The sequence below is a fragment of the Pseudomonas sp. KCJK9016 genome, assembly GCF_046231795.1.
Taxonomy (GTDB): domain Bacteria; phylum Pseudomonadota; class Gammaproteobacteria; order Pseudomonadales; family Pseudomonadaceae; genus Aquipseudomonas; species Aquipseudomonas bananamidigenes.
Map to the genome: position 1 here is coordinate 114,573 of NZ_JBJJMM010000008.1, position 114,514 is coordinate 229,086.

Genomic DNA, 114,514 nt, shown 5'->3' on the forward strand with positions numbered 1-114,514 from the left:
GATAGCTGCTGCCTGGCTCGTTACGCAGGGCGGTTTCGAACAGGTCGTTGAAACGGTCGAAACCAACCGAGGAACGGAACAGTGGAGCGAGGGAAAATGCAGTACTCATGGTTCAAATCTCCTGAAAACAATCAGCAAGTTTTTTTGTCTCCGCGACCCGAATTCGGCATCGCGTAACCCTTAGATAGGGACCTGCATTTTGTTTTCAAGAGAAGATTTGAAGATTTTTTTCAGGCCGCTTCGGCGACCGGCAAGCCCAGCAAACGCGAGACCTGGTCCGGCTCGGTTTCGCGGCGAAGCACGGTAAACAGCTCGGTGGCTTCGGGGTAGTTGCGGGTCAGCATCGCCAGCCATTGCTTCAGGCGACCCGGCGATTGTCGTGCAGTCATCTGCGCTTTGGCTTGCAGCCAGAAGTCCTGGATCAGCGGCAGCAGCTCGGCCCAGGTCATCTCGACGACTTCCTCGCCGGCACGGGCGGCAGCGATCTGCCGGGCCAGATCCGGACGGGACACCAGGCCGCGACCGAGCATGATGTCTTCGACACCGCTGATTTCCCGACAGCGCCGCCAGTCTTCGACACTCCAGATGTCGCCATTGGCGAACACTGGAACTTTGACCACGTCCTGCACACGCGGAATCCACTCCCAGTGGGCCGGCGGCTTGTAGCCGTCCATCTTGGTCCGGGCATGAACCACGATATGCTCGGCGCCGCCCTCGGCCAGCGCCGTGGCGCAGACCAGCGAGCCGTCCGGGCTGTCGAAACCCAGGCGCATCTTGGCAGTGACGGGAATGTGCGCCGGCACTGCACGCCGCACGTGTTCGACGATCTGGTTGAGCAGTTCCGGCTCCTTGAGCAGAACGGCTCCGCCACGGGACTTGTTCACGGTTTTGGCCGGGCAACCGAAGTTCAGATCGATCACTTCCGAGCCCAGTTCACAGGCCAGTGCAGCGTTCTCCGCCAGGCATACGGGGTCGGAACCCAACAGTTGCACGCGCAGCGGCACACCAGCGGCGGTGCGGGCGCCATTGAGCAGTTCAGGGCCGAACTTGTGGAAATAGGCCGGGGTCAGCAACTGATCGTTGACGCGAATGAACTCGGTCACACACCAGTCAATACCGCCGACTCGGGTCAGGACATCGCGCAGGATGTCGTCGACCAACCCTTCCATCGGCGCCAGAGCAATTTGCATGGAAAACACACACTCAAGGAAAAACGAGCGGCAGTTTACTGGGTTTCGCGGGGTAAACCCATGCCCGCTGTCTGGATGGCCGGGCCATAGCCTTCGATGAACTCGGCAGGCATACGCTTGGGCTTGCCGGTGGACAGCTCGATGCAGACGAAGGTGGTCTGGGCGCGCAACAGCGTGGCGTTATCACTGGGGCGAACCAGTTGGAAGTGACGGGTCATTTTCAGGCGCTGATCCCAATCGACGATCCAGGTCGCCAGTTGCAGCTCGTCGCCTTCGTAGGCGGCCGCCAGGTAATCGATTTCGTGTCGTACAACGGCCATTGCCCGATCCAGACGCCGGTACTCGACCAGATCCAGACCGAGGCGCTGCGAGTGGCGCCAGGCGCAGCGTTCGAGCCAGGTCACGTACACCGCGTTGTTGGCGTGACCCAGCCCGTCGATGTCCTCGGCGCCCACTTGCAGATCAATGGTAAACGGCGTCGCCCGATCCCAGCCCATGCCCTACTCCCGGTCAGATGATTCAACCGAGGCAGTGTAACGGATGACTACGCCGATTGCCGCGCCTGAAGGCTGCGCCCGGCCAGCAGTGATAGCACACCATCAATCACCCTGGGGTCGGCCAGTACACGCTGATGGCCGCCGGACTCCAGACGCAACAATCGGCTGTCGAACCAGGATTCGTGGATCAGCCGGGATTCTTTCACCGAGACGAACGTATCGTCTTCGGCGTGCACGATCAGACCTGGCATATCCAGTTGATAGTGGGCGACGTCAAGAGTGGCGGCGCGCATGCCGACGTCCTGCTCGACCTGACGAATGAAGGCAGAACGAGCCCTGGGCGGCATCCCGACATAACGCGCAAATCCGCGCAAAACGCCCAGAATACGTGCCGGAGCGGCAATACTGACCAGGGTTTCGGTACGCAGCCCCAACTGCACCGCGAGCATGGCGCTGGCACCACCCATGGAATGGCCGATGACCGCTTGCAGCGGAGGCAGCTCGGCAGCCGCCTCGAGCATGGCGCGGGCGAACAATACGACGTTGGCTTCGCGTCCCGGCGAACGACCGTGAGCCGGACCGTCGAGTGCAACCACGGTATAACCGGCTTCGACCAGCGCGGTGATCAATGCAGCGAACTGGGTCGGCCGCCCTTCCCAGCCGTGCATCAGCAGAACTGTCGGACCTTGCCCCCAACGCAGAGCGGAGAGGCCGAAACGTAAAGTGATCCGCTCGGACTTCGCCAGCAGCGGCAATTCCCAATCCCGTGGCGCATTGGCACGCGGCGTCATGAATGCCATGCGCATTTTGCTTGCCACCAGTTTCGGCGCAAACCAGCCCAAGGTGCCATTAACACCACGAACCCACTTCAACGTGCTCATCGCTCTCTCCTCAGGCTTGCTGCCTTCAGGTCAACGCACCGCCGACTTGGCAGCGCGCAGCAATCGATCGGATAAATCACCTGGCCCCAACGCCCTTGCGAGCGCGAGGCCACCCACCATCAGAGCCACGTCGGCCAGCGCTTTGTCGGTGTCTTCGGGGCTTGACGCCAGTTGCGCAATCATCAGTTCCAGGTGTTCGTTCAGCGCTATGCGAAACGCTTCCGGCAGCCTTCCCAGTTCACCGATAGAAGCCGGAATCGGACAGGCCGAATCGCTGGAATCGCGATGCTTGCGCGACAGGTAAAACGCAGCCACCAAGGCGCGGCGCTCTTCACCGGTCAACTCGCTATCCATGTCGGCAATCAGATCCCGACGACGACTCAACAACTGTTTGAACGCCTCAAGCATCATCGCGTCCTTGCTCTCGAAGTGCGCGTAGAAGCCACCGACAGTCAGGCCGGCGGCACCCATGACTTCACCCACGCTCGGTTCGGCCGGACCGCGCTGAATCAGAGCGGCGCTGGCAGCCTTGAGGATGCGTTCGCGGGTTTGAGCTTTTTTGTCGTTCATCGTTGTCTCCGAATATTACGATTAGAATATTATTCTCATAATAATATTCTGCAAGTCGAAAGTATGACCGCTGGTCTGAAGCACAGTGTAAGGAAAAAGGAGATTTGGCCAAACGCCAGACAAACAAAAGGGCCATTCAATAATTGAATGACCCTTATAAATCCCGCAAGGCGGGTAATCGTGGCGTCCCCTAGGGGACTCGAACCCCTGTTACCGCCGTGAAAGGGCGGTGTCCTAGGCCACTAGACGAAGGGGACACAAACCTTCTATACAACTGATCAGTGCTGAGATCTGATCGATTCAAGGCCTGCGTGGCCAGACCTTGAACTGTAAATTGGTGGAGCTAGACGGGATCGAACCGTCGACCTCTTGCATGCCATGCAAGCGCTCTCCCAGCTGAGCTATAGCCCCGGATTTTTCGCCTCGCGGCGGAGCGACATTTTGCAACATCACTTCTGTAAAACTGGCGTCCCCTAGGGGACTCGAACCCCTGTTACCGCCGTGAAAGGGCGGTGTCCTAGGCCACTAGACGAAGGGGACACAAACCTTCTATACAACTGATCAACGCTGAGTGTTGATCGCTTCGAAGCCGGTGTGGCCAGACTTCGAAGTGTAAATTGGTGGAGCTAGACGGGATCGAACCGTCGACCTCTTGCATGCCATGCAAGCGCTCTCCCAGCTGAGCTATAGCCCCTCATCGTTGATGTCATCGCTGAGGACGGGGCGAATCTTAAGGGCGTATCGAAAGCCTGTCAAACTTATTTTTGAAAAATTTCAAAATTTTTTGTCGGCATAACAATCACTTACCGCCCTCCCCCCATAAATTCGGGGGAAAACGCCGAAGGACGGGATCAAAAGATCCTGACCTGCGGCGCGTCCTGCAACGTCAAACGCGATCAGGCGATAGCGCCCAACAGCTTTTCCCACTCTTTGTTTTCTTTCTTCGACACGCCGCCCAGCAGGTCAATGGCCTGGCGCAGACGGAAACGGGTCAGGTCCGGACCGAGGATTTCCATCGCATCCAGCACCGACACCGAACTTGCCTGACCGGTGATCGCCGCAAACATCAGCGGCATCGCATCACGCAGTTTCAGCTCGAGGGACTCCACCACCGCCTGAATCGTCGCCGTGATGCTGTCCTTCTCCCACTGACGCAGGCTTTCGAGTTTCCACAGGATCAACTGCATCAACTGCCGAACCTGATCACCCGAGAGCTTTTTCGATTCGAACAGTTTGGCGTCCGGGTTCACGCCACCGGCGAAGAAGAACCCGGCCAGCGGAGCAACCTGACTGAAGGTTTCGACACGCCCCTGAACGTGCGGCGCGATCTTCATCATGTATTCGGAGTTGAAGGCCCACTTCTGAATACGAGCGGCGAACTCTTCCACCGGCAGGTCACGCAACCACTGGCCGTTGAGCCACGACAGTTTCTCGATGTCGAAAATCGGCCCACCCAGCGACACACGCTTGAGGTCGAAATTGTCGACCATTTCCTGCAGCGAGAACTTCTCGCGCTCGTCCGGCATCGACCAACCCATGCGACCGAGATAGTTGAGCATCGCTTCCGGCATGAAGCCCATGCGCTCGTAAAACGTCACCGAAGTCGGGTTCTTGCGCTTGGACAATTTGCTCTTGTCCGGGTTACGCAGCAGCGGCATGTAGCAAAGCTCCGGCTGTTCCCAGCCGAAGTATTCGTAGAGCAGGATCAGTTTCGGTGCCGATGGCAGCCATTCTTCACCGCGCAGCACATGGGTGATGCCCATCAGATGGTCGTCGACCACGTTGGCCAGGAAGTACGTCGGCAGACCGTCGGTCTTCATCAGTACTTGCATGTCCATGCGATCCCACGGGATCTCGACGTCGCCACGCAGCATGTCCGGGACCACGCAAACACCTTCGGTCGGCACTTTCATGCGAATCACGTGGGGCTCGCCCGCAGCCAGACGACGGGCGACTTCTTCCTTGGACAGCAACAGTGCACGGCCGTCGTAGCGCGGGGTTTCGCCGCGCGCCATTTGTTCGGCGCGCATCTGATCCAGCTCTTCGGCGGTGCAGAAGCACGGGAAGGCGTGCCCCATGTCGACCAGTTGCTGGCAGTACTTCTGATAGATGTCGCCGCGCTCGCTCTGGCGATACGGACCGTGCGGGCCGCCGACATCCGGGCCTTCGCTCCAGTCGATGCCCAGCCAGCGCAGGGCGTCGAAGATCTGCTGTTCGGACTCGCGGGTCGAACGCAACTGGTCGGTGTCTTCGATCCGCAGGATGAACTCACCGCCATGCTGCTTGGCAAAGCAGTAGTTGAACAATGCGATGTAAGCGGTACCTACATGGGGGTCCCCGGTAGGCGATGGCGCGATGCGAGTGCGGACGGTGGTCATGGCATGTCTCGAAAAGAATGAAAAGCAAAGAACAATCAAGCGGCGAATGGTAACAGGCGACACCCGCCCCGCTCCAGCGGGCAGGGCATTTAAGCCAAGCTTGCGTCTGAAACGCCCGTTGGACGCAGTGAATGGCTGAATATCAGCAGACGGCATTTACCGCTTATCGGCTTCGTGCCAGATTCGCTTGCTGATAACTTTCCTTACAATTCCTCGACTACAGTTTGCCCATGCCTGCCCAACTCAAGCGTCGCCTGATCATTTTCGTCCTGCTTGTCCTGCTGATTGCAGGAAGCTTGTTCGCTCATTGGTTTTTCAAGGGACGATTTTATGAAAGCACTGACAACGCTTATGTCCAGGGCGAAATCACCCGCGTGTCGAGCCAGTTGAGCGCGCGCATCGACGAAGTCCTGGTGCATGACAACCAGCACGTGGAAAAAGGCCAGTTGCTGGTCCGTCTTGAAAGCGATGATTTTCGCCTCGCCGTCGATCGTGCCAATGCCGCCCTCGCCACCCGCGAAGCCGAGCGCCTGCAGGCCCAGAGCAAATTGACGCAGCAGGCCAGCCTGATCGCCGCCAGCGAAGCGCAAGTGGCCACCACGCAAGCGACACTGGGCCGCTCGCAGATCGATCTGTCCCGCGCCGAAGCCCTGCGCAAACCCGGTTTCGTTTCCGAGGAACGAGTGACCACCCTTTCCGCCGACAACCATATAGCCCGCTCGCAAGTGGCCAAGGCTCAGGCCGATGCCCAGAGTCAGCGCCAGCAGGTCAGTGCATTGAATGCGGAAATCAAACGCCTCGACGCGCAAATCGCCAACGCCCGCGCCGACCTCGCCCAGGCCGAACTGAACCTGACCCGCAGCGAAATCCATGCGCCGATCAGCGGCCTGGTCGGCCAGCGCGCCGCACGCAATGGCCAGATTGTTCAGGCCGGCGCGTATCTGCTGTCGATCGTTCCGGACGAAGACATCTGGGTGCAGGCCAACTTCAAGGAAACCCAGATTGGCCACATGCTGCCGGGCCAGAAAGCCGAACTGATCTTCGACGCCTATGGTGATACGCCGATCGAAGCGCGGGTCGACAGCCTGTTCGCCGCCTCCGGCGCGCAGTTCAGCCTGTTGCCGCCGGACAACGCCACCGGCAACTTCACAAAGGTCGTGCAACGGATTCCGGTCAAGCTGACGTTCAAAGCGGACAACCCGCTGCACGGCAAAATCCGCCCGGGCATGTCAGTCACCGCCACCGTGAATATCAAAGACGCCCCAGACAATGGCCGGTGATCAACTCATCCGCCCGGTCGGCGAGCCGACCCGACGAGACTGGATCGCGGTGATGAGCGTGATGCTCGGCGCGTTCATGGCGGTGCTCGACATTCAGATCACCAACTCATCGCTCAAGGACATTCAGGGCGCCCTGTCGGCAACGCTGGAAGAAGGCTCGTGGATTTCCACGTCTTATCTGGTGGCGGAAATCATCATGATCCCGCTGACCGCGTGGCTGGTGCAGCTGCTTTCGGCAAGGCGCCTGGCGGTGTGGGTGTCGATGGGATTTCTGATTTCATCCCTGCTGTGTTCGATGGCCTGGAGCCTCGACAGCATGATCGTATTCCGTGCCATGCAGGGTTTCACCGGTGGCGCACTGATCCCGCTGGCCTTCACCCTGACCCTGATCAAACTCCCCGAACACCACCGCGCCAAAGGCATGGCGATGTTCGCCATGACCGCCACTTTTGCCCCGTCCATCGGACCGACTCTCGGCGGCTGGCTCACGGAAAACTGGGGTTGGGAATACATTTTCTACATCAACGTGCCGCCGGGGCTGATCATGATCGCCGGGCTTATGTACGGCCTGGAAAAGAAAGAAGCTCATTGGGAACTGCTGAAAAGCACCGACTACACCGGCATTCTGACGCTGGGCGTGGGGCTCGGTTGCCTGCAGGTGTTTCTTGAAGAAGGACATCGCAAGGACTGGCTGGAATCGAGCCTGATCGTGACGCTGGGCAGCATCGCGTTGTTGAGCCTCATTACCTTCGTGATCGTGCAGATTTCCAAACCCAACCCGCTGATCAACCTGGGCATCCTGCGCAATCGCAACTTCGGTCTGTCGAGCATTTCCAGCCTGGGCATGGGCGTCGGGCTGTACGGCTCGATCTACCTGCTGCCGCTGTATCTGGCGCAGATCCAGAATTACAACGCCCTGCAGATCGGCGAAGTGATCATGTGGATGGGCGTACCACAGCTGTTTCTGATTCCGTTGGTGCCGAAACTGATGAAGTTTGTGTCACCCAAATGGCTATGTACTTTGGGGTTCGGACTGTTTGGTCTGGCGAGTTTCTCCTCCGGCGTGCTCAACCCTGACTTTGCCGGGCCGCAGTTCAACCAGATCCAGATCATCCGCGCCCTCGGCCAGCCGCTGATCATGGTCACCATTTCGCTGATCGCCACGGCATACATCCAGCCCCAGGACGCGGGCTCGGCGTCGAGTCTGTTCAACATCCTGCGCAACCTGGGCGGCGCTATCGGCATCGCCCTGCTCGCCACCCTGCTGGATGCGCGCACCAAGACTTACTTCGATTATTTGCGCGAAGCGGTGGTGCCGACCAATCCGCAGGTGGCCGAACGTCTGGCGTCGATGACCGACCGTTTTGGCAGTGACACGGCGGCGCTGGGGAAACTGAGCGAGATTGTCCATCAGCAGGCGCTGATCATGGCCTACAACGACGCGTTTCATTTTGTCGGGATTGCGCTGGGGATCAGCATGCTGGCTATTTTGTTGACCAGGAAACTGCCCGCCGGCCTGAAGGCCGGCGAAGCTCACTGAGACCGGACTGCTCGCGATGGGGCACTGTCAGGCGCTGAAGTTCAAACAGCCAAAAGATGCTCGCGCAACTTGGCAATCTCGTCGCGCATCTGCGCCGCCGCTTCGAATTCCAGATCGCGGGCCAACTGGTACATCTTCTCCTCCAGCTGTCGGATGCGCTTGGTAATCTCGCTCGGCGAGCGCAGTTCGGCCTCGTATTTGGCGTTTTCCTCGGCAGCCTTGGCCATGCCCTTGCGCTTCTTGCTCCGCGAGCCTGGCACGGTGGCGCCTTCCATGATGTCCGCCACGTCCTTGAAAACGCCCTTCGGCGTAATGCCGTTGGCCAGGTTGAAAGCGATCTGTTTTTCGCGGCGACGCTCGGTCTCGCCAATGGCGCGCTCCATCGAACCGGTGATGTGATCCGCATAGAGAATCGCCCGCCCATTGAGGTTACGGGCCGCTCGGCCAATGGTCTGGATCAATGAGCGTTCGGAACGCAGAAAGCCTTCTTTGTCGGCATCGAGAATCGCCACCAGTGACACTTCCGGCATGTCCAGGCCTTCTCGCAACAGGTTGATCCCCACCAGCACATCGAACGTACCAAGACGCAGGTCGCGGATGATTTCGACCCGTTCGACGGTGTCGATGTCCGAGTGCAGATAACGCACACGAATGCCGTGGTCAGCCAGGTAGTCCGTCAGATCTTCGGCCATGCGTTTGGTCAGCGTGGTGACCAGCACCCTCTCCTCCAAGGCTACACGCTTGGTGATTTCCGAAAGCAGATCATCAACCTGGGTCAGCGCCGGACGCACTTCGACCTGCGGGTCGACCAGACCGGTCGGCCGTACGACTTGCTCGATCACCCGTCCGGCGTGCTCGGCTTCGTAATTGCCGGGCGTGGCGGAGACGAAGATCGTCTGCGGGCTCACCCCTTCCCACTCGTCGAAACGCATCGGCCGGTTGTCCAGCGCCGAGGGCAGACGAAAGCCGTATTCCACCAGGGTTTCCTTGCGCGAACGGTCGCCCTTATACATCGCGCCGACCTGCGGCACGCTGACGTGGGATTCGTCGATCACCAGCAAGGCATCGGCGGGCAGATAGTCGTAGAGCGTTGGCGGTGCCGCGCCGGCCGGACGCCCCGACAAATAGCGCGAGTAGTTTTCGATGCCGTTGCAGTAGCCGAGTTCGAGGATCATCTCCAGGTCGAACCGGGTGCGCTGTTCCAGGCGCTGGGCCTCGACCAGTTTGTTGTTGTTGCGCAGGTATTCCAGGCGCTCTTGCAATTCGACCTTGATCCCTTCGATGGCATCGAGCAGGGTTTCCCGGGGCGTCACGTAGTGGCTCTTCGGGTAGAAGGTGAAACGCGGCAGTTTGCGGATGACCTCGCCGGTCAGCGGGTCGAACGCGGAAATGCTCTCCACTTCGTCATCGAACAACTCGATACGGATGGCTTCGAGATCGGATTCGGCTGGAAAGATATCGATCACATCGCCGCGTACACGGAATGTGGCCCGGGCGAAATCCATGTCATTGCGGGTGTATTGCAGGTCGGCCAGGCGTCGCACCAGTGCGCGTTGATCGAGTTTGTCGCCGCGATCGACGTGCAACACCATTTTCAGATAGGTTTCCGGGCTGCCCAGACCGTAGATGCACGACACCGTGGTGACGATGATCGCGTCCTTGCGTTCCAGCAATGCCTTGGTCGCCGACAGACGCATCTGCTCGATGTGATCGTTGATCGACGCATCCTTCTCAATAAAGGTGTCGGACGACGGCACATAGGCTTCGGGCTGGTAGTAGTCGTAGTAGGAAACGAAATATTCGACGGCGTTGTTCGGGAAGAACGACTTGAACTCGCCATACAACTGCGCGGCCAGGGTCTTGTTCGGCGCCAGCACCAGGGTCGGACGCTGCACCTGGGCAATCACGTTGGCGATGCTGAAGGTCTTGCCCGAACCGGTCACACCGAGCAGCGTCTGGTGCGCCAGCCCGGCTTCGATGCCCTCGACCATCTGGCGAATGGCTTCAGGCTGATCGCCGGCAGGGTCGAATCGGGTGACGAGCTGGAATTCAGACATAAACACCTCTGCAATCGCGGCGCTGACGAAAAACCGCAGCACCACGAGAAAGACCGCAAACGACCAATGTCGCGCAAGGAAAAACGAAGATTGTGCTGAATGTGGAGTCGATTGCCTTGCCTTTCAAGGTAAAAGTCCTACATCCGGTAAAGTCTCCGACAAGCCCATTCGACTAACGGTCGAGAAATAATCGGAAAAACTTACCTGAAAACCTGAATCGCCTGTCGCCATTGGTCGATGATGGCCTCTATACTAGCTCCCCGTTTGTGCACCGCTCTAGTGCATTCGGCTGGAGCGTCACACGTCCCTCCACTCTCCATTTAGAGCTGCCGTAAAAATGAGCCTGTTCTCCGCTGTCGAAATGGCACCCCGCGATCCAATCCTGGGCCTCAACGAAGCATTCAACGCCGATACCCGGACCAACAAGGTCAATCTCGGGGTGGGTGTGTACTGCAACGAAGAGGGGCGAATTCCACTCCTGCGCGCCGTTATCGAAGCCGAAACCATTCGCGCTGCTCAGCACGCCTCCCGTGGCTACCTGCCGATCGACGGCATCGCAGCTTACGATCAGGCTGTGCAAAAGCTGCTGTTCGGCAATGAATCGCCGTTGCTGGCCGCTGGCCGCGTGGTTACCACTCAGGCCGTCGGCGGAACCGGCGCACTGAAAATCGGTGCCGACTTCCTCAAGCAACTGCTGCCGAATGCCGTCGTGGCCATCAGCGACCCGAGCTGGGAAAACCATCGCGCGCTGTTCGAAACCGCCGGCTTCCCGGTGCAGAACTACCGTTATTACGACGCCGCCACCCACGACGTGAACCGTGCAGGTCTGCTGGAAGACCTCAACGCACTGCCGAACGGCTCGATCATCGTGCTGCACGCCTGCTGCCACAACCCGACCGGTGTCGACCTGAGCCCGGCGGACTGGAACAACGTGCTGGAAGTGGTCAAGGCCAAAGGTCACGTGCCGTTCCTCGACATGGCTTACCAGGGTTTCGGTGACGGCATCGCCGAAGACGCCGCAGCCGTGCGCCTGTTCGCCGAATCCGACTTGACCTTCTTTGTGTCGAGCTCGTTCTCCAAGTCGTTCTCGTTGTACGGCGAGCGCGTCGGCGCCCTGTCGATCGTCAGCGAATCGAAAGAAGAAAGCGCCCGCGTGCTGTCGCAGGTCAAGCGCGTGATCCGCACCAACTACTCCAACCCGCCGACCCACGGTGCAAGCGTTGTCGCTGCAGTGCTGAACAGCCCGGAAATGCGCGCCCAATGGGAAGCCGAACTGGCCGAAATGCGCCTGCGCATTCGTGGCATGCGCGAGCAGATGGTCGCTCTGCTGGCGAAGAAAGCCCCGCAGCATGACTTCAGCTTCGTCGGTCGTCAGCGTGGCATGTTCTCCTACTCCGGCCTGACCACCGAGCAGGTTCACCGTCTGCGCAACGAGTTCGGCATCTACGCCCTGGACACCGGTCGCATCTGCGTCGCCGCGCTGAACCAGAGCAATATCGAAGTCGTGACAGACGCCATCGTTCAGGTCATCTGATCCGGCAGTACTGAAAAACGGGAAGCTCTCAGGCTTCCCGTTTTTTATTGTCAGAAGAAAAGCCTCTATACCCTCTAGACTGCATGCAAACAGGAATTCAGAGAACCGACATGAAAAACGACGATCTGCGCGCCGACCGTGACGAGCTGGACTACTATCCACCCCGCACTTCGGGCAAACGCGAGAAAAGCCTGGTGCTGCAAGTGGCGGCCGGTGTATTTCTCGGCGGTCTGGGCCTGTGGCTGGTGCAACTGGCCGCCACGGCGCTGTACGCAAAACTGCTGATGGGTACCTTTACTTTCGGTGGCTGAAAACCGTTCAGCAAAAAAATATCCGGCAAAGCTTGACTAGTCTTTTTAAATCAGTAACATACGCACCAATTCCGCAATAGCTCAGTTGGTAGAGCAAGTGACTGTTAATCACTGGGTCCCTGGTTCGAGTCCAGGTTGTGGAGCCAAATACAGAGCCCCTGAATCGAAAGATTCAGGGGCTTTTTTGTGGGCATTGAAAAAATCAGCGCCATAAAAAGGGCCGATCAGTTTTCCGACTGATCGGCCCTTTTCTGTTTCAGACACAACGGTCAGACGTGTTCGCTGCTCCTGGCATGTACCTTCGGTGCGCCATGACCGTGATCCGGCTCCAGATCGATCACCGGCACTTCGTTGCCATCGCAGTCATGGAGCTTGCCGTCGCTGAAGTAATCACCTTCGCGCAGGGCGGCCAGGTCCCGGTAACGCAGAGTCCGCTCTTCTGCCGCCGCGAACACCGACTGCTGATCCGAGTTGCCGGCGGTGAAGTGGTTGAACGCCAGGTTCAGCAGGATCGCCATGATTGCCGACGAACTGATGCCGGAATGGAAAATGGTCGCGAACCAGCTCGGAAAGTGATCGTAGAAGTTCGGCGCGGCAATCGGGATCATGCCGAAGCCGATCGAAGTGGCGACGATAATCAGGTTGACGTTGTTGCGGTAGTCAACCTTGGACAGCGTGCGGATACCGCTCGCCGCCACGGTGCCGAACAGCACGATGCCGGCACCGCCCAGAACCGAAGTCGGCACCGCCGCGATGACCCGGCCCATGAATGGCAACAGGCCGAGGATCACCAGGAAGATACCGCCGGTCGCCACCACATAACGGCTCTTGATTCCGGTTACCGCCACCAGTCCGACGTTCTGGGCGAAGGCGCTTTGGGTGAACGAGCCGAAGATCGGTGCAAACATGCTCGACAGCATGTCCGCCCGCAGCCCGTTGCCCAGTCGCCTGGAATACACTTTGGTGCCGATGATTTCACCGACTGCCAGGATGTCAGCCGAGGTTTCCACCAGGGTCACCATGACCACGATGCACATCGACAGGATCGCAGCGAAGTGGAAGGTCGGCATACCGAAGTGGAACGGTGCAGGGAAACCAAACATCGGGCCCTGGGTGACACCGGAGAAATCCGCCATGCCGAGGAACACCGCCAGCACCGTGCCGATCACCATCGCCAACAGGATCGACAGACGCGAAATGGTGGAACTGCCGATCTTGCTCAGCAACAGCACGAGCACCAGCGTAACCGCCGCCAGACCGATGTTCTGCATGCTGCCGAAGTCCGGCGAATGGCTGTTGCCACCCATGGCCCAGCGGGCGGCCACTGGCATCAGCGTCAGGCCGATGGTGGTGATCACGATGCCCGTAACCAGAGGCGGGAAGAACTTGGTAATGCGCGAGAATACCGGCGTGATCAGCAAGCCGATCAAGGACGCGGCAATGACCGCGCCAAGCACTGACTGGAAGCCGCCCTCCCCGCCACTGCTGACAATCGCCACCATCGTGGCGACACCGGAGAACGACACGCCCTGCACCAGCGGCAACTGACATCCGAAAAACGGCAGACCCAGGGTTTGCAGCAACGTGGCCAGCCCCCCCGCAAACAATGAAGCAGCAATCAACAGACCGATATCCGCCGGCGACAACCCGGCGGCCTGGCCAATGATCAGCGGCACCGCGACGATACCGCCATACATGGTCAGAACATGTTGCAGGCCGTAAGCCATATTCGCGCCGACCCCGAGATTTTCGTCCTCGGGCCGTTGGTGTGAAACATGGGGCGTTTTCATGGTGGGGGGGGTTCCCTGGTTTTTGTTATGCGCACACTGTATTCAAGAGTCGGGACAAATGTCCATAGAGTTGTATACAACTTATCAGTCACATTATGGATAGGTAGCCACCCAACCTTCTATCCCGCCGCCTACATGCCGCCACAAATCCGGCAACACATCGTTGACTGGCCCCGCGTTTTATCCACCTAGGCTGAAGTGCTCATGGCGACCGACGGTGCGCCCGCGCTCTTTTTTATACATATAAAGTATGCATAATGAAGTCATTCAAGATTCAGTTCGACAAAAGCAAGAATGCTGCCAACAAACTCAAGCACAGAGGGATCAGCCTCGCCGAGGCCGAACCGGTCTTCTACGACGAACGAGCACTGACGATTGAAGACAACGATCATGACGAGCAACGCTGGATCACTCTCGACAACGACGGCAAGGGACGTTTGCTGGTCGTTGTGTACAGCTATCGAGAGCCGAATTTGGTTCGAATCATTTCCGCGCGCAGGGCAACGCCCAGCGAGCGACGCGATTATTTTCCGGAGACTTGATCAATGAAGGATGAATACGACTTCACCCAGGGAAAACGGGGCGCCGTCGCCTCCAACAAGGGCAAGACCCGCATCACCATCATGCTCGATGATGCGGTCATCGAAGCCGCACGTACGGTCGCCGAAGACGAAGGGTTTGGCTATCAGACGGTAATCAACAACACTCTGCGCCACGCTCTGCTTAACAGCCGTGGCGATGCCGATGAACTCGAGCATTCCATTGGGCAATTCAAGAAAGGCATCACCGCCAACGACCTCAGGAGCCTTGAGAAAAAACTGTCGGCGGCCGTGAGCGAAATCCGGCGGGTACTGGAGCCGGATGCAAAACCTTAGGCTTCACGCCGGCTGGATCAAGCGCGCCAGCGCCAGACGTGCACCGGGCTGGTGCGGCAAGCGCAGGCCGAACTCCCGTTCCAGCAGTTCGATGAGCTCATCGACATCCGTCACTTCGCGCCGCTCGCTCTCGGCACCGATGCGGTGGATCGCGAAACTGCCGTTGTTCAACGTACGTCGCCAGCCATCGCCGGTGCGTGCAACCATCAGGCGCTGAACGAACGGTGAGTCCGGGTGGGTCGAGACATACCAGTTGCCGAGGGTGTAATCGATGTCTTCCTGGCGTTGCAGGTCGAACAGATACATCGGTCGCCATTCACCTGCGACACTCGCCCGCAGCATGTAGCCATCGGCCTGCACTTCGATGCGATACGGTTCGTGAGGTGTGGATTGCTCGGCTTCGGTATCGAGTACCAGCGGCGCAGTCGGCACCATGCCGCCGAAGCCGACGTCGGTGATGTAACGCACGCCTTCGATGGTCACCAGACTCAAGCGATGGGTACGCGCCGTCCAGCTGCCTTCGGGCTGATTCATGACCACTCGCCCGCTGATGCCCCGGGCATCGAAGCCCAGCTCCAGCAACAGTGCCAGGAACAGGTTGTTGAGCTCGTAGCAGTAACCACCACGGGCGTCGTTCAGAACCTTGCGTTCAATCGACGGCAGATCGATCAATACAGGTTCGCCAGTGAGCGTCGACAGATTTTCGAAAGGGAAAACACCGGTGTGGCGCAACTGCAGCAACCGCAGCGTGTCCAGGGTCGGTGCCGGATGCGTGTCGAACCCGAGTCGTTGCAGATACCGTTTCAGATTCGCCAGGCGTGGCTCGCTCATTGCTCAGTCCTTTTGCAGGGAGACGCGGATCGTTCCGCCGATGGTCCTCATGTATACGGGATCCGGGTATCGGATCGACAATTGATTTCACCAATCGCGCCTGCTGCCGGGCACGAACGCCGCTGATCCGGCTCAGGCACGACGGCGCAGCCACTGCAGGAAGCCTCTTTTCGGGACCGCTACCGGCGCTTCCTGCGTCAGCGCCTGCGCCTTGAGCAGGCGGAAGTCGAGCAGCGCCTTCATCGCATCATTGATGTCATGACGGGCATCCAGGCAAGGCTTGAGATAGGACTTCTCGATGCGATACAGGGCGCAGAACGTCTTGGCGGAAAAGTCGGCGGGCAGCGACGTGTCGGACAGAATGCCGGCCTCGCCGATCACTTCGCCCGGCCCCATGCGCCCTGATTCGAACGGTACGCCGTGGCGGCTCAAGGTCACCGAAACCACACCGGACTCGATGATGAACAAGTGATCGCTGACCTCCCCGCCCGCCAGAATGATCTCGCCGGCGCGGAAGGTTTGCAGGGCCATGTTCTGGCTGAAGGTTTCTTTCTCTTCCTGCCGCAGGGTGGAGAAAATCGGTGAGCTGTCGAGCAGCGCCCGTGGCCGCGAGAGATGGGCCGTGGCGGCAGGTTCATCGCTCGAAAGCAGGTTGACCCCGGACGCCTGCAAATGTCGGTAAGCCAGGTCGAACAGTTGATTGCGCACCGCACGCTTCTCGCCCATCGAGGCGACGAAGCCGCTGATTTCATATTCCGCGCCAGCGCTGCTCGAACTTTTCAATGCGACGCTCGGCGCCGGCGTGTCCAGCAACGGACGACAGCCTTGCATCGCCCGCTCCAGGGCGTCGATCACCGAATTCGGTCGGGCATGGGGGCTCACCTGCACGCTGACGGCAACACCGAACATGTTGCTCGGGCGGCTGAAGTTGATGATCTTGGCCTTGGCCGCCAGTGAATTGGGAATCACCGCCATGCTGCCCTGGGAAGTCTGCAGGCGCGTGGCGCGCCAGTCGATGTCGGTAACCCGGCCCTCGGTGCCGTCGATGGAAATCCAGTCATCGAGTTGATAGGGTTTGGTGGTGTTCAGGACGATCCCGGAGAACACGTCGCTCAGCGTACTCTGCAACGCCAGACCGACGATGATCGCCAGCGCCCCGGATGTCGCCAGCACGCCTTTGACCGGCAGGTCCAGCACATAGGCCAGTGCCGCAATAATGGCGATCAGAAAGATCACCGCACCCAGCAGGTCCTGCAACAGCCGCCCGGTGTGGCCGACCCGCTGCATCATCACCGCCCCGATCAACACCGTCAGGGTCCGTGCGCCGAACAGCCACCAGCCGATCTGCAGCCCGGTCGCCGCCAGATGCAGCGGCACATTGTCGGCCCACGGCGCCGGCTCCATCGGATTGAGGCCTTCGTTGAACAGCAGCACGCTGAACAGGCTGAAAATCAGCACTCGCACCAACAACTTCCATCCACTGCCCCGGGAACCGATCAGACGCCACAGGGCAAGGTCGAGCAGGATCAGGATCAACGCGCAGAACAACGGATGTTCAGTCAGCAGAGACAGCATCAAACAACTCCGACAGAGGTCAATCGCGAGAACATCGCACAGATTGGGCTTAGTGTAGGAGCAATTGATTTGGCGGGATAAGGGCTATTGAATGCCCCTCTGAAAAAAACTGTGGGAGTCAGCTCGCTGACCCCCACAATGTGGACCTACGCTGGCATCCGTCCGAACCGGCCAGACTGGAAATCAACGAACGCCTGATGAATTTCCTGCTCGGTATTCATCACGAACGGACCATGACCGACAATCGGCTCATCGATCGGTTCGCCACTGAGCAGCAACACCATCGCGTCCTCACTGGCTTCAAGTGTCAGGCGATCGCCATCTCGCTCGAACAACGCCAGTTGCCCTACGCCCGCCGACTCCTGGCCGTTGATCCGGACCGCACCACGAAGCACCACCAGCGCGGTGTTCCGGCCTTCATGCAGATCCAGCGTCAGCGACTTGCCGGCATTCAGACGCAGATCCCATACATCGATAGGCGTGAAGGTCCGGGACGGCCCCGTATGACCGTCGAACTCACCGGCGATCAGACGCAGGCAGCCGGTGTCGTCCTTGAGCGCGATGTTGGGAATGTCACTGTCCAGAATCGTCTGGTAGCCCGGCGCCGCCATTTTGTCCCTGGCGGGCAGATTGACCCACAGCTGCACCATTTCCAGCGTGCCGCCCTTGCGCGCGAAATCCGCAGAGTGAAACTCCTCGTGCAGGATTCCGGAGGCGGCGGTCATCCACTGCACATCGCCCGGGCCGATCTTGCCACCGCTGCCCGTGGAATCGCGGTGCTCCACTTCGCCGTCATAAACGATGGTCACGGTTTCGAAACCGCGGTGCGGATGCTGCCCGACACCACGTCGTTCGGTAGTCGGGGTGAACTGTGCAGGTCCTGCGTGATCGAGCAGCAGGAACGGGCTGATGTGCTTGCCCAGGTTGTCGTAGGAAAACAGCGTACGAACCGGAAACCCATCGCCGACCCAGTGGCCGCGAGGGCTGGTAAAGATACCGATGAGGTTTTTCATGGTGGGCTCCGAAATCAGGTTGATCATGGATCGATCATAAATTCGCCACGCTTTTGGCACTAGTCAGGCAAAACCGGCTTCATCGTTCTACTGATGGAACGAATATCCAACACAATGATTCGTGACTTTCAGTCAACAGTACTTTGCCCGGACAACGGTTTTTCTCACGGAAGCGGCAGCGGATACTCCTGCCCATTCCCACTGCAACCCTGGAGTCCTGCATGTCTGTTCCCGCTTTCGGCCTTGGTACGTTTCGCCTGCAAGGTCAGGTGGTCATCAATTCGGTAAGCACTGCCCTTGAGCTCGGTTACCGGGCCATCGACACCGCACAGATCTACGAAAACGAAGCCGAGGTCGGCCAGGCCATCGCCGCCAGCGGTATTGCCCGCAACGAACTGTTCATCACCAGCAAGATCTGGATCGCCAACCTGACCAAAGACCGTCTGATCGACAGTCTCAAGGAAAGCCTGCAAAAGCTGCAGACCGACTACCTCGACCTGACGCTGATCCACTGGCCATCGCCGCAAGACCAGGTACCGGTGGAGGAATTCATGGGCGCCCTGCTTGAAGCGAAGCGCCTGGGGCTGACCCGGCAGATCGGTGTATCCAACTTCACCATCGACTTGATGAAACAGGCGATTGCCGCCGTCGGTGCGGAAAACATCGCCACCAATCAGATCGAATTGCATCCGTACCTGCAAAACCGCAAGGTCGTCGAGTTCGCGCAGAGCCAGGGCATCCAGATCACCTCGTACATGACCCTGGCCTATGGCGAAGTGCTGAAGGATCCGCTGGTCGTGCAGATTGCCAAGCGTCTGCAAGCCACCCCGGCGCAAGTCACACTGGCGTGGGCGATGCAATCGGGTCATGCGGTGATTCCATCGTCGACCAAGCGCGCCAACCTGCAAGGCAACCTCGGCGCCACCGCGCTGACACTGAGCGAGGCCGACATGGCGCTGATCGCCTCTCTGGATCGCGATCATCGCCTGACCAGCCCCAAAGGCATTGCGCCGCAGTGGGACTGATCGCTCAGGCCTGAAGTTGCTGCGCGAGGTCGAGCATGGCTTCGCGCAGCGCATCGACGGCCGCCTCAAGCGCAGCTTCGGGCTCATCGGCACGGCAAGCCTGTTCGAGCACCCGGCACGCGTGTACCACGCGCTCGGCACCGATCATGTGCGCTCCGCCCGCGACGTGATGCGCCAGATCCTTCAGGGCTGCGCGATCACCTTTCCGCCCCGACTGGTCCAGCCGTTCCAGATCGGTGTGCAGACTGCTCAGTATCTCCTCACGCAATTGCCCGATGAGCGGGTTGTCAGCACCCGCCAGTAGCAACAGCGAACTCAGATCAAAACCGGGCAATTTCTGCTCGTCCATGACTCCGGGTTGTATGTCATTCGGTGTGGCGGCCAGCAGCGCCAGGCTCAGTTCCCGCAGCAAAACCGGCTTGAACAGGCAATCATCCATTCCAGCAGCCAGACATCGCTGTTTTTCTTCCATTTGCGCATTGGCGGTAAACCCCAGAATCAGACAGGGCTTGCTGCCTGTCGCCGCCTCCTCTTCGCGAATCGCTCGCGCCAGGTCATAACCGTTGAGCCCGGGCATGTTGAGGTCGGTGATCAGTACATCGAAAGATTGGCCGCGCCACAGATCCAGCGCTTGCTCAGCCTGTTCGATGTCGACAAATCGATGCCCGAGTTCGCTCAATTGCCGACACAGCAACAGGCGATTGACCGGATGATCGTCCACCACCAGAACGTACAGCGGTTTCGCCGCTGTCATCACTGGTATCCCGGTGTCCTTCTGATCGAGGGGTTCAAGCACCGGCAGTTCCAGACGCAACATGACTTGCGTACCACGCCCGGGAATGCTGGTCAGCCACAAATCACCGCCCATCATCCGGCACAGGCTGCGGCTGATTACCAGGCCCAGACCGGAACCATGGCGAGCCGACACCGGCTGGCTGCCGACCTGCATGAACGGGTTGAACAAGCGTTGCTGATCTTCGGCGCTGATTCCCCGGCCACTGTCTTCGATGATCACACCCACTTCGACCCGCCCCTCGGGCGCATCGAAAATGCGCACCCGCAGAACGATTGCACCTTCATCGGTGAATTTGATCGCATTGCTCAGCAGGTTCGACAACACCTGCTTGAAACGCAGCGCGTCGAGCATCACCTCGACATCGCTGCGCTCATCCAGCTCTACGCACCATGACAGCTGTTTCTGGCGAGCCAGTCCTTCGAAAACCCGACACACGGATAACACGGTCTCACGCAGATGGGTCCGTTCGGGAGCCAGCGACAGATGCCCTGACTCGATGCGTGCGATGTCGAGAATATCGCCAATCAATGCCAGCAGTTGTTGCCCCGCAGTGGACGCCACCTGCATCGCCGGGCGATCGATCACGCCTTCATCGGCATGCCTGAGCGCCAGTTCGAGCATGCCCAGCAAGGCATTCATGGGCGTACGGATTTCGTGACTCATGACGGCCAGAAAAGTGCTCTTGGCCCGGTTGGCATCATCCGCCGCATCCTTGGCTTCCTGCAGTTGCAGCAGCCATTGCTGGCGCTGGCGAATCTGTCGGCGCTGAAAGGCAATCCAGCCCGATGCCAGCATCAGCAATCCTGACGCAACGGCGAATCCAAGCAGGATTTTCTGTTGATGGCGCTGCCAGTAACTGTCATCGGCAACTGCGTCGCGCCCCCAGCGCTCGACCAGAGCGTCGATTTCCTTCGGCGCAATGCTCAACAGCGCCTTGTTCAGAATCGAGTGCAATTCCACTGCATCCGGCGCGGTAGCCAACGCGATCCGGGCAGGCCGGTCCCCCACCGTACCGACAATCCGGATGCGCCCCCGGTACTGACGGGAAATCAGATAGCGTGCCACGATCAACGAACTCAGTGTGGCATCGGCCTGCCCGCTGACAATGGCTTCCATCCCGGCTGCCGGACTTTGTACTTCAACCAATCCAAGCTGCGGTACTCGCTCCAGCAAATAATCGCGCAAAGGGTGACCGCGATAGATCGCCAGCCTCTTGCCTGCCAGGTCATCCAGCGTTTTCACACCCGACGCCGATACTCCGCTGACCAGGACGAACGGATTGTTCAGATAGGCCCGGGAGAAACGCATTTCGAGTTCACGCTCGCTGCTCGGCGTCACCACAGGCAGCAGGTCGAGCTCCCCGCTCTTCAATTGTTCGATCTGTCGATCCAGTGACGCTCCTCGTTCGATCTCGAACTTCAGGCCGCTGCGCTGGCTGATCAGACTCAACAACTGCGCGGTAAGCCCCTGCAGTTTTCCCTCGGCATCAAAGAACGTCAGCGGGGCGAAATCCTCGATCGCACCGACTCGCACAATAGGGTGCCGATCAAGCCACGCCTGTTCGTTGCTGCTGAGACTTACCCGCGCTTGTCCGGTCATGTCCGCATGCCCTGCACTCCAGCGCAGTTCCATGGCCAGGCGCTGCTCCATGGGAATGGCCAGCAAGGCCTTGTCGATCAGACGCTTCAAGCGGGTATTGCTGCGATTCAGGGCAAAGGCGAAAGGGTTGGCATCGAGGCCCGAGGGGCCTGCCAGTTGCAGGTCGTTGTGAAAGTTGGTGTTGATCAGATAGCCGGCACTGATGAAGTCACCGAGGTACAGATCATCCCGACCGAACGCTACGGCACCGAGGGCATCGAGGATCGAGCGATAACGCTGCAAGACGGCTTGTGGGTAAGCCTTCACGATGGTCGAAGCCGGCAGGTAGTCATCCACCATTGCAATACGCTTGCCTGACAGATCATCGGGCATCGGCTCATCGAGCCGGGTCACCCACATCGGCTGATCTTCGGCATAGGCTCGGGACAGCACCAGCTGGGGATCGGCGATCTCATAGTTGTTCGAGGTGCCCAGCAAGTCCAGCGCCCCGGCCTTGAGCGCGGCCATGGCGGATTCGCGATCGGGGTAGCACCAGACTTCGATCCCGACGTTCAGCACCTGTGCGATCGCGTCGGCGTATTCGGCCGTGAGGCCTTCCAGTTCGTGGCGGTTACGGGTCAATTCGAAAGGAGGATAGTCCGGCCCGGAAGAGCCAATGCGCAACACCGGGTGTGCCCGGAGCCACTGCCGATCCTGCTCGTCGAGGTGCAGTTGAACGCCTTCCAGACGGGTGCGGGAGACGATTTCCAGTTTTTGCGCAGTCCCGGATGCCTGTACCGCACTCGCAAACAGGAAGAACAACAGAGAAATGAGACGCAGCGACCTCATCACGGGGCAGCCTTTCAGAGCAGATGGTTGCGTCTGGCAAACTCTCGCAACACCACGAGTGAACTGACCCCGAGCTTCATCATCAGGCGAGTCTTGTAAGTACTGATGGTTTTGTGACTCAGGTTCATCTCCATGGCGATGTCCTTGTTGGGCTTGCCGAGTGCCAGTTGCAGCAGAATGTGCAATTCACGATCCGAGAGACGATCGATCAACTCGCGCTCATTGCCGTTAGCACTCGATGGCCCTGCAAACCCCAAGGGCGCTTCAGGAAAATAGCTGTAACCCGATCGGACAGCCTTGATTGCATTGCGCAATTGCTGCAGTTCCGCGGACTTGGTGACGAAGGCCATCGCGCCGGCACGTCGGCAACGGGCCATGTAATGCTGCGGGTCGGCCGAGGTAAAAATCACGATCTTGCAGATCAGGCCGATGGCTCTGATGCGCTCCAGTACTTCCAGCCCCCCTATGCCGGTGAGTTTCAGGTCAAGCACGATGAGTTCCGGCGCATGCTCGCGAATCATCGGCACCACATCGACACCGCTCGAAGCGACATGAACCGGTTTATAATTCACCGATTCCAGAACCATACGGACGGCACCGGCAACCACCGGGTGATCATCGACGACCATTGCTGAACCCATAACCACTCCCGTGGCGAATGCCTGACACTGGCGCCACTGAACCTGCATGAACGGGACTACTGGTAGCTGCGCTACAACTGTTGCACGTGAGACGCGGCGAAGCACCTGTCAAACCTGACAGTTGCGCCCTGAACCAAATTGTGATCAGACGCGTAGTTGCGCAAAAGAAGTTGCCGGGGCCATACGCGAAGCATGTTCACGGCAAGCCTCGACCGACGCCATCAGTTGTGCGATGGCGCCCATCGAGGGCAACGGGACGTGGCTGATGGTAATCCTGTCCCGGTACTGTGCGGAATCGGCCGGTGCATTCTTCGCCTCACCATAGACCAGCACATGCCGGACTTGCGGATGATCGAACAGATACCCGCAAAGATCCGACATTCCGGCCGCCAGCTCGGCGTTCAACACCAACACATCGAACGGCTGGCAACCGTAATCGACCAGTGTCAGCAGCTCGGTGAGGTTCTGTACCGGTGCGATGCGGTAGTAATCGAGACCGTTGAAAAGACGCTCGATCTTCATCCGGTGAAAATGCCGGGTATCGGCGATCAGAATACGCAAGGTTTTGTCGGTCATCGTGAATGTCCCGCCAGTCGCTTCAAGTGGCGGCAAGACTACCCAAGCATCGGGATATGCTCTGTAGGACTTTTCTGAAAAAAACCGTCACTCATCCGGATCATGCGTTTCACTCCGTCGTGCTCGGACTCCAGAACGCCTGCACCACCAGGTTCGAGGTGGAGATTCGCGCCACCAGCGCGTCCAGTTCATCGCCATCCACAGAAGTGGTCGCAAGCGTGGCTTCGATCTCGATCTCATCGGCGCCGAAGGCATGCACATCGACATCGCTGGCCGGGTAATTGCTGCGTTCCAGTTCGGCTTCGAGCAAGGCGAACACAGCCGTCTGCTGCGAGCGCCGGGCGATCACGTAGACAATGTTGGTCACCTCCGCCGAAACCACATCCAGTGGCTGACGGTTGATGTTGTTGACGATCGGCCGCAGCAAGGTATTCGCGGCAAGCACGAACAAGGTGCCCAGTACCGCTTCGGCCAGCAGATCGGCACCGGCGCAGGCACCGACCGCTGCCGACGTCCAGAGTGTCGCTGCGGTGTTGAGACCACGTACGTTACCCTCTTCACGCATGATCACGCCGGCGCCGAGAAATCCGATCCCGGACACCACGTAGGCGACCACCCGCACCGCACCTTCGGCACCGCCGAGACGATTGGCCATATCGACGAAAATCGCTGCGCCCACCGCCACCAGCACGTTGGTACGCAAGCCTGCCGTGCGTTGCCGATACTGCCGTTCGAAGCCGATCAGCCCGCCGAGTATGAAAGCTGCGCTGAGACTGACCAGCGTGTCGAGCAGCGAAGCGAGATTGATGTTGTTGATGGCTTGCATGTTGAACTCCTTGAAACCGCCCCCCCCTTGCTCCCACAAGGGGGGATTCTTTCCAGTTACTGCCAGCCGAACCGGCGGATGTAAAAGCCTTTCACGGCCTGGGTCAGTGCCATGTACGCCAACAGAATCACCGGCAGGAACACGAAGTACATCGACGGCAGCGCCTGCAGTTTGAAGTAGTGCGCCAGCGGTCCCATCGGCAGGAAGATACCCACGGTCATGATGATTGCGGTCATCACCAGCAGCGGCATGGCGGCACGGCTTTGCAGGAACGGAATCTTCGGCGTGCGGATCATGTGCACGATCAGCGTCTGGGTCAGCAACCCCACCACGAACCAGCCGGACTGGAACAGGGTCTGGTGATCCGGGGTGTTGGCATCGAACACGTACCACATCAAGGCGAACGTTGTGATGTCGAAGATCGAACTGATCGGCCCGAAGAACAGCATGAAGCGTCCGACATCCCCCGGCTGCCAGCGTTGTGGCTGTTTCAGCATTTCGTCGTCGACGTTGTCGAACGGGATCGCGATCTGCGAAATGTCATACAGCAGGTTCTGCACCAGCAGGTGCATCGGCAGCATTGGCAGGAACGGAATGAACGCACTGGCGACCAGTACCGAGAACACGTTGCCGAAGTTCGAGCTGGCGGTCATCTTGATGTACTTGAGCATGTTGGCGAAGGTCCGACGCCCTTCCAGCACGCCCTCCTCCAGCACCATCAAGCTCTTTTCCAGCAGGATGATGTCGGCCGCTTCCTTGGCGATGTCCACCGCACTGTCCACGGAAATCCCGATGTCTGCGGTGCGCAGGGCCGGCGCGTCGTTGATGCCGTCGCCCATGAACCCGACCACGTGGCCGTTGCCCTTGAGGATGCGCACGATGCGTTCCTTGTGGGTTGGCGTCAGTTTGGCGAACACGTTGGTGGTTTCAACGGCCACCGCCAGTTGCGCGTCGCTCATGCGTTCAATGTCGTTGCCCATCAACAGACCTTGCTGCGCCAGGCCTACCTCGCGACAGATCTTGGCGGTCACCAGCTCGTTGTCGCCGGTCAGCACTTTCACGGCCACGCCGTGCTCGGCCAGAGCCTTGAGTGCCGGCGCGGTACTTTCCTTCGGTGGATCGAGGAATGCCACATAACCGATCAGCGTCAGCTCCTGCTCATCGCCCAGGCTGTAAGTGTCGCGACCTTCCGGCATCGGCCGCGCCGCCACCGCTACCACGCGCAAGCCTTCAGCGTTGAATGCTGAGGTGACCTGACGAATTTTCGCCAGCAATTCATCGCTCAAGGCTTCGTCGACTTCACCGTGACGAACCCGGGTGCACACCGACAACACTTCTTCCACCGCACCCTTGCAGATCAGCAAATGCGGTTGCCCGCTCCCTTCGACCACCACCGACATGCGCCGGCGGTTGAAGTCGAACGGGATTTCATCGACCTTGCGAAACGCCGTGCCGACCTTCAGCTCACGATGGATTTCCACATGCTCCAGCACCGCCACGTCGAGCAGGTTTTTCAGGCCGGTCTGGTAGTAACTGTTCAGATAAGCCATTTCCAGCACGTCATCGGAGTCTTCGCCCCAGACGTCGACATTGCGCGCCAGGAAGATCTTGTCCTGGGTCAGGGTGCCGGTCTTGTCGGTGCACAGCACGTCCATGGCGCCGAAGTTCTGGATCGCATCCAGGCGTTTGACGATGACTTTCTTGCGCGACAGGAACACCGCGCCCTTGGCCAGGGTCGAGGTGACGATCATCGGCAGCATTTCCGGGGTCAGACCCACGGCGATCGACAGAGCGAAGAGCAATGCTTCGGTCCAGTCGCCCTTGGTGAAACCGTTGATGAACAGCACCAGCGGTGCCATGACAAACATAAAGCGGATCAGCAGCCAGCTGACCTTGTTCACGCCTTGCTGAAACGAAGTCACAGCGCGATCAGTCGCCCCGACCCGCAGCGCCAGCGCGCCGAAATAGGTGTTGTTGCCCGTGGTGAGAATCACCGCCACCGCCGTCCCGGACACCACGTTGGTGCCCATGAACAGGATGTTGTCCAGCTCCAGCGGATTGCGGGTATCACGGTCCGTCTGACGGGGAAACTTCTCCACCGGCATCGATTCGCCAGTCATTGCAGCCTGGCTGACAAACAGGTCCTTGGCACTCAGCACCCGGCAATCGGCAGGAATCATGTCACCGGCCGAAAGCACAATCAGGTCGCCCGGCACCAATTGCTTGATCGGCAGTTCGGCACGCGGCTCGTCCCGGCGCATCACCGTGGCGGTGTTGCTCACCATGGCCTTGAGCGCGTCAGCGGCCTGGTTGGATTTGCTTTCCTGCCAGAAGCGCAGCAGGGTCGAGAGCACCACCATCGAAAAGATCACGATGGCGGCTTTCAGGTCATCGGTCAGCCACGAGATGACCGCCAACAAAGTCAGCAGCAGATTGAACGGGTTTTTGTAGCAGTGCCACAGGTGGGTCCACCACGGCAGCGGTTGCTCGTGCTCGACTTCGTTGAGGCCGAACTGCGCGCGCAGCGCATCGACTTCAAAATCGGTGAGACCGTCGGTGTGCGTACCCAGATTCGACAGCAGCACGCCGCTGTCGCAATGGGCGGCGTCCACCAGCGTGTTGGCCAGGGTGGGCGGCACTTCACGGCTGACCGTGGTGTCTTTGAGGTTCTCCAGCAACGCCAGGCGACGGAAATGCCGGGCGATGTGGCGGGTGCGCAGGAAGCCTGCGAAAAATTCCTTGAGCGTAAGTTTCATGGCTGTTGCCCCTGTGGTCAGCCGGGAAACCGTCAGGCAGGTACGTCCAGCCCCCTTGCACCGGAACAACCGGCACGGCAAGGCCTGGTGCGCCGGTCAAAAAAGACAGGCGCGTCGATAGGGCTGCGGATGCGACGATAAAGTCGAAACCACGCTCTTTTCAGTGTCGATGAGAAGGACGTCGGGACATGGTCTCAACTGACCATGATCGGGATGCCGCTGCTCGCTGTTCGGCGAGACAACGGCACAAAGGAATGCGCGTTATCTTGCCGAGAATCTGCCGGTTACAAGGACCGGCCGACAACTGTCACTCGAACAAGTACCCACTGTGGGTCTCCGCTATTGATGAAAACGCGCGAAGCTTACGCCCCGATACCTGGAGAGTAAACCCGCAAAAGGAGGTGCGGCGGGCAAATGCAGGGCCATTCAGGAAGGGTTCAGGATTGCCCTGAAGATCGTTCCCACGCGAGCCTGGGAACGATCAGTGTGAAGGCTGAAAGGATGGTTAGCTGGCAGTGGCCAACAACAGATCCATCACCGAACGGCTGTGCCCGCGGTTCTTGCCGTGCTCGTACAGCGAACCGGCAATCTCGTCCGCGCGGATCGGCAGGACCGACAGCAGCGTGTCGCTCAGGCCGTGGCTGGCCTGGCAGAAGCCCTGCATGTACAGACCGGCCTTGCAGCGCTCATCGGTGATCAGCCTGTAGTTGCGATCGACCTCGAAATCGCCCAGGTACTCTTCCAGCGGCGCCAGCAGTTTGCGGTGCATCTGACGCTCGTAACCGGTGGCCAGTACAACTGCATCGTAGATGCTCACGGTGACTTCGCCCGTGGCGTTGTCGCGCACCGTCAGTTCGATACCGCGATCGGTAGCGGTGGCGCTCTCGACGGTGGTCAGAGTACGGAACGCATGGCGGGCAATTCCGGAGACTTTCTGGCGATAGAAGATGCCGTAGATGCGCTCGATCAGGTCGATGTCGACCACCGAGTAGTTGGTGTTGTGGTACTCGTTGACCAGACGCTCACGCTCGCTGCTCTTCTGCTGGAAGATCAGGTCGGTGAATTCCGGCGAGAACACTTCGTTGACGAACGGACTGTCGTCCGCCGGTTTCAACGCCGAACCGCGCAGGATCATGTCGACCCGCACCGACGGGAACGAATCGTTCAGATCGATGAAGGCTTCCGCGGCGCTCTGGCCGCCGCCGATGATCGCGATGTTCATCGGCTGGTTGTTCACGCACGGTTGCCTGGCCATCTCGGCCAGGTATTGCGAGTGATGGAACACCCGAGGGTCGCCCTTGAGCGCCTTGAACGATTCAGGAATGCGCGGCGTGCCACCGGCGCTCACTACCACCGAGCGCGCGGTGCGCACGAATTGCTGGCCGTCGGTACCACGGGAAATCACCCGCAACGCTTCGACCTGATGGTTGTGCAGCACCGGCTCGATGGTCAGCACTTCCTCACCGTAACGGCTCTGTTCGGTGAACTGTGCGGCCACCCAGCGCAGGTAGTCGTTGTACTCCATGCGGCACGGGTAGAAAGTGCCGAGGTTGATGAAGTCCACCAGACGACCATGGTGCTTGAGGTAATTGACGAACGAGTACGGGCTGGTCGGATTGCGCAGGGTCACCAGATCCTTGAGGAAAGAAATCTGCAGCTCGCTCTGGGTCGACAGCGTGTTGCCGTGCCAGCTGTAGGTCGGTTGCTTGTCGAGAAACAGCACATCCAGCTCGCCCAGGGTCGGGGCTCGCTCCTGCAGAGCGATGGCCAGCGCCAGGTTCGAAGGGCCGAAACCGACGCCGATCAGGTCGTGAACGATGGGCGATGCAATTGCCTGTGTCATTTCCAGTGTCCTCTGGATGAACCCCCGAACAGCGCGGAGGAAGAGCTTGGGTGACCGGCCGGCCCTGGGCAGGACAGCAGGTCGTCTGTTGAGTAGGAACGAGGACAGTGAAATAAAATTTAACGCCGACGGTTCAATGGGCATCCCATTGCTTGATCCGCAGGCGGCAGTGCTTCATGGCATTGACGATGTGCTTTTCCACCAGGGCCTTGGAAATGCCCAGGCGCTCGGCGATTTCGGGATGGGACAGACCCTCGATCTTGCGCAGCAGAAAGCTGTCGCGACACAGTGGCGCAAGCTCCGCCAATGCCCGCTGCAACATGTCCAGGCGTTGACCATGATCCAGCGTATTGTGGGGCGACGGAGTGAAGTAGCGTTCTTCACTGTCGAGCACTTCCAGGGATTCGGCCTGCCGCAGGGCATTGCGCCGGTGGTCGTCGATCACCAGATTCAGCGCTGTGCGATAAAGGAAGGCGCGGGGTTGTTCGATCGGTGTATCGCTGGAACGCTCCAGCACCCGCACATAAGCGTCATGCACCACATCTTCGGCCACCTGTCGGTTGCCGAGCCTGGCGTTCAGGAAACACACCAGCTCGCGATAGTAGTTTTCCAACATGACTCCCGGCCGCTCGAGTGCGGGTTCTGTCCTTGAGCACACCGTTCAGCCCCGCCGTTTGCGGCAGTAGCAATGTGGTGGCAACTTGAGGTGCGTAATTTATAGTAATTCTCATATAGATTTAAAGTGGTGTTTGTCGTTGCCCGAAAAATAGAGGTTCGGCTATACCTTCGGATTGCTGTAACAACCTGTGTCACCGCTTAAATTCCCCTCCGCTTTCATCGTTAACAGGACAGTTCCCCGTTTCTGCCGCGCCCTGCGGCAGCGTTCCACGGTGCCCGATCCTGTGCACGCGTGCTGAACGACGGGCCGATTTCCACTGGCCGGAACCCTGCATGAAACGTCCCCGCCCCGCCCGACGCACACTGCTCGCAGCCCTTTGTCTGATCCCCGTCGCCGCTTACGCTGCCTGGCAGATCCTGCCTCCCGGCCGAGACAAGTACGCCACGGTGCAAGTGACCCGTGGCGATATCGAAAGCAGCGTCACCGCACTCGGCACCCTGCAACCGCGACGCTATGTGGACGTCGGCGCCCAGGCATCGGGGCAGATCCGCAAAATTCATGTGGAAGTCGGCGACGTGGTCAAGGAAGGCCAACTGCTGGTGGAAATCGACCCGTCGACCCAGAAAGCCAAACTCGACGCCGGACGTTTTTCCATCGAAAACCTCAAGGCCCAGTTACAGGAACAGAAAGCCCAGCACGAACTGGCGCAGCAGAAATACCAGCGCCAGCAAAACCTGGCCGCCGGCGGCGCCACCCGCGAAGAAGACGTGCAGACCGCCCGTGCCGAACTGAAAGCCACCCAGGCGCGCATCGACATGTTCCAGGCACAGATCCGCCAGGCCGAAGCCAGCCTGCGCAGCGATCAGGCCGAACTCGGCTACACCCGCATTTACGCGCCGATGGCCGGCACCGTGGTCGCCCTCGATGCCCGTGAAGGCCAGACCCTCAACGCGCAGCAACAGACACCACTGATCCTGCGCATCGCCAGACTGTCGCCGATGACCGTGTGGGCCGAGGTCTCCGAAGCTGACATCGGTCACGTCAAACCCGGCATGACCGCCTACTTCACCACCCTCAGCGGCGGTCACCGGCGCTGGAGCAGCACCGTGCGACAAATCCTGCCGGTGCCGCCCAAGCCACTGGACCAGACCAGCCAGGGTGGCGGCAGCCCCGCCAATAACAGCAAAAGCGGCAGCGCCCGGGTGGTGCTTTACACGGTGCTGCTGGATGTCGACAACGCCGACAACGCGCTGATGGCGGAAATGACCACCCAGGTATTCTTCGTCGCCAGCCGGGCGAAAGACGTCCTCACCGCGCCGGTTGCCGCCCTGCAAGGCACTGCCACCGCCCACCGGCAGACCGCGCAGGTGATCGCCGCCAATGGCGAGATTCAGTCTCGCGAAGTGCATACCGGTATCAGCGATCGCTTGAGAGTCCAGGTGCTGGAAGGCCTGAGCGAAGGCGATCACTTGCTGGTCGGCCCGGCCGACGGCAACGGAGGCTGAATGCAAACGCCCCTGATCGACCTGCAGGACATCCGTAAATCCTACGGTGGCGGCGATGCGCCTGAAGTGCATGTGTTGCGCGGGATCGACCTGTCGATCCACGCCGGGGAATTCGTGGCGATCGTCGGCGCGTCCGGCTCCGGCAAATCGACACTGATGAACATCCTCGGCTGCCTCGACCGACCGACGTCCGGCGAATACCGCTTCGCCGGGGAGAACGTCGCCGGCCTCGACACCGACGAACTGGCCTGGCTGCGCCGCGAGGCCTTCGGTTTCGTGTTCCAGGGGTACCACCTGATTCCGTCCGGCTCGGCCCAGGAAAACGTCGAGATGCCGGCGATCTACGCCGGTACACCCGCCGCCGAACGCCACGCCCGCGCCGCCGCCCTGCTCGACCGCCTCGGGCTCGCATCGCGTACCGGCAACCGTCCGCACCAGTTGTCCGGCGGTCAGCAGCAACGGGTGTCGATTGCCCGGGCGTTGATGAACGGCGGGCACATCATTCTTGCCGACGAACCCACCGGCGCCCTCGACAGCCACAGCGGCAAGGAAGTCATGGCGTTGCTCGACGAACTGGCGAGCCAGGGCCACGTCGTCATCCTGATCACCCACGACCGCGAAGTGGCTGCCCGGGCCAAGCGCATCATCGAGATCCGCGACGGCCTGATCATCAGCGACAGCGCCCGAGACACCCCCGAAGCCCGGACGTCGGCCAACCCCGGATCCCTGCAGGCCGTCGATCTGCGCCAGCGCCTGAGCGAAGGCGCGCAAGCGTCCGGCGCGTGGAAAGGCGAACTGGTGGACGCCCTGCACGCCGCCTGGCGGGTGATGTGGATCAACCGTTTCCGCACGGCGCTGACCCTGCTGGGGATCATCATCGGCGTGGCCTCGGTGGTGGTCATGCTCGCGGTCGGCGAAGGCAGCAAGCGTCAGGTCATGGCGCAAATGGGCGCGTTCGGTTCGAACATCATTTACCTCAGCGGCTCGGCGCCCAATCCGCGCACGCCGCCGGGCATCGTCACCCTCGATGACGTGGCGGCGCTGGCCAGCCTGCCGCAGGTCAAACGGATCATGCCGGTCAACGGCGCGGAGGCCGGTGTGCGGTTCGGCAACGCCGACCACATGAGCTACGTCGGCGGCAACGACACCCACTTCCCGGCGATCTTCAACTGGCCGGTGGTCGAGGGCAGCTACTTCACCGATGCCGACGAGCGCAACGCCAGCGCGGTGGCGGTGATCGGCAAGAAGGTTCGCGACAAACTGCTCAAGGATGTGCCCGACCCCATCGGCCAATACATCCTGATCGAGAACGTGCCGTTCCAGGTGGTCGGCGTGCTCCAGGAAAAAGGCGCGAGCTCCGGCGATCAGGACAGCGACGACCGCATCGCCATCCCCTACTCCGCCGCCAGCGTGCGGCTGTTCGGCACACGCAATCCGGAATACGTGGCCATCGCTGCGGCGGATGCACGCAAGGTCAAGGAAGCCGAACACGCCATCGAACAACTGATGCTGCGCCTGCACAACGGCAAGAAGGATTTCGAACTGACCAACAACGCCGCGATGATCCAGGCCGAGGCGCGCACGCAAAACACCCTGTCGCTGATGCTCGGCTCGATTGCCGCGATTTCGCTGCTGGTGGGCGGGATCGGTGTGATGAACATCATGCTCATGACCGTGCGCGAACGCACTCGCGAGATCGGCATTCGCATGGCCACCGGCGCCCGGCAGCGGGACATCCTGCGCCAGTTCCTCACCGAAGCCGTGATGCTTTCGGTGGTCGGTGGTCTCGCCGGAATCGCCCTGGCGCTGATCGTCGGCGGCGTGCTGATTCTCGGCGAAGTCGCCGTGGCGTTTTCCTTGATGGCGGTGTTCGGCGCCTTTGGCTGCGCCCTCGTGACCGGTGTCGTCTTCGGCTTCATGCCGGCCCGCAAAGCCGCCCGGCTCGACCCGGTCACGGCCCTTACCAGTGAATGATCGTTCTATGAAACCGCGCCTCAGCCTGTTGACCGTGTGCCTGTTGCTCAGCGCCTGCGGCAGTTCCGTCCAGCGTCCCGACAGCGGCTTGCAACCGCCCGTTGCGTGGCAGTCGCCCCACACTGCCAGCGTTGCCCGCATCGATCCGCACTGGTGGAAACAGTTCGCCAGCCCCGAGCTCGACCGCCTGATCGAACAGGCCCGCCTCGGCAGTTTCGACCTCGCTGCCGCTATGGCCCGGGTACGCCAGGCCCAGGCCGGCACGGTGATTGCCGGCGGTTCGCAACTGCCTGAAGTGAAAGCCGGGGCCAATGCCAATCGGCAAAAACTGCTGCGTGGCAACGGTTACAACCAGCTCGATGCCGACAGCAGCAATCGGGCAGTGGATTACTTCGACGCCAATCTGAACGCCTCCTACGAAATCGATTTCTGGGGCGGTAAACGCGCCTCCCGCGACAGCGCGCAATTCGCCCTGCAGGCCAGCGAATTCGATCGGGCGACCGTCGAGCTGACCCTGTTCAGCGGCGTGGCCAGCACCTATGCCCAAGCCCTGTCCCTGCGCGAGCAAAGCCGCATCGCCGAGCTGAACCTGGCCAACGCGCAGAACGTGCTGAAACTGGTGCAGACCCGCTTCGACTCAGGCTCGGCCACCGCACTGGAACTGGCTCAGCAGAAAAGTCTGGTGGCCGCACAGCAACGGCAACTACCGCTGGTGCAACAGCAAGCCCAGGATGCCTTGATCAGCCTCGCCGCCCTGCTCGGCCGCCCCGTGCAGGAGTTGCAGACCGGCACAGAGTCATTCGACCGGTTGCAATGGCCGAGCATCGACGCCGGCCTGCCCAGCGATCTGCTCAATCGGCGTCCGGACATCGCCCGCGCCGAAGCGCAACTGGCAGCGGCGCAGGCTGACGTCAAAGTCGCCCGCGCCGCCATGCTGCCGACCGTGACCCTGACTGCGCAGCTCGGCTCCGGGGCCAATCAGTTCGATGACATTATCCGCAGCCCTTTCTACAACCTCACCGCCGGACTGGTAGCGCCGATCTTCAACAATGGCCGCCTGAGCGCCGAACGCGACAAGGCCACGGCCCGCCAGGAAGAACTGCTGGAAACCTATCGCGGGGCAATCATCAACGGCTTCGCCGATGTCGAAAAAGCCCTCAACGGGATTCGCGGGCTCGATCAACAGCGGCAGTGGCAAAGTGAAGAGCTGAACCAGGCGCAAACCGCCTTCGAGATCGCCCAAAGCCGCTACCAGGCGGGAGCCGAGGATTTGCTGACGGTGCTGGAAACCCAGCGCACGCTGTACGCGGCGCAGGATCTGAATGTGCAACTAAGACTGTCGCGATTGCAGGCGAGTGTGGCGTTGTACAAGGCGCTGGGGGGCGGGTGGCAGACGCTGTAATCGCAGCGAACTCACGACCGCTTTCGCGAGCAGGCTCGCTCCCACAATGATCGCGTCCATTCAGATGAAACGCGCTCATTGTGGGAGCGAGCCTGCCAGGTTCAGCGAATCAACGATAGCGTGGCCCCTCAGACCGCGCCGGTTTTGGCCGTCAGATTGCGCGCATACCACGGTCGTTTCGGCACGCGCCGGAACAGGCTTTCGAGCTTCTTCTCGTCCTCACCGAAGGTGATGCGCAGCGCCAGCTTCATGGTTTCCGGGTCCATTTCCACCGACTTGCCCACCTGCAAGCCCGGCACGGTGCTGCACCCGTGAGTGGTCGGGCCGAGCCAGGGGTCCGCCACCTCGACCCAGCGCCCGGGCGCAAACCATTTCACGCCATTGACCTCGAGACGCGAAACCTGGCCCGGATGGAAGCGCTCGTGAGCGCGGAACCAGTCTTCCACACGGTCGTCGATCCAGCCATGAAACGCCCAGAACACCGGGTTCACATGGGATGAAAACGGGTCGCCCAGAAAGTCGTTTTCCGGGGCGAACCAGCGTGCGGCGAAGTCATCCAGATCCCGGGCCAACGGCACTGGCTGGCCATTGGAAGGATCCCGCGGCACCGAGGCCCAGCGCATGTGCAACCAGTCGTGCAGACCCAGTTCCACCTCGGAGCCGAACTGGCCCAGGGTCAGCTTCGACAGGTACTGCGGATCGCGGTACTGCGATTCCCAGACTTCGAAATTGCTCTGATAGGTCTCGGCGGTCTTCAGGTCGCTGACCCATTGCGCGTACTCGTCATCGCCCTCGGCCAGCCAGGTCGGCGGCAGCGAGGTGCCGTCGTGGTTGTCGAAATAACGGGCGAACCCGACACGGTCGCGCACCAGTTCCGGCTGCGGCAGCGGGAAGAACTGCCAGGACGGCAGATCCTGCATGGAGCGCGCGGTGCCGAGCATGTGCCGGTGCATAAAGAAAAAATCGATGCCCGAACCGTTGCGATCCTTGCGCGGACCGCGAGCATCGCGCTCCTGATCGCGAGGACCGGGTTGCCAGCCGAGGCCGCGCAAGGCGTTGCGCTTGTCTTCGGACAGGGTGTGCCACTTGTCCCGCGTCGCATGCCAGACCTGGTGAAACAGCCGATGCTCGGGGGACACCAGCCACGCCAGCAGCGTCGGATTCAACGGCGTGCGTTGTCGTGCTTCCGGGAACAGGCATTTGACCGCAATGAAGCGGTGATCCTGGGCCGGCAAGGCCAGCGAGCGGTCGAGACGCTGCACCGTGCCGCTGAGGCTGCCGCTGCCGGCGTTGCCGAAATCGGCCCAGACCTCATCGAGGATCATGTTCAGTTCGTAATCGACACTGCCCCCGGCGCCCAGCAGTCGCCAACTGAGCTTCGACGCCTCGGCCCCGGCAAGATCGCCGAGAATCCGGTAGCGCGGTGTTTCGGCAGAACGCAAACGCTCCGGCGTGTCGAGAAACCCGCACACGCCCCGGCCCCTCTGGCCGATATCCAGAAACACCTCCAGGCCCTCGTTCGGCAATCCGTCGAGGCCGGCATCACGGCCGACAAAACGGATCTTCCAGACCCCGCGCAATGCGTTCGCCAGGCGCTGCCCGGCCACGTCGGCGACATCGAACGACGCCTCCCCGGGCGTGATCGTCGGGTCGGGCTTCGTCCATTCGCGATGCCCGAAATAAGCTGCAGGTACGGCAGCGCCGGTCAACGCCAGGCCTGCCATGAACCATCGTCGAGAAATCCTCATTGCCCTACCTGTATTCAGCCTTGAAGCAGGCTTTATCCCAGCTAGAACGTTTGCTGCCCGGACAAATTTAAGCGCCGGCAACCACGACTAATTTTTTCCTGCGCCCGCTCGTTCCTCCCAGATAGCAAAGGCCTCTGCGCCTGTACCTCGACAGCGAACCTGACTGAGATGGCAATGACAAAACCACGTTCGAAAAAGGCTCTATTCATCGGCCTGCCGCTGGCCCTGGCGATCAGCGCCGGTGCCGGTTTCGCGGTCTGGGACATCTGGTTCAAGGACAACCCCGGCTACCCGGTCAAAGTCATGCAGCAGGCCGAAGAACTGCACGAGCACATGCTCTCGTTCGACAGCCACATCACCATCACCCAGAACTTCGGCACCACCGGCAACGAGATCGACAAGGACGGCAGCGAGCAGTTCGATCTGGTCAAGGCCAATCGCGGACGGCTGTCCGGTGCGGCGCTGACGATTTTCGGCTGGCCGGAAATCTGGAACGGCCCCAATGCTCCGCACAAACCCACCGCAGGCTTTGTCGAAGAGGCACGCAACCAGCAGGAAATCCGCTACAAGATCATTTCCGGGATGGTCCGTGACTTTCCCAATCAGGTCGGCATTGCCTACACCGCCAACGACTTCCGGCGCCTGCACGGCGAAGGCAAGTTCGCGATCTTCATCAGCATGCTCAACGCCTACCCGCTGGGTCATGACCTGAATCGGCTGGATCTGTGGGCGGCGCGCGGCATGCGCATGTTCGGCTTCAGCTACATCGGCAACAACGACTGGGCCGACTCGTCGCGCCCGCTGCCGTTTTTCAATGACTCGCCGGACGCTCTCGACGGTCTTTCCGATATCGGTAAGCAAGCGGTCAAGCGCCTGAACGACCTGGGCGTGATCATCGACGTGTCGCAGATGTCGACCAAGGCCCTGGAGCAAGTCGCGCAATTGAGCCGCACGCCGCTGGTGGCCTCGCACTCGGCACCGCGGGCCATGGTCGATATCCCGCGCAACCTCAGCGACAAGGAACTGCAGCTGATCAAGAACAGCGGCGGCGTGGTGCAGATCGTTGGTTTCTCGCAGTACCTGCGTCCGCTGACCCAAGGCACCCAGGACAAACTCAACGAACTGCGCAAGCGCTTCGATCTGCCGCCGCTGCCGAATCAGGCCTTCGCGCTGATGCCAGGCGATCCGATCATCTCGGCGTGGTCGGAGCAGAAGTTCGGCGAATACGCCGGCCAGCTTTACGCCATCCTCGATACAGAACCGAAGGCCAGCCTGAAGGACCTGGGGGACGCCATCGATTACACCGTGCGCAAGATCGGCATCGACCACGTCGGCATCAGTTCGGACTTCAACGAAGGCGGCGGCGTCAAGGGTTGGGAGAACGTCGGCGAGATTCGCAACGTCACCGCTGAACTGCTGTCGCGCGGTTACTCGGAAGCTGACATCGCCAAACTCTGGGGCGGCAATTTCCTGCGGGTCTGGGATCAGGTCGAGAAAGCCGCCAGACCGGCGATTGCTTCGAGCCTGGAAGTCGCCAAGCCATGAGCAACCGTCGTGACTTTCTGAAGCAGGCCGGAATCCTCGCTGCCGCGCTACCGCTGGGCGCAAGTCTGCCGAACATCGCCAGCGCTTCAACCGCCGCCGCGCCGCCATCGCGCAACAAGTGGGCGCAATTGCAGCAGTTGTTCGATCAGGATCCGGCCTGGCTGCACTTCTCCAATTTCCTGGTCACCACCCATCCGCGCCCGGTGCGCGAGGCGATCGAGCTGCACCGCGCCGCCCTCGACAAAAATCCGGGGCTGGCCATGGACTGGGACCACGGTGTCACCGAAAAACGCGAAGAGGAGGTGCGCACCTGGGCGGGTCGTTACGTGCAGGCCGATGCCCGGCAGATCGCCCTGACCGGCAGCACCACCGAAGGCCTGGCGATGATTTATGGCGGTGTGCAGGTGCGGGCCGATCAGGAAATCCTCACCACCGAACACGAGCATTACGCGACCCACACCATCCTCGAACTGCGCACCCGGCGCGACGGCACCCGGGTGCGCAAGATCCGTCTGTTCAAGGATCCGTACCGGATCAGCAAGGACGAACTGCTGGCCAACATCGACCGCAGCATTCGCCCGGAAACCCGCGTGCTGGGCATGTGCTGGGTGCATTCCGGCAGCGGCGTGAAACTGCCGCTCGCCGATATCGGTGCACTCGTGGACAAACACAACCGTGGCCGCAGCGAGGCCGACCGCATTGTGTATGTCGTCGACGGCGTGCACGGTTTTGGTGTGGAAGACGTGAGTTTCCCGGCGATGAACTGCGACTTCTTCGTCGCCGGCACCCACAAATGGATGTTCGGCCCGCGCGGCACCGGGATCGTGGTCAGCCGCACGACGGACGTGAAATACGTCACGCCGATCATCCCGACCTTCTCCGAGGCCGAGCATTTCTCGACCACCATGACGCCGGGCGGTTACCACGCGTTCGAGCATCGCTGGGCCCTGACCGAAGCGTTCAAATTGCATCTGCAGCTGGGCAAGGCCGACGTGCAGGCGCGCATTCACGAACTCAACAGCTACCTGAAAAAACGCCTGCTGCAACGGCCGCAGATCGAACTGGTCACGCCATTGAGCCCCGAATTTTCTGCCGGTTTCACCTTCTTCCGGGTCAAGGGCAAGGACAGCGACAGGATCGCCGCACACCTTATGGCCAACAAGGTAGTGGCCGATGCCGTGGAGCGTGATGTCGGGCCGGTGATCCGCACGGCGCCGGGGCTGCTCAACGACGAAGTCCAGATCGACCGCCTGCTGGCGGTGCTCGACCGGGCGCTGTGAGCGAACGATTTCCTTCCCTTTGACGAGACTCGAAATGAACAGTGAACTGCCTCGTTCTGCTTTGAAAGCACTGCCGGCGCTGATGCTCGCCGCCCTCGCCGCGAGCCTGTTGCCAGGCGCTGCGCAAGCGGCCACTGCGCCGGCGCCGGGCAAAGTGTTCAAGGACTGCAAGGATTGTCCGGAAATGGTCGTGCTGCCCACCGGCACCTTCACCATGGGCACTCCGGAAGATGAAGTCGGCCGCGAGCCCGATGAAGGTCCGATGCACCCGGTGACCTTTGCCAGACCACTGGCCATCAGCCGCTTCCAGGTGCTCAAGGGCGAATGGTTCGCCTACCTCAAGGACACCGGCTACCGCATGCCTGACGGCGATGATCGTCCCGGCCGCGCGTGCAAGGCCGGGGTTCCGGACTACGCCGGCAGTGACCCGCGCAAGCAGTACACAGACCGGCATCCGGCGGTGTGCATGGACTTCGCCGAAGCCAACGCCTACGTGGCGTGGCTGTCGAAAAAAACCGGTCAACATTATCGACTGGTCAGTGAATCCCTGCGCGAGTACGCGGCCCGGGGCGGCACGAGCGGTCCGTTCCCCTTCCCGTTCGATGAGGGCAAGGAATACAGTATCGCCAAGCACGCCAACACCTATGGCGCCGCCGACGGCTATAACTTCACCGCTCCGGCCGGCAGCTTCCCGCCCAACGCTTTCGGCGTGTACGACATGCACGGCAACGTCTACGAATGGACCGCCGACTGCTACAACGAAAACTACGAAGGCGCGCCGAGCGACGGCAGCGCCTGGCTGACCGGCAAGTGCGAATTCAAGCGCATCCGCGGCAACGACTGGGGCGAAGCCCCGGTATTTTCACGCTCCGGCAATCGCAATGCGCTGGTGCCGACCGAACGCGGCGACTGGATCGGCTTTCGCGTCGCCCGGGACCTGTAACCCGCCATCGCCACGCTAAATTAACCCTCCCGCCAGTCGTTCTACAGATGGCGCGATCCATTGCGACGCGCCACTGCCCTCTACGTCACCCAGGCGACGCCCGCAGTCGATGCAGGCCTTTGCCGCTCTTTCACGCAGGGAACCTCCATGAGCAAACCAACACGCGGGGTGATCAATGAATTGTTCGCCCTGCTCAAACCCTTTCGGCTGATCGTTGCCGGCTCGATCCTGCTCGGCATGGTCGGTGGCCTGAGCGTCACGGCGTTGCTGGCGACGATCAATAACGCGCTGCATTCCGAAGCCGGCCTGACCAGCACGGTGGTCGCGGTATTCGCCGGCCTGTGCCTGCTGGCCCTGGCCAGTTCGATCTTCTCCGACATCGGCACCAACTTCGTCGGCCAGCACATCATCGCCAGGCTGCGCAAGGAACTCGGCGAAAAGGTGCTGTCGGCGCCTATCGAGCAGATCGAGCGCTACCGCAGCCATCGACTGATCCCGGTGCTGACCCACGACGTCGACACCATCAGTGATTTTGCTTTCGCCTTTTCACCCCTGGCCATCTCCATGACGGTCACCCTCGGCTGCATGGGCTACCTGGCGATGCTGTCGTGGCCGATGTTCCTGATGATGGCGGCGGCGGTCCTGATCGGCACGATCATTCAGTACATTGCCCAGGGCCGTGGCATGCAGGGGTTCATGGAGGCCCGCGACCACGAAGACGACTTGCAGAAAAACTACAACGCGATTGCCGAAGGCGCCAAGGAACTGCGCATCCACCGCCCACGTCGTCACCGCATGTTCGTTTCGGGCATCCAGAGCACCGCCGACCGGATCTGCGAAACCCAGGTGCGTTCAGTGAACATCTACGTGATCGCCAAGACCCTCGGCTCGATGCTGTTCTTCGTGGTGATCGGCCTGGCGCTGGCCCTGCAATCGCTGTGGCCGAGCGCCGACAAAGCGGTGATGAGCGGCTTCGTGCTGGTGCTGCTGTACATGAAAGGTCCGCTGGAACACGTCATGGCGGCGTTGCCGATTGTCGGTCGCGCACAGATCGCCTTTCGCCGGATTGCCGAACTCTCCGAGCAGTTTTCTTCGCCTGAGCCGCACTTGCTGCTCAACGATCAGGGCAACAGAAAAACCCCGGTGCACAGCCTGGAACTGTCCGAGGTTTCGTACAGTTTCCCGACCGTGGCAGGCGCGGCGCCATTCCGCCTGGGACCGGTGAACCTGAAGATCGAGCAGGGCGACATCATTTTCATCGTGGGCGAAAACGGTTGCGGCAAGACCACCCTGATCAAGTTGCTGCTGGGCCTGTATGCGCCGCAGCAAGGCGAAATCCGCCTCAACGATCAGGTCGTCACCGCCCTCACCCGTGATGATTATCGCCAGTTGTTCACCACGATCTTCGCCGACTATTACCTGTTCGACGACGTGGTGCAGGGCGACACGCATATTCCGCAGGACGCGAACAAATACCTCGAACGCCTGGAGATCGCGCACAAGGTCAGCGTGCGCGACGGCGCGTTCACCACCACCGATCTGTCCACCGGCCAGCGCAAGCGCCTGGCGCTGATCAACGCATGGCTGGAAGAGCGTCCGGTGCTGGTGTTCGACGAGTGGGCCGCCGACCAGGATCCGACGTTCCGGCGGATCTTCTACACCGAACTGCTGCCGGACCTGAAGCGTCTGGGCAAGACCATCATCGTCATTTCCCACGACGATCGTTACTTCGACGTCGCCGACCAGCTGGTGCGCATGAACGCCGGCAAAGTGGTCACCGAGCTGCAACCCGCCTGATTGTGAAACATCTGTAAAAAAAGTGCGTCGAGCCTTTCCGGTTTTCGGGAGGCTCAACGTCTTACATACAGTTAATAGAAATCGTTCTCAGTCAACACTTTCAAGAGTAGAAGAACAATGCCCGCACCGCACGGACTCCACCCGCTCGCCAAGGCTCTGCTGATCCGCCGCTCCTTGCGCACTACCCTTCCCGCTTTTTGCGCCATGGCGTTGACCCTGCCGGTGATCGGTCAGGTGCAGGCCGCCGCGGTGGCGATCAATATTCCTGCACAGTCGCTGGGGAGCGCACTGCAGGAATTCGGTCGCCAGACCAATCTGCAAGTGCTCTACAGCCCGGACGACGTCAGCGGCCTGCGCAGCACCGCCGTCAGTGGCAGCCTGGAGCCGACCGCCGCCATCGCGCAATTGCTGCAGGGCACCGACATCGCCTACAGCGTGCAGGGCAACAATGTAGCGTTGCGCGCCCGCAGCAACGGCGCGGCCCTTGACCTGGCACCGACCAGCATCACCGCCGCCGGAGAATCGGCCTGGGGTCCGGTGGACGGAATCGTCGCCAAACGCAGCGCCACCGGTTCCAAGACCGATACCGCGCTGAAGGAAATTCCGCAGACCATCAACGTCGTCACCCAGGACGAAATCAAGATGCGCGGTTCACAATCGGTCACCGAAGCCCTGCGCTACACCGCCGGCATGACCGGCGGCGGCTTCTCCGACCGGGTGAAGATTTTCGATGAGCCGACGTCTCGCGGCTTCTCGCCAACCCCGCTGTACCTCGACGGCCTGCACCTGCCCTACGGCGGTGGCAGCACCGGTGGTTCGCTGCAGATCGACCCGTACAGCCTGGAGCGCATCGAAGTGCTGAAGGGCCCGGCATCGGTGCTGTATGGCCAGAACCAGCCGGGCGGTATCGTCAACATGGTCAGCAAGCGTCCGACCGCCACACCGCTGCATGAAGTGATCGTCGGTGGCGGCAGCTACGACCGCAAATACGGCGCCTTCGACCTCGGCGGCCCGCTCGACGACCAGGGCGAATTGCTTTATCGCCTGACCGGTGTGGTCAACGACAGCAACTCGCAGATCGACTACGCCGACCAGAAACGCATGATGCTCGCGCCCAGCCTGACCTGGCTGCCGAACGACCGCACCAGCATCACCCTGTACGGCCAGTACCAGAAAGACCACGACACCCCGGAAGCCCAGGGCCTGCCGGCCAACGGCACCGTATACCGCAGCGCCAACGGTCGCATCAGCCGCAGCCTGTTCCTCGGCGAGCCGAACGTGAACAAGTACGACCGCGAACAGTTCGTGCTCGGCTACGAGATCTCCCACGAACTCAACGACGTCTGGACCCTCAAGCAGAACGCCCGCTACGCGCAGCTCAACGACCGTTACATCGCGCCGCTGCACGGCTATTCCTTCGAACCGAATCCGGTCACCGGTGCCGATGATGAAAGCCGTCAGACCCGCTTTGGCGTGGACTGGGCCCAGGACAACAAGGTCTTCGGTGTCGATAACATCGCCCAGGCCAAATTCAAGACCGGCGAGCTGGATCACACCCTGCTGCTGGGCGTGGACTACTACCACTTCAACTCCAAGTTCCTCGGTCGCTATGACCGGACCGGCCCGGCCATCGACCTGTACAACCCGGTCTACGGCAGCGAGTTCAACTTCCGCCAGCCTTACCGTTGGGACAACACGATCAAGCAGACCGGCCTGTACACCCAGGATCAGATGCGCTGGAACCAGTGGTTCCTGACCGTCGGCGGTCGCTATGACTTTGCCGAAACCATCAACAAGGAACCGCTGGGCGGCAACCGTTCGAACATCAAGGACGAGAAGTTCACCGGACGCGCGGGCTTTGGCTACGAGTTCGAAAACGGTCTGACGCCGTACGTCAGCTACGCCGAATCGTTCCTGCCACAGACCGGCGCCGACATGAACGGCCGTCCGTTCGAACCGACCGAGGGCAAGCAGTACGAAGTCGGTATCAAGTACGAGCCAAGCTTCGTCGACGGTTTCATCCAGCTGTCGGCTTACCAGATCGATCAGAACAACATGCTGACCAACGACCTGCAGAACCCGGGCTTCAGCAGCCAGAGCGGTTCGGTGCGCTCGCGCGGCGTGGAACTGGAAGGCAAGGTCAACGTCACCCGGAACCTGCGTGTGCTGGCTTCGGTGTCGCGCAACCAGATCAAATGGCGCAGCGTCAACGACGGTCGCGAAGGTCGCACCCTAGCCATGAGCCCGCCGCTGACCGCCTCGGCGTGGGTCAACTACGACTTCGACGTATCCACCCCGCTGGCCGGTCTGGGCATGGGCCTGGGTACCCGCTACGTGCGCAGCAGCTACGGCTCGGACTACGAGGAGGATTCCTTCCAGATCCCGTCCTATACCGTGTATGACGCCATGGTCTCCTACGACCTGGAGAAATCGCCGCTGCACGTCAAAGGCGTGAAAGTGAAGATGAACCTGGAAAACCTCGCCGACAAGAAGTACGTCGCCAGCTGCAACAGCACCCTGGACTGCTACTACGGCGAAGGCCGCACCATGACCGCCGACGTGACCTACAACTGGTAACACGCGCGGTACCAGACAAAACGCCGGCGTCTGCCGGCGTTTTGCTGTCTGCCCGAACGCAAATCCCGGACAAAAGAAAAGGGCCGCAGACAGCGGCCCTTTTCAGTCCCTCGAAGAACCTGTGCTAACGCGCCGCGAACACCTGCGCCAACCGCTCGGCGATATGCTGCTGCGCCTCTTCGGCCTCATCGATGATCGCGCCCATGCGCATGAAGTCATGGGTCATGCCTTCGTACACCTTCAACTCGACTTCGACACCCGCCGCCTGCAAATGCCGGGCATACGCCACGCCTTCGTCGTGCAGCGGATCGCACTCGGCCAGCACCAGCAGCACCGGTGCCATATTGGCCGGGACTTTACCCAGCAACGGCGAAAAGCGCGGATCGAGACGGTCGGCTGCCTCACGCTGATAGTGGTCGTAGAACCAGTTCAGCGAGGCCTTCTCCAGCAGATAGCCTTCGGCATAACGCTCGATGGTGGGCGTGCTGCGACTGGCGTCGGTGACCGGGTAGATCAGCACCTGCAAACGCGGCTGCACCGGAGCACCGGCCAGTTGTGCAGCCAGCACCGTGGCCAGGCTGCCACCGACGCTGTCGCCGGCAATCGCCAGACGCTCAGTGTCCAGACCCAGGTCCCGAGCACTGGCCACCAGCCAGTCCCAGGCGTCCTGCGCATCGTCTGCCGCGGTGGGAAAACGGAACGCCGGCGCCAGTCGATAGGCCACCGACAGCACCACACAATCGGCCATCGACGCCAGCGCCCGGCACAGCGAATCATGGGAGTCGAGGCTGCCGACCACATAACCGCCGCCATGGAAATACAACAACGCAGGGCGCCCGGCCCCGGTTCTCAACGGCTGATTACTGTAGATCCGCGCGGCCAGCAGCGAACCGTCGCGTACCGGCAATTGCAGCTCATCGACCACAGCAAGGTCTTCGCCTCCGGCGTCCATCAGCAAAGACGACTGATCGAACTGCTCGCGGGCCTGTTCAGGGGTCAGCTCATGCATGCCCACGCGTTTGCCACTGGCCCGGCCGTTGCCGACCAGTTGCAGGAACGCGGCGATATCAGGATTCAACGACATTCAATTTCTCCAGACGACTCGGGCGCCATAGGCGCCCGGGTCGTGTTTGCGATGACAGAGCGGGTTTCAGGACATGACTACTGATTCAACGAACTCGCCGAGCATTTCTTCAGCCTCGGACAGGAAAGTTTCGTCCCGCGGGATCTGGAAGTGCCCGCAGTCCAGCCATTCGCCGCCCATTCCCGGCTGTTCGAGTTGCGCGGCCAGTTCCACTGCCTCCTCTTCGCGGCCGAGAGTCCACCAGCAGATCGGCTGCACCGCCAGCGGCGGGCAGCGGTCGAGTTGCAACGACAACTGCTTGAGCCGGCGCGCCACGCTGAACACATGGGCCAGCTCCTCGGCCCCCAGCGCCACGTAGGTCGACGCTCCGCTCTCGGTGCCCATCGCGGTGCTGAAGATCGCGCGCAGGTTCTGCGGGGTTTCCTCACCCTCGATGGACACGTCCGAAGCGTCCGGCAACGTGACCCGCAGGAAATCACGCAAATCGGCTCGCCAGTCATCCACGGCCCCGGCATTGATCGCCGCCGACGCCACGAAGCTGTCCACCAGACCGACGAACTGCACCTGCTGCCCTTCCCGCTCAAGCTGCGCCGCCATCAGCATCGCCAGCGTACCGCCGAGCGACCAGCCCAGCAGGTGATACGGCCCCTGCGGCTGTTTCTCGCGGATCTGCGCCACGTAATCGCTGGCCATGCTTTCCAGCGACGTATCGCTGAAAGTCGGGTCGAGCAACATCCGCGACTGGATCGCCAGCACCTGGCGCTGACCGCTCAAGCGACGGGCCAGCGGCTCGTAGTCGAACACCGTGCCGAAACCGGCATGGATGCAGAACAACGGTGCCTTGCCCTTGACCTCGGCATTCATCGCCAGCAGCCCGGTAGCCCTCCCGGTCGAGCCCTGAACGCTGGCCACCAGCTCGCCGATGCTCGGTTTCTGCATCAGGTCGCGCAGTTTCAGGCTCAAGCCCTGGGCCTTGAGTACGCGGCTGCGGGCAACCACCTGCAGGCTGAGAATCGAATCGCCGCCCAGCTCGAAGAAGTTGTCGGTGAGGCCGACCCGTTCGATCTTCAGCACCTCCTGCCAGATCTTCGCCAGGGCCTTCTCCAGCTCGGTACGTGGCGCCACGTAATCCTGACGCTGTTCGGCGTCCGGGTCCGGCAAGGCCTTGCGGTCGAGTTTGCCGTTCGGCGTCAGCGGCATGCGTTCGAGCAACATCAGGTGCGCAGGCACCATGTAGTCCGGCAGGCTGGCCTTGAGCTGTTCACGCAGGCGTTCGCACAGACCTTCCGATGCATCGGCACTGGCCAGCACGTAGCCGAGCAGTTGTTTGCCGCTGACGCCCTCGCGGGCGACCACGGCTGCATCGCGCACGCCCGGTTGTTGCTTGAGGCGCGCCTCGACTTCACCCAGCTCGATACGGAAACCACGGATTTTCACCTGATGGTCGATCCGCCCCAGGTAGTCGACCGTACCGTCGGCACGCTGGCGCACCAGGTCGCCGGTGCGGTACAGGCGACTGCCATCGGCGCTGAACGGGTTGGCCACGAAACGCTCGGCGGTGCCGCCGGAACGGCCCAGATAACCTCGCGCCAGCGCCCCGCCGAGATACAGCTCGCCGGCGATGCCCACCGGCAAACGGTTGAGATCGCTGTCGAGCACGTAACCGCTGCGCTCGCCGACCACACTGCCGATCGGCGCGTAGGCGGCGCCGCATTCATCTTCGGCGCCGGCCTTCCAGATCAGCGGCGTGACCACGGTTTCGGTCGGGCCGTAGCCGTTGATGATGTACTGCGGCTTGAGCGCACGCCGGGCCAGTTCGAAGCTCGCCACCGGCACTGCGTCGCCACCGAAGCAGTAGATGCGTACCGGCGGCGGATTGCCGTGTTGCTCGGCGTGTTCGGCCAGCTGTTGCAGGTACACCGGCGGGAACGCCGCCACGCTCACGCCGTGCTGATGCATGGCGTTGTACGTCTGCTCGGCCGTCCACAGGCTGTCGTCACGGATCAGCAGGCGTGCGCCATGGGTCAGCGTGGTCAGCCAGCGCTCGTGGGCGCCGTCGAAAGCGAACGACATGAAGTGCAACTCGCAATCGGCTTCGCTCATTTCATACCGCTGACCGATCGCCTCGCAGTGCATCGCCAGCGGCCCGTGGGCCACGCCGACGCCTTTCGGCAAACCGGTGGAGCCGGAGGTGTAAATCACGTACGCCAGATTGCCCGGTTCTACCGAAACCTGTGGCGCCGTATCCAGATGGGCGCTCAGGTCCAGTCGATCCAGTTCCAGCACATGCAGGTTGTCCTGGGTCGGCATCACCTGACGCAGGCTCGAATCACTGAGCAGCAGCGCGATACCGGAATCGCGCATCAGATAACTCAAGCGCTCGCGAGGATAGGTCGCGTCCAGCGGCACATAGGCACCGCCCGCCTTGAGCACCGCCAGCAGCGCGACGATCATGTTTTCGCTACGCGGCAACGCCACGCCGACCCGCACTTCCGGGCCGACGCCTTCGGCGATCAGCGCATGGGCCAGACGATTGGCCCGGGCCTCGATCCGGGCGTAGCTGAACGCTTGATCATTGAAGACCACCGCGGTTTGCTCGCCGCGTTGCGCAGCCCACTGGCCGATGCGCTGATGCACCGCCAGCGCTGGCGGCTGCACCGCAATCGGCGCCTTGTCCGCCACCTGCGCGGTCGGCAGGCCGATGCGGCCCAGCGGTTGCGCAGCGTCTTCGGTCAGCGCAACCAGCAATCCCTCCATGTTGCTGCGGATGCCTTCGACGGTCGCCCGGTCGAAGTGCTCGCGCAGGAACATGTACTCGATCACCAGTCCTTCTTCGAGGGTGACCATCAGGTCCATCGGGAAGTTGGTCAGGCCCGCGCTGGCGCTCTCGCCAAACTTCAGCGAGTCGTCGCGCCACTCACGCAACGCCTGATCGATCGGATGGTTCTCGAACACGATGATGCTGTCGAACAGCGACTGCCCGGTGCGACCGGCCCAACGCTGGACGTCGGACAGCGGCGTGTATTCACGCTCGCGCATTTCCAGGTTGAAGTCCTGCAGGTCGCGCAGCCAGTCACCGACCGCCTGTTGCGCCGGCACATCCTTGATCACCGGCAAGGTGTTGATGAACAGGCCGAGGATCGATTCCGACGCCGGCAGGCTCGCCGGGCGCCCGGCCACGGTAGCGCCGAAGGTCACGCTGCGCTGGCCGCTGTAACGGCTGAGCAGCATCAGCCACGCGCCCTGCACCAGCGTATTGAGGGTGACCTGTTGGGACTGGGCGAAGGCTTTGAGCTGTTCGGTGCGGGTTTCGCCCAGACGGCTGTACAGCGCTTCATGACCGCGACCGTCACCGGTGCGCGCCACCGCGTCGGCGAGGTAGGTCGGCTCGTCGAGCAGACGCAAATGTTCACGCCAGAAACCTTCGCTGGCGTTGGCATCCTGCTGTTGCAGCCAGTTGATGTAGCGGCGGTACGGCACGGCTTCGGCCAGCGGCTGGCCTGAATACAGGCTCAGCACTTCGCCGATCAACTGCGAACTGCTCCAGCCATCGATCAGGATGTGGTGATAAGTCCAGATCAGTTGATAACTGTCCTCGCCCACTTGCACCAGCGTCAGGCGTTGCAGCGGCGGACGGTCGAGGTCGAACCCCTTGGCCCGTTCACTGGCGGCCAGCGCCTGCAACGCGGCTTGCGAGTGGTCCTGATCACGCCAGTCGAGCAGGCTCACCGGCAGTTGCGGATCAGCGAGCACGAATTGCAACGGCTCGGCCATGTCCTGCCAGAGGAAACCGGTGCGCAGAATGTCGTGGCGACGGCTCACCGCTTCCCACGCGGCCTTCAAGCGCGCCGGCTCCAGGCCCTGCACCGGAATGCTCACCTGGTTGATATAGAGGTCGCCGTCCGGCGAATTCAGACCAAGGAACAGCATGCCCTGCTGCATCGGCGACAAGCGGTACAGCCCGACCAGTTGCCCTTCCGGCAATGGCAGCTCGGCAATCTGCGCCTCGCTCAAGCCGTGCAGCGGCAGGTCGACCAGCGCGGTCTGCGGTGCCTGGGTGCCTTCAGTAGCCCGGGTACGCACGGCCAGTTGCTGGATGGTCGGTTGCTGGAACAGGTCTTTCGGGCTCAATTCGAGGCCCTGCTGACGGGCGCGGCTGACCACCTGAATCGAGATGATCGAGTCGCCGCCCAAGGCGAAGAAACTGTCGGTGGTGCTGATCCGCTCAAGACCCAGCACCTCTTTCCAGATCTCCACCAATGCCTGCTCGGTAGGGTTGACCGGCTCGACATGTTGCTGCGAAGCCGAGAACTCGAGCGCCGGCAGACGCTTGCGGTCGAGCTTGCCGTTGGGGCTCAGCGGCATCCGCGCCAGCCACATCCGGTGCGCCGGCACCATGTAATCCGGCAGGCTCGCGCCCAGCCAGGTCGACAGGCTCTCGTGCAGTTCATTGCGCACGGTGTCCGGAGCATCGAGCGTCGCCGGATCGCTCGGCACCAGGTACGCCACCAGTTGTTGGCTGCCCAGCACATCACGGGCAACCACGACCGCTTCACGCACGGCAGCATGCTCCATCAGCCGCGCTTCGATTTCACCGAGCTCAATGCGCAGACCGCGCAGTTTGACTTGATGATCGATGCGCCCGACGTACTCGATCACGCCGTCGGCGCGGTAACGCGCCAGATCACCGGTGCGGTACATCCGCTCGCCGGCCGCGAACGGGCTGGCGACAAAGCGCTCGGCGCTCAGCCCCGGACGACGGTGATAACCACGGGCCAGACCGATGCCGCCGAGGTACAGCTCACCGGCCACACCCACCGGCAGCGGATTGAGGCCGCTGTCGAGAATGAAGGTCGACAGGTTGGCAATCGGCTGACCGATCGGCACACCATCGCGACCTTCGTCGCGGCAGGTCCAGTGGGTCACGTCGATGGCCGCTTCGGTCGGGCCGTACAGGTTGAACAGACCGGCCCGTGGCAGTTTGGCGAACACCTGCACCTGCGCATCCACCGGCAGCGCTTCACCGCTGCAGACGATGCGCTTGAGACCGGTGCAGCTCGCAACGTTGGTGTCCTGCAGGAAGGCCTGCAGCATCGACGGCACGAAGTGCAGCGTGGTGACACGCTCGGCGTTGATCAGCGCAATCAGCTTCGCCGGATCGCGATGGTCACCCGGTGCCGCGACCACCAGTCGGGCGCCGGTCATCAACGGCCAGAAGAACTCCCACACCGACACGTCGAAGCTGAACGGGGTTTTCTGCAGCACGGTGTCGCTGGCGTCCAGGCCGTAGGCCTGTTGCATCCACATCAGGCGGTTGGTCAGGGCGCGATGGGCGTTGCCCGCGCCTTTGGGCATACCGGTGGAACCGGAGGTGTAGATCACGTAGGCCAGGTTGCCGGCGTCGTATTCGACCTGCGGGTTATGCTTTGGCCACCCGGCGAAGTCCGCGCCGGAGGGTTCCAGGCAGAGGGTCTGTACGCCATCGGGAATCGGCAGGCTGGCCAGCAAGTGCGGCTGGGTCAGCAACTGGCCGATGCCGCTGTCGGCAATCATGTAGCTCAGGCGATCACGCGGGTATTCCGGGTCCAGCGGTACGTAGGCGCCGCCAGCCTTGAGGATCGCCAGCAGGCCGATGACCATTTCCAGGCTGCGCTCGACCGCAATACCGACCAGCACATCCGGGCCGACCCCACGGGCGATCAAGCCATGGGCCAGCTGGTTGGCGCGGGCATTGAGCTGTGCGTAGCTCAGGGTCTGGCCGGCAAACACCAGCGCCGGTGCGTCCGGGGTGCGCAGGGCCTGAGCTTCGATCAGGGTGTGTACGCCCTGCTCCAGCGGATAGTCGACGGCGGTGGCGTTCCACTGCTCGACCATCAAACGGCGGTCGGTGCTGTCGAGCAGGTCCAGCGCACCGAGCATGGCCTCACCCGACTGCACCATCTGCTGCAACAGGTTGTGCAGTTGCGCGCTCAATTGCTCGATCACCGAATCGGTGAAGTGCCCGCGCTGGTAGCTGTAGTGCAGCGACAGCTCATCGCTGACATTCACCGCCAGGGTCAGCGGGTAATTGGTCTGCTCGTGGTTGTCGATGCCCCCGAAACGCAGCTCCTGCGGTGCGCCCTGCTCCAGCGCCTGGGACACGGGATAGTTTTCAAACACCAGAATGTTGTCGAACAGCGCTTCACCGCTCTGCCCGGCCCAGCGCTGAATATCGAACAACGGCGTGTGTTCGTGTTCGCGCAGGCCGATGTTTTGCGCCTGCACACGCTGCAGCCACTGGCCGACGCTGTCGTCCGGACGCGGGCTGGCGATCACCGGCAAGGTGTTGATGAACAGGCCGATCTGCTGCTCGACACCCTTGAGTTCGGTCGGACGCCCGGCCACGGTGGCGCCGAACGCCACGCTGTCCTGCCCGGTCAGGCGCTGCAACAGCAGCAGCCATGCGGCCTGGAGCAAGGTGTTGAGGGTGACCTTCTGCTGCCGGGCGAACTCGCCCAGACGCCGGGTCTGATCGGCATCGATGAACACGTAGCGCTCACCATGACCTTCACGCGACTCGTCGCTGCGCTGGGCCTGAATCGCCTGGGCCAGGCGGGTCGGCTCCTGCAGGTTGGCCAGTTGCGCGGTCCAGTAGTGTTCGCTGACGCTGGCGTCCTGACGTTGCAACCATTCGATGTAGTCGCGATAACGCCCGGCGGGCGCCGGCAGGGTTTCACCGGCATAACGCTGGAGGACTTCACCGAGCAGCTGCGAGTTGCTCCAGCCGTCCATCAGGATGTGGTGGTTGGTGTAAATCAGGTGACAACGCCGCTCGTCCAGACGCACCACGACCATGCGCAGCAACGGGCCGTGACTCAGATCGAAACCTTGCGCCTGTTCGCTCGCGGCCAACTGATCCAGGGCTGCCGGATCGGCACTGCGATCACGCCAGTCGAGCACGCTGAACGGCATCTCCAGTTGTTTGTGCACCACTTGCACCGGACGCGCCACCTGGCCTTGCCAGACGAAACTGGTGCGCAGGATGTCGTGGTTATCCACCGCCGCTTGCCAGGCCTGCCGGAAGCGCTGCGGGTCGAGGCCTTCGACGTCGAGGCGAACCTGGTTGATGTAATCGCCGGTTGCCTGCTCATACAGGCTGTGGAACAGCATGCCCTGCTGCATTGCCGACAGCGGATAGATATCGGCAATCTGCGGAGCCGGCAGCGGCAGACTGTCGAGTTGTGCCTGGGTCAGGCCGGCCAGCGGGAAGTCCGACGGGGTCAGGCCTTCCACGCCCGGCGTCAGGCAATGGGCGATCAGCGCGGCCAGCTCATCGGCGTAGTCGCGGGCCAGGGCTTCAATGGTGGCGCTGTCGAAACGTTCTTCACTGAAGGTCCAGCCAACGCTCAGTTCACCGCCATACACCTGACCGTTGAGGGTCAGCCAGTTACCCAGCGGTGCATCCGGGCTCTGCTCCAGGCCGGCATTGTCCGGCGCCGGCGCGAACAGCGCGCCGTCATCGGCTTCGAAACTGCCGTCGAACTGGCCAAGGTAGTTGAAGGTGATGCGCGGAATCGGCAACGCCTTCAGGCTGTTTTGCGCGTCGGCATCACCGAGGTGACGCAACGCCCCGAAACCGATGCCTTTGTTCGGGATTGAGCGCAATTGCTCCTTGATCTGCTTGATCGACTCTCCCGCGCCTTCAGCCGGGGTCAGGCGCACCGGGAACAGGCTGGTGAACCAGCCCACGGTGCGGGTCAGGTCGACACCGTCGAACAGCTCTTCGCGACCATGGCCTTCCAGTTGAATCAGCGTCGATGGCTGCCCGCTCCAGCGCCCGATCACCCGGGCCAGCGCGGTCAGCAGCAGGTCATTGACCTGAGTGCGATAGGCCGCCGGGGCTTCTTGCAGCAACTGCCGGGTCAGTTCCGCGCCGAGGCGGGTCTGCACGGTGTGCGCCAGACGATTTTGCTGGCCGGCATCGCTGCGCTTGCACGGCAGATCGGTGCTGACGTCGCTCAGGCAGGCCTGCCAGTAAGCCAGTTCTGCCTGCAACGCCGGGCCGTTGGCGTAGCGCTGCAAGTGTTCGCTCCAGTCCTTGAAGGCGCTGGTCTTGGCCGGCAGGCTCGGGGCCTGACCGCTGAGGGCTTGCTGATAAGTGGTTTGCAAGTCTTCCAGCAGAATCCGCCATGACACGCCGTCCACCGCCAGGTGATGGATCACCAGCAACAGGCGCTGCGTACCGTCGGCGAGGTTCGCCAGCACCCCACGCAGTAACGGGCCGTTTTGCAGGTCGAGGCTGCGCTGGGCGTGGTTGCCCAAGGCTTCGAGATCCGCGATGTCGCCAATGGCTTCTTGCCAGAGCAGGTCATGCGGCAAGGCGTCGACCGACAGGTGTTGCGCCTGCCATCCGTTGTCCTGCCGGTTGAAGCTCAGACGCAAGGCATCGTGATGGATGACCAGCGTGCGCAACGCTTGCTCGACCTTTTCGGCGTCCAGCGATTGGCGTGGCTTGAGCAGCACCGACTGGTTCCAGTGGTGACGCTCGGGGATGTCATCTTCAAAGAACTGCTGCTGGATCGGCAGCAGCAACGCCGGGCCGGTGACTGGTTGCTGATCGATGGCCGAGTCACTGTCGCCGGTCTGCGCGACCAGCGCCAGACGCTGTACGGTCTGGTGCTGGAACAGGTCTTTGGGGTTCAGACGAATGCCGGCCTGACGGGCGCGGCTGACCACCTGGATCGAGATGATCGAATCGCCGCCCAGCTCGAAGAAGTTGTCGTTCAGGCCGACTTGCGGCAGCTTCAGCACGTCTTGCCAGATCTCGGCCAGGCGCTGTTCCAGTTCGCTTTGCGGGGCCTGATAGGCCTGTTGCGCCTGACTGGCATCCGGGGATGGCAAGGCACTGCGATTGAGTTTGCCGTTGGCGGTCAGCGGCAATTGTTCGAGCAACAGCAAGTGCGCCGGGATCATGTGATCCGGCAGGTTTTCCTTGAGTGCGGCCCGCACGCTGTCACGCCACTGGCCCTGTTCGGCGGCGCCGGCATCGAGCAATGCCGCGTCGCTCGGCACCAGGTAAGCCACCAGTTGCTGACCGCTGGGACCCGGCTGCGCCAGCACCACCGCTTGACGCACGGCGGCCTGTTCGAGCAACTGCGCTTCGATCTCGCCAAGCTCGATGCGGAAGCCGCGAATCTTCACCTGATGGTCGATCCGGCCGATGTATTCGATCACGCCGTCGGCGCGAAAACGCGCCAGGTCACCGGTGCGGTACAGACGCCCGCCATCGGCGGCAAACGGATCGGGAATGAAGCGCAGCGTGGTCAGGTCCGGGCGGTTCAGATAACCGCGAGCAAGGCCGGCGCGACCGACGTACAGCTCACCGATGCAGCCCTTGGCCACCGGGTTCAGGTCGCCGTCAAGCAAGTACCAGGACAAGTCCGGAATCGGCTCGCCGATCGGGCTGCCGGCATCGTGTTGCAAGTCGGCGAGGGAGATCGGCCGATACGTCACGTGAACCGTGGTTTCGGTGATGCCGTACATGTTGATCAGTTGCGGGGCCTGATCGCCGAAGCGCTCGAACCATGGGCGCAGGCTCTTCACTTCCAGCGCCTCGCCGCCGAACACCACGTAACGCAGGCACGGTTGCGCAGCCGCGTGTTCCGGAGCGCACGCCACTTGCATCAGTTGCTTGAATGCCGATGGCGTCTGGTTGAGGACGGTGACGCCTTCACGGCACAGCAAGCCGTAGAAATCCTCCGGCGAACGGCTGGTCTCATAGGGCACCACCACCAGTTTGCCGCCGTACAGCAGCGCACCGAAGATTTCCCAGACCGAGAAGTCGAACGCGTAGGAATGGAACAGGCTCCAGACATCCTGCGGGCCGAAATCGAACCAGCCATCGGTGGCCTTGAACAGGCGCAGCACATTGTGATGGGCGAGCAAGGTGCCCTTCGGCTGGCCGGTGGAACCGGAGGTGTAGATCACGTAAGCCAGGTTGTCCGGGCTCATCGACACTTGCGGGTTGCTGTCGCTGAAACCTTCGAGGCCGTCGTGCTCCTGATCGAGCATCAGGCTGCGCACCGAGTCCGGCACCGGCAGACGACCCAGCAGATGACTTTGGGTCAGCAGCAGAGCGATGCCGCTGTCGCCGATCATGTAGGCCAGACGATCTTCCGGATACGCCGGGTCGAGCGGCACATAGGCGCCGCCGGCCTTGAGAATCGCCAGCAGGCCGACGAGCATTTCCAGGCTGCGCTCCACCGCCAGACCGACACGCTCGTCCGGCCCGACACCACTGGCAATCAGCTTGTAGGCCAACTGGTTGGCGCGGCTGTTGAGCTCGCCGTAGCTCAGTGTCTGTTCACCATAAGTGACGGCGATTGCTTGCGGCGCACGCGCGGCCTGCGCCTCGATCAGTTGATGCAGACACGCCTCGCTCGGGAAATCGGCCACGGCCGGGTTCCATTGCAGCAGCGTGGCCTGACGTTCGGCGGCGTCATGCAGCGGCAGCTCGGCGATGCGCTGGCCGCAGTCCGCGATGATGCCGTGCAGAAGATTCGTCCAGTGCTGCGCCAGACGCTCCATGGTGGCCGCGTCGAACAGGTCGGTGGCGTAGGTCAGTTCGGCCCAGACGTTGTCCGCCGACTCGAAAGTATCGAGGGTCAGGTCGAACTGCGCGGTGTGCGACACCCAGCTCAGGCCTTCGATCTCGATCTTCGGCAGACGCGTCGCGCCTTGTGCCCGACGGGCCTGGCTCTGGTGGTTGTGCAGCACCTGGAACAGCGGGCTGTGGCTGAGACTGCGTTCCGGTTGCAACGCGTCCACCAGTTGCTCGAACGGCAGGTCCTGATGGGCCTGGGCGCCGAGCACGGTGCGCTTCACTTGCTGCAGCAGACTGCGGAAGGTCTGCTGACTGTCGAACTCGGCCTTCAGCACCTGGGTGTTGACGAAAAAGCCGATCAGGCCTTCGGTCTCGACCCGGTTGCGGTTGGCCACCGGCACGCCGACGCGAATGTCGGCCTGGCCGCTGTAGCGATGCAGCAGGGTCTGGAACGACGCCAGCAGCAGCGCGAACAGGGTGACGTTTTCCCGTTGCGCGACCTGTTTCAGGCCGGCGGCCAGTTCCGCGCTCAGCGGGATGTCCTGACGCGCGCCACGGTAACTTTGCTCCGGCGGACGCGGACGGTCGGTCGGCAGTTCCAGCAACGGCTGGTCGCCGTCGCCCAGTTGCGCGGTCCAGTAGCTCAGCTGGCGCTCGCGCTCACCGGCGTCCATCCACTGACGCTGCCACACGGCGTAGTCGGCGTACTGCACCGGCAGCGCCGGCAGTTGCGCAGTCTTGCCTTCGCTGTACGCGGCATACAGCGCCACCAGTTCGTTGACCATGATGCCCATCGACCAGCCGTCGGAGACGATGTGGTGCAAGGTGATGATCAGTGCGTGGTCATCGGCGGCCAGGCGCAGCAGTTTGACCCGCAGCAGCGGGCCTTTCTGCAGGTCGAACAGATGCAGGGTTTCTTCGGCGACCAACGCTTGCAACGCGGACTCATCCAGCTCGCTGTCGGTGCTTTCGACGACAATCTCCAGCGAAGCCTGCGCCTGGATCACTTGCAGGGTCTGGCCTTGCTCTTGCACAAAGCAGGTGCGCAGCGATTCGTGGCGGGCGATCAGTGCATCGAAGCTGCGCTGCAACGCCGGCAGGTCCAGCTCACCGCGCAGGCGCAGCGCGGCCGGCACGTGGTAGGCGGTGCTGGTCGGTTCCAGTTGCCAGAGGAACCACTGGCGTTCCTGAGCGTAGGACAGCGTCAACGGTTGCAGACGCGGCAGCGCAACGATCGGCGGCTCCTGCTGCGCCTGCTCGACCCCGAGGGCGGCGACGAAGTCTGCCAGGGTGCTGTGTTCGAACAGAGTGCGCAGCGGCACTTGCACATTGAGCGCCTGACGCACCCGCGAGACGACCTGGGTCACCAACAGCGAATGGCCGCCCAGCTCGAAGAAATGGTCACTCAGCCCTACCTGTTCCAGTTTCAGCACCGTTTGCCAGATCTCGGCGACGGTGTGCTGGGTGGCGGTCTGCGGCGCGATGTAGGCCGATTGCATCTGACTGGCGTCCGGCGCCGGCAAGGCCTTGCGGTCGACCTTGCCGTTGGGGGTCAGCGGCAGTTGCGCGAGGAACAGCACGTGCGCCGGCACCATGTACTCCGGCAGTTCAGCCTTGAGGCTGGTCTTGAGCGCGGCGCGCAACGCGGCTTCGCCATCGGCGTCCAGCACTTCGCCGGATGCCGGCACCACATAGCCCACCAGTTGCGGGCCGGTCGGGCCATCCTGAGCGACCACCACCGTTTCGCGCACGCTGTCGAGCGCCAGCAGGCGCGCTTCGATTTCCCCCAGCTCGATGCGGAAACCACGGATTTTCACCTGATGGTCGATCCGTCCGATGTATTCGATCACGCCCTCGGCGCGGTAACGGGTCAGGTCACCGGTGCGATACAGACGCTCGCCGGTGGTCGAGAACGGGTCCGGCACAAAGCGTTCGGCGGTCAATGCCGGACGCTGGAAGTACCCCCGGGCCAGACCGTCACCACCGATCAACAGTTCGCCCGGCGCGCCGGGCGGATTGAGTTCCAGATCGCTGCCGAGGATGTACAACGCCGTGTTGTCGATCGGCTTGCCGAGGAACGGACGGCTGTTGTCCGGGCTCAGCGGATGCAATGCCGACCAGATGGTGGTTTCGGTCGGACCGTAGAGGTTCCAGACCTGCGGCGAACGCGCCAGCATGCGTTGCGCCAGCTCCTGGGGCAGCGCTTCACCGCCGCAGAGGAAGATGCGGCCATCGAGAATCGAGGCGTGTTCGTTGTCCAGCAGCATGCGCCAGGTCGAAGGCGTGGCTTGCAGCATCGTCACGCCGTGGCGGGCGATCAGTTCGAGCACCGCTTGCGGATCCTGATGCACATCCTTGCCGGTCAGCACCACGGCGGCGCCGGCAAGCAGCGGGCCGTAGATTTCCAGGCCGAAAATATCGAAGGAGAACGTGGTCAGCGACAGCATGCGATCCGCCGCAGCAATGCCCGGTTGCTCGACCATGCTCGCGACGAAGTTGCTCAGGGCAGCGTGGCGCACCATCACGCCTTTCGGCTTGCCGGTGGATCCGGAGGTGTAAATCGTGTAGGCCAGATGCTCGCCGGTCACGGCCACCTCAGGCGCTGCGGTCGGGTACGCCGCCAGCCAGTCCTGCGGTTGATCCAGCAACACCGTGGCCAGACCCGCCGGGATCGGCAACTGTGTTTGCAGAGGCGACTGGGTCAGCAGCAGCGCGAGGCCGCTGTCCTCGATCATGTAGGCCAGACGATCTTCCGGGTAGGCCGGGTCCAGCGGTACATAAGCGCCGCCGGCCTTGAGGATCGCCAGCAGGCCGACGATCATTTCGACACTGCGCTCGACCGCGATGCCCACCAGCCGATCCGGGCCGACGCCCAGCTCGATCAATTTGTGCGCGAGCTGGTTGGCGCGGGCGTTCAACTGGCCGTAAGTCAGCACAGCCTCGCCAACGATCAGCGCGGTGGCTTCAGGGGTTCGTTCGGCCTGCAAAGCGATGCGTTGCTGCACGCACGGGGCCGGCGCAGCGTGATCGACCACACGTTTCCAGTCCTGCAACAACACTTGATGTTCGGTGGTTTCCAGCAGCGGCAGTTCGCCGACACGCTGGTGCGGCGCGGCGACAATGCCGTGCAACAGGTTCAGCCAGTGACGCGCCAGGCGTTCGATGGTTTGCGGCTTGAACAGGTCGGTGGCGTAAGTCAGCTCCGCCGCCACGCCGTCGCTGGATTCGTAGGTGCCGAGGGTCAGGTCGAACTGCGCGGTGCGGCCCTCCCAGACGATGTCCTCGACACTCAGTTGCGGCAGTTGCACCTGACTCTGGCGCCGGGTCTGGTCGTTGACCGCCTGGTGGTTGTACATCACCTGGAACACCGGGCTGTGGCTCAGGCTGCGTTCCGGTTGCAGGGCTTCGATCAATTGCTCGAACGGCAAGTCCTGATGGGCCTGGGCGGCCATCGCCGATTGCTTGACCTGGGCCAGCAATTGATTGAACGGCAGTTGTCCGTGGACGTCCGCACTCAAGACCTGAGTGTTGACGAAGAAGCCGATCAGGCCCTCGGTTTCCACCCGGTTGCGGTTGGCAGTCGGCACGCCGACGCGGATTTGCGACTGGCCGCTGTAGCGATGCAGCAAGGCCTGGAACGATGCCAGCAGCACCATGAACAGGCTGGCGCCTTCGCGCTGGGCCATTTGCTTGAGGGCATCACCCAACGCGGTCGGCAAGTTCAGATCGAGGCGTGCGCCCCGGAAACTCTGCACCACCGGGCGCGGATGATCGATCGGCAGCTCCAGCACCGGCTGTTCGCCGCCGAGGGTGTCGATCCAGTATTTCAGCTGCCGTTCACGCTCGCCGGCCTCCAGCCAATGGCGTTGCCAGATCGCGTAGTCGGCGTACTGCACCTCAAGCGGCGGCAGGTTCAGGGACTGGCCGCCGGTGTCGGCGGCGTAATGCTGGATCAGCTCGCCGACCAGCACTTGCATCGACCAGCCATCGGAGATGATGTGGTGCTGGATCAGCGCCAGCACATGATCGTCCTCACCGACCTTGAGCAATGACACTCGCAACAACGGACCCTGTTGCAGATTGAACGGGCGAGCGGTTTCGTGCTCGACGAAAGCCTTGATCGCGGCGTCGGTGTCCTCTCCGGGCGCCAGCGTCTCGACGGTGATGCTCAGCGGCATCTGCTCGTGAACCTGCTGGCAAAAGGTTTCACCCTGCTCGACGAACGTGGTGCGCAGGCTTTCGTGGCGGGCAACCACCGCGTTGAAACTGCGTTCCAGCGCCGCGACATCCAGCGTGCCCTTCAAGCGCAAGGCGCTGGGGATGTGGTACGCGGTGCTGTGCGGGTCCATCTGCCACAGGAACAACTGGCGTTCCTGGGCGTAGGACAGCGGGATCGCCTCGAAGCTTGAGCGAGTTTCCGGAATCGGCAGGTTGGCCGGCGAGACGCCCTCTTCGAGCATCTTTTCCAGGTAGAGCTTACGTTTGTCCAGCGGCAGAGTGATAAAGCGCTTGGCAATCCTCAAAGCAACACTCGTGTCCATCAGAACTCCTCCATATCGTCAAGCAGGGCTTCCAGCTTGTTCAGTTTCTGTTCGTTGATTGCCCCGCCTCCTGTATCGAGTCGAGCGACAAAGTCGCCCAGGACGGGGTGCTGGAATAGCAGTTGCGGTGTCAGCGTCAGGCCCAGTTCAAGGGCGATGCGCGACACGACATTGACCGCCAGCAGCGAGTGCCCGCCGAGTTCGAAGAAATGGTCGTTCAGACCGATGCGTTCCACGGTGAGCACTTGCTGCCAGATTGCCGCGACCTGTTGCTCAAGCTCCGATTGCGGCGCGACATACGCGGCCTGCATCTGGCTGGCATCCACCGCCGGCAGCGCCTTGCGGTCGAGCTTGCCGTTGGGAGTCAGGGGCAACTGCTCGAGGAACAGCAGGTGCGCGGGAATCATGTAGTCAGGTAACGAAGACTTGAGGCCAGTCTTTAGTCCGTCGCGCCGTTGTCGCTGCGCTTCACCGTCGTACACGTCCAGTTGTGCAGCGACCACGTAGGCCACCAATTGCGCGCCGCCGTCGGCCTCGACCGCCAGCACGGCCGCCTCGCTGATGCCCGGTTGCGCCAGCAGGCGCGCTTCGATTTCGCCCAGCTCGATACGGAAACCACGGATTTTCACCTGATGGTCGATCCGGCCCATGTACTCCAGTTCGCCGTCTTCGCGCTGGCGGATCAAGTCGCCGGTGCGGTAGAGGCGCTCGCCGTTGCGGGCGAACGGATGGGGCACGAACTTCTCGGCGGTCATCGCCGCTTTGCCCAGATAACCGCGGGTGACACCGGCACCGGACAGGTACAGCTCGGCCGACACACCCTGCGGCACCGCTTGCAGATCGGCATCGAGCAAATGACTGGCGGAGTGATCCAGGGCTCGACCGATACGCGCCTGACCACCGGCAGTGCGGCGGATCCAGGTCGAGTAAGTAGTGTCTTCCGAAGGGCCGTACAGGTCGTAGACATGCTCGATGTCCGGCTGCTGATAGAGCGTGTCCACCAGCCCTTGCTTGAGCGGCTCGCCCGCCAGGTTGATGATCCGCACGCCCGGCGGAATCTGCCCGGCACGTTGCAGCGCATTGATCGCCGACGGCACGGTGTTGATCAGGCGCACCTGATCCCGCGCCGGCAGTTGCGGCAGTTCCAGCGCGTTGCGGGCGATGATCAGCGAGCCGCCGTTGGCCAGGGTCACAAACAGCTCCCACACCGACAGGTCGAAGCACACCGAGGTCGAGGCCAGCACGCCCTGGATGTCTTCGCGGCGGTAGACCTTGGCCGACCAGTCGATCAGCGCCATGACGTTGCGATGGGCGATCGCCACGCCTTTCGGCTTGCCGGTGGAACCGGAGGTGTAGATCACGTAGGCGAGGTTGTCCGGGGTCACTGCGGTATGCGGTGTCTGAACCGGATAGCCGTGCAGTTCAACTTGATCCAGCAACAACACTTGCGTGTCGGAAGGCACGGCCAACGTGGCAGCCAGTTCCTGCTCCGTCAGCAACACTCGCGCACGGCTGTCTTCGAGCATGTACGCCACGCGGTCGGCCGGGTAGTCCGGGTCCAGCGGCACGTAGGCGCCACCGGCCTTGAGCACTGCCAGCAAGGCAATCAGCAACTGCTCGGAACGTGGCAACGCCACGCCCACCGGCACTTCCGGGCCGACGCCGAGTTCGATCAGCTTGTGCGCGAGACGGTTGGCCTGCACATCCAGTTCGGCGTAGGTCAACTGCGTGTCGGCGAAGGTGACGGCCAGCGCATTCGGGGTTGCGGCCACCTGACGGGCGATGCTCTGGTGGATGCACAGGTCGGTGACGAAATCGCTGTGAACCGCAGCCGTTTCGAGCAGATGCAACTCGCTGAGCGAGCGCTCGCCCGCCTCGGTCATTTGCTCAAGCAAACGCTGCAAGTGCTCGCCCAGTTGCGCCACGCTGACGTCGGCAAAACGGTCGCGCTGATAACTGAAGTGCACCGACAGTTCGGCCCCCAGATGCACCAGCAGGGTCAACGGATAGTTGGTCTGCTCGTGGTTCTCCACCGGACCGAATCGCAGGCCTTGCGGTGCGCCGTGCTCCAGCGCTTCGGCGATCGGATAGTTCTCGAACACCATCAGGCTGTCGAACAACGCGTCACCGCCCTGCCCGGCCCAGCGCTGAATCTGTGCCAGCGGCGTGTGTTCGAACTCGCGCAGCGCCAGGTTCTGCGCCTGCACGGCCTGCAGCCAGCTGGCCAGGCTCTGCTGCGCTTGCGGCGCGGCGATCACCGGCAAGGTGTTGATAAACAGACCGACCTGCTGCTCGGCCCCCGGCAGATCCGCCGGACGCCCGGCGACAGTGGCGCCGAACGCCACGCAATCCTTGCCGGTGTAGCGTTGCAACAGCAGCAGCCACGCGGCTTGCACAAGGGTGTTGACGGTGACTTTCGAGGCCCGGGCGAACTCGCCCAGACACTGGGTCAGACCGGCATCGAGTACCTGGAAATGATCGCCGTAACCGACGCTCGGCAAACCGACACTCGGCCGCGCAATGGCATCGGCCAGACGGGTCGGCTCCTGCAGGTTGCCCAGCGCCGCCAGCCAGAAGGCTTCGGCGGTGGCGGCATCCTGACGCTGCAGCCAGGCAATGTAATCGCGGTAACGCCCGGTCGGACGCGGCACCGCTTCGCCGCTGTAGTGCTGCAACACTTCGCCGAGCAACTGCGCGCTGCTCCAGCCGTCCATCAGGATGTGATGGTTGGTGTAGATCAGGTGGTGCCGGTTTTCGGCGACGCGCACCAGCACCAGCCGCAGCAACGGTGCGCGGGTCAGGTCCAGGCCTTGGGCACGTTCGTCATCGGCGAGTTTTTTCAGCGCGGCATCGAGATCGGCCTGGCCGCTCCAGTCAAGTACGCGGAACGGCACGTCGAGCTGACGCTGCACCACTTGCACCGGTTGCTCCAGATCACCCTGCCAGACGAATCCGGTACGCAGGATGTCATGGGCATCCACCACCGCTTGCCACGCGGCGCGGAAACGCTGCGGGTCGACGCCATCGACGTCCAGGCGCATCTGGTTGATGTAGTCGCCGTTGCCGTGTTCAAGCAGAGTGTGGAACAGCATGCCCTGCTGCATCGGTGACAGCGGGTAGATGTCGTCGATGGCCTGCGGTTGCGGCGCCAGCACGTCGAGCTGAGCCTGGGTCAGGGTCGCCAGCGGGAAGTCCGACGGGGTCACGCCACGGTTGGCGCGGTCACAGCAATGGGCGATCAGGGCGGTCAGTTCTTGCAGATAGTCGTCGGCCAGGCGCTGGATGGTCGCCGGCTCGAACATCTCGCGGCTGAAGGTCCAGCTCAGGTCCAGTTCGCCGTTGAACACCTTGCCGTCGAGGGCCAGCGGGCTGCCCAGCGGCCCCTGCATATTCACTTCTTCGCCACCGGACTCGCTGGTCGGCACGAACAGTGCGGCGTCGCCCGCCTCGAAACTGCCGTCGAACTGGCCCAGATAGTTGAAGGTCAGGCGCGGCGTCGGCAGCGCCTGCACAGTGGCCCGGGCGTGGTCGTCGCCCAGATGTGAAAGAGCGCCGAAGCCGATGCCTTTGTTCGGGATCGCCCGCAGTTGTTCCTTGATCTGCTTCAGCGAGGTGCCGAGGTCAGCGACCGGGGTCAGCTTTGCCGGGAACAGGCTGGTGAACCAGCCCACGGTGCGGGTCAGGTCGACGTGATCAAACAAGTCTTCGCGACCGTGCCCTTCCAGTTGCACCAGCACATGATCGTCGCCGGTCCAGCGCACCATCACCCGGGCCAATGCGGTCAGCAACAGGTCGTTGACCTGAGTACGGTAGGCCGCCGGGGCTTCCTGCAACAGCTGGCGGGTCAGTGTCTTGTCCAGAGGCGTGCGGATTGCCATGGCCTGGCAATGCTGCTGGCCACCCTGCGGGTTGTCGCACGGCAATGCATTCGATGTGCCTTGCAGTTGCTGTTGCCAATAGCCCAGCTCGGCTTGCAACGGCGCACTGCCGGCGTAGTCCTGCAAGGCTTCGGCCCAGGCTTTCACCGCACTGGTCCTGGCCGGCAGGTGTACGGCTGCGCCCGACTGGATCTGCCGGTAAGCGCTTTGCAGATCTTCGAACAGAATCCGCCACGACACGCCATCCACCACCAGGTGATGAACCACCAGCAGCAGACGCTGGCTGCCATCGGTCAGGTTCGCCAGCACCGCGCGGATCAGCGAACCGTCGCTCAGTTGCAGGCTGCGCTGGGCCTTGTCGCCGAGGGCTTCGAGGGCCGCCAGATCGGCGACGTCCACCTGCCACAGCACGGTTTCGCCTGCCTGGGTTTCGACATCGCGATACTGCGCCGTCCAGCCCCGGGCCTGCTCGACAAACGCCAGGCGCAAACTGTCGTGATGCGCCACCACCGCATCCAGCGCCTGCTCAAGAACAACCGCATCCAACGCTTGAGTAGTCTTGAGCATCACCGACTGGTTCCAGTGATGACGGTCAGGAATCGGCTGCGCGAAGAACCACTGATGAATCGGCAGCAATGCGGTTTCGCCGGTCACCGGTTGCTGATCGATCGGCTGCACCGGTTCGCCGGTCTGCACCACATTGGCCAGCGCCTGAATGGTCTGGTGCTGGAACAGGTCTTTCGGGGTGAAGCGCAACCCGGCCTGACGGGCACGGCTGACCACCTGGATCGAAATGATCGAATCGCCGCCCAGCTCGAAGAAGTTGTCGGTCAGACCGACGCGCTCCAGCTTCAGCACGTCCTGCCAGATCGTTGCCAGTTGCTGCTCCAGTGCGCTTTGCGGTGCCACGTAGGTTTGCTGCAACTGACTGACGTCGGGCTTCGGCAGGTTTTTGCGATCGAGTTTGCCGTTCGGCGTCAGCGGCATGCGCTCAAGGGTCAGCACGTAGGCCGGCACCATGTGCGCCGGCAATGTGGCCTTGAGTTGCGCCCGCAATTGCTCGGCGAAATCCGCCTGTTGCGAGTCGCCGACCACGTACGCCACCAGTCGTTTGCTGCCGGCGCTTTCCTGAGCCACCACCACCGCTTCGCGCACGCCATCGAGAGCTTGCAGACGGGCTTCGATCTCGCCCAGTTCGATACGGAAACCCCGGATCTTCACCTGATTGTCGATACGCTCCAGGTAATCGAAGGTGCCATCAGGGCGCTGGCGCACCAGGTCGCCGGTGCGATACAGCACACCACCGGTCGTGCTGAACGGATCCGCGACAAAGCGCTCGGCGGTCATCGCCGGACGGTTCAGATACCCCCGGGCCACGCCGCTGCCACCGAGGTACAGCTCGCCGGCCATGCCTTGGGGCAGCAGGTTCAGATCGGCGTCGAGCACGTAGGCGCTGCGGTCGCCGATGCGGCTGCCGATCGGCGCATACGCGGCACCGCACGGCACTTCGCGACCGGCCTTCCAGATCAGCGGTGTGACCACGGTTTCGGTCGGGCCGTAGCCGTTGATGATGTATTCCGGGTTCAGCGCACGTTTGACCCGTTCGAAACTGGCGCTCGGCACCGCATCGCCGCCGAAGCAGTAGATGCGCACCTGCGGCGGATTGCCCGTGCGCTCGGCGTGTTCGGCCAGCTGTTGCAGGTACACCGGCGGGAACGCGGCCACGGTCACGCCGTGTTGGATCATCGCGTTATAGGTCTGCTCCGGGGTCCACAGGCTGTCGTCGCGGATCAGCAGCGAGCCGCCGTGGGTCAGGCTGGTCAGCCAGCGCTCATGGGCGCCGTCGAAGGCGAACGACATGAAATGGAATTCGCAATCGCTGTCGCGCATTTCGTAGCGCTCGCCGATGGCCTGGCAGTGCATCGCCAGCGGCCTGTGGGTGACGCTGACACCTTTCGGATTGCCGGTGGAACCGGAGGTGTAGATGACGTAGGCCAGATTGTCCGGATCCAGCGTCACCACTGGCGCCTGTGCCGAATGGCCGCTGAGGTCGAGGCGATCGAGTTCCAGCACGCTCATGGCGTCGTCGAGCGGCAGTTGCGCCGACACACGGGAATCGGTCAGCAGCAGTGCCAGACCGCCATCCTGCATCAGGTACGCCAGACGCTCGCGCGGGTAGCTCGTATCCAGCGGCACATAGGCGCCGCCGGCCTTGAGCACCGCGAGCAAGGCAACGATCAGCCCTTCACCACGCGGCATCGCCACGCCGACCCGCACTTCGGCGCGCACGCCACGGGCCACCAGTTCATGGGCCAGGCGGTTGGCCCGGGCATCCAGTTCGCCGTAGCTGTAATGTTTGCCATCGAAAATGACCGCCGTGCGATCCGGTTGCTGCGCCGCCAGCCTGGCGTAGCGCTGGTGTACCGGGATATCGACCGGATACGCCTGTGGATGGTTTTGCGCCTGCTGCTGTGCCTGTTCGTCGGCAGTGGCCAAAGCGATTTCACCCAGACGACGTTCGGCGGACTCGGCAAATTGTTCCAGCAGGTGCAGCAGCTGTGCGCTCAGGCGCTCGACGGTGGCGACGCTGAAATGCGTCTGGTCGAAGCTCATGTGCAGCGCCAGGGTTTCGCCCAGCGTCACGCCGAGGGTCAGCGGATAGTGGGTCTGATCCTGGTTGGCCACTTCGCCGAATACCACGCCCTGGGCGGTGCCGTGTTGCAAGGCTTCGGAAATCGGGAAGTTCTCGAATACCAGCAGCGTGTCGAACAACGACTCGCCGCCCTGCCCGGCCCAGCGCTGGATGTTCGCCAGCGGTGTGTGCTCGAACTCGCGCAGCGACAGGTTCTGCGCCTGTACCGCCGCCAGCCATGCCGCCACGGTCTGATCGGGACGACTGCCGGCGATCACCGGCAAGGTGTTGATGAACAGGCCGACCTGCTGCTCGATGCCCACCAGTTCCGCCGGACGCCCGGCCACGGTGGTGCCGAACGCCACGCAGGCGCTGCCGGTGTAACGCTGCAACAGCAGCAGCCACGCGGCTTGCACCAGGGTGTTGACGGTGACTTTCTGTTCACGGACGAAGGCGTTCAATCGAGCGGTGCGCGGTGCATCGAGCTCGTAATGCTTGAGCCGGTGACCGACTTCGCTGCGCACCTCGCCACCGCCGGCAGCGGCCTGCGCCAGCATCGCAGGCTCGTGGAAATCCGCCAGTTGTTGCAGCCAGAACGCTTCGCTGACGGCGGCGTCCTGGCGTTGCAGCCACTGGATGTAATCCGCATAACGGCTGACCGGATGCGGCGGTTGCTGCCCGGCATAACGTTGCAGGACTTCGCCAAGCATCTGCGCGCTGCTCCAGCCGTCCATCAGAATGTGGTGGTTGGTGAAGATCAGGTGATGACGGTTGTCGTCGATGCGAATCAGGGTCACCCGCAGCAGCCCGGGCCGGGTCAGGTCGAAACCTTCGGCCAGATCGGCAGCGGTGAAATCCTTGAGGGCCTGAGCGATGTCACTGCGCTCGCGCCAGTCGAGCAGCGTGTACGGCAACGTCAGTTGGCGATGGATGATTTGCAGTTGTTCCTGCAATTGGCCCTGCCAGATGAAACCGCTGCGCAGGATGTCGTGGGCGTCCATGGTCGCTTGCCATGCCGCGCGGAAACGCTCGGGATCGAGGCCGTCGACATCGACGCACAACTGATTGATGTAGGTGCCGGTGCCCTGCTCGTACAAGGTGTGGAACAACATGCCCTGTTGCATCGGCGACAACGGATAGAGGTCTTCGATATGGGCGGCCGGCACCGGGATCGCGTCCAGTTGCGCCTGATCGATCTGCGCCAGCGGGAAGTCCGACGGCGTCACGCCCATCGAATCCGCCTCGCAGCAATGGCGGATCAACGCTTGCAGTTCACGCTCATAATCCTCGGCCAGCCCGGCGATGGTCGCCTCGTTGAATTGCTCGCGGCTGAAGGTCCAGCGCAGGTCGAGTTCGCCGTCATAGACCTGACCTTCGACGCCCAGCCAGTTATCCAGCGGCGCATCGAGGCTTTGCTCCAGCCCGGCGTTTTCACCGGCCGGGCTGAACAACGCGCCGTCCTCGGCATCGAAGCTGCCGTCGAACTGGCCCAGATAGTTGAAGGTGATGCGCGGCATCGCCAGCGCCTTGAGGCTGGTCTGGGTGGCGGCGTCACCGAGATGGCGCAGCACGCCGAAACCAATGCCCTTGTTCGGAATGGCGCGCAGTTGTTCCTTGATCTGCTTGATCGCCGCCGCAAAGGAATCTGCCGGTGTCAGGCGCACCGGGAACAGGCTGGTGAACCAGCCGACCGTGCGGGTCAGGTCGACATCGTCGAACAGGTCTTCGCGGCCGTGGCCCTCCAGCTGGATCAAGGTGTCGGCGTGGCCGGTCCAGCGGCTGATGACCCGCGCCAGCGCGGTCAGCAGCAGGTCGTTGACCTGCGTGCGATAAGCGGCCGGGGCCTGTTGCAGCAACTGCCGGGTGAAGGCCTTGTCGAGGCGACTGTGCAGCACGAGGGCATGACGGCTTTGCCGACTGCCTTGCGGGTTGTCGCAGGGCAGCTCGAGTGCGGCGCCGTCGAGTTGTCGTTGCCAGAAGCCCAGTTCAGCCCGCACGGTTTCGCTCCCGGCCCAGGCCTGCAGACGCTCGCCCCAGGCTTTGTAAGCGCTGGTTTTCGGCTGCAGCTTGATGACTGAACCTTGTGCGGCCTGTTGATAAGCCAGTTGCAGATCTTCCAGCAGAATCCGCCACGAAACACCGTCCACCACCAGGTGATGCACCGCCAGCAACAGGCGCTGGCTGCCATCGGCAACGGTCGCCAACACGGCGCGCAGCAACGGGCCGTCTTGCAGGTTCAGGCTTTGCTGGGCCTTGGCGTACAGCGCTTGCACATCGGCATCGGGGAGATTGTCGGCAGTCCACAACAGCTCCGGGTCGTGCGCCACCGCTGCCACCTCGGCACGCCAACCTTCGGCGTTTTCGACGAAACGCGACCGCAGGCCATCGTGATGGGCGACCAGCGCGTTCAGCGCTTGCAGCAGCGCCTCGGCATTCAGGGTCTGGTGGCTGCGCAACAACACCGCCTGGTTCCAGTGCTGGCGCTGGGGAATTTCATCCTCGAAGAACACCTGCTGGATCGGCAGCAACGGCAGCTCGCCGGTCACCGGGCCCTGATCGATGCTCACGTCGCCGCTGCCCTGCCGCGCCACGCTGGCCAGGCCTTGCACGGTCTGGTGCTGGAACAGGTCGCGGGGGCTGAAATGAATCCCGGCCTGACGCGAGCGGCTGACCACCTGAATCGAGATGATCGAGTCACCTCCCAGCTCGAAAAAGTTGTCGGTAAGGCCGACCTGTTCAAGCTTGAGCACGTCCTGCCAGATGTTGGCGATTGTCTGTTCCAGCTCGCTGCGCGGGGCGACGAACGCCTGCTGCATCTGGCTGGCGTCCGGCGCCGGCAAGGCCTTGCGGTCCAGTTTGCCGTTGGGGCTCAGGGGCAATCCGGCAAGGAACAGCAGCTGCGTCGGCACCATGTAGTCCGGCAGGCTGTCCTTGAGCTGCGCCTTGATCGCTTCCCGCGCCGCGCCCTGTTCATCGGCGTCTGCGGCGACCACAGACGCGTCTTTCGGCACCACATAAGCCACCAGTTGCAGGCTGCTGCCACCCTGCACCGCCAGCACCACGGCTTCGCTGACATCGTTCAGTTCCAGCAGGCGCGCTTCGACTTCGCCGAGTTCGATACGGAAGCCCCGGATCTTCACTTGATGGTCGACTCGACCGACGTATTCGATCTGGCCATGAGCGTTGTAACGCGCCAGGTCGCCGGTGCGGTACAGGCGTGCACCCGTGCTGGAAAACGGATCGGGAATGAAGCGTTCAGCGGTGAGGTCGGCACGCTGGAAATAACCACGCGCCAGCAACTCACCGCCGATCAGCAACTCGCCGACCACACCTACCGGGGTTGGCTGACCGTCGGCGTCCAGCAGATACGTATGACGACCCGGCAGCGGCTGACCGATCGGCATTGTCAGCGGCAACGGCTGGCGACCGAACACGTAGTCGCTGCAATCGAGGGTGGTCGCAGTGACGGTGGCTTCGGTCGGGCCGTAGGTGTTGAGCAGTCTGACGTGTTCGAGCCCGGCCTGACGCCAGGCTTGCACGCCTTCCGGCGGCATCGCTTCACCGCCGCTATGCACCTGGCGCAGCTTCGCGTAGTCACGGGGACCGGCGGCGGCGAATTCCTTGGCGATCATGTTCCAGTAAGCGGTGGTCAGGTCCATGACCGTGATGCCGTGCTCGACAATGTTCCGGTACAGGGTTTCGCTGTCCCACACCTCATTGCCGCGCAGCACTACCGAAGCGCCACAGGTCAGCGGGCCGAACAGTTGCTCGCCGAAGGCATCGAAGTTGAACGTCGCGAATTGCAGCGCGCAATCGGCGGCGCTCAGGCCGTAGTAATGCTGCGAGGCAAACGCGTGTCTGCTCAGGGCGCCGTGGCTGATGCCGACGCCTTTCGGGCGGCCGGTGGAGCCGGAGGTGAACATGACGTAGGCCAGGTTGTCGGCCCACACGGTGCGCTGCGGATTGCTTTCGTCAGTGTCGGCCCAGACGTCGGCCTGATCCAGGCACAGGCTCCGGACACCCTGCGGCACCGGCAAACGCTCGAGCAAATGGCTTTGAGTCAGCAGCAAGCGGCTGCCGCTGTCTTCGATCATGCCCAGCAGGCGATCACGCGGGTATTGCGGATCCAGCGGCACATAGGCACCACTGGCCTTGAGCACGGCGAGAATCGCGACGATCAGCTCCAGTCCGCGCTCCACCGCCACGCCCACCAGCACCTCCGGGCCGACGCCTTGTGCCAGCAGCGTGCGCGCCAGACGATTGGCCCTGGCGTTGAGCTGGCGGTAGGTCAGTCGCTGGCCATCGAACATCAGCGCGACGGCATCCGGTGTCTGTTCGGCCTGGGCTTCAAACAGTTGATGCACCGGGCGCTCACTCGGCCATTGTGCGTCGTGGCGACCCCAATCCTTGGTCAGTTGTGTGAGTTCGGTCGATTCCAACAGCGCGAAATCACCGACACGCTGCTGCGGATCGCTGGCGATGCTGCGCAGCAGGTTCGTCCAGTGGCGCGCCATGCGCTCGATGGTTGCAGGCTCGAACAGATCCGTGGCGTAGGTGAACGCCGCGTGCAGCTGCCCTCCCTTCTCGTAGGTGTCCAGGCTCAGGTCGAACTGGGTGCTGCGGCTTTCCCATTGGATAACGCCCAGCTCCAGACCGCTGCCGACCTTGAGCGTGGTGACATCGGCGACTTCCGGCTGGTGGTTGTACATCACCTGGAACAGCGGGTTGTAGCTCAGGCTGCGCTCAAGTTTCAGTGCCTCGACCAATCGTTCGAACGGCAGGTCCTGATGGGCCTGGGCGCCGAGGGCGGTTTCCTTGAGGTCACGCAGCAGATCGGCGAAGGCGGTCTGGCCGTCCAGTTGCACGCGCAGGACCTGAGTGTTGACGAAGAAGCCGATCAGCCCTTCGATTTCCCGGCGGTTGCGGTTGGCGATCGGCACGCCGACGCGCAGGTCGGTCTGCCCGGTGTAACGGTGCAGCAGAATATTGAAGGTGGCGAGCAACAGCATGAACAGCGTCACCCCGTGCTGACGGGCGATGCCGCGCAATTGCTCGACCAGCGCAGCGTCCACCACATTTTCCAGACGCCGGCCCTGATTGCGCGGCAGCACCGGGCGCGGGTGATCCACCGGCAACTCCAACACCGGATGTTCGTCGCCCATCTGCGCCAGCCAATAGTCGAGTTGACGCTGTTGCTCACCCGCTTCCAGCCAGCGGCGCTGCCACAGGGCGTAGTCGCTGTATTGCACCGCCAGCGGCGGCAGGTCGGCAGCGCGGCCCTGATCGTGGGCGTCGTAGAAGCGGCAGAACTCGTCGATCAACACGTTCATCGACCAGCCATCGGACACGATGTGGTGCAGGGTCAGCAGCAACACATGTTCCTGCTCGCCCAGCTGCAACAGGCGCACCCGCAGCAGCGGGCCGTTGGCCAGGTCGAACGGCAGCAGCGATTGTTCCTGCGCGGCGGCGGCCACGCGGGTTTCACGTTCGGCAGCAGGCAAATCGCTGAGGTCGATGCGCTGGATGTCCAGCGGCTGTTGCAGCGGCACTTGCAGCAGGCTGTCGTCGGGCTGCTGCCGGAACACCGTGCGCAGGGTTTCGTGTCGCTCGATCAGACTGGCGAAGGCTTGCTCCAGCGCGGTCTGGTTCAGGCGACCGGTCAGGCGCACCGCCGCCGGCAGGTTGTAGGCACCGCTTTGCGGATCGAGATGCCAGAGAAACCACATGCGCTGCTGCGCATAGGACAGCGCCTGCCGATCCTCGGCCTCGACCCCGGCCGGAATCGGAAACCTTGAAAAATCCACGCCTTCGCGTTGCAGGGCGGCGAGGAACATCTGGCGCTTTTCCAGCGGCAACCCGATAAACCGGCGAGCGAGTTTCAAGGAGTCATCAGCATTCATTTCTTGGGATCCGGATTCAGTAGGCAAGAAGCACAAAGGCACGTCGTCCCTATAAAACGAATGCAGACCGGAAAAATTAGCGATTGAGAAGAAGTGTCAGAGGGGAGGTAAAGCGAGGATTTCAGCGGTACTCAGAACCCTGTGGGAGCGAGCTCCCACAGGTCGCTTCAGCGATCAGGCGGTTGCAGCCATGGCATGGCGTCGGTGATGCACCTCAAGTTGATCCTTGATCACCTTCAGCACCCTGGCCTCATGTTCATGAATGAAGAAATGCCCGCCGGCCAGCATGTCCACCGAGAAGCTGCCCGAGGTTTCCTTGCTCCAGCCGATCAACTGTTCGGTGGTGGCCTTGTCGGCCTTGCCGCCCAGCACGTGCACCGGGCACTTGAGCAGCGGGCGCTGCAATGGCTGGAATCTGCCGCAGAGCAGAAAGTCCGCACGCAGGATCGGCAAGGTCAGGCTCATCAGTTCTTCGTTGGCCAGCACCTCTTCGCTGGTGCCGTTGAGCGTGCGCAACTGGTCGATCAGCTCGGCGTCAGTCTTGGGATCGGCGAAACCCCGGTCGTATTCGGCGCGCATGGTCGGTGCGGCGGTGCCCGAGGCGAACAGCGCCACAGGTTCCGGGCACCCCAGCGCCCGCAACGCGTGGGCGATTTCGCACGCCATCAAGGCGCCCAGACTGTGGCCGAACAAGGCATACGGAGCCTTGAGTGTCGGGCGCAACTCTTTGGCCAGCTGCATGGCCAGCACGCGCATGTCGGTGTGCAGCGGCTCATCGAACCTTGCGCCGCGCCCGGGCAGTTCCACCGGCTGCAGTTGCAGCCATTGCGGCAGTTTGGCCCGCCAGCGGCTGTAGACCATGGCACTGGCGCCGGAGTACGGCAGGCACAGCAGGGTCAGCTTGGTCACCACGTTTCCCTCGAAAAAGTCTCTTCAAAAGGGTACGGATCAACGACCGGGCAAATTAGTCGGCGACGGCTAAATTTGCCCCGCAAACCCTCGTTAACCGTTCAGACCAAAACAACAACGAGGATTCACCGTGGACCTGCAGAGCATTCTGGGCAAGCTGTTCGCCAACGCCGGAGCCGTCGGCATCGAAGGCGTTTTTCAATTCGTCTTTGGTCCGCAGCAGGCGTACTGGTCAGAGGTCAAGGCCAGCTCCCGCACCGAAGCCGGTCGACATCCGAGTCCGGACGTGACCATTGAAGTGGCGCCGAACGATTTTGCCGGGATCATGACCGGCACCGCCAACGTCGAAGAACTGTTCGCCAGCGGTCGGCTGAAAATCGGCGGCAACATGGGCCTGGCGACGATGCTGCCGCAGATCATCGACCACGCCCGTTACGGTGGTGCGCCGACGCAGAAAGTCGACATGAACAAGCGCTACCCGACACCGCCACGCCACAGTGAAGCCATCACCGCCGCACGGCCTGTGCAGACCGTCGTCGAACGCCGGCCGCGCAGTGAACTGTCGCGCCAGGCATTCGAAGAACACTACCTGCCTTACGGCACCCCGGTGGTCATCAGCCATGCCCTGCATGACTGGCCGCTGTTCCGGCTCAGCCGCGAAGAATCACTGGTGCATTTCGCCGAACTGCAAGGCATCACCCGCCATGGCGACTACGTGAAGAAAACCTTTTCCACCGAACGGGATTTTCGTTCCACCTCGATGGCCGATTTCATCGCTTCGCTGGACAGCCCGGCGGTCAAGGGCAAGGACGGCGAGCCGCCGGCGTACATGGGCAACAACATCCTGCCGAGCGCCTTGATGCAGCAGATTCAATACCCGCCCTACTTCGATGCGTCGCTGTTCATTGCGCCACGGATCTGGATCGGCCCCAAGGGCACGCTGACGCCGCTGCACCGCGATGACTCCGACAACCTGTTCGCCCAGGTCTGGGGCCAGAAGAAATTCACCCTCGCCGCGCCCCACCATCGCGAAGCGCTGGGCACCTGGTCCACCGCACCGGAGGGCGGTCTGGATGGCTGCGATTTCAACCCGGATGCGCCGGACTACGAGCGTTTTCCCGGCGCACGCGACGTGACTTTCCTGCGCGTGACCCTGGAGGCCGGGGATCTGCTGTTCCTGCCCGAAGGCTGGTTCCATCAGGTGGAGTCGGTGTCGACTTCACTGTCCGTCAACTTTTGGGTGAATTCCGGTCGGGGCTGGTAAGCGGCCTATTTGAGGTGACGAAAGCTCTGCACCGCAGAACCCAGCACCACCGCGCCGGCAACGATCGCCAGCCAGAATCCGCTGCGCGCACCGAAGGCATCCACCAGGGCCCCGGAGCCCGCAGCACCGATGGCCACGCCGATGCTCAGGCCGGTCACCAGCCAGGTCAGGCCTTCGGTGAGCTTGGCCGGCGGCACGATGCGTTCGATCAACGCCATCGCCACGATCAGCGTCGGCGAGAAGAACAGCCCCGCAATGAACACCGCGACGGCCAACCCGAAGATATTGGTGGCCAGCAACAGCGGCAGCGTGGTCACCGCCGTCGCCAGGCCGCCATAGAGAAACAGGCGCGGCAACGGCAGCTTCGAGCGCATCGCCCCGAACGCGATGCCCGCCAGACAGGAGCCGATGGCATACACCGACAAGACGATGCTCGCCGCGGCCGGTTGCCCCTGTTGCTGGGCGAACGCAACGCTGACCACGTCGACCACGCCGACGATCATGCCCATGGCAACCATCAACAGCAGCAGCCATTGCACGTCGGTGGAACGGATGATCGAACCCTGATGATGGGATTCATGAGGATGCACCGGCGGCTCTGTGCTGCGCTGGGCGACGAATGCCGTCACGCCGATGGCCAGCATCAACAATGCCGCCAGCGGTCCGGCCTCGGGAAACACCGCGACGCTCAACCCCACCGACAGCGGCGGTCCGACGATGAAGCAGACTTCGTCGAGTACCGACTCCAGCGCATAGGCCGTCTGCAATTGCGGCTGACCGCGATAGATTTCCGTCCAGCGCGCCCGCACCATCGCCGACATGCTCGGCATGCAACCGGCCAGCGCGGCGCAGATGAACAGCGTCCAGTTCGGTGCCTGCAAACGGGTGCACAGCAGCAACATCAGCAACGCCCCGCCACCGATCAGCGCTGCCACCGGCAGAATCCGCCCCTGACCGTAACGGTCCACCAGCCGCGACACCTGCGGCGCACAGAACGCCGTGGCCAGGGCAAAGGTCGCCGCCACCCCGCCCGCCAGCGCATAACCGCCAGCCAGTTGCGAGAGCATGGTGATCACACCGATACCGGTCATGGAAATCGGCATGCGCGCAATCATCCCGGCCATTACAAAGGCCCGGGCGCCGGGGGCGTTGAACAGTTCGCGGTAAGGGTTTGCCATCGGATACAGCCTCATCAGGGGCGGCCAACTTGCCACAAAGCCTGACGGGCGGGAAAGCGTGGAATTGTTGGTGGAATGTGAAACGGCAATTGACTCAGCGCCAACTCGTTTCCCTCGCTGAAAATCCGGCACAGAACCGCTCATCGCCCTGCCATCCTCCGGAATCACAACCGCCATCTGTCGTGACACCTGCCTGACCTGTCAGGTCTGACAGGTGTCATCACAGACGATCTGTCTTTTACTGTATGGACTCGAAAACGCCTCACACACGCTCGGACAAAAGACCGATAGCGAAGACAGCCATGAACCATGCGATGGACGAAATGTTGATTCTGGTTTCCCCCAAGGATCGTCGGACCGGCGTTGCACCCAAGACACAGGTCCACCTTCAAGGGCTACGCCATCGCGCTTTCTCGATTTTTGTCTTTAACGATCAGGGTCAGTTGCTGATGCAGCAGCGGGCATCAGGCAAATATCACTCCGGTGGACTATGGACCAACACCTGTTGCGGGCATCCCCGACCTGACGAACTGACCGTTACAGCTGCCAATTGTCGATTGCGCGAAGAAATGGGGATGACCTGCAAGCTTCACAAAGTCGCGACGATGCTTTACCACGAGCAGGTTTCCAATCAAATGTTCGAACATGAGTTCGACCACATATTGGCCGGGACAAGCCGGGCAGACCCGATGCCCGACCCCGTCGAAGCGCAGGATTGGGAATGGTCGACACTTGCCGAAATCGCTTCACGGATAGAGCGTACTCCGGACGATTTCACAGCCTGGTTTCGCCGGATGTTCGAGCAGTTCGGAGTCGAAGGTATAAGCCAATGGTTCATGACTGCTCGGCATTCGCCAGTGCTGCCATTCACATCGCAGCAGACTGCGGCCCGCGCGGCATCCCCATGGGCGGTGCCTGTACTGTATTGCCCTGCTCCGTTTCGGATCGATGAATCGCTGGCCGCCGCGGTGGATGATCGGCTGATGCCATGGATTGAACAGGTCGGGATTTTCTCGGGGCAACAGTCCAGGGTCCGGGCCATGGGTTTTGGCCGCTTCGCCATGCTCTGCCACACGGACACGGACGATCAGGATCGCCTGCTGCTTGCTGCTCAATGTTTCGCCGCTCTGTTCGCGGTGGATGATTATTACTGTGATGACGAGAGAACGGGGTCAGAGCCAAGACGGGTAGGTCCTCGCCTGTCCCTGTCATTGGCAGCACTGGAACCTGTGCATTTGAGCGAGCAGTATCGATACGGGCTGGAACAGGCACTGGTCAATGATCCGGTACTCGTCGCCCTTCGCGCTTACATACAACACGTCGAGAGCCTTGCCTCACCGGCGCAAGTGGCACGCGTACGTCACGAAATCATTGCCATGTTCGTCACCATGACCGCCGAAGCGGCCTGGCGTGTCGAACGCATCACGCCGGCTGTCTGGGAATATCTGGCCCAACGCCAGACCAACAGCTTTCTGCCATGCCTGTCGCTGATCGACATCATTGGGGGCTATGAGCTTCCGGCAAACATCTACAGCGACCCGGCAGTCAGGCGTGTCACGACGCTGGCCGCGAGTGCCACCATCATCGCCAATGACCTTTTCTCGGCTCTCAAGGAACAACAGGCCGGGATCGGTGATTTCAACCTGCCCTTGTTGCTGGTTCGCGATCAACGAATCTCGCCCGAGCAGGCCATGAAACAGAGTGCCGCGATTCACGACGAAATCATGCACATGTACGAGGCGGCCGAACTGGCCGTACTGCCGCATGCCTCACCACTGCTCAAACGCTTCCTGCATGGAATCAAGAGCTGGCTGGCCGGCAGTGTCGAGTGGCATCGCGCCAGTGGTCGCTATCAAGTCTGAAACTATCGATCTTTTCATGATTGCAGATGAACTCTCATCGCCACGGGTCAGTCAGCTAAATAAGCTCTCAACCCAAGGCGCGACCCTGCATGCAGATTTCCCTCGCCCACCAGGTGGCACTCGTCACCGGCGCCAGTTCCGGCATCGGCCACGGCGCCGCCAGGGCCCTGGCCGCCGCCGGTGCCGCCGTGGTCATCAACTACAACCGTCAGGCCGAACCCGCCGAAGCGCTGGCCCGGCAGATCGTCGCCGACGGGGGGCAGGCCATTGCCATTGGCGCCGATGTTTCTAAAGAAGAAGACGTTGAGCGACTGTTTCAACAGACCCTCGATGCCTTCGGCACGCTGGACATTCTGGTGGCCAATTCCGGTCTGCAAAAGGACGCGGCGGCGGTGGATCTGTCGTTGGCCGACTGGAACGAAGTCATCGGCGTCAACCTCACCGGTCAGTTCCTCTGCGCCCGCGCTGCGCTACGGATTTTCAATCGTCAGGGCGTGCGTGAAGGCGTATCCCGGGCCGCCGGCAAGATCATCCACATGAGTTCGGTGCACCAGCGCATTCCCTGGGCCGGGCACGTCAATTACGCAGCGTCCAAGGGCGGTGTCGATCAGTTGATGCAGACCCTGGCCCAGGAAGTCAGCCAGCAGCGGATCCGCGTCAACGGCATCGCGCCGGGGGCGATCCGCACGGCGATCAATAAAGACACCACCGAAGGCGACGCCGGGCAGGCCCTGCTCAAACTCATCCCTTACGGGCGTATCGGCGATGTCGAAGACGTGGCCAACGCGGTGGTCTTCCTCGCCTCAGACGCCTCCGACTACATCGTCGGCACCACCCTGTTCATCGACGGCGGCATGAGCCTCTATCCGGAGTTCCGTGGCAATGGCTGAACATCATTCCGAACGACAAAGCGCCATCGACGCCCACGGCATCATCGGCGACCTGCGCAGCGCGGCGCTGATCAATGACAAGGGCAGCGTGGATTTCTTCTGCTGGCCGGAGTTCGACAGCCCGTCGATCTTCTGTTCGCTGCTGGACACGCCCGATGCCGGAATCTTTCAACTGGCCCCGGACCTGCCAGACGCCCGCCGCGAACAGATTTACCTGCCGGACACCAACGTCCTGCAGACCCGCTGGCTGAGCGACCACGCCGTGGTGGAGATCACCGATCTGCTGCCCATCGGCGACAACGACGAGGCGTCGCCGCTGTTGATGCGCCGGGTGCGGGTGGTCAGCGGGCAGGCAACGTTCCACCTGCGTTGCGCCGTCCGGCATGACTATGCCCGCGCAGACACCCGCGCCGTCATCGACAAGAACGACGTGCTGTTCAGCGCCAGCGGCCAGCCGACACTGCGGCTGGCATCGGATCAAGGCTTGAACGTCGATCAGGAAGCAGCCGTCGCGCAGTTCACCCTGAAGCAGGATGAGACAGCTGCCTTCATGCTCGGTGCCAGCGACGACCCGCGCTTTGCCGAAGGCGCCGCCGAACTCTGTATCGAACGCACGCTGAAGTTCTGGCGCGACTGGATCGGTCAGTCCAACTATCGCGGTCGCTGGCGGGAAATGGTCAACCGTTCGGCCCTGGCCCTGAAGCTGCTGACCTCACGCCAGCACGGCGCAATCCTCGCCGCCGCCACTTTCGGCCTGCCGGAAACTCCCGGCGGCGAACGCAACTGGGACTATCGCTACACCTGGATCCGCGATGCGTCGTTCACTGTTTACGCCTTCATGCGCCTGGGTTTTATCGACGAAGCCAACGGCTACATGCGCTGGTTGCGCGGGCGGGTCAGCGATTGCAGCAATCAGCCGATGAAGCTGAACATCCTCTACGCCATCGACGGACGCCAGGAACTGCCGGAAACCGAACTCGCGCATTTGTCCGGACATGGCGGCGCAAAACCGGTGCGCATCGGCAATGGTGCCTACGATCAGATTCAACTGGATATCTTCGGCGAACTGATGGACGCCGTTTATCTGGTCAACAAATACGGTGACGCGATTTCTCACGAAGGCTGGAAACACGTAATGGAAGTCGTCGATCAGGTCTGTGAGACCTGGCAGACCAAGGACGTCGGCATCTGGGAAATGCGTGGCGAGCAACATCATTTCCTGCATTCGCGCCTGATGTGCTGGGTGGCAGTGGACAGGGCGATCCGGCTGGCGTCGAAACGCTCGCTGCCGGCACCTTTCGCCCGCTGGGACCAGACCCGCCAGGCCATTTATACCGATATCTGGAACAACTTCTGGAACGAAGAGCGCGGGCACTTCGTGCAGTACCAGGGTGGTACTGCGCTGGATGGCTCGATGTTGTTGATACCGCTGGTACGTTTTGTCAGCGCCAAGGATCCGAAATGGCTGGCGACACTGGCAGCTATCGAGAAGCATCTGGTGCGCGACGGCATGGTTTATCGCTACCGCAACGATGACACCGGCATCGACGGCCTGGCCGGCACCGAAGGCGCCTTCGCGGCGTGCTCGTTCTGGTACGTCGAATGCCTGGCCCGAGCCGGGCAAGTGGACAAGGCCCATCTGGAATTCGAACAACTGTTGCGCTACGCCAATCCGCTGGGGTTGTACGCGGAGGAGTTCGACAGCCGTGGCCGGCATCTGGGCAACACGCCACAGGCGCTGACGCATCTGGCACTGATCAGCGCGGCGTGTTTTCTCGATCGCAAGTTGAGTGGGACAAAGAGTGAATGGCAGCCGTAAAGCCATCAGATTCTGTAGGAAATACGCCCCGCACTCACTCTGATCGTGGCTAATCCCTACACGTAAATAAACAGAATCACAGCAGTCGTGGCGAGGGAGCTTGCTCCCGCCGGGTGGTGCAGCGGCCCCAAGCCCTGCCCCCCGCATTTCTCCTGAGAGACTGCACAGCCCGGCTTTGCGACGGCTGCGCAGCCGAACGGGAGCAAGCTCCCTCGCCACGACTGGCAGTACCTGACTGCCTACAGCCACTCAACAAACCCCAAACATTCCCTCCCCCGTAACTTGCACTTACACCCCGAAATACCTTGTTGCCAGCGGTTAAGTCCCCCCCTACCATCCACCGCAACGGGCACAGCGGAGCTGTCCAATAAAAACCCGATTCAAGGAACCAGAATGAGCCAACGCATCCACCGCCCCATCGACTCCCCTTTGAGGTCTGGCCTGACCCGCAACGAACTCTGGGAAGCCGCCGACAAGGGCCTGATCAAATGCTGGGAAATCGGCCGCCAGCGCGCCGACCGCTTCCCCGACCTCGCCCGGCGCTGCCGCGCCGATGAATTGCCGGTGCTGGGCTGGAAAGGTGGCGTGAGCCGCAGCCTGAAGAAGAACGAAAAATACGGCTCGCTGAAATACCTGGCTCAGTGGCAGGGGTTGCGTGGGGAAGATCTGGATATCGACCTGGGTGCAGAGCGAGTCATGACCTGCTCGCGGACGAAAATGGTGGTGACGTTTACGCCGGATCGCAGCAAGTATTTCAATCAGGTGGCGGAAGCTGAGGCTTAAGGAGACTTTCCATGACCCGTGCCGAAATCCGATTCAGCCAGACCGCCAGTCTGACCATCGCCCATGAACATCACGGCCCGGAAAACGGCACGCCGGTCATCCTGCTTCACGGCTTCCCCTACTCCCCCCGCGCCTACGACGAAATCGCCTCGCCGCTCGCCGCCGAGGGTTACCGGGTGATCGTGCCGTACTTGCGTGGCTACGGGCCGACCCGTTTCAACAGCCCGGACACGTTGCGTTCCGGCCAGCAAGCGGCGCTGGCTCAGGATCTGCTGGATCTGATGGACGCACTGGGTATCGAACAAGCGACGCTGTGCGGTTACGACTGGGGCGGTCGGGCGGCGTGCATTGTGGCGGCGCTGTTTCCCGAGCGTGTGCGTGGGTTGGTGACGGGTGATGGCTACAACCTGCAAGACATTCCGCATTCGATCCAGCCGCTGGATCCCGAGACCGAGCATCGCTTCTGGTATCAGTACTACTTCCACACGCCCCGTGGCGTTGAAGGGCTGACGCAGAATCGCCGGGCGCTGTGCGAGTTGCTGTGGCAGTTGTGGTCGCCGACCTGGGCGCGGAACGCCGAGCGTTTTCCGCTGAGCGCACCGGTGTTCGACAACCCGGATTTCGTCGAGGTGGTGATTCACTCTTATCGTCATCGTTTCATGTATGCGCCGGGCGATCCGGCGCTGGCGTGGATGGAGCAGGCGCTGGAGAAACAACCGGCGATCGGCGTTCCGACGATTTCGCTGTGCGGTGCGGATGATGGCGTCGGCCCGGCGCCGGAAGACGATGAAGATGCCCATCACTTCACCGGGCTCTACGAGCGGCGGGTGCTGGCGGGTGTCGGGCACAACATTCCCGAGGAAGCGCCGCAAGAGACGCTCAGGGCATTACTGGATCTGCTCCGGCACTGACCGAAAACCGCTCCCGATAGGCCTGCGGCGTCACGCCCATGGCCCGCAGGAAGCTGCGTCTTAACGTCTCTTCACTGCCAAATCCACAATTGACCGCGACCCGTTTGATCGGCAACCCGGTATCACTCAACAACCGACGCGCCGTTTCGACGCGGATCAGTTCGATGGCCCGGGCCGGGGTCTGGCCGGTGTCGGCGCGGTAGTGGCGCACAAAACTGCGCTCGCTCATGCCCGCCTGTTCGGCGAGGGTCGGGATACCCAGATCGCAAGTCAGGTGTTCGGCGATCCATGCGTGCAAATCATCGAAGCGATTGCCCTGTTTTTGCAGCGACAGCGTCACGCTGAATTGCGACTGCCCGCCCGGGCGCTTGAGGAACACCACCAGTTGCCGGGCGACGTCCAGCGCCATGTCGCGGCCTAGATCGTCTTCGACCATGGCCAGTGCCAGATCGATGCCGGCAGTGACACCCGCCGAGGTCCAGACCGGACCGTCATTGATGAAGATCGGATTGGGCTCGACCTGCAGGCGCGGGTGCTGCTGCGCCAGTTGTTCGCAGCGGGTCCAGTGGGTGACCACCCGGCGACCGTCGAGCCAGCCACTGGCGGCCAGCAAAAAGGCGCCGGTACAGACCGAGGCCACGCGCCGACAGCCGCTGGCGTGTTCGCGCACCCAACTCACCAATTCGGCGTCTTCGGCAGCGGCGTAAACGCCCCAGCCACCGGCGATGATCAGGGTATCGCTGGCCTGCTCCGGCAACGGTTCGGCGAGCAGCGCCAAACCGGCGGACGAGTTCACCGCCCCGCCACCACTGGCGATGACCATTGGCGTATACGGCGCAGGCAAACCCTGCTGGCGGGCAATGTCGTTGGCCGAAGCAAAAACCTGCAACGGCCCGGTGACATCAAGCAGTTGCACATTGGCGAACGCGAGGACGTGGATGGTTTTCGGCATTTGGCGTAATTCGAGGGTTTATTGGCGTATGCGCCAGAACCTACCCGCCTACAGTGAAGCCGTCCACCCATTTTTCACGGAGAAAAACCATGGCGTTGCAGATCGGTTTTCTGTTGTTTCCCCAGGTGCAGCAACTTGACCTGACCGGCCCGTACGACGTACTGGCCTCGTTGCCGGACGTGCAAGTGCACCTGATCTGGAAGGATCTGGTGCCGGTGACTTCCAGCACCGGGCTTCTGCTGAAACCGACCACCACCTTTGATGATTGCCCGAATCTGGACGTGATCTGCGTTCCCGGCGGTGCCGGGGTCGGGCCACTGATGGAAGACGAACAGACCCTGGCCTTCATCAAGGCGCAAGCGGCGCAGGCGCGGTACGTGACGTCGGTGTGCACCGGTTCGCTGGTGCTTGGCGCGGCGGGCCTGTTGCAGGGTAAACGAGCGACCACGCACTGGGCCTATCACGAACTGCTGCCAACCTTGGGCGCCATTGCGGTGAAGGATCGGGTGGTGCGCGACGGCAATCTGTTCACCGGGGGTGGCATTACCGCCGGGATCGATTTTGCCCTGACGCTGGCGGAGGAACTGGTGGGTACCGACCAGGCACAGCTGATCCAGCTGCAGCTTGAATATGCACCGGCGCCGCCGTTTGATGCGGGCAGCCCCGAGACCGCGCCGAGCGGAATTGTCGAAGAGGCGCGCAAACGTGCGGCACCTTCGCTGAAGCTGCGCACGGAAATCACCGAGCGCGCTGCGGCAAGACTCAACCTGCGCTGATCCTTCAGCCGAATATAAAACCCTGTGGGAGCGAGCCTGCTCGCGAAGAGGGCGTGTCAGTCGACCGTTGTGTCACAGACCAACCGCCATCGCGAGCAGGCTCGCTCCCACCGGGAAGGACTAGCCTTCCCCCACTTTTTCACTCAGGGTTTTGTACTGTCCTGGTTTTTCCGTACACCTTCACTTGTCCCCTCGCCCCCAGCCGTGTAGAAAGCCTGTCCACAAATCGTGCACAAGGACCTTCCATGACCGCTCTGCCATGGCTCTATCTCGGGCTTCTCAGCCTTGGTTACGGATTAGCGCTGAGTTTCGGCCAGCTCGGCTGGCTGGCGCTGATCTCCATTGCACTGCTGGTTTTCGCCGGTTACGCCGTGCGCCAGCAAACCGTGCCGGTCGGGCGATATCTCGGCCATGGCCTGTTTATCGTGCTGGCGCTGGCGCTGGCCCTGCACTGGCTTCCGGGCTTCTACAACGGTCGGGCCATCCCGGCGCAGCGCTTCACCGACGACGCCGTGCCATTTTCGATGTTCGTGAACCTCGACAAACCACTGATCGGCTTCTGGCTGTTGCTGGTCTGCCCGTGGATCGTCGCGCGGCGCTCGTTGCGCCTGACGGTGTACGCCACCGCGCTGGCATTGACGTTGAGCGTGATTGTGGCCCTCGGCGGCGCGGTGTTGCTGGGCATGATCACCTGGGCGCCGAAATGGCCGGATCAGGCGTGGCTGTGGGTGCTGAACAATCTGCTGCTGGTGACGCTGGTCGAAGAAGCGCTGTTTCGCGGCTACATACAGGGCGGCCTCGGCCGACGCTTCAAACACCTGCCCTACGGCGACAATCTTGCGCTGCTGCTGGCGGCCATGCTGTTCGGCCTGGTGCACGTGGGCGCCGGCTGGCAATGGGTGTTGCTGGCGGGCCTGGCGGGTGTCGGCTATGGTCTGGCCTACCGATTTGGCGGGCTTGCTGCTGCGATCGCCACGCATTTTGGTCTGAACCTGCTGCATTTCAGCCTGTTCACCTATCCGATGCTCGCCGGTTGAAGCAAGAGCCGTTTTGCGACGCCGTACTTATAAATGAAAAAAAACTTCAATAAATCGCCGACCCCGCCGACAACCCTTCAAAGCCTTGCGGATTGAAAAACCATGCGTAATAACCAGCCCATTACACAACGCGAACGGACTTTCCCGGCTCAGCAACGGTTGATCTCCACAACCGACGCCAAGGGCGTGATCACCTACTGCAACGACGCCTTCGTCGAAATCAGCGGGTTTTCGCGTGAGGAACTGATCCGTGCGCCGCACAACCTGGTTCGTCACCCTGACGTCCCGGCGGCGGTGTTTGCGCACATGTGGGGCACACTGAAACAAGGCTTGCCATGGATGGGCATTGTCAAGAATCGCTGCAAGACCGGTGACCACTACTGGGTCAACGCCTACGTGACACCGGTGTTCGAAGGCAATCAGGTGGTCGGTTACGAGTCGGTGCGGGTCAAACCCACCGCCGAACAGATCCGCCGTGCCGAAGCGCTCTACCAACGCATCAACCAGGGCAAGTCGGCGATCCCCCAAACGGACAAATGGCTGCCGGTGCTGCAGGACTGGGTGCCGTTCATTCTGGTCAGCCAGTTGAGCTTCATGATCGGCGCCACCCTGAACTCGCAGTGGGGCTTCGCCCTCGCCGCCGGTCTGTCGGTGCCGTTGGGCCTGTTGGGCCTGCAATGGCAACAACGCGGGCTCAAGCGCTTGCTGCGCCTGGCCGAGCAGACCACTTCCGACCCGTTGATCGCACAGATGTACACCGACAGCCGTGGCCCTCAGGCGCGTCTGGAGATGTCGATCCTCAGTCAGGAAGCCCGTCTGAAAACCTGCCTGACCCGTCTGCAGGACACCGCCGAGCACCTGACCGATCAGGCCAAGCAGTCCGACGCCCTGGCGCACAACAGCTCCAGCGGTCTGGAACGCCAGCGCGTGGAAACCGAACAGGTCGCCACCGCCGTCAACCAGATGGCCGCCACCACCCAGGAAGTAGCGAGCCACGTGCAACGCACTGCTGATGCGACCCAGGAAGCCAATCGCCTGACCGGCCGCGGGCGCGACATCACCGGAGAAACCCGCGAAGCCATCCAGCGCCTGTCGGCGGCGGTCGGCGAAACCGGTCTGACCGTTTCGCAACTGGCCAAGGACAGCGACGAAATCGGCGGCGTGGTCGACGTGATCAAAGGCATCGCCGACCAGACCAACCTGCTGGCGCTCAACGCCGCCATCGAAGCGGCGCGCGCCGGTGAAATGGGCCGTGGTTTTGCCGTGGTGGCCGACGAAGTCCGTCAACTGGCGCAACGCACCAGCGAATCCACCGGCCAGATCCACGCCCTGATCGCCAAACTGCAGCAGACCGCTTCGAATGCCGTGCAAACCATGGAAACCGGCCATCGCCAGGCGGAAGAAGGCGTGGCGCGAGTCCTGGAAGCGGACGAAGCGCTGGTCGGCATCAGCGAAGCGGTGGCCAACATCACCGACATGACCACCCAGATCGCCGCCGCGACCGAAGAGCAAAGTGCAGTGGCTGAAGAAATCAGCCGCAACATCAGCAACATCTCGGAACTGGCGGACCAGACCTCGGAACAGGCTCATAACTCGGCGTTGCTGAGTGAAGAGCTGACGAAGACGGCCAACACGCAGTATTCGTTGGTGGAGCGGTTTAACCGCTGATTGTTCTGGCAATAAAGAAACCCCGGACAGCGAAAGCTTCCGGGGTTTTTATTGCCTGCTTTAAATGGGCAGTGCCCTGCAGGCCGCTTTCGCGAGCAGGCTCGCTCCCACTTTGGAACGTGGCGGGATCACAAATGTGTGACCGATGACAATCCCCTGTGGGAGCGAGCCTGCTCGCGAAGAGGCCCTGACAGCCAGCGAAATTATTGAGGCAATTTCAACTTATCCAGCAGTCGGTTCACCAGCAGCTCGTTCAACATGATCAACTGTTGCAGCGCCAGCAGCGGTTTGCGTTCCGGGCCTTTTACCGAGTTGGCGATATTGCCGGCCATGGCGTTGGCCGACGACAGCGATTCACTGGCTTCGACGAGCAGTGTTTCGTCATCGAGCGTGGGATCGACCATGTAGATAGGACGGGCCTTGGGCGGGAAGTACTTCGGGATTTCGGGTCCCAGGTAATAGTCGAGTGCGCGGTTGGCGGCTTCTTTTGACTTTTGGGATTCGAGCGCGGGGTCGTTGGAGGTTGGATCGGTTTCTGGCGGGTTAGGTGTGGCTTTGAACATGGATGTAACTCCTATTGCAGACTTCAAGGAGCCATCACCCACGCTACCAAACGATGGGTGGCGGCCATGCGCGGGTTGGTAGACCGGCTGCAATAGGAACCCGGCGCTCACGAATGAGCCCCACGCATGACCACCATAGAACCGAGCCCCAAGAAAAGGGAGCTCATACGGTGTTGCCATACAGCTATTACAGACGGGCTACCAAACCCGATCACTGTTTTTCAGTGACAGGGAAACGATATAGCCCTCTCCTAGCTGCGTAAGCCGGCGGATTCTGGCGTAGGCGTAGGTAACGACGCAAGGCGTCGTAGCCCTTATGGCGTAACGGTTCGTGTACTTTAAACGCCGTTTCGGAATTACGTTTACGCACAGAAAACAAGCAGATACTTCCCTGCTGCAATCCGCATGGCTTCTCACCACTCAACACGATGAGCGTTAGCTCGAGTACCGCTTTTGATCTTGATCCACGGGCGACGTCGGAAGGCTGAGTGGAGGGATTTATCCGGGGGTGGGAGCGCAGCGACCGTGCGGCGCAGCCGCATGCATCGAGAGGAGGTGCAGCGAAGCAAACCGTAGGCGATGCCCCCGGATGAATCCCGGAGCGAAGGAACCCCGAGCCTCAGCGAGCGGGCCGAACGTAGGAGCAAGCGTTTTTTTGCTTACTTTTTTTAGGCGTTTGTAAAAAAAGTGAGTCGCCGTCAGGGCGAAATCCTAGGTGGCCGTTACCGCAGCAACGGATATACACCCAAAAACCAAACCTCAACGAAGAAACCCGGCAACCTTCTCCGCCGCCGAAGCCAAATGCTGCTCCTGCGTAAACCCGGAAACCTTCAGCGGCTTCAAATCATGATCCCCAGAAGCCAACCAGAACACCTCAATACTCGGCGATAGATCGTAAGCCCCGACAGCCTCCCGATTGCCAAGCGCATCCCGCTCCCCCTGAACAATCAACGTCCGAGTCCGCAAAGAAGCCAGATGTTCAACCCGCGGTTTCTCAGGTTTCCCAACCGCATAAAACGGATACCCCAGACACACCAGCGCATCCGCCCCCAACTCGTCGGCCAAGAGACTGGCCATCCGCCCCCCCATCGACTTCCCGCCAACCGCCAAAACCCCAGCGACATGAAGTCGCACCAGGCCATACACCTCACGCCAACATTCGAGCAATTTCGGCGCCGGATTCGGCGGACGTTTGCTGCCATCGACCCGCCGCTGCGCCATATAAGGAAACTCAAACCGCAACACGTTCACACCCAGCCCGGCAAGGCGCCCAGCCATATCGTTCATCCACTCGCTATCCATCGGCGCCCCGGCACCATGGGCAAGAATGAGGGTCGCCGAAGCCTCGCCAACAGCGGCATCCCAAAGCCACCCGTGATCCCGCAGGCACTGCGCCCATTGATCCCCGTCAATACTGGCCTTGTGCTGTTTGTCCATGCTTGCCTCGCTTTTAGTCTGCCTATAACTCCAGGCGAAGGGTTCGCGGCGTTTTCTGCGCGCACTCACTTCGGCTGAACCGTGGATGGGGAACCATGAACACTTCTATCAGTACCGCCTACAACTACAAGGTGGTCCGCCAATTCGCCATTATGACGGTGGTGTGGGGCATCGTCGGCATGGGGCTCGGGGTTTTTCTCGCGGCTCAATTGGTCTGGCCCGAACTCAACTTCAACCTGCCGTGGACCAGCTTCGGACGCCTGCGCCCGCTGCACACCAACGCGGTGATCTTCGCGTTCGGTGGCTGTGCCTTGTTCGCCAGTTCGTTCTACTCGGTGCAGCGCACCTGCCAGACGCAACTGTTCGCGCCGCAAATCGCCGCCTTCTGCTTCTGGGGCTGGCAACTGGTGATCCTGCTGGCGGCCATCAGTCTGCCGCTGGGTTACACCAGTTCCAAGGAATACGCCGAGCTGGAATGGCCGATCGACATTCTGATCACCATCGTCTGGGTCGCCTACGCCATCGTGTTCTTCGGCACGATCATGCAGCGCAAGACCAAGCACATTTATGTGGGCAACTGGTTCTTCGGCGCATTCATCATCACCGTGGCGATCCTGCACATCGTCAATAACCTTGAGTTGCCGGTGAGTTTCACCAAGTCCTACTCGGTGTACGCCGGTGCAACCGACGCGATGGTGCAATGGTGGTACGGCCACAACGCCGTAGGCTTTTTCCTCACCGCCGGTTTCCTCGGGATGATGTACTACTTCGTACCGAAGCAGGCCGAACGTCCGGTGTATTCGTATCGCCTGTCGATCGTGCACTTCTGGGCGCTGATCACCCTGTACATCTGGGCCGGCCCGCACCACTTGCACTACACCGCGCTGCCGGACTGGGCGCAGTCGCTGGGCATGGTGATGTCGCTGATCCTGCTGGCACCGAGCTGGGGCGGCATGATCAACGGCATGATGACCCTCTCGGGCGCCTGGCATAAGTTGCGCAGTGACCCGATCCTGCGTTTCCTCGTGGTGTCGCTGGCGTTCTACGGCATGTCGACCTTCGAAGGTCCGATGATGGCGATCAAGACCGTCAACGCCCTCTCCCACTACACCGACTGGACCATCGGCCACGTACACGCCGGCGCGCTCGGCTGGGTGGCGATGATTTCCATCGGCGCGCTGTACCACATGATCCCGAAAGTCTTCGGCAAAGAGCAGATGCACAGCATCGGCCTGATCAACGCGCACTTCTGGCTCGCGACCATCGGCACCGTTTTGTACATCGCGTCGATGTGGGTCAACGGCATCGCCCAGGGCCTGATGTGGCGTGCGGTGAACGAAGACGGCACGCTGACCTACTCCTTCGTCGAAACCCTGGTGGCCAGCCACCCTGGCTTCGTCGTGCGGTTGATCGGCGGGGCGATCTTCCTCAGCGGCATGTTGCTGATGGCTTACAACACCTGGCGCACCGTGCGGGCCTCGCAGCCTGCTGATGTCGTTGCCGCCGCGCAGATGGCCTGAGGAGTCCGCCATGAAACACGAAACGATTGAAAAGAACGTCGGCCTGCTGATGCTGCTGATGGTGTTCGCCGTGAGTATCGGCGGCCTGACCCAGATCGTCCCGCTGTTCTTTCAGGACGTGACCAACAAACCGGTGGAAGGCATGAAGCCCTACACCGCGCTGCAACTGGAAGGCCGCGACATCTACATCCGCGAAGGCTGCGTCGGCTGCCATTCGCAGATGATCCGTCCGTTCCGCGCCGAAACCGAACGCTACGGCCACTACTCGGTGGCTGGCGAGAGCGTGTGGGATCACCCGTTCCTGTGGGGTTCGAAACGCACCGGTCCGGACTTGGCCCGCGTGGGCGGTCGTTACTCGGATGACTGGCACCGTGCGCACTTGTACAACCCGCGCAACGTCGTGCCGGAATCGAAGATGCCGGCCTACCCGTGGCTGGTCACCCAACCGCTCGACAGCAGCCATACCGAAACCAAGCTCAAGGTCATGCGCACCCTCGGCGTGCCTTACACCGACGACGACATCAGCGGCGCGGTGGCCAGCCTCAAGGGCAAGAGCGAAATGGACGCCCTCGTCTCCTACCTGCAAGTGCTCGGCACTGCAATCAAGAGCAAGAGGTGAGACATGGCCATTGAAATGAGCGCGGGGCTGATTCGCGGCCTCGGCACGGTCGTGGTGTTCGTGGCCTTCGTCGGCCTGACCCTGTGGGTGTTCAACCGCAAGCGCACGCCGGAATTTGCCGAAGCGCGCCTGCTGCCGTTCGCCGACGAGCCGCAACCCGACCCAACCCCTGCAACTGAAACAAGGAGTACCCGGTCATGACCACCTTCTGGAGTACGTGGATCTGCGTACTGACCATCGGCAGCCTGATCGGCCTGACCTGGCTGCTGGTCGGCACCCGTCGGGGCGAAACCAAGGGCAGCGTCGACCAGACCATGGGCCACAGCTTCGACGGCATCGAGGAGTACGACAACCCTCTGCCGCAGTGGTGGTTCATGCTGTTCGCCGGCACGCTGGTGTTTTCCGTGGGTTATCTGATCCTCTATCCGGGGCTCGGCAACTGGAAAGGCATCCTGCCCGGCTACGAGGACGGCTGGACCGGTGTCCACGAGTGGGAAAAGGAAATGAGCAAGGCCGACGCCAAATTCGGGCCGATCTTCGCCAAGTTCGCCGCCATGCCGGTGGAAGAAGTGGCGAAGGATCCGCAGGCGCTGAAAATGGGTGGCCGTCTTTTCGCCTCCAACTGCTCGGTGTGCCACGGCTCGGACGCCAAGGGCGCCTTCGGCTTCCCTAACCTCGCCGACCAGGACTGGCGCTGGGGCGGCAGTGCCGAGACGATCAAGACCACCATCATGGGTGGCCGGGTTGCGGCAATGCCGGCCTGGGGCGAGTCGCTCGGTGAGGCGGGCGTGAAAAACGTTGCGGCGTACGTGCGTCACGAACTGGCCGGGCTGCCACTGCCAGCGGACAACAAGGCCGACCTGCAAGCCGGACAGCAAACATTCAGCACCATGTGCGTAGCCTGTCATGGGGCAACCGGCCAGGGCACTGAAGCCATGGGTGCGCCGAACCTGACGCACCCGGCCGGATTTATCTATGGCACCAGCCTGACTCAACTCGAACAGACCATCCGCCATGGTCGTCAGGGCCACATGCCGGCTCAGAGCGAGCTCCTGGGCAACGATAAAGTGCAATTGCTGGCCGCTTATGTGTACAGCCTAAGCCATGGATTGAATACAGAAAAACTGATTACTGAAGACAACAAACATTAATCATTGAGTACAACACTGCCGCACGTTTTCAGTGCGGCAGTTTCCAGCCTCTTTGCGACGCATTGTCGCACCCCCTCTTCCCCTCTCCTTTCGGTTCCCCGGATTCGGGTCTACGCTTGCTCGATGCGGACTGGCCCGTGCCGGTTCCATGTTGCCCCTGAACGAGGCGTTGAACGAATCGGCTGACTGACATGGCCGCAAAGGCCGGTAGATACCGGCTGTCGCGCCGATGACCGTCCGTCACCCGAACCTGGCGTTCCAACATACCCCGTTTCGGCCGACCGGGACCCCTCGCTTTTTTTGTCCGCCGGGAGATTTTTTTCCGAGGGCAATTTTGTCCTTACGCGGCGCATGGAAAGGCCGCAGAATCAGCGTTGGAAAGCATTGACCCAGGTCATGGCGCGTTGCATTGACCCCCTGCTTTCTACATACTTGCGACCGATTTTAATCCTAATAAAACACCCAAACCGTGGAACCTTAGAATGAGCACAGCAATCAGTCCGACTGCTTATAACTATAAGGTAGTCCGCCAGTTCGCCATCATGACGGTGGTCTGGGGGATCCTTGGCATGGGGCTCGGTGTCTTCATCGCCTCGCAACTGGTCTGGCCGGAGTTGAATTTCGGTCTGCCTTGGACGAGCTTTGGACGCCTGCGCCCGTTGCACACAAACCTGGTGATTTTTGCCTTCGGTGGTTGTGCACTGTTCGCCACTTCCTACTATGTCGTGCAGCGAACCTGCCAGACGCGACTGATTTCCGACAGCCTCGCGGCCTTCACCTTCTGGGGCTGGCAAGCCGTGATCGTCGGCGCGCTGATTACCTTGCCGCTGGGTTACACCACCACCAAGGAATACGCGGAACTGGAATGGCCCCTCGCCATTCTGCTGGCCATTGTCTGGGTCACCTACGGTCTGGTGTTCTTCGGCACCATCACCAAACGCAAGACCAAACACATCTATGTGGGCAACTGGTTCTACGGCGCCTTCATCGTCGTGACGGCGATGCTGCACATCGTCAACCACGCGTCCCTGCCGGTGAGTTTCTTCAAGTCCTACTCCGCCTACTCGGGCGCAACCGACGCGATGATCCAGTGGTGGTACGGCCACAACGCCGTGGGCTTCTTCCTGACCACCGGCTTCCTGGGGATGATGTACTACTTCGTGCCGAAACAGGCCGAACGTCCGATCTACTCCTATCGCCTGTCGATCGTGCACTTCTGGGCACTGATCACCCTGTACATCTGGGCCGGTCCGCACCACCTGCACTACACCGCGCTGCCGGATTGGGCACAATCGCTGGGCATGGCCATGTCGATCATCCTGCTGGCGCCAAGCTGGGGCGGCATGATCAACGGCATGATGACCCTGTCGGGGGCCTGGCATAAGCTGCGCACCGACCCGATCCTGCGTTTCCTCGTGGTCTCGCTGGCGTTTTACGGCATGTCGACCTTCGAAGGTCCGATGATGGCGATCAAGACCGTCAACTCGCTCTCGCACTACACCGACTGGACCATCGGCCACGTACACGCCGGCGCGCTCGGCTGGGTGGCGATGATCTCGATCGGCGCGATCTACCACATGATCCCGAAACTGTTCGGCCGCGCACAGATGCACAGCGTCGGTCTGATCAACGCGCACTTCTGGCTCGCGACCATCGGTACCGTGCTGTACATCGCTTCGATGTGGGTCAACGGCATCACTCAAGGCCTGATGTGGCGTGCAATCAACGACGACGGCACCCTCACCTACTCGTTCGTCGAAGCGCTGCAGGCCAGCCATCCTGGCTACATCGTCCGTGCCCTGGGCGGTGCGTTCTTCGCCAGCGGCATGCTGTTGATGGCCTATAACGTGTGGCGCACCGTTCGCGCCTCGGACCCGGCTGAAGCTGAAGCCGCCGCCAAGATCGCCGTAGTTGGAGCTCACTGATGAAGCATGAAGCTGTCGAGAAGAACATCGGCCTGCTGGCCTTCTTCATGGTCATCGCCGTCAGCGTCGGTGGCCTGACCCAAATCGTTCCGCTGTTTTTCCAGGACGTCACCAACAAGCCGGTCGAAGGCATGAAGCCGCGCACCGCCCTTGAACTGGAAGGCCGCGACGTTTACATCGCCAACGGCTGTGTCGGCTGCCACTCGCAGATGATCCGCCCGTTCCGTGCCGAAACCGAACGCTACGGCCACTACTCGGTCGCCGGTGAAAGCGTGTGGGATCACCCGTTCCTGTGGGGTTCCAAGCGTACCGGTCCGGACCTGGCCCGTGTCGGCGGTCGTTACTCCGATGACTGGCAGCGTGCGCACTTGTACAACCCGCGCAACGTCGTGCCTGAGTCGAAAATGCCGGCTTACCCGTTCCTCGTGGAAAACAAGCTCGACGGCAAAGACACGGCCAGGAAAATGGAAGTGTTGCGCACGCTCGGCGTCCCTTACACCGACGAAGACATTGCCGGTGCAAAAGACGCTGTGAAGGGTAAAACCGAAATGGACGCGCTGGTGGCCTATCTGCAAGGCCTGGGCACCATCATCAAAAGCAAACGGTGATTCTGATGGATATCGGGATGATTCGAGGCCTGGGCACCGTTGTCGTGATGGTTGCCTTCATCGGCCTGGCGTTGTGGGTTTTCAGCCCCAAGCGCAAGTCGGAGTTTGAAGACGCGACCTTGCTGCCCTTCGCGGATGATCCCGAAGCCATCAAGCACGTCGAGCAAGCTTCTAGGAGTAACAAAGAATGACTACATTCTGGAGTCTGTACGTCACAGTCCTCAGTCTCGGTACGATCTTTTCCCTGACCTGGCTGTTGCTGTCGACCCGCAAGGGTCAGCGCGCCGAGCAGACCGACGAGACCGTCGGCCACTCCTTCGACGGGATCGAGGAGTACGACAACCCGCTGCCGAAATGGTGGTTCATGCTGTTCGTGGGCACCATCGTCTTCGCCCTGGGTTATCTGGTGCTGTACCCGGGCCTGGGCAGCTGGAAAGGTCTGCTGCCGGGCTACAACTACCTCGATAACGAAAAGCAGACCCCGTTCGCCAACGGCCAGACCGGCTGGACCGGCGTTCACGAGTGGGAAAAGGAAATGGCTCGCTCGGACGCCAAGTTCGGCCCGATCTTCGCCAAGTTCGCGGCCATGCCGATCGAGGAAGTGGCCAAGGATCCGCAAGCCCTGAAGATGGGCGGTCGTCTGTTCGCGTCCAACTGCTCGGTCTGCCACGGCTCCGACGCCAAGGGCGCCTATGGCTTCCCTAACCTGACCGACGCCGACTGGCGCTGGGGCGGCGAACCGGAAACCATCAAGACCACCATCATGGGCGGCCGTCACGCGGTGATGCCGGCCTGGGCCGAAGTAATCGGCGAGCAAGGCGTGGCGGACGTGGCGGCATTCGTGCTGACCAATCTGGATGGCCGCAAGTTGCCGGAAGGTACCAAGGCGGATCCGGCCAACGGCCAGAAACTGTTCGCTGCCAACTGCGTGGCCTGCCACGGTCCGGAAGGTAAAGGCACGCCGGCAATGGGCGCTCCCAACCTGACTCACCCTGCCGCGTTCATCTATGGCTCGAGCTTCGCGCAACTGCAGCAGACCATCCGTTACGGCCGTCAGGGCCAGATGCCTGCCCAGGAACAACTGCAAGGCAACGACAAGGTTCACCTGCTGGCGGCTTACGTCTACAGCCTGTCCCATGGTGAAAAAGCACCGGAAGCCGAGGCTCAGTAAGGCCAACGCTTGAAGCAGGAAAGGCCCCGCCAATGAACATTGGCGGGGCCTTTTGCATTCCGGCTCCCTAATGATTTGCGACAAGTGCCTGATGGACGATCAACGGATCAGCCCTGTAGCTTGACGTTCGCCGCACTCACTTCAAGGATGAAAACCCATGCGAGAATCCGATTACGATTGTGTCCGCCCCCATGATGACTTCACTTACGGTTATCCGGACATCGAAGACTCACCCGTAAAAGACCCCGACAGCCGCGACACGCAGTCCGCCGAACAAACCGGGAAGAATAAGAACAGCAGGCTGGACAGCCTCGGAGGCGGAAAGCTGACTTGACGTCGGAACGCGCCGGAACAGCCGCTCGCCAAAGCAGGATCAGGGATCGTCTATAGTCAATTGATCTGCATCATGCTTTGTTGCATTCGCTACACCATTCAGGATATTTCCCCAACGCGACCAAAGGTCGCACCCGTTCGTCGGCATGACAGGCGTATCATTGGGCCACTGCAACACCCCTTTTTGACCCCGGCCGGCACGTATCGGCCGAGGCATTTTTCCACTGCCGTGGGATGCAACGATGAGTAATCAGATTCCGGTACACGACGTCACGCCCCCCAACAAGAACGCGAACAACAGCGTCGATCTCTACGCCTCTCGAGAAAAAATCTACACCCGTGCCTTCACCGGCCTGTTCCGCAATCTGCGGATGATGGGCGGCACCGTGCTGTTCCTGCTGTATTTCGGAACGGTCTGGCTGAACTGGGGCGGCCATCAGGCCGTGTGGTGGAACCTGCCGGAACGCAAGTTCTTCATTTTCGGCGCCACCTTCTGGCCACAGGATTTCATTCTGCTCTCCGGCCTGCTGATCATTGCCGCGTTCGGCCTGTTCTTCATCACGGTGTATGCCGGCCGGGTCTGGTGCGGGTACACCTGCCCGCAAAGCGTATGGACGTGGATTTTCATGTGGTGCGAAAAGGTCACCGAAGGCGACCGAAACCAGCGCATCAAGCTCGACAAGGCGCCGATGAGCGCCAACAAGTTCCTGCGCAAATTCGCCAAGCACGCTCTGTGGCTGCTGATCGGTTTCGTCACCGGCATGACCTTTGTCGGCTACTTCTCGCCGATCCGTGAGCTGGTCATCGACTTCTTCACAGGGCAGGCCGATGGCTGGTCGTATTTCTGGGTCGGGTTCTTCACCCTCGCCACCTACGGCAACGCCGGCTGGCTGCGTGAGCAGGTGTGCATTTACATGTGCCCATATGCGCGCTTCCAGAGCGTGATGTTCGACAAGGACACGCTGATCGTTTCCTATGATCCGCGTCGCGGCGAAAGTCGTGGCCCGCGCAAGAAAGGCATCGATTACAAGGCTCAGGGCCTGGGCGATTGCATCGATTGCACCATGTGCGTCCAGGTCTGCCCGACCGGCATCGACATCCGCGACGGCCTGCAGATCGAATGCATCGGCTGCGCCGCGTGCATCGACGCCTGCGACAGCATCATGGACAAGATGGATTACCCGCGTGGCCTGATCAGCTACACCACCGAACACAACCTGTCCGGGCAGAAAACCCATAAACTGCGTCCGCGCCTGATCGGCTATGCCGTGGTGCTGCTGGCGATGATCAGCCTGCTGGTCACCGCCTTCTTCATGCGTTCGCTGGTGGGCTTCGACGTCAGCAAGGACCGCGTGCTGTACCGCGAGAACGCCGAAGGCCGGATCGAAAACGTCTACAGCCTGAAGATCATGAACAAGGATCAGCGCGACCACACCTATGTGCTGGAAGCCGCCGGCCTGCCGGATCTGCGCCTGCAGGGCAGACGCGAAATCAAGGTCCCGGCCGGGGAAATCTTCAGCATGCCGGTCGAACTGTCGAGCGCCCCCGAACAACTGCCGTCGAGCACCAACGAGGTGAAATTCATCCTCAAGGATGCCGATGACGACAGCGTCCACGTCGAAGCCAAGAGCCGGTTCATCGGCCCACAGAATCGTTGAGAGAACTGAACATGCCCGCCGCAAACGCCGCAAGCCCCTGGTACAAGCATCTCTGGCCATGGATCATCATCGGGATCCTGGCCTGCTCGGTGACCTTGACGCTGTCCATGGTGACCATCGCAGTGAATCACCCCGACAACCTGGTCAACGACAACTACTACGAGGCCGGCAAGGGCATCAATCGTTCGCTGGACCGTGAACTGCTGGCACAGACCCTGAAAATGCGCGCCAACGTGCACCTGGACGACGTCACTGGCGAAGTCGACTTGCGCCTGAGCGGCGACAGCCAGCCAAAAACCCTGGAACTGAACCTGATTTCCCCGACCCAGCCGGACAAGGATCGCAAGATCGTCCTGACCCGCAGTGAAACCGAGCAGGGTCGTTACATCGGCCAGGTGAACGACAAGGTCGAAGGTCGTCGTTTTGTTGAGTTGCTGGGTTCGCAGGGCAATCAGGTATGGCGCATGTTCGAGGAAGAAGTGGTCAGCCATGACAAGGATCTGCTGCTCGGTGACGAACCGCTGCAAGGCGCGGAAGACCTGGACAAGTAAGCAACCCTCCTGATGACCACCCCACTCCCCTGCTACCACTGCGCCCTGCCCGTTCCGACGGGCAGCCGCTTCACTGCTGTCGTGCTCGGGGAGTCCCGCGAGTTCTGCTGCCCGGGCTGTCAGGCCGTGGCCGAAGCCATCGTCGCCGGCGGGCTCGAAAGCTATTACCAGCACCGCAGCGAAGCCTCGGCCAACCCCGAGGCGCTGCCCGTGCAACTGGTGGATGAACTGGCGCTGTATGACCGCGCCGATGTGCAGCAACCCTTCGTCCGCCACGAAGGCGAACTGGCCGAAACCACACTGTTGATGGAAGGCATCAGTTGCGCCGCGTGCGGCTGGCTGATCGAGAAACACCTGCGCACCTTGCCCGCCGTGGCCGAGGCGCGGCTGAATCTGTCCAACCATCGCCTGCACGTGCGCTGGGCCGATGCGCAACTGCCACTGAGCCAGATACTCGGCGAATTGCGCCACATCGGCTACGCCGCACACCCGTACCAGGCCGACCGCGCCAGCGAACAACTGGCCAGCGAGAACCGTCTCGCCTTGCGCCAACTGGGTGTCGCCGGACTGCTGTGGTTCCAGGCGATGATGGCGACCATGGCAACCTGGCCGGAATTCAACATTGACCTCAGCCCCGAACTGCACACCATCCTGCGCTGGGTCGCGCTGTTTCTGACCACACCGATTGTGTTCTACAGCTGCGCGCCTTTTTTCAAGGGTGCCATGCGTGACTTGCGCACCCGTCACCTGACCATGGATGTTTCGGTGTCGCTGGCTATCGGTGCGGCGTACGTCGCCGGCATCTGGACCTCGATCACCGGGAACGGCGAGCTGTATTTCGATGCAGTGGGCATGTTCGCGCTGTTCCTACTGGCCGGGCGTTATCTGGAACGCCGCGCCCGGGAACGCACCGCCGCTGCGACTGCGCAACTGGTGAACCTGTTGCCCGCCTCTTGCTTGCGCCTGGACGACGCTGGCCAGAGTGAACGGATCCTGCTCAGCGAACTGCGCCTCGGTGACCGGGTGCTGGTGCAGCCCGGCTCGGTGCTGCCGGCGGACGGCAGAATCCTCGACGGCCAGTCGAGCATTGATGAATCCCTGCTGACCGGCGAATACCTGCCGCAGATGCGCACGCCCGGCGACGCGGTCACCGCCGGCACGCTGAATGTGGAAGGCGCACTGACCGTCGAAGTGCAGGCGCTGGGGCAGGACACGCGGCTGTCGGCCATCGTCCGTTTGCTGGATCGCGCTCAGGCAGAGAAACCACGTCTGGCGGAAATCGCCGACCGCGCCGCGCAATGGTTCCTGCTGCTGTCATTGATTGCTGCCGCGGCGATCGGTCTGCTGTGGTGGGAACTGGATCCCTCGCGAGCCTTCTGGATCGTTCTGGCCATGCTGGTGGCGACCTGCCCTTGCGCATTGTCGCTTGCCACACCGACCGCACTTACCGCCGCCACCGGCACGCTGCACAAGCTGGGTCTGCTGCTGACACGCGGCCATGTGCTGGAAGGCCTGAACCAGATCGACACGGTGATTTTCGACAAGACCGGCACCCTCACCGAAGGGCGTCTGGTGCTGCGCTCGATTCGCCCCCTCGGTGACCTCGACGGCGACCGGTGCCTGAGCCTCGCCGCTGCGCTGGAGAACCGTTCGGAACATCCGATTGCCCGGGCCTTTGGTCGGGCGCCGCTGGCCGCCGAAGAGGTTCACAACACGCCGGGGCTGGGGCTTGAAGGCTTGGTCGGCGAACAGCGACTGCGCATCGGGCAGGCGGATTTCGTCTGCGATCTCAGTGGCGCGCCTGTGCCGAAGATGCCTGACGAACCGGGCCAATGGTTGCTGCTGGGCGACACCCAAGGCCCACTGGCATGGTTCGTCCTGGATGATCGCCTGCGTGCCGATGCCCCGGCCCTGCTCGCGGTGTGCAAGGCCCGCGGCTGGCATACGCTGCTGCTGTCGGGCGACAGTTCGCCGATGGTCGCCAGTGTCGCCGCCGAACTGGGCATCGACGAAGCCCGGGGCGGCTTGCGTCCGGACGATAAACTGCAGGTACTGCAACAACTGCACAAGGACGGCCGCAAGGTATTGATGCTCGGCGACGGGGTCAACGATGTGCCTGTATTGGCCGCTGCGGACATCAGCGTGGCCATGGGCTCGGCCACCGACCTGGCGAAAACCAGTGCCGACGCGGTGCTGTTGTCCAACCGCCTCGACGCCCTGGTGCAAGCCTTCACGCTGGCCCGCCGCACCCGTCGGGTCATCATCGAAAACCTGTTGTGGGCCGCGCTGTACAATGGCCTCATGTTGCCGTTCGCCGCCCTCGGCTGGATCACTCCGGTGTGGGCCGCTGTCGGCATGTCGATCAGTTCGCTGACCGTGGTGCTCAATGCCCTGCGACTGACTCGCCTGCCGAGCGCGCCGACCGTCAACGCCTCGTCAGAAACCCGCCCGCTGCCGGCCTGAGCCGCACGGGCATGGAGTACAGATGCCAGCTCTCTACGTGATGATTCCGGCCGCACTGCTGATCGTGGCCATCGCCGTCTACATCTTCTTCTGGGCGGTGGACAGCGGCCAGTACGACGACCTCGACGGCCCGGCCCACAGCATCCTGTTCGACGACCAGGACCCGAAGCACACGGCCGCCGTGGACGAAGCCAACCCGATCAAACCGGACGACAAGGCGCCGCCCCATGCTTGATCTGGCGCCGCTGCTGGTGTCTGCGCTGATTCTCGGCCTGCTCGGCGGCGGGCATTGCCTGGGCATGTGCGGCGGCCTGATGGGCGCGCTGACCCTGGCGATTCCCAAGGAACAACGCAGCCGACGCTTTCGATTATTGCTGGCTTACAACCTCGGACGGATTCTCAGTTATGCCACGGCCGGATTGTTGATCGGGCTTGCGGGATGGGCGGTGGCCAACAGTCCTGCGGCGTTGTTTATGCGTGTGCTTGCCGGGTTGCTGTTGATCGCCATGGGCCTGTACCTGGCGGGCTGGTGGAGCGGCCTGACCCGCATCGAAAGTCTGGGGCGCGGCCTGTGGCGCTACATTCAACCGGTGGCCAACCGCTTGCTGCCGGTGTCGAGCCTGCCCCGGGCCTTGCTGCTCGGTGCGCTGTGGGGCTGGCTGCCGTGCGGGCTGGTTTACAGCACACTGCTGTGGTCGGCCAGTCAGGGCAATGCACTGGACAGCGCATTGCTGATGCTCGCCTTCGGGCTCGGCACCTGGCCGGTGTTGCTCGCGACAGGCCTGGCTGCCGAGCGGGTCACGGCGTTGTTGCGCAAACGCAGCGTACGCATGGCCGGTGGATTGCTGGTAATCCTGTTCGGTCTCTGGACCCTGCCAGGGCCGCATCAACACTGGCTGATGGGCCACTGATCCAGGCTTGATGCAAATCAAGATGCCCCGTCGCCCCCTCCCCTAGACTCGCTCACACTGCCAGCCTATCCGGGGGAATGCCCGCATGCTCGACGCCATTCGTTGGGACACCGATTTGATCCGCCGCTACGACCTGGCGGGGCCGCGCTACACCTCGTACCCGACGGCCGTGCAATTCAACAGTCAGGTCGGCACCTTCGACCTTTTCCATGCCCTGCGCGACAGCCGCAAGGCCTTGCGCCCGTTGTCGCTGTACGTGCACGTGCCGTTCTGCGCGAACATCTGCTACTACTGCGCCTGCAACAAGGTCATCACCAAGGATCGCGGCCGTGCGCTGCCCTACCTGCAACGGCTGGAGCAGGAAATCCAGCTGATCGCCTGCCACCTCGACCCGGCGCAGAAAGTCGAGCAACTGCACTTCGGCGGCGGCACCCCGACCTTTCTCAGCCACGATGAATTGCGGCAACTGATGGCGCACCTGCGCAAGCATTTCAATCTGCTGGATGACGACTCCGGCGATTACGGCATCGAGATCGACCCGCGCGAAGCCGACTGGTCGACCATGGGCCTGCTGCGGGAACTGGGCTTCAACCGGGTCAGCATCGGCCTGCAGGATCTCGATCCGGCGGTGCAACGGGCGGTCAACCGCCTGCAAAGCCTGGAAGAAACCCGCGCGGTGATCGACGCGGCGCGCACCCTGCAATTTCGCTCGATCAACATCGACTTGATCTACGGCCTGCCCAAGCAAACTCCGGACAACTTCGCCCGCACGGTTGAAGAAGTCATCAGCCTGCAACCGGACCGGCTCTCGGTGTTCAATTATGCGCATCTGCCGGAACGCTTCATGCCGCAGCGGCGGATCAACGGCAACGAACTGCCGAGCCCGGCACAAAAACTGGAAATGCTGCAACGCACGATCGAGCAACTGACTGCCGCCGGCTACCGCTATATCGGCATGGATCACTTCGCCCTGCCCGACGATGAACTGGCGATCGCTCAGGAAGAATCGACCCTGCAACGCAACTTCCAGGGCTACACCACCCACGGGCATTGCGATCTGATCGGCCTGGGCGTGTCGGCCATCAGCCAGATCGGCGATCTGTACTGCCAGAACAGCAGCGACCTCAATCAATACCAGAACACCCTCGCCGGCGCGCAACTGGCCACCAGCCGTGGCCTGGTATGCAACGCCGATGATCGCCTGCGCCGTGCAGTGATTCAGCAATTGATCTGCAATTTCAGCCTGGATTTCGCCGAGATCGAGCGCACGTTCAACATCGATTTCCAGGGTTACTTCGGCGCGCTCTGGCCGCAGCTGCAAGATATGGCAAAGGACGGGCTGATCGAGCTGGATCGCGAACGGATCAACGTGCTGCCGGCCGGACGCCTGCTGGTGCGTTCGGTGTGCATGGTGTTCGATGCGTATCTGGAACAGCAGAACCGTCAGCGCTTTTCCCGAGTGATCTGAACCGACATCAATTGCGTGCACACCATGAAGTCGTTTCCTTGCGGGTCAACCCCTTCAACAGGTCTGCGCATTGCTCTGCGGCTTTTTGCCCGTGGGGCAATCTCGCCACAGGCTGGCCTGAATGTCTCCCCCTGGGTTACCCTTACGCCTTATGTGTGTTTTCCCACAAGGATTTAAGAAATGTCCGAGCCAGTCAAACTGCGCGCTCACAACCAGGCTAATTGCAAGGATTGCAGCCTGGCCCCTCTCTGCCTGCCACTTTCGCTGAATCTGGAAGACATGGATGCGCTGGACGAAATCGTCAAACGTGGCCGCCCGCTGAAGAAGGGTGAGTTCCTGTTCCGCCAGGGCGACACCTTCGATTCCGTTTATGCAGTACGCTCCGGCGCCCTGAAGACCTTCAGCCTGAGCGATACCGGCGAAGAACAACTGACCGGCTTCCACCTGCCGAGCGAACTGGTCGGGCTGTCCGGCATGGACACCGAGAAACACCCGGTTTCCGCCCAGGCCCTGGAAACCACTTCGGTCTGCGAAATTCCGTTCGAGCGCCTCGACGAACTGGCCCTGCAATTGCCGCAGCTGCGCCGTCAGCTGATGCGCGTGATGAGCCGCGAAATCCGCGACGACCAGCAAATGATGCTGCTGCTGTCGAAAAAGACCGCCGACGAACGCATCGCCACCTTCCTGGTCAACCTGTCGGCCCGTTTCCGCGCTCGCGGGTTTTCGGCCAACCAGTTCCGCCTGAGCATGTCGCGCAATGAAATCGGCAATTATCTGGGACTGGCAGTGGAAACCGTGTCCCGGGTCTTCACCCGCTTCCAGCAGAACGAACTGATCGCCGCCGAGGGCAAGGAAATCCATATCCTCGACCCGATCCAGCTCTGCGCCCTGGCCGGCGGCTCGCTCGAAGTCTGATCTCGACCCGCGGCCGAGCGTATCGTTTCAGCCGCGGGTATACTGCGCCGTTTGCAGCCCTGCCAGGACACCTCGACGATGGTCTTCGACTCCTTCGACATCAAATCCCTGATCCGCCCTGTGATCGATTTCCCGAAACCGGGCGTGATTTTTCGCGACATCACCCCGCTGTTCCAGTCGCCCAAGGCCATGCGCCTGGTGATGGACAGCTTCGCCCACCGTTACGTGGAAGCCGACTTCACCCACATCGGAGCGATGGATGCGCGTGGTTTCCTGATCGGTTCGGTGCTGGCCTATCAACTGAACAAGCCGCTGGTACTGTTTCGCAAGCAAGGCAAACTGCCGGCGGACGTGCTGGCGGAAGGTTATGCGACCGAGTACGGCGAAGCGTTCCTCGAAGCCCACGCCGACAGCCTGTGCGAAGGTGATTCGGTGGTAATGTTCGATGACCTGATCGCCACCGGCGGCACGCTGATCGCAGCGGCCAACCTGATCCGCCGCATGGGCGCCCGCGTTCATGAAGCGGCGGCGATCATCGATCTGCCGGAGCTGGGTGGTTCGCAGCGTCTGGAAGACATGGGAATTCCGACGTTCTGCCTGACGCAGTTTGCGTTGACCGATAAGTAAATAGCGCCTGTTCCACCGCCTTCGCGAGCAAGCTCGCTCCCACAGTTGGAATGCGTCCCTCTGTGGGAGCGAGCTTGCTCGCGAAGAGGCCGGCAGCCTCACTGCAAAACCTAAAGCCCCATCTGCTTGCTGATGATCTCGTTCATCACTTCTCGCGTCCCGCCGCCAATCGACAAGATGCGATTATCCCGATACAGCCGTTCCACCCGGCTTTCGCGCATGTAACCCAGCCCCCCGAGAATCTGCACCGCCTCATGGGTGATGCGATCCGAGGTGTCCGTGGCGAAGTTCTTGGCCATGGAGATTTCCTTGATCACGCCTTGCCCCGCCGCCATCTTCGCCGCCTGCCGATAGGTGAACTCCCGCGAGACTTCCAGCGCGGTGGCCATTTCCGCAAGGCGATGCTTGATCACCTGAAACCTGCCGATGGGTTTGCCGAACGCTTCACGCTCCCGCGCCCATTTCAGGCTCTCTTCCAGCGCCAGCTGAGCCGTCATGTTGGCCATCAGCGCCAACGCCAGTCGTTCGCTCTGGAAGTTGCCCATGATGCAGGCAAAGCCCATGTTCTCGGCACCGATGAGATTTCCCACAGGCACCCGGCAATCGTCGAAGAACAATTCAGCCGTGTCTGACGCCCACCAGCCCATTTTCTTCAGTTGGCGGCCGACGGTGAAACCCGGCGTGCCCTTCTCGATCAACAGCAGGCTGATACCGCCAAATCCCGGCTCACCGGTACGCACCGCGACGGTGTAGTAATCGGCACGCACACCACTGGTGATAAAGGTTTTGCTGCCACTGACCCGGTAATGATCGCCATCGCGTACAGCGCGGGTCTGCAGATTGGCGACATCGGAGCCGCCGCCCGGCTCGGTCACGGCCAGCGCGCTGATCTTCTCGCCACTGAGTACCAGAGGGACGACGCGATCACGCACTTCGGGCCGGGCCCATTTGACGATGGGCGGCAAGCCGATATCCAGCGAACCGAGCCCGGCCACCAGCCCGCCGGAGCCGCAACGCATGAGTTCTTCGCTGGCGGCGATCTTGGCGAACAGATCGCCTTCGTGACTGCCGCCCAGCACCTCCGGATAACCGATGCCGAGGATGCCGGCCGCACCGGCCTTGAGGTACAGCTCACGGGGAAAGCTTTCAGCTTCTTCCCACGCATCGATGTCCGGCAGGATTTCACGCTCGACGAAACGTCTGACGCTGTCGCGAACCAATTGGTGGCTGGGGTCGAAGTATTCCTGGAAGGCGGGCATCGGCGAACTCCATGGAAGGGTTCGCCGAACTTAACCGAGCGCTTGCTTGGTTTTCAACCAGATTGTGAGGTTCAGAGAGAAATCGGCTTGCGCCCGGCAAACGAGTGGGCCAGTGTGCCGCCGTCCACCAGTTCCAGCTCGCCGCCCAACGGCACGCCATGAGCGATACGCGAGGCGATCAGCCCCTTGTTGTTGAGCAATTGCGCGATGTAGTGCGCCGTCGCTTCCCCTTCCACGGTCGGGTTGGTAGCGAGGATGACTTCGGTGAAGGTGCCCGCCTCTTCGATCCGCGCCATCAGTTGCGGAATGCCGATGGCCTCCGGCCCGAGCCCGTCCAGCGGTGACAGATGGCCCTTGAGCACGAAGTAACGACCGCGGAACCCGGTCTGCTCGACCGCGTAGACATCCATCGGCCCTTCCACCACGCACAGTAACGTGTCGTCACGGCGCGGGTCGGCGCATTGCGGGCACAGATCGTCCTCGGTCAACGTGCGGCACTGACGGCAGTGTCCGACCCCTTCCATGGCCTGTCCCAATGCCTGGGCCAGACGCGTGCCGCCACTGCGGTCACGTTCGAGCAACTGCAACGCCATGCGCTGGGCGGTTTTCTGACCCACACCTGGCAAAACTCGCAGGGCGTCGATCAGTTGGCGAATCAAAGGGCTGAAGCTCATGGGGAAAAGTCCGACAAAACAACGAGACGCGGTTTATACCCGCGCCTCCGGATAGCGTCAATGTCCGGTCCGAGGTACCCGCCACATCACAGGATCCGGGCCCGCTGGTGATACGGTAAGGACTTGATTGCGAAACCAAAAATGCCAGGCGCGATGCCTGGCATTTTTTCACTCGTGCGCCGTGGGTAGACGAATCAGAACGGCAGTTTCATACCGGCCGGCAGGTTCATGCCGGCGGTCATGCTGCCCATTTTCGCCTGGCTGTTGGCTTCGATCTGACGCACGGCGGCGTTGACTGCAGCAGCCACCAGATCCTCGACCACTTCACGGTCGTCTTCGTCCAGACCCGGCAGCACGCTCGGATCGATGCTGACTTTCTTGACGTCGTGACGACCGGTCATCACCACGGTGACCAGATCGCCGCCGGCCTTGCCGGTGACTTCTGCGTTGGCCAGCTCTTCCTGCATCTTGGCCATTTTTTCCTGCATCTGCTGCGCCTGCTTCATCAGGCCGGCCATGCCACCTTTCATCATGGTAATCACCTCAAAAGTACTTGGATCAATACAGCGCCCGGCGACTTGCCCCGAACGCCTTCAGTTATTAGCCCTGACTGGCCAGGGCGTCGACAGGTTCAATAGTATCGTGTCGCACGACCGCGCCGAACTCCTTCACCATCTGCTGGATGAATGGATCGCCGTGGATCGACTCCTCCGCCTCGCGCTGACGGTTGGCACGGCGCCGGGAGGCGGCCTGGGCCGGGGTTTCCTGCTCGGGCTTGATCAGCTCCATGCTCAGGTTCAGCGTGCGGCCGTGATACTGGTTCAAGGCATCGTTCAGACGACGTTGCTGGGTAGCGTTGAACAAGGCGCTGTGGGCCGGGTCCAGGTGCATCAGCCAGTTGTCGCCATCGACCGCGATCAGCGTGCAGTTGGCGGCGATGCTGCCGGTCATGCCGGAAATCGGCAGTTTCGGGAACAGTTCCAGCCATTGCAGGGCCAGACCGGTGGCCGGCGCAGCGGCAGGTTCCGGCTCGGGCTCCGGCGCCGGATCGACGGCGTGTTCGCTGGCCAGATCGTCAAGATAGCTGTAGGCAGAATCCATGTCCGGCTCGATGTAATCTTCATCAAGCGGCGGTTCGTCATCCATGTCCATGCCTGGTGTAGCGGCATCGACATCGGCCACCGACGGCTCGGGAATCGGCGCAGCGACCCACTCCGGGGCGTCAGGCACGACACTGTCCGGGGTCGGCAGCGGCATCGGCGGTAGATCCGGTTGCTCGGCGGTGGTCTCCAGTACCGGCTCGACGGCCGGCTGCTGCACGGTCGCCGGCACTACCGGGTCGTTCCACGGCAGGTCGACGACTGCTTCTTCGACTGCCACCGGTTCCGGCTCCGGTTCATGAACGGCTTCAGGCACGATCACCGGGACAACCGGCGCAGGCTCGGGAGCTGGCGCAACCACAGGAGCCGGCGCAACAGCCGCAGCCTCTACCGGCGCAGGCTTCGGCACGGCAGCCACTGCGCTTGCGGAATCAACTGTGGCCTGGCTGATCCCCACTGGCTTTAGTGATTGCCTCGGGGCATCTGCCGTGTCCGCCGGCCGGAAGGCCAGCATCCGCAGCAGCACCATTTCGAAACCGCCTCGCGGATCCGGCGCCAGCGGCAGGTCGCGGCGGCCGATCAGGCCCATCTGGTAGTAGAACTGCACGTCTTCGGCCGGCAAGGCCTGCGCCAGCGCCAGCACCCGGTCACGGTCGCCATGGCCGTTGTCGACGCCTTCCGGCAACGCCTGAGCGATGGCGACGCGGTGCAGCACATTGAGCATTTCCGAGAGCACGCCGTTCCAGTCCGGGCCCTGTTCGGCCAGGTGACGCACGGCTTCGAGCAACGCCTTGGCGTCGCCTTCGATCAGCGCGTGCAGCACGTCATAGACCTGGCCGTGATCCAGCGTGCCGAGCATCGCTCGCACGTCGGCAGCCAGCACCTTGCCTTCCCCGAAGGCAATGGCCTGGTCGGTGAGGCTCATGGCGTCACGCATCGAACCGTCCGCCGCGCGGCCAAGCAGCCACAGGGCGTCGTCTTCGAACGGCACGTTTTCGGCACCGAGGACGTGGGTCAGGTGCTCGACCACACGCTCAGGTGTCATGTTCTTCAGGGAGAACTGCAGGCATCGCGACAAAATCGTTGCCGGAAGCTTCTGCGGGTCGGTGGTCGCCAGGATGAACTTGACGTAGGGCGGCGGCTCTTCAAGGGTTTTCAGCAGCGCATTGAAGGAATGGCTGGAAAGCATGTGCACTTCGTCGATCAGGTAGACCTTGAAGCGCCCGCGGCTCGGGGCGTATTGCACGTTGTCGAGCAGCTCGCGGGTGTCCTCGACCTTGGTCCGGCTCGCGGCGTCGATCTCGATCAGGTCGACGAAACGGCCTTCATCGATCTCTCGGCACACCGAACACTCGCCACACGGGCTGGAAGTGATACCTGTCTCACAGTTCAGACATTTGGCGATGATCCGCGCAATCGTGGTCTTGCCGACGCCCCGCGTACCGGTGAACAGGTAGGCGTGGTGCAGGCGCTGGCTGTCCAAGGCATTGATCAGAGCCTTGAGCACATGGGTCTGGCCGACCATTTCGCGGAACGAGCGCGGACGCCATTTACGTGCAAGAACCTGATAACTCATCGAAAACCGTCGCGGCAAAGGAAGCAGAAGCGGCTAATGCTAGCGGAGCAAGGGCAAAATTGCATCCGGTGCGCTGTTCTATTCTGGCTAAGCTGCATGGGCGGAGGCTTTTATCGGTTCGGGATCGGGAAATACCGGAGCGTGTATGCGGTGGGCCGTGGGGGCAATACTGGGAGTCAGCCTGAATGTGGTGGCCGCGCAGCCACCGCTGCGCTTCGCCATGGCCGACAGTTGGGCGATGCCGCTGGCGCAATACGAAAGCGGCCGCCCGACCCAGGGCATTCTTTACGACATGATGCTCAGCCTCGCGACCCGGGTCGGCGTGCCGGCGGAGTTTCACGTCCTGCCCCGCACCCGGGTGCAGAACGCCATGGAGCATGGTGAAGTCGATGTGCGCTGTTATGCCGCGCAATCCTGGCTGCCGAATCAGTCCGGCGATTACATCTGGAGTGTTCCGTTGCTGTTCCAGCGCGATCTGTTGATCAGCCGTCAGGACCAGCCAGCCGACGCCGACCCGGCCCTGCTGCCCCGCCAGCCGATCGGCACCGTGCGCGGCTACAGTTACCCTACCCTGCAACCCCTCTTCGATGCCGACCATTTACGACGTGAGGATGCACGCAATCAGGAACAGGTGCTGGAAAAGCTGCTGGCCGGTCGATACCGCTACGCGGTGAGCAATCAATGGACACTGGACTGGTTCAACCAGCGCCTGCTGCCGGGGCAGCAACTGCAAGGGGTGGCGGTGTTGCAGGAGCATCGCGTCGGCTGTTACGTGCGCAACGATCCGCAAGTGCCGGTGCAACAAATATTGAGAACCCTGTTGCAAATGAAAATGTCGGGAGAGATTGATGACATTATCCGGTTGTATACGGGAGGTTCGGGGGACACCCCTTGACCGGCGAACGGCAACGAATGATCAGTGCCCCGCCGCATCTCGAAACTTCTGATATTCGTGATATTCGACCCAGTCGACCACATCGTACGGCACGTACAGCTTCAACCGGGCACGGGAAATGGCGATGTAGACGGCGCAGATCCGCTGATCGAATTCGTAGGCATCCTTGAATTTCTCGTTGGTCAGCAGTCCCGGGGTCAACAGCACCTTGTCGAACTCCATTCCCCCCGCCTCTTCCGCGAGCATCAGCATGCACCCGTTGCCGGTGTTGTCGATCATTCGGTTCAAGCGTGTCAGGTCGGCAATCATGAAGCCATTTTCCAGCCTCGCCTTGACCTGCAGAAACGACTCATCGAACCGGTTGGCGTCGCACACGGCTTGCCAGTCGGGCAGGTCGCTGAAATACGGATGCACGCCGTTTTCGCTGAATTCGGAGCGATAGAAGTCCGGTCTGAACAGTTCGATGGCCGTGGCCATGAAATGCTTCAGGTCATCCTGGGATGGCTTGTCCGGGAATCTGAACGTGCAGTTGGCATCGTGCAGATGGATGGCCCAGATCATGGTGTCCCACGGCGATGCCGTCAGCACCACGCAGCCCTCGGGCGGTACAAAACCCTCCGGGTATTCCTTGATGACGACGTCGGCATCACTGCCACCTTCGAATGGAATCTTGCCTTTCTGCGAGTGCCGGGCGATCAATGGGTTGACCAGCCGTTCGACGTTGCGACCCGAGCGCACGGAATAGCTGATATCGCTCTGGCGAACCTCACGCTGCCGTTTGACCAGCACGCCGCTGGCCTGCTGATATTCGTCGCCAAGCGTGATCAGCACCTGGCGGCCGCGTTCGATGATCTGCAGCAGCGACCCGGGAATATCCTGACTCTCGTCGATCAGCACATGCGTATACCGCGCCGGCACCGCGCAGCCGGCAATACAGGCCCGCTTGATCATCAATAGCGCTTCGAACCCGGTCTGGCTGCCCCACGCCGGATTGAGCTCAAGGTAGCCCCACACACGGCTCGAATACTCCAGCAACACCTGAGCGTCCACGCTGGAGAGCGGCTGGTTGAAATGCGGCAGATGTTTAGCGGAGAAGGTGTGATCGCGAAAACGGCAATAACGCTCGATCACCTTGAGGCAGAGATCAAGGGTCGCCTGCCCGTCGTGGTGGCGAAAACCATAGATGTTCAGTTCCTGCGCCAGCGCCTGACGGCTCGGCATTCGAGTTCCTTCCGCCTGCGGCCTGCGACCGAGCAACAGCGAACGAACAAAGGCCAGGAAGGTCTGGCCGGCCTTTTTCTCGCCTGCTCCACCCATGCGCTGACGAAGGATTTCAAGTTTCGCCGGGGTGCGTGCCAGCAACAGGGTCTTTTCCGGGCGCAGATGCTCAAGCAGGGCCACCAGCAAATGGCTCTTGCCGACGCCTGCATAGCCTTGAACGTGCAAGTCTTCGTCCAGGTTGGCGCGGAAGGTCCTGACCAGTTTGTCCTGTGCCGGACTCAGCCAACGCTCACGGTGCCTGGGCGTCACTAACGGCTGACTGAACGGATCATGGCGGCGATGGTGGCGGATTTTGTATTCAAAATCCCATTGGCCGTCAGGTAACAAGTAATCGCGTGCAGACACTTCCTGGGCAAGTAGTAAACGCAGATTCAATGATCTGAGGACCTTCAGGCCGAAATACAGTTTGCGCTGATCGAACAATCGCTGCGCTTCCGACAGCAGGCCGGCAGTCGTTGACTCACGGGCCTCGACGGCCCACGCCAGGAGTCTGGCCAGAATCTTCTCTGCCGCAAGGGCACCGAAATCCTGCTCTTTCGTTTGCACCAGATTCTGGATGACCAGCACAGCCGCCAGTTCTGGATCGGTCAGGGCTTCGAGGGCTTTGGCGCCACTCGCCTGCAACAGGTTCGCGCAGGTTTCATCCGTAACGGGCAAGAACACGGGGCTGGATAAATCGGAATGTTCCGGGAGCATAAAACCTCGCGACCTGGGCGCAGACCCGACAAGGTCCATCCGGGCCAGACTCTGCATTCATTTCGGTTAAGGCGAGTATGCGGGATTACAGGGGACATGATGACCCCGTGTCGCCCCCTTCGCGAGCAGGCTAGCTCCGACACGGCGTGTTGCATTGAACGCCAAATCGCAGACATAAAAAAACCGCAGTGGGCAAAACCCATGCAGTTCGCTGTTGATTCGTTCGATGTTCGTCAAGGTGGCAACCCTACCAGCCACACCCCGGCACACAATGTCACCGCTGCGGCTGCTCCCTTCCAGGCCTGACCGGGTTCACGGCTGATCGTTGCGGGGGGACCGATAGGGTCACCATAACGACACTCACCTGTCGGCGAGCCGCGCCATTGTACCTATCTGCGACGAAGTTACAACCGCTGGTTGCAGATTAAAAATATGAGGGGACTCAAGTACTTGCTATTGCGCCTGCAACACCTCGTCGGCGCGGCCGCCCGCCTGCTGGATCACCAGATGAATGAAGTGCAGCCTGGCGATCGCCGCCGGCGGCAGGACGAAGGGATAGAAATCCGGCTGGCCCATGCTGCGCGACAGCTCGTTGAGCATGCCGGCCAGTTCGATCCATGCGTTGACGAACGACAGGAATGCCGCTGCGCCGGGATGTTCGGGGTCATACAGCGTGCTAGACGGAAACGGCTGGTAATCGAGGTCCATCTCCCGGGTATTCATGCCGAAACCCAGGGCCGTGTCCACCGCATCCATCATGTGCAGGTAATGCGCCCAGGTTTCCGCCCAGTCTTCCCACGGGTGCATGGTGGCGTAGGCACTGACGTAATGCTGCGACCAGTCCGCCGGCGCGCCCTGTTGATAATGCCGCTCCAGCGCTTCGGCATAACTGGCGCGCTCGTCGCCGAACAGGTTGCGGAACGCACCCAGCCATGGGCCGTTGGCGATAAACCGATCCCAATAATAATGCCCGACCTCATGGCGAAAATGCCCGAGCAATGTGCGATAGGGTTCGTGCATCTGCGCCCGCACCTGCTCACGGTGGGCGTCGTCGGCTTCTGCAATGTCGAGGGTGATCAATCCATTGGAGTGGCCGGTCATCGGCGCGTTGCCCTGCAGATCGACGCCGATGAAGTCGAACGCCAGACCGGTGTCTTCGTCGACGGTTTTCGGGATGACCGGCAAGCCAAGGTTGATCAGTTGCGCCACCAGTCGCCGCTTGGCGATTTCCACCTTGCGCCAGCGTTCGGGGTTCTCAGGGACGGACAGGTCGGGAATGGTGCGATTCAAATTGCAGGCAACACACAGGGTGTCGTGATCGTTGGCGGGCAGCAGCCAGTTGCAGGCCGCCGGGGTATCGAGGTTGGCGCAACGCCGAAACAGACCGGCCCCGGGATCGACGTCCAGCGTCCAGGTGCCCACGAACGGTCCCGGTTGCAGCGGCGTCAGCCGACTGTGTTCGGGTTGATAACCCAGCGCTGCGTTGCAGGCCAGGCACTGGCTGTTGCGAAAGAACAGCGACTGACCGCAGCGGCACGGCCAGATCTTGCTGTTGCGCGAGGATTCAGCCATGAACGGCGCGACGAGGCGTGAACTCAACTGCTCGAAAAAGCGGTACATGGCGATCTCTCCCCGGGGCTTGCCAAGACTAGATCATTCACGAGACAACATCGTTCCATGCGGCAATACCCGCTCCGGATAATGCCGCGTTGTGGCGATGGAGAGTGTATCCCCCCCACTACGGAAAAACCTTTCATCAACACGAAACACATCCACCCACATCACCTCCAACATCCACACCGTCGGCTCTCTTGACTGTCAAAAACCACCCATACACCACCACCT

75 protein-coding genes, 5 tRNA genes and 1 other RNA gene (1 of these 81 running past the window's edge) are annotated in these 114,514 nt (G+C 61.8%); 43 read left to right on the forward strand and 38 right to left on the reverse strand.

The window, feature by feature from the left end:
* The 10 genes from ACK6BI_RS10125 to gltX all read right to left on the reverse strand — a co-directional run.
* A protein-coding gene (locus tag ACK6BI_RS10125; protein ID WP_409316968.1) for an Hsp20 family protein crosses the window boundary here: on the reverse strand, positions 1-109 show its start. The gene continues 338 nt to the left of window position 1, outside the view; 109 of the gene's 447 nt are visible here — the first part of the coding sequence; it begins with the start codon at positions 107-109; its stop codon lies beyond the left edge, outside the window.
* Positions 110-230: 121 nt separating this feature from the next.
* Positions 231-1,190 (reverse strand): tRNA dihydrouridine synthase, encoded by a 960-nt coding sequence (locus ACK6BI_RS10130; protein WP_409316969.1) that lies wholly within the window; start codon positions 1,188-1,190, stop codon positions 231-233.
* Positions 1,191-1,225: 35 nt separating this feature from the next.
* Positions 1,226-1,687: an acyl-CoA thioesterase gene (locus tag ACK6BI_RS10135; protein ID WP_409316970.1), complete on the reverse strand. Its 462-nt coding sequence runs from the start codon at positions 1,685-1,687 to the stop codon at positions 1,226-1,228.
* A 47-nt stretch (positions 1,688-1,734) separates the two neighbouring features.
* Positions 1,735-2,568, reverse strand: coding sequence for an alpha/beta fold hydrolase (locus ACK6BI_RS10140; protein ID WP_409316971.1), 834 nt, complete (start codon positions 2,566-2,568; stop codon positions 1,735-1,737).
* 30 nt (positions 2,569-2,598) lie between these two features.
* Entirely contained in the window at positions 2,599-3,138 is a 540-nt protein-coding gene (locus tag ACK6BI_RS10145; RefSeq protein ID WP_065261386.1) for a TetR/AcrR family transcriptional regulator, read from the reverse strand.
* Between the two features lie 181 nt (positions 3,139-3,319).
* Positions 3,320-3,395, reverse strand: a tRNA-Glu gene (locus tag ACK6BI_RS10150).
* A gap of 78 nt (positions 3,396-3,473) precedes the next feature.
* Positions 3,474-3,549: transfer RNA gene (locus tag ACK6BI_RS10155), tRNA-Ala, on the reverse strand.
* A gap of 53 nt (positions 3,550-3,602) precedes the next feature.
* A tRNA-Glu gene (locus tag ACK6BI_RS10160) sits at positions 3,603-3,678 on the reverse strand.
* Between the two features lie 78 nt (positions 3,679-3,756).
* Positions 3,757-3,832 (reverse strand) — tRNA-Ala (locus ACK6BI_RS10165).
* A 202-nt stretch (positions 3,833-4,034) separates the two neighbouring features.
* Positions 4,035-5,516 carry a glutamate--tRNA ligase gene (gene gltX, locus ACK6BI_RS10170; protein ID WP_409316972.1) on the reverse strand — a complete coding sequence of 494 codons (1,482 nt, stop codon included), beginning with the start codon at positions 5,514-5,516 and terminating at the stop codon, positions 4,035-4,037.
* 230 nt (positions 5,517-5,746) lie between these two features.
* Here gltX and ACK6BI_RS10175 point away from each other — a divergent pair, with 230 nt between their 5' ends.
* The gene (locus tag ACK6BI_RS10175) at positions 5,747-6,796 is read left to right on the forward strand and encodes an HlyD family secretion protein (protein ID WP_409316973.1); all 1,050 of its coding nucleotides are present in this window, start codon (positions 5,747-5,749) and stop codon (positions 6,794-6,796) included.
* Positions 6,797-6,845: 49 nt separating this feature from the next.
* Positions 6,846-8,336, forward strand: a complete 1,491-nt coding sequence (locus tag ACK6BI_RS10180; protein ID WP_409317030.1) for an MDR family MFS transporter — start codon at positions 6,846-6,848, stop codon at positions 8,334-8,336.
* A gap of 41 nt (positions 8,337-8,377) precedes the next feature.
* On the opposite strand, the gene uvrB is transcribed toward ACK6BI_RS10180, so the two are convergent.
* Positions 8,378-10,393 carry an excinuclease ABC subunit UvrB gene (uvrB, locus tag ACK6BI_RS10185; RefSeq protein ID WP_409316974.1) on the reverse strand — a complete coding sequence of 672 codons (2,016 nt, stop codon included), beginning with the start codon at positions 10,391-10,393 and terminating at the stop codon, positions 8,378-8,380.
* A 337-nt stretch (positions 10,394-10,730) separates the two neighbouring features.
* Here uvrB and ACK6BI_RS10190 point away from each other — a divergent pair, with 337 nt between their 5' ends.
* From ACK6BI_RS10190 to ACK6BI_RS10200, 3 genes are all read left to right on the forward strand, one after another.
* A complete protein-coding gene (locus ACK6BI_RS10190; protein ID WP_409316975.1) occupies positions 10,731-11,927 on the forward strand; it encodes an amino acid aminotransferase in 1,197 nt (398 codons plus the stop codon).
* Positions 11,928-12,037: 110 nt separating this feature from the next.
* Positions 12,038-12,238: a hypothetical protein gene (locus ACK6BI_RS10195; protein ID WP_409316976.1), complete on the forward strand. Its 201-nt coding sequence runs from the start codon at positions 12,038-12,040 to the stop codon at positions 12,236-12,238.
* Between the two features lie 70 nt (positions 12,239-12,308).
* Positions 12,309-12,384, forward strand: a tRNA-Asn gene (locus ACK6BI_RS10200).
* A gap of 123 nt (positions 12,385-12,507) precedes the next feature.
* Here ACK6BI_RS10200 and ACK6BI_RS10205 read toward each other — a convergent pair.
* On the reverse strand, positions 12,508-14,028 hold the full coding sequence (locus tag ACK6BI_RS10205) for a nucleobase:cation symporter-2 family protein (RefSeq protein WP_409316977.1): 1,521 nt from the start codon (positions 14,026-14,028) through the stop codon (positions 12,508-12,510).
* 257 nt (positions 14,029-14,285) lie between these two features.
* Between ACK6BI_RS10205 and ACK6BI_RS10210 the strand changes: the two genes are divergently transcribed.
* Both ACK6BI_RS10210 and ACK6BI_RS10215 read left to right on the forward strand, forming a co-directional pair.
* Positions 14,286-14,570, forward strand: coding sequence for a BrnT family toxin (locus tag ACK6BI_RS10210; protein ID WP_409316978.1), 285 nt, complete (start codon positions 14,286-14,288; stop codon positions 14,568-14,570).
* A 3-nt stretch (positions 14,571-14,573) separates the two neighbouring features.
* A complete protein-coding gene (locus ACK6BI_RS10215) occupies positions 14,574-14,903 on the forward strand; it encodes a BrnA antitoxin family protein (protein ID WP_409316979.1) in 330 nt (109 codons plus the stop codon).
* A gap of 3 nt (positions 14,904-14,906) precedes the next feature.
* On the opposite strand, the gene ACK6BI_RS10220 is transcribed toward ACK6BI_RS10215, so the two are convergent.
* From ACK6BI_RS10220 to ACK6BI_RS10230, 3 genes are all read right to left on the reverse strand, one after another.
* The gene (locus ACK6BI_RS10220; RefSeq protein ID WP_409316980.1) at positions 14,907-15,734 is read right to left on the reverse strand and encodes an arylamine N-acetyltransferase family protein; all 828 of its coding nucleotides are present in this window, start codon (positions 15,732-15,734) and stop codon (positions 14,907-14,909) included.
* A gap of 132 nt (positions 15,735-15,866) precedes the next feature.
* Positions 15,867-17,309 (reverse strand): mechanosensitive ion channel domain-containing protein, encoded by a 1,443-nt coding sequence (locus ACK6BI_RS10225; protein ID WP_409316981.1) that lies wholly within the window; start codon positions 17,307-17,309, stop codon positions 15,867-15,869.
* A 146-nt stretch (positions 17,310-17,455) separates the two neighbouring features.
* Positions 17,456-18,322 carry a pirin family protein gene (locus ACK6BI_RS10230; protein ID WP_409316982.1) on the reverse strand — a complete coding sequence of 289 codons (867 nt, stop codon included), beginning with the start codon at positions 18,320-18,322 and terminating at the stop codon, positions 17,456-17,458.
* 221 nt (positions 18,323-18,543) lie between these two features.
* Between ACK6BI_RS10230 and dkgB the strand changes: the two genes are divergently transcribed.
* Positions 18,544-19,347, forward strand: a complete 804-nt coding sequence (gene dkgB / locus ACK6BI_RS10235) for a 2,5-didehydrogluconate reductase DkgB (RefSeq protein WP_409316983.1) — start codon at positions 18,544-18,546, stop codon at positions 19,345-19,347.
* 4 nt (positions 19,348-19,351) lie between these two features.
* Here the strand turns inward: dkgB and ACK6BI_RS10240 are convergent, their stop codons facing one another.
* From ACK6BI_RS10240 to ACK6BI_RS10270, 7 genes are all read right to left on the reverse strand, one after another.
* Positions 19,352-22,570, reverse strand: coding sequence for a transporter substrate-binding domain-containing protein (locus ACK6BI_RS10240; RefSeq protein WP_409316984.1), 3,219 nt, complete (start codon positions 22,568-22,570; stop codon positions 19,352-19,354).
* Between the two features lie 14 nt (positions 22,571-22,584).
* Positions 22,585-23,211: a response regulator gene (locus ACK6BI_RS10245; RefSeq protein WP_409316985.1), complete on the reverse strand. Its 627-nt coding sequence runs from the start codon at positions 23,209-23,211 to the stop codon at positions 22,585-22,587.
* A 144-nt stretch (positions 23,212-23,355) separates the two neighbouring features.
* On the reverse strand, positions 23,356-23,787 hold the full coding sequence (locus tag ACK6BI_RS10250; RefSeq protein ID WP_409316986.1) for a chemotaxis protein CheY: 432 nt from the start codon (positions 23,785-23,787) through the stop codon (positions 23,356-23,358).
* A gap of 109 nt (positions 23,788-23,896) precedes the next feature.
* Positions 23,897-24,613, reverse strand: a complete 717-nt coding sequence (locus tag ACK6BI_RS10255) for an MgtC/SapB family protein (protein WP_409316987.1) — start codon at positions 24,611-24,613, stop codon at positions 23,897-23,899.
* 56 nt (positions 24,614-24,669) lie between these two features.
* Positions 24,670-27,369 (reverse strand): magnesium-translocating P-type ATPase, encoded by a 2,700-nt coding sequence (mgtA, locus tag ACK6BI_RS10260; protein WP_409316988.1) that lies wholly within the window; start codon positions 27,367-27,369, stop codon positions 24,670-24,672.
* A gap of 505 nt (positions 27,370-27,874) precedes the next feature.
* Positions 27,875-29,212 carry a lysine N(6)-hydroxylase/L-ornithine N(5)-oxygenase family protein gene (locus ACK6BI_RS10265; protein ID WP_409316989.1) on the reverse strand — a complete coding sequence of 446 codons (1,338 nt, stop codon included), beginning with the start codon at positions 29,210-29,212 and terminating at the stop codon, positions 27,875-27,877.
* A gap of 133 nt (positions 29,213-29,345) precedes the next feature.
* Positions 29,346-29,828, reverse strand: coding sequence for a sigma-70 family RNA polymerase sigma factor (locus tag ACK6BI_RS10270; protein WP_065257419.1), 483 nt, complete (start codon positions 29,826-29,828; stop codon positions 29,346-29,348).
* Positions 29,829-30,163: 335 nt separating this feature from the next.
* Here ACK6BI_RS10270 and ACK6BI_RS10275 point away from each other — a divergent pair, with 335 nt between their 5' ends.
* From ACK6BI_RS10275 to ACK6BI_RS10285, 3 genes are read left to right on the forward strand one after another with little or no spacing between them, the layout of a single operon-like run.
* A complete protein-coding gene (locus tag ACK6BI_RS10275) occupies positions 30,164-31,336 on the forward strand; it encodes an efflux RND transporter periplasmic adaptor subunit (protein WP_409316990.1) in 1,173 nt (390 codons plus the stop codon).
* Positions 31,337-33,310 (forward strand): MacB family efflux pump subunit, encoded by a 1,974-nt coding sequence (locus tag ACK6BI_RS10280; RefSeq protein WP_409316991.1) that lies wholly within the window; start codon positions 31,337-31,339, stop codon positions 33,308-33,310. It begins immediately after the preceding gene.
* 7 nt (positions 33,311-33,317) lie between these two features.
* Positions 33,318-34,712, forward strand: coding sequence for an efflux transporter outer membrane subunit (locus tag ACK6BI_RS10285; protein ID WP_409316992.1), 1,395 nt, complete (start codon positions 33,318-33,320; stop codon positions 34,710-34,712).
* A gap of 128 nt (positions 34,713-34,840) precedes the next feature.
* Here ACK6BI_RS10285 and ACK6BI_RS10290 read toward each other — a convergent pair whose 3' ends face one another.
* Positions 34,841-36,460 (reverse strand): PvdJ/PvdD/PvdP-like protein, encoded by a 1,620-nt coding sequence (locus tag ACK6BI_RS10290; protein WP_409316993.1) that lies wholly within the window; start codon positions 36,458-36,460, stop codon positions 34,841-34,843.
* A gap of 174 nt (positions 36,461-36,634) precedes the next feature.
* Between ACK6BI_RS10290 and pvdM the strand changes: the two genes are divergently transcribed.
* The 5 genes from pvdM to ACK6BI_RS10315 all read left to right on the forward strand — a co-directional run bounded on the left by pvdM (position 36,635) and on the right by ACK6BI_RS10315 (position 44,602).
* Complete coding sequence (gene pvdM, locus ACK6BI_RS10295; protein WP_409316994.1) at positions 36,635-38,005, forward strand: pyoverdine-tailoring dipeptidase-like protein PvdM; 1,371 nt, start codon at positions 36,635-36,637, stop codon at positions 38,003-38,005.
* Positions 38,002-39,285, forward strand: a complete 1,284-nt coding sequence (locus ACK6BI_RS10300) for an aminotransferase class V-fold PLP-dependent enzyme (protein ID WP_409316995.1) — start codon at positions 38,002-38,004, stop codon at positions 39,283-39,285. The genes pvdM and ACK6BI_RS10300 overlap by 4 nt, the downstream gene beginning before the upstream one ends.
* 34 nt (positions 39,286-39,319) lie before the next feature.
* The gene (locus tag ACK6BI_RS10305) at positions 39,320-40,228 is read left to right on the forward strand and encodes a formylglycine-generating enzyme family protein (RefSeq protein WP_409316996.1); all 909 of its coding nucleotides are present in this window, start codon (positions 39,320-39,322) and stop codon (positions 40,226-40,228) included.
* 147 nt (positions 40,229-40,375) lie between these two features.
* A complete protein-coding gene (locus ACK6BI_RS10310) occupies positions 40,376-42,025 on the forward strand; it encodes a cyclic peptide export ABC transporter (RefSeq protein WP_409316997.1) in 1,650 nt (549 codons plus the stop codon).
* Between the two features lie 117 nt (positions 42,026-42,142).
* Positions 42,143-44,602 carry a TonB-dependent siderophore receptor gene (locus tag ACK6BI_RS10315; RefSeq protein WP_409316998.1) on the forward strand — a complete coding sequence of 820 codons (2,460 nt, stop codon included), beginning with the start codon at positions 42,143-42,145 and terminating at the stop codon, positions 44,600-44,602.
* A 124-nt stretch (positions 44,603-44,726) separates the two neighbouring features.
* Here the strand turns inward: ACK6BI_RS10315 and ACK6BI_RS10320 are convergent, their stop codons facing one another.
* From ACK6BI_RS10320 to ACK6BI_RS10335, 4 genes are all read right to left on the reverse strand, one after another.
* Positions 44,727-45,686 carry an alpha/beta hydrolase gene (locus ACK6BI_RS10320; protein ID WP_409316999.1) on the reverse strand — a complete coding sequence of 320 codons (960 nt, stop codon included), beginning with the start codon at positions 45,684-45,686 and terminating at the stop codon, positions 44,727-44,729.
* A gap of 66 nt (positions 45,687-45,752) precedes the next feature.
* A complete protein-coding gene (locus ACK6BI_RS10325; protein ID WP_409317000.1) occupies positions 45,753-60,809 on the reverse strand; it encodes a non-ribosomal peptide synthase/polyketide synthase in 15,057 nt (5,018 codons plus the stop codon).
* On the reverse strand, positions 60,809-73,219 hold the full coding sequence (locus tag ACK6BI_RS10330) for a non-ribosomal peptide synthase/polyketide synthase (protein WP_409317001.1): 12,411 nt from the start codon (positions 73,217-73,219) through the stop codon (positions 60,809-60,811). Before ACK6BI_RS10330 ends, ACK6BI_RS10325 begins: the two co-directional genes overlap by 1 nt.
* A gap of 174 nt (positions 73,220-73,393) precedes the next feature.
* Positions 73,394-74,131 carry a thioesterase II family protein gene (locus ACK6BI_RS10335; protein WP_409317002.1) on the reverse strand — a complete coding sequence of 246 codons (738 nt, stop codon included), beginning with the start codon at positions 74,129-74,131 and terminating at the stop codon, positions 73,394-73,396.
* Positions 74,132-74,258: 127 nt separating this feature from the next.
* Between ACK6BI_RS10335 and ACK6BI_RS10340 the strand changes: the two genes are divergently transcribed.
* Positions 74,259-75,392 (forward strand): cupin-like domain-containing protein, encoded by a 1,134-nt coding sequence (locus tag ACK6BI_RS10340; protein WP_409317003.1) that lies wholly within the window; start codon positions 74,259-74,261, stop codon positions 75,390-75,392.
* A gap of 5 nt (positions 75,393-75,397) precedes the next feature.
* Here ACK6BI_RS10340 and ACK6BI_RS10345 read toward each other — a convergent pair whose 3' ends face one another.
* Positions 75,398-76,570 (reverse strand): MFS transporter, encoded by a 1,173-nt coding sequence (locus ACK6BI_RS10345; RefSeq protein ID WP_260522886.1) that lies wholly within the window; start codon positions 76,568-76,570, stop codon positions 75,398-75,400.
* Positions 76,571-76,872: 302 nt separating this feature from the next.
* Between ACK6BI_RS10345 and ACK6BI_RS10350 the strand changes: the two genes are divergently transcribed.
* From ACK6BI_RS10350 to ACK6BI_RS10370, 5 genes are all read left to right on the forward strand, one after another.
* Positions 76,873-78,432, forward strand: a complete 1,560-nt coding sequence (locus ACK6BI_RS10350) for a family 2 encapsulin nanocompartment cargo protein terpene cyclase (RefSeq protein ID WP_409317004.1) — start codon at positions 76,873-76,875, stop codon at positions 78,430-78,432.
* A gap of 89 nt (positions 78,433-78,521) precedes the next feature.
* The gene (locus ACK6BI_RS10355) at positions 78,522-79,322 is read left to right on the forward strand and encodes a glucose 1-dehydrogenase (protein WP_409317005.1); all 801 of its coding nucleotides are present in this window, start codon (positions 78,522-78,524) and stop codon (positions 79,320-79,322) included.
* Positions 79,315-81,141 (forward strand): glycoside hydrolase family 15 protein, encoded by a 1,827-nt coding sequence (locus ACK6BI_RS10360; protein ID WP_409317006.1) that lies wholly within the window; start codon positions 79,315-79,317, stop codon positions 81,139-81,141. Before ACK6BI_RS10355 ends, ACK6BI_RS10360 begins: the two co-directional genes overlap by 8 nt.
* A gap of 393 nt (positions 81,142-81,534) precedes the next feature.
* Positions 81,535-81,924 carry a hypothetical protein gene (locus ACK6BI_RS10365; protein WP_409317007.1) on the forward strand — a complete coding sequence of 130 codons (390 nt, stop codon included), beginning with the start codon at positions 81,535-81,537 and terminating at the stop codon, positions 81,922-81,924.
* Between the two features lie 11 nt (positions 81,925-81,935).
* The gene (locus ACK6BI_RS10370) at positions 81,936-82,835 is read left to right on the forward strand and encodes an alpha/beta fold hydrolase (RefSeq protein WP_409317008.1); all 900 of its coding nucleotides are present in this window, start codon (positions 81,936-81,938) and stop codon (positions 82,833-82,835) included.
* On the opposite strand, the gene ACK6BI_RS10375 is transcribed toward ACK6BI_RS10370, so the two are convergent.
* Positions 82,804-83,787, reverse strand: a complete 984-nt coding sequence (locus ACK6BI_RS10375) for a GlxA family transcriptional regulator (protein WP_409317009.1) — start codon at positions 83,785-83,787, stop codon at positions 82,804-82,806. The genes ACK6BI_RS10370 and ACK6BI_RS10375 overlap by 32 nt on opposite strands.
* An 89-nt stretch (positions 83,788-83,876) precedes the next feature.
* On the opposite strand from ACK6BI_RS10375, the gene inhA reads away from it, so the two are divergent.
* The 3 genes from inhA (at position 83,877) to ACK6BI_RS10390 (ending at position 87,268) form a co-directional block, all read left to right on the forward strand.
* Positions 83,877-84,563 carry an isonitrile hydratase gene (gene inhA / locus ACK6BI_RS10380; RefSeq protein ID WP_409317010.1) on the forward strand — a complete coding sequence of 229 codons (687 nt, stop codon included), beginning with the start codon at positions 83,877-83,879 and terminating at the stop codon, positions 84,561-84,563.
* A 245-nt stretch (positions 84,564-84,808) separates the two neighbouring features.
* A complete protein-coding gene (locus ACK6BI_RS10385) occupies positions 84,809-85,600 on the forward strand; it encodes a CPBP family intramembrane glutamic endopeptidase (RefSeq protein ID WP_409317011.1) in 792 nt (263 codons plus the stop codon).
* 102 nt (positions 85,601-85,702) lie between these two features.
* Positions 85,703-87,268, forward strand: coding sequence for a methyl-accepting chemotaxis protein (locus ACK6BI_RS10390; RefSeq protein ID WP_409317012.1), 1,566 nt, complete (start codon positions 85,703-85,705; stop codon positions 87,266-87,268).
* A 203-nt stretch (positions 87,269-87,471) separates the two neighbouring features.
* Here ACK6BI_RS10390 and ACK6BI_RS10395 read toward each other — a convergent pair whose 3' ends face one another.
* Together ACK6BI_RS10395 and ACK6BI_RS10400 are read right to left on the reverse strand one after the other, a co-directional pair.
* A complete protein-coding gene (locus ACK6BI_RS10395; protein ID WP_409317013.1) occupies positions 87,472-87,831 on the reverse strand; it encodes a DUF6124 family protein in 360 nt (119 codons plus the stop codon).
* Positions 87,832-88,590: 759 nt separating this feature from the next.
* A complete protein-coding gene (locus tag ACK6BI_RS10400) occupies positions 88,591-89,268 on the reverse strand; it encodes an alpha/beta family hydrolase (RefSeq protein ID WP_409317014.1) in 678 nt (225 codons plus the stop codon).
* A gap of 95 nt (positions 89,269-89,363) precedes the next feature.
* Here ACK6BI_RS10400 and ccoN (ACK6BI_RS10405) point away from each other — a divergent pair, with 95 nt between their 5' ends.
* From ccoN (ACK6BI_RS10405) to ACK6BI_RS10485, 17 genes are all read left to right on the forward strand, one after another.
* Positions 89,364-90,788 (forward strand): cytochrome-c oxidase, cbb3-type subunit I, encoded by a 1,425-nt coding sequence (ccoN, locus tag ACK6BI_RS10405; RefSeq protein ID WP_065259700.1) that lies wholly within the window; start codon positions 89,364-89,366, stop codon positions 90,786-90,788.
* A 10-nt stretch (positions 90,789-90,798) separates the two neighbouring features.
* Positions 90,799-91,407 carry a cytochrome-c oxidase, cbb3-type subunit II gene (ccoO, locus tag ACK6BI_RS10410; RefSeq protein ID WP_065259701.1) on the forward strand — a complete coding sequence of 203 codons (609 nt, stop codon included), beginning with the start codon at positions 90,799-90,801 and terminating at the stop codon, positions 91,405-91,407.
* 3 nt (positions 91,408-91,410) lie between these two features.
* The gene (locus tag ACK6BI_RS10415; RefSeq protein WP_065259702.1) at positions 91,411-91,608 is read left to right on the forward strand and encodes a cbb3-type cytochrome c oxidase subunit 3; all 198 of its coding nucleotides are present in this window, start codon (positions 91,411-91,413) and stop codon (positions 91,606-91,608) included.
* The gene (gene ccoP / locus ACK6BI_RS10420; protein WP_409317015.1) at positions 91,605-92,558 is read left to right on the forward strand and encodes a cytochrome-c oxidase, cbb3-type subunit III; all 954 of its coding nucleotides are present in this window, start codon (positions 91,605-91,607) and stop codon (positions 92,556-92,558) included. The genes ACK6BI_RS10415 and ccoP (ACK6BI_RS10420) overlap by 4 nt, the downstream gene beginning before the upstream one ends.
* Before the next feature lie 482 nt (positions 92,559-93,040).
* Complete coding sequence (gene ccoN, locus ACK6BI_RS10425; protein ID WP_065259704.1) at positions 93,041-94,483, forward strand: cytochrome-c oxidase, cbb3-type subunit I; 1,443 nt, start codon at positions 93,041-93,043, stop codon at positions 94,481-94,483.
* Positions 94,483-95,091 carry a cytochrome-c oxidase, cbb3-type subunit II gene (gene ccoO, locus ACK6BI_RS10430; protein ID WP_057396232.1) on the forward strand — a complete coding sequence of 203 codons (609 nt, stop codon included), beginning with the start codon at positions 94,483-94,485 and terminating at the stop codon, positions 95,089-95,091. The genes ccoN (ACK6BI_RS10425) and ccoO (ACK6BI_RS10430) overlap by 1 nt, the downstream gene beginning before the upstream one ends.
* A gap of 5 nt (positions 95,092-95,096) precedes the next feature.
* The gene (locus tag ACK6BI_RS10435; protein ID WP_003175465.1) at positions 95,097-95,282 is read left to right on the forward strand and encodes a CcoQ/FixQ family Cbb3-type cytochrome c oxidase assembly chaperone; all 186 of its coding nucleotides are present in this window, start codon (positions 95,097-95,099) and stop codon (positions 95,280-95,282) included.
* Positions 95,279-96,262 (forward strand): cytochrome-c oxidase, cbb3-type subunit III, encoded by a 984-nt coding sequence (gene ccoP / locus ACK6BI_RS10440; protein ID WP_065259705.1) that lies wholly within the window; start codon positions 95,279-95,281, stop codon positions 96,260-96,262. Before ACK6BI_RS10435 ends, ccoP (ACK6BI_RS10440) begins: the two co-directional genes overlap by 4 nt.
* A gap of 157 nt (positions 96,263-96,419) precedes the next feature.
* Positions 96,420-96,596 carry a hypothetical protein gene (locus ACK6BI_RS10445; protein ID WP_409317016.1) on the forward strand — a complete coding sequence of 59 codons (177 nt, stop codon included), beginning with the start codon at positions 96,420-96,422 and terminating at the stop codon, positions 96,594-96,596.
* A gap of 241 nt (positions 96,597-96,837) precedes the next feature.
* The gene (gene ccoG / locus ACK6BI_RS10450) at positions 96,838-98,253 is read left to right on the forward strand and encodes a cytochrome c oxidase accessory protein CcoG (RefSeq protein WP_065259707.1); all 1,416 of its coding nucleotides are present in this window, start codon (positions 96,838-96,840) and stop codon (positions 98,251-98,253) included.
* An 11-nt stretch (positions 98,254-98,264) separates the two neighbouring features.
* Positions 98,265-98,804, forward strand: a complete 540-nt coding sequence (locus tag ACK6BI_RS10455; protein ID WP_409317017.1) for a FixH family protein — start codon at positions 98,265-98,267, stop codon at positions 98,802-98,804.
* A gap of 12 nt (positions 98,805-98,816) precedes the next feature.
* Complete coding sequence (locus tag ACK6BI_RS10460; protein ID WP_409317018.1) at positions 98,817-101,267, forward strand: heavy metal translocating P-type ATPase; 2,451 nt, start codon at positions 98,817-98,819, stop codon at positions 101,265-101,267.
* Positions 101,268-101,289: 22 nt separating this feature from the next.
* Complete coding sequence (ccoS, locus tag ACK6BI_RS10465; protein WP_409317019.1) at positions 101,290-101,502, forward strand: cbb3-type cytochrome oxidase assembly protein CcoS; 213 nt, start codon at positions 101,290-101,292, stop codon at positions 101,500-101,502.
* The gene (locus ACK6BI_RS10470) at positions 101,495-102,178 is read left to right on the forward strand and encodes a sulfite exporter TauE/SafE family protein (protein WP_409317020.1); all 684 of its coding nucleotides are present in this window, start codon (positions 101,495-101,497) and stop codon (positions 102,176-102,178) included. Before ccoS ends, ACK6BI_RS10470 begins: the two co-directional genes overlap by 8 nt.
* Positions 102,179-102,263: 85 nt before the next feature.
* The gene (gene hemN / locus ACK6BI_RS10475) at positions 102,264-103,646 is read left to right on the forward strand and encodes an oxygen-independent coproporphyrinogen III oxidase (protein ID WP_409317021.1); all 1,383 of its coding nucleotides are present in this window, start codon (positions 102,264-102,266) and stop codon (positions 103,644-103,646) included.
* A gap of 180 nt (positions 103,647-103,826) precedes the next feature.
* Entirely contained in the window at positions 103,827-104,561 is a 735-nt protein-coding gene (fnr, locus tag ACK6BI_RS10480; protein WP_007951654.1) for a fumarate/nitrate reduction transcriptional regulator Fnr, read from the forward strand.
* 78 nt (positions 104,562-104,639) lie between these two features.
* Positions 104,640-105,188, forward strand: a complete 549-nt coding sequence (locus ACK6BI_RS10485) for an adenine phosphoribosyltransferase (protein ID WP_065259713.1) — start codon at positions 104,640-104,642, stop codon at positions 105,186-105,188.
* Between the two features lie 110 nt (positions 105,189-105,298).
* Here ACK6BI_RS10485 and ACK6BI_RS10490 read toward each other — a convergent pair whose 3' ends face one another.
* From ACK6BI_RS10490 to dnaX, 4 genes are all read right to left on the reverse strand, one after another.
* Positions 105,299-106,447 (reverse strand): acyl-CoA dehydrogenase family protein, encoded by a 1,149-nt coding sequence (locus ACK6BI_RS10490; protein WP_409317022.1) that lies wholly within the window; start codon positions 106,445-106,447, stop codon positions 105,299-105,301.
* A 71-nt stretch (positions 106,448-106,518) separates the two neighbouring features.
* Positions 106,519-107,121, reverse strand: a complete 603-nt coding sequence (gene recR / locus ACK6BI_RS10495; protein ID WP_065259715.1) for a recombination mediator RecR — start codon at positions 107,119-107,121, stop codon at positions 106,519-106,521.
* A gap of 194 nt (positions 107,122-107,315) precedes the next feature.
* Complete coding sequence (locus ACK6BI_RS10500) at positions 107,316-107,654, reverse strand: YbaB/EbfC family nucleoid-associated protein (protein WP_007951650.1); 339 nt, start codon at positions 107,652-107,654, stop codon at positions 107,316-107,318.
* A 67-nt stretch (positions 107,655-107,721) separates the two neighbouring features.
* Positions 107,722-109,797 carry a DNA polymerase III subunit gamma/tau gene (dnaX, locus tag ACK6BI_RS10505; protein ID WP_409317023.1) on the reverse strand — a complete coding sequence of 692 codons (2,076 nt, stop codon included), beginning with the start codon at positions 109,795-109,797 and terminating at the stop codon, positions 107,722-107,724.
* 145 nt (positions 109,798-109,942) lie between these two features.
* Between dnaX and ACK6BI_RS10510 the strand changes: the two genes are divergently transcribed.
* Complete coding sequence (locus ACK6BI_RS10510; protein ID WP_409317024.1) at positions 109,943-110,692, forward strand: substrate-binding periplasmic protein; 750 nt, start codon at positions 109,943-109,945, stop codon at positions 110,690-110,692.
* 21 nt (positions 110,693-110,713) lie between these two features.
* Here ACK6BI_RS10510 and ACK6BI_RS10515 read toward each other — a convergent pair whose 3' ends face one another.
* The 3 genes from ACK6BI_RS10515 to ACK6BI_RS10525 form a co-directional block, all read right to left on the reverse strand.
* Positions 110,714-112,669 carry a hypothetical protein gene (locus ACK6BI_RS10515; protein ID WP_409317025.1) on the reverse strand — a complete coding sequence of 652 codons (1,956 nt, stop codon included), beginning with the start codon at positions 112,667-112,669 and terminating at the stop codon, positions 110,714-110,716.
* A 245-nt stretch (positions 112,670-112,914) separates the two neighbouring features.
* Positions 112,915-113,011: signal recognition particle sRNA small type (gene ffs / locus ACK6BI_RS10520), an RNA gene on the reverse strand.
* 111 nt (positions 113,012-113,122) lie between these two features.
* The gene (locus tag ACK6BI_RS10525; RefSeq protein WP_409317026.1) at positions 113,123-114,289 is read right to left on the reverse strand and encodes a putative zinc-binding metallopeptidase; all 1,167 of its coding nucleotides are present in this window, start codon (positions 114,287-114,289) and stop codon (positions 113,123-113,125) included.
* Positions 114,290-114,514 lie beyond the last annotated feature (225 nt).

Bases quoted from the DNA above. Each gene is read 5' to 3' on its own strand.
- fnr (WP_007951654.1), top strand. From the start codon at position 103,827: ATGTCCGAGCCAGTCAAACTGCGCGCTCACAACCAGGCTAATTGCAAG.
- ACK6BI_RS10345 (WP_260522886.1), bottom strand. From the start codon at position 76,570: ATGGCAAACCCTTACCGCGAACTGTTCAACGCCCCCGGCGCCCGGGCC.
- ACK6BI_RS10275 (WP_409316990.1), top strand. From the start codon at position 30,164: ATGAAACGTCCCCGCCCCGCCCGACGCACACTGCTCGCAGCCCTTTGT.
- inhA (WP_409317010.1), top strand. From the start codon at position 83,877: ATGGCGTTGCAGATCGGTTTTCTGTTGTTTCCCCAGGTGCAGCAACTT.
- ACK6BI_RS10365 (WP_409317007.1), top strand. From the start codon at position 81,535: ATGAGCCAACGCATCCACCGCCCCATCGACTCCCCTTTGAGGTCTGGC.
- ACK6BI_RS10130 (WP_409316969.1), bottom strand. From the start codon at position 1,190: ATGCAAATTGCTCTGGCGCCGATGGAAGGGTTGGTCGACGACATCCTG.
- ACK6BI_RS10390 (WP_409317012.1), top strand. From the start codon at position 85,703: ATGCGTAATAACCAGCCCATTACACAACGCGAACGGACTTTCCCGGCT.
- ccoO (WP_057396232.1), top strand. From the start codon at position 94,483: ATGAAGCATGAAGCTGTCGAGAAGAACATCGGCCTGCTGGCCTTCTTC.
- ACK6BI_RS10360 (WP_409317006.1), top strand. From the start codon at position 79,315: ATGGCTGAACATCATTCCGAACGACAAAGCGCCATCGACGCCCACGGC.
- ACK6BI_RS10210 (WP_409316978.1), top strand. From the start codon at position 14,286: ATGAAGTCATTCAAGATTCAGTTCGACAAAAGCAAGAATGCTGCCAAC.
- ACK6BI_RS10320 (WP_409316999.1), bottom strand. From the start codon at position 45,686: ATGTCGTTGAATCCTGATATCGCCGCGTTCCTGCAACTGGTCGGCAAC.
- hemN (WP_409317021.1), top strand. From the start codon at position 102,264: ATGCTCGACGCCATTCGTTGGGACACCGATTTGATCCGCCGCTACGAC.
- ACK6BI_RS10290 (WP_409316993.1), bottom strand. From the start codon at position 36,460: ATGAGGATTTCTCGACGATGGTTCATGGCAGGCCTGGCGTTGACCGGC.
- ACK6BI_RS10190 (WP_409316975.1), top strand. From the start codon at position 10,731: ATGAGCCTGTTCTCCGCTGTCGAAATGGCACCCCGCGATCCAATCCTG.
- ACK6BI_RS10445 (WP_409317016.1), top strand. From the start codon at position 96,420: ATGCGAGAATCCGATTACGATTGTGTCCGCCCCCATGATGACTTCACT.
- ACK6BI_RS10215 (WP_409316979.1), top strand. From the start codon at position 14,574: ATGAAGGATGAATACGACTTCACCCAGGGAAAACGGGGCGCCGTCGCC.
- pvdM (WP_409316994.1), top strand. From the start codon at position 36,635: ATGACAAAACCACGTTCGAAAAAGGCTCTATTCATCGGCCTGCCGCTG.
- ACK6BI_RS10140 (WP_409316971.1), bottom strand. From the start codon at position 2,568: ATGAGCACGTTGAAGTGGGTTCGTGGTGTTAATGGCACCTTGGGCTGG.
- ACK6BI_RS10315 (WP_409316998.1), top strand. From the start codon at position 42,143: ATGCCCGCACCGCACGGACTCCACCCGCTCGCCAAGGCTCTGCTGATC.
- ACK6BI_RS10280 (WP_409316991.1), top strand. From the start codon at position 31,337: ATGCAAACGCCCCTGATCGACCTGCAGGACATCCGTAAATCCTACGGT.
- ACK6BI_RS10195 (WP_409316976.1), top strand. From the start codon at position 12,038: ATGAAAAACGACGATCTGCGCGCCGACCGTGACGAGCTGGACTACTAT.
- ACK6BI_RS10485 (WP_065259713.1), top strand. From the start codon at position 104,640: ATGGTCTTCGACTCCTTCGACATCAAATCCCTGATCCGCCCTGTGATC.
- ACK6BI_RS10525 (WP_409317026.1), bottom strand. From the start codon at position 114,289: ATGTACCGCTTTTTCGAGCAGTTGAGTTCACGCCTCGTCGCGCCGTTC.
- ccoP (WP_065259705.1), top strand. From the start codon at position 95,279: ATGACTACATTCTGGAGTCTGTACGTCACAGTCCTCAGTCTCGGTACG.
- ACK6BI_RS10175 (WP_409316973.1), top strand. From the start codon at position 5,747: ATGCCTGCCCAACTCAAGCGTCGCCTGATCATTTTCGTCCTGCTTGTC.
- ACK6BI_RS10400 (WP_409317014.1), bottom strand. From the start codon at position 89,268: ATGGACAAACAGCACAAGGCCAGTATTGACGGGGATCAATGGGCGCAG.
- ACK6BI_RS10490 (WP_409317022.1), bottom strand. From the start codon at position 106,447: ATGCCCGCCTTCCAGGAATACTTCGACCCCAGCCACCAATTGGTTCGC.
- ACK6BI_RS10370 (WP_409317008.1), top strand. From the start codon at position 81,936: ATGACCCGTGCCGAAATCCGATTCAGCCAGACCGCCAGTCTGACCATC.
- dkgB (WP_409316983.1), top strand. From the start codon at position 18,544: ATGTCTGTTCCCGCTTTCGGCCTTGGTACGTTTCGCCTGCAAGGTCAG.
- ACK6BI_RS10500 (WP_007951650.1), bottom strand. From the start codon at position 107,654: ATGATGAAAGGTGGCATGGCCGGCCTGATGAAGCAGGCGCAGCAGATG.
- dnaX (WP_409317023.1), bottom strand. From the start codon at position 109,797: ATGAGTTATCAGGTTCTTGCACGTAAATGGCGTCCGCGCTCGTTCCGC.
- ACK6BI_RS10510 (WP_409317024.1), top strand. From the start codon at position 109,943: ATGCGGTGGGCCGTGGGGGCAATACTGGGAGTCAGCCTGAATGTGGTG.
- ACK6BI_RS10355 (WP_409317005.1), top strand. From the start codon at position 78,522: ATGCAGATTTCCCTCGCCCACCAGGTGGCACTCGTCACCGGCGCCAGT.
- ACK6BI_RS10255 (WP_409316987.1), bottom strand. From the start codon at position 24,613: ATGCAAGCCATCAACAACATCAATCTCGCTTCGCTGCTCGACACGCTG.
- ACK6BI_RS10205 (WP_409316977.1), bottom strand. From the start codon at position 14,028: ATGAAAACGCCCCATGTTTCACACCAACGGCCCGAGGACGAAAATCTC.
- ccoN (WP_065259704.1), top strand. From the start codon at position 93,041: ATGAGCACAGCAATCAGTCCGACTGCTTATAACTATAAGGTAGTCCGC.
- ACK6BI_RS10455 (WP_409317017.1), top strand. From the start codon at position 98,265: ATGCCCGCCGCAAACGCCGCAAGCCCCTGGTACAAGCATCTCTGGCCA.
- ACK6BI_RS10230 (WP_409316982.1), bottom strand. From the start codon at position 18,322: ATGAAAAACCTCATCGGTATCTTTACCAGCCCTCGCGGCCACTGGGTC.
- ccoN (WP_065259700.1), top strand. From the start codon at position 89,364: ATGAACACTTCTATCAGTACCGCCTACAACTACAAGGTGGTCCGCCAA.
- ACK6BI_RS10135 (WP_409316970.1), bottom strand. From the start codon at position 1,687: ATGGGCTGGGATCGGGCGACGCCGTTTACCATTGATCTGCAAGTGGGC.
- ACK6BI_RS10325 (WP_409317000.1), bottom strand. From the start codon at position 60,809: ATGGACACGAGTGTTGCTTTGAGGATTGCCAAGCGCTTTATCACTCTG.
- ACK6BI_RS10435 (WP_003175465.1), top strand. From the start codon at position 95,097: ATGGATATCGGGATGATTCGAGGCCTGGGCACCGTTGTCGTGATGGTT.
- ACK6BI_RS10305 (WP_409316996.1), top strand. From the start codon at position 39,320: ATGAACAGTGAACTGCCTCGTTCTGCTTTGAAAGCACTGCCGGCGCTG.
- ACK6BI_RS10225 (WP_409316981.1), bottom strand. From the start codon at position 17,309: ATGCTGTCTCTGCTGACTGAACATCCGTTGTTCTGCGCGTTGATCCTG.
- ACK6BI_RS10145 (WP_065261386.1), bottom strand. From the start codon at position 3,138: ATGAACGACAAAAAAGCTCAAACCCGCGAACGCATCCTCAAGGCTGCC.
- ACK6BI_RS10375 (WP_409317009.1), bottom strand. From the start codon at position 83,787: ATGCCGAAAACCATCCACGTCCTCGCGTTCGCCAATGTGCAACTGCTT.
- recR (WP_065259715.1), bottom strand. From the start codon at position 107,121: ATGAGCTTCAGCCCTTTGATTCGCCAACTGATCGACGCCCTGCGAGTT.
- ACK6BI_RS10350 (WP_409317004.1), top strand. From the start codon at position 76,873: ATGAACCATGCGATGGACGAAATGTTGATTCTGGTTTCCCCCAAGGAT.
- ACK6BI_RS10310 (WP_409316997.1), top strand. From the start codon at position 40,376: ATGAGCAAACCAACACGCGGGGTGATCAATGAATTGTTCGCCCTGCTC.
- mgtA (WP_409316988.1), bottom strand. From the start codon at position 27,369: ATGAAACTTACGCTCAAGGAATTTTTCGCAGGCTTCCTGCGCACCCGC.
- ACK6BI_RS10285 (WP_409316992.1), top strand. From the start codon at position 33,318: ATGAAACCGCGCCTCAGCCTGTTGACCGTGTGCCTGTTGCTCAGCGCC.
- ACK6BI_RS10460 (WP_409317018.1), top strand. From the start codon at position 98,817: ATGACCACCCCACTCCCCTGCTACCACTGCGCCCTGCCCGTTCCGACG.
- ACK6BI_RS10470 (WP_409317020.1), top strand. From the start codon at position 101,495: ATGCTTGATCTGGCGCCGCTGCTGGTGTCTGCGCTGATTCTCGGCCTG.
- ACK6BI_RS10240 (WP_409316984.1), bottom strand. From the start codon at position 22,570: ATGAGGTCGCTGCGTCTCATTTCTCTGTTGTTCTTCCTGTTTGCGAGT.
- ACK6BI_RS10415 (WP_065259702.1), top strand. From the start codon at position 91,411: ATGGCCATTGAAATGAGCGCGGGGCTGATTCGCGGCCTCGGCACGGTC.
- ACK6BI_RS10300 (WP_409316995.1), top strand. From the start codon at position 38,002: ATGAGCAACCGTCGTGACTTTCTGAAGCAGGCCGGAATCCTCGCTGCC.
- ACK6BI_RS10515 (WP_409317025.1), bottom strand. From the start codon at position 112,669: ATGCTCCCGGAACATTCCGATTTATCCAGCCCCGTGTTCTTGCCCGTT.
- ACK6BI_RS10245 (WP_409316985.1), bottom strand. From the start codon at position 23,211: ATGGGTTCAGCAATGGTCGTCGATGATCACCCGGTGGTTGCCGGTGCC.
- ACK6BI_RS10385 (WP_409317011.1), top strand. From the start codon at position 84,809: ATGACCGCTCTGCCATGGCTCTATCTCGGGCTTCTCAGCCTTGGTTAC.
- ccoS (WP_409317019.1), top strand. From the start codon at position 101,290: ATGCCAGCTCTCTACGTGATGATTCCGGCCGCACTGCTGATCGTGGCC.
- gltX (WP_409316972.1), bottom strand. From the start codon at position 5,516: ATGACCACCGTCCGCACTCGCATCGCGCCATCGCCTACCGGGGACCCC.
- ACK6BI_RS10250 (WP_409316986.1), bottom strand. From the start codon at position 23,787: ATGACCGACAAAACCTTGCGTATTCTGATCGCCGATACCCGGCATTTT.
- ACK6BI_RS10270 (WP_065257419.1), bottom strand. From the start codon at position 29,828: ATGTTGGAAAACTACTATCGCGAGCTGGTGTGTTTCCTGAACGCCAGG.
- ACK6BI_RS10395 (WP_409317013.1), bottom strand. From the start codon at position 87,831: ATGTTCAAAGCCACACCTAACCCGCCAGAAACCGATCCAACCTCCAAC.
- ccoO (WP_065259701.1), top strand. From the start codon at position 90,799: ATGAAACACGAAACGATTGAAAAGAACGTCGGCCTGCTGATGCTGCTG.
- uvrB (WP_409316974.1), bottom strand. From the start codon at position 10,393: ATGTCTGAATTCCAGCTCGTCACCCGATTCGACCCTGCCGGCGATCAG.
- ACK6BI_RS10220 (WP_409316980.1), bottom strand. From the start codon at position 15,734: ATGAGCGAGCCACGCCTGGCGAATCTGAAACGGTATCTGCAACGACTC.
- ccoG (WP_065259707.1), top strand. From the start codon at position 96,838: ATGAGTAATCAGATTCCGGTACACGACGTCACGCCCCCCAACAAGAAC.
- ACK6BI_RS10265 (WP_409316989.1), bottom strand. From the start codon at position 29,212: ATGACACAGGCAATTGCATCGCCCATCGTTCACGACCTGATCGGCGTC.
- ccoP (WP_409317015.1), top strand. From the start codon at position 91,605: ATGACCACCTTCTGGAGTACGTGGATCTGCGTACTGACCATCGGCAGC.
- ACK6BI_RS10330 (WP_409317001.1), bottom strand. From the start codon at position 73,219: ATGAATGCTGATGACTCCTTGAAACTCGCTCGCCGGTTTATCGGGTTG.